Annotated in this window: 120 protein-coding genes, 1 tRNA gene, 1 pseudogene and 2 riboswitches (2 of these 124 only partly in view); of the genes and pseudogenes, 78 read left to right on the top strand and 44 right to left on the bottom strand. The window is 65.2% G+C overall.

All coding sequences use genetic code 11. The annotated features are described in order from the left end of the window. A protein-coding gene (gene rnhA, locus ACUXST_RS04675) for a ribonuclease HI (RefSeq protein ID WP_458388771.1) crosses the window boundary here: on the bottom strand, positions 1-409 show its 5' portion. It extends 35 nt beyond the left edge of the window; 409 of the gene's 444 nt are visible here — the first part of the coding sequence; its start codon is at positions 407-409; the stop codon falls past the left edge of the window. Position 410: 1 nt separating this feature from the next. Then, positions 411-1,379: a 4-hydroxy-3-methylbut-2-enyl diphosphate reductase gene (gene ispH / locus ACUXST_RS04670; protein WP_458389012.1), complete on the bottom strand. Its 969-nt coding sequence runs from the start codon at positions 1,377-1,379 to the stop codon at positions 411-413. 74 nt (positions 1,380-1,453) lie between these two features. On the opposite strand from ispH, the gene ACUXST_RS04665 reads away from it, so the two are divergent. From ACUXST_RS04665 to ACUXST_RS04630, 8 genes are all read left to right on the top strand, one after another. Beyond that, positions 1,454-2,101, top strand: coding sequence for a hypothetical protein (locus ACUXST_RS04665; protein ID WP_458388770.1), 648 nt, complete (start codon positions 1,454-1,456; stop codon positions 2,099-2,101). An 80-nt stretch (positions 2,102-2,181) separates the two neighbouring features. Further along, positions 2,182-2,273, top strand: a riboswitch (glycine riboswitch). A 1-nt stretch (position 2,274) separates the two neighbouring features. Beyond that, positions 2,275-2,355, top strand: a riboswitch (glycine riboswitch). 62 nt (positions 2,356-2,417) lie between these two features. Further along, entirely contained in the window at positions 2,418-3,614 is a 1,197-nt protein-coding gene (gene gcvT, locus ACUXST_RS04660; protein ID WP_458388769.1) for a glycine cleavage system aminomethyltransferase GcvT, read from the top strand. Continuing rightward, entirely contained in the window at positions 3,614-3,985 is a 372-nt protein-coding gene (gene gcvH / locus ACUXST_RS04655; RefSeq protein WP_458388768.1) for a glycine cleavage system protein GcvH, read from the top strand. The genes gcvT and gcvH overlap by 1 nt, the downstream gene beginning before the upstream one ends. Beyond that, the gene (locus ACUXST_RS04650; RefSeq protein ID WP_458388767.1) at positions 3,982-4,731 is read left to right on the top strand and encodes a class I SAM-dependent methyltransferase; all 750 of its coding nucleotides are present in this window, start codon (positions 3,982-3,984) and stop codon (positions 4,729-4,731) included. The genes gcvH and ACUXST_RS04650 overlap by 4 nt, the downstream gene beginning before the upstream one ends. Further along, positions 4,731-6,089 (top strand): aminomethyl-transferring glycine dehydrogenase subunit GcvPA, encoded by a 1,359-nt coding sequence (gene gcvPA / locus ACUXST_RS04645; RefSeq protein WP_458388766.1) that lies wholly within the window; start codon positions 4,731-4,733, stop codon positions 6,087-6,089. The genes ACUXST_RS04650 and gcvPA overlap by 1 nt, the downstream gene beginning before the upstream one ends. Continuing rightward, positions 6,086-7,675: an aminomethyl-transferring glycine dehydrogenase subunit GcvPB gene (gcvPB, locus tag ACUXST_RS04640; protein ID WP_458388765.1), complete on the top strand. Its 1,590-nt coding sequence runs from the start codon at positions 6,086-6,088 to the stop codon at positions 7,673-7,675. Before gcvPA ends, gcvPB begins: the two co-directional genes overlap by 4 nt. Positions 7,676-7,698: 23 nt before the next feature. After that, on the top strand, positions 7,699-8,343 hold the full coding sequence (locus ACUXST_RS04635; RefSeq protein WP_458388764.1) for a DUF938 domain-containing protein: 645 nt from the start codon (positions 7,699-7,701) through the stop codon (positions 8,341-8,343). 35 nt (positions 8,344-8,378) lie between these two features. Beyond that, a complete protein-coding gene (locus tag ACUXST_RS04630) occupies positions 8,379-8,792 on the top strand; it encodes a PilZ domain-containing protein (RefSeq protein WP_458388763.1) in 414 nt (137 codons plus the stop codon). Here the strand turns inward: ACUXST_RS04630 and ACUXST_RS04625 are convergent, their stop codons facing one another. Next, positions 8,793-9,464 carry a PilZ domain-containing protein gene (locus ACUXST_RS04625; protein WP_458388762.1) on the bottom strand — a complete coding sequence of 224 codons (672 nt, stop codon included), beginning with the start codon at positions 9,462-9,464 and terminating at the stop codon, positions 8,793-8,795. 116 nt (positions 9,465-9,580) lie between these two features. Between ACUXST_RS04625 and ACUXST_RS04620 the strand changes: the two genes are divergently transcribed. The 4 genes from ACUXST_RS04620 (at position 9,581) to ACUXST_RS04605 (ending at position 12,769) form a co-directional block, all read left to right on the top strand. Beyond that, a complete protein-coding gene (locus ACUXST_RS04620; protein ID WP_458388761.1) occupies positions 9,581-10,555 on the top strand; it encodes an aspartyl protease family protein in 975 nt (324 codons plus the stop codon). Positions 10,556-10,606: 51 nt separating this feature from the next. Then, a complete protein-coding gene (locus tag ACUXST_RS04615; RefSeq protein WP_458388760.1) occupies positions 10,607-11,836 on the top strand; it encodes an AI-2E family transporter in 1,230 nt (409 codons plus the stop codon). A gap of 20 nt (positions 11,837-11,856) precedes the next feature. After that, positions 11,857-11,933, top strand: a tRNA-Asp gene (locus tag ACUXST_RS04610). 38 nt (positions 11,934-11,971) lie between these two features. Then, a complete protein-coding gene (locus ACUXST_RS04605; protein WP_458388759.1) occupies positions 11,972-12,769 on the top strand; it encodes a J domain-containing protein in 798 nt (265 codons plus the stop codon). Here the strand turns inward: ACUXST_RS04605 and ACUXST_RS04600 are convergent. The 6 genes from ACUXST_RS04600 to ACUXST_RS04575 all read right to left on the bottom strand — a co-directional run bounded on the left by ACUXST_RS04600 (position 12,766) and on the right by ACUXST_RS04575 (position 16,622). Then, on the bottom strand, positions 12,766-13,878 hold the full coding sequence (locus ACUXST_RS04600; RefSeq protein WP_458388758.1) for a cell wall hydrolase: 1,113 nt from the start codon (positions 13,876-13,878) through the stop codon (positions 12,766-12,768). The two genes, ACUXST_RS04605 and ACUXST_RS04600, sit on opposite strands and share 4 nt — an antisense overlap. Before the next feature lie 35 nt (positions 13,879-13,913). After that, positions 13,914-14,153 carry a DUF2842 domain-containing protein gene (locus tag ACUXST_RS04595; RefSeq protein ID WP_458388757.1) on the bottom strand — a complete coding sequence of 80 codons (240 nt, stop codon included), beginning with the start codon at positions 14,151-14,153 and terminating at the stop codon, positions 13,914-13,916. A 139-nt stretch (positions 14,154-14,292) separates the two neighbouring features. Further along, positions 14,293-15,168 (bottom strand): outer membrane protein, encoded by an 876-nt coding sequence (locus ACUXST_RS04590; protein WP_458388756.1) that lies wholly within the window; start codon positions 15,166-15,168, stop codon positions 14,293-14,295. Between the two features lie 159 nt (positions 15,169-15,327). After that, on the bottom strand, positions 15,328-15,963 hold the full coding sequence (locus tag ACUXST_RS04585) for a 5-formyltetrahydrofolate cyclo-ligase (protein WP_458388755.1): 636 nt from the start codon (positions 15,961-15,963) through the stop codon (positions 15,328-15,330). Positions 15,964-16,116: 153 nt separating this feature from the next. Beyond that, entirely contained in the window at positions 16,117-16,446 is a 330-nt protein-coding gene (locus ACUXST_RS04580) for a cell division protein ZapA (RefSeq protein ID WP_458388754.1), read from the bottom strand. Beyond that, the gene (locus ACUXST_RS04575) at positions 16,446-16,622 is read right to left on the bottom strand and encodes a hypothetical protein (protein ID WP_458388753.1); all 177 of its coding nucleotides are present in this window, start codon (positions 16,620-16,622) and stop codon (positions 16,446-16,448) included. Before ACUXST_RS04575 ends, ACUXST_RS04580 begins: the two co-directional genes overlap by 1 nt. A 125-nt stretch (positions 16,623-16,747) precedes the next feature. On the opposite strand from ACUXST_RS04575, the gene tkt reads away from it, so the two are divergent. Genes tkt through ACUXST_RS04560 form a run of 3 tightly spaced genes read left to right on the top strand, consistent with a single transcriptional unit; the run spans position 16,748 to position 20,947 of the window. Continuing rightward, positions 16,748-18,736 (top strand): transketolase, encoded by a 1,989-nt coding sequence (gene tkt / locus ACUXST_RS04570; protein WP_458388752.1) that lies wholly within the window; start codon positions 16,748-16,750, stop codon positions 18,734-18,736. Next, positions 18,733-19,740, top strand: a complete 1,008-nt coding sequence (gap, locus tag ACUXST_RS04565) for a type I glyceraldehyde-3-phosphate dehydrogenase (protein ID WP_458388751.1) — start codon at positions 18,733-18,735, stop codon at positions 19,738-19,740. The genes tkt and gap overlap by 4 nt, the downstream gene beginning before the upstream one ends. Position 19,741: 1 nt before the next feature. Continuing rightward, positions 19,742-20,947, top strand: a complete 1,206-nt coding sequence (locus ACUXST_RS04560) for a phosphoglycerate kinase (RefSeq protein WP_458388750.1) — start codon at positions 19,742-19,744, stop codon at positions 20,945-20,947. Here ACUXST_RS04560 and ACUXST_RS04555 read toward each other — a convergent pair. Next, the gene (locus ACUXST_RS04555) at positions 20,944-21,468 is read right to left on the bottom strand and encodes a TlpA family protein disulfide reductase (RefSeq protein WP_458388749.1); all 525 of its coding nucleotides are present in this window, start codon (positions 21,466-21,468) and stop codon (positions 20,944-20,946) included. The genes ACUXST_RS04560 and ACUXST_RS04555 overlap by 4 nt on opposite strands. Before the next feature lie 128 nt (positions 21,469-21,596). Here ACUXST_RS04555 and ACUXST_RS04550 point away from each other — a divergent pair, with 128 nt between their 5' ends. Genes ACUXST_RS04550 through ACUXST_RS04540 form a run of 3 tightly spaced genes read left to right on the top strand, consistent with a single transcriptional unit; the run spans position 21,597 to position 23,469 of the window. After that, positions 21,597-22,481 carry a fructose bisphosphate aldolase gene (locus ACUXST_RS04550; RefSeq protein WP_458388748.1) on the top strand — a complete coding sequence of 295 codons (885 nt, stop codon included), beginning with the start codon at positions 21,597-21,599 and terminating at the stop codon, positions 22,479-22,481. Beyond that, positions 22,478-23,149, top strand: a complete 672-nt coding sequence (gene thiE, locus ACUXST_RS04545; protein WP_458389011.1) for a thiamine phosphate synthase — start codon at positions 22,478-22,480, stop codon at positions 23,147-23,149. The genes ACUXST_RS04550 and thiE overlap by 4 nt, the downstream gene beginning before the upstream one ends. Before the next feature lie 50 nt (positions 23,150-23,199). After that, a complete protein-coding gene (locus ACUXST_RS04540; protein WP_458388747.1) occupies positions 23,200-23,469 on the top strand; it encodes a hypothetical protein in 270 nt (89 codons plus the stop codon). On the opposite strand, the gene ACUXST_RS04535 is transcribed toward ACUXST_RS04540, so the two are convergent. After that, on the bottom strand, positions 23,470-24,234 hold the full coding sequence (locus ACUXST_RS04535) for a DUF72 domain-containing protein (protein ID WP_458388746.1): 765 nt from the start codon (positions 24,232-24,234) through the stop codon (positions 23,470-23,472). It lies immediately after the preceding gene. A gap of 47 nt (positions 24,235-24,281) precedes the next feature. Here ACUXST_RS04535 and ACUXST_RS04530 point away from each other — a divergent pair, with 47 nt between their 5' ends. The 26 genes and pseudogenes from ACUXST_RS04530 to ACUXST_RS04405 all read left to right on the top strand — a co-directional run bounded on the left by ACUXST_RS04530 (position 24,282) and on the right by ACUXST_RS04405 (position 45,801). Further along, entirely contained in the window at positions 24,282-24,899 is a 618-nt protein-coding gene (locus ACUXST_RS04530) for a M23 family metallopeptidase (RefSeq protein ID WP_458388745.1), read from the top strand. A gap of 87 nt (positions 24,900-24,986) precedes the next feature. Beyond that, positions 24,987-25,550 (top strand): elongation factor P, encoded by a 564-nt coding sequence (gene efp, locus ACUXST_RS04525; RefSeq protein ID WP_458388744.1) that lies wholly within the window; start codon positions 24,987-24,989, stop codon positions 25,548-25,550. A 6-nt stretch (positions 25,551-25,556) separates the two neighbouring features. Next, positions 25,557-26,369 (top strand): inositol monophosphatase family protein, encoded by an 813-nt coding sequence (locus ACUXST_RS04520; RefSeq protein WP_458388743.1) that lies wholly within the window; start codon positions 25,557-25,559, stop codon positions 26,367-26,369. 75 nt (positions 26,370-26,444) lie between these two features. Beyond that, entirely contained in the window at positions 26,445-26,822 is a 378-nt protein-coding gene (gene ndhC, locus ACUXST_RS04515; protein ID WP_458388742.1) for an NADH-quinone oxidoreductase subunit A, read from the top strand. Positions 26,823-26,932: 110 nt separating this feature from the next. Then, positions 26,933-27,394 (top strand): annotated as a pseudogene (locus ACUXST_RS04510) (NuoB/complex I 20 kDa subunit family protein); the annotation flags it as partial. Continuing rightward, positions 27,394-28,284: an NADH-quinone oxidoreductase subunit C gene (locus ACUXST_RS04505; RefSeq protein WP_458388741.1), complete on the top strand. Its 891-nt coding sequence runs from the start codon at positions 27,394-27,396 to the stop codon at positions 28,282-28,284. The pseudogene ACUXST_RS04510 and the gene ACUXST_RS04505, both read left to right, overlap by 1 nt. Then, a complete protein-coding gene (locus ACUXST_RS04500) occupies positions 28,281-29,594 on the top strand; it encodes an NADH-quinone oxidoreductase subunit D (RefSeq protein ID WP_458388740.1) in 1,314 nt (437 codons plus the stop codon). The genes ACUXST_RS04505 and ACUXST_RS04500 overlap by 4 nt, the downstream gene beginning before the upstream one ends. Further along, entirely contained in the window at positions 29,591-29,839 is a 249-nt protein-coding gene (locus ACUXST_RS04495) for a hypothetical protein (protein ID WP_458388739.1), read from the top strand. Before ACUXST_RS04500 ends, ACUXST_RS04495 begins: the two co-directional genes overlap by 4 nt. Then, positions 29,839-30,531, top strand: a complete 693-nt coding sequence (locus ACUXST_RS04490) for a complex I 24 kDa subunit family protein (protein ID WP_458388738.1) — start codon at positions 29,839-29,841, stop codon at positions 30,529-30,531. Before ACUXST_RS04495 ends, ACUXST_RS04490 begins: the two co-directional genes overlap by 1 nt. Continuing rightward, positions 30,528-30,674, top strand: a complete 147-nt coding sequence (locus ACUXST_RS04485; protein WP_458388737.1) for a hypothetical protein — start codon at positions 30,528-30,530, stop codon at positions 30,672-30,674. The genes ACUXST_RS04490 and ACUXST_RS04485 overlap by 4 nt, the downstream gene beginning before the upstream one ends. Continuing rightward, positions 30,671-30,811, top strand: a complete 141-nt coding sequence (locus tag ACUXST_RS04480; protein ID WP_458388736.1) for a hypothetical protein — start codon at positions 30,671-30,673, stop codon at positions 30,809-30,811. Before ACUXST_RS04485 ends, ACUXST_RS04480 begins: the two co-directional genes overlap by 4 nt. Beyond that, a complete protein-coding gene (gene nuoF / locus ACUXST_RS04475; RefSeq protein WP_458388735.1) occupies positions 30,811-32,121 on the top strand; it encodes an NADH-quinone oxidoreductase subunit NuoF in 1,311 nt (436 codons plus the stop codon). The genes ACUXST_RS04480 and nuoF overlap by 1 nt, the downstream gene beginning before the upstream one ends. Before the next feature lie 17 nt (positions 32,122-32,138). Further along, positions 32,139-32,777, top strand: coding sequence for a hypothetical protein (locus ACUXST_RS04470; RefSeq protein ID WP_458388734.1), 639 nt, complete (start codon positions 32,139-32,141; stop codon positions 32,775-32,777). Continuing rightward, positions 32,774-32,911 (top strand): hypothetical protein, encoded by a 138-nt coding sequence (locus ACUXST_RS04465; protein WP_458388733.1) that lies wholly within the window; start codon positions 32,774-32,776, stop codon positions 32,909-32,911. Before ACUXST_RS04470 ends, ACUXST_RS04465 begins: the two co-directional genes overlap by 4 nt. Beyond that, positions 32,904-34,913, top strand: coding sequence for an NADH-quinone oxidoreductase subunit NuoG (nuoG, locus tag ACUXST_RS04460; protein ID WP_458388732.1), 2,010 nt, complete (start codon positions 32,904-32,906; stop codon positions 34,911-34,913). Before ACUXST_RS04465 ends, nuoG begins: the two co-directional genes overlap by 8 nt. Before the next feature lie 26 nt (positions 34,914-34,939). Then, complete coding sequence (gene nuoH / locus ACUXST_RS04455; protein WP_458389010.1) at positions 34,940-35,965, top strand: NADH-quinone oxidoreductase subunit NuoH; 1,026 nt, start codon at positions 34,940-34,942, stop codon at positions 35,963-35,965. Then, positions 35,962-36,441, top strand: a complete 480-nt coding sequence (gene nuoI, locus ACUXST_RS04450) for an NADH-quinone oxidoreductase subunit NuoI (RefSeq protein WP_458388731.1) — start codon at positions 35,962-35,964, stop codon at positions 36,439-36,441. Before nuoH ends, nuoI begins: the two co-directional genes overlap by 4 nt. A 24-nt stretch (positions 36,442-36,465) precedes the next feature. After that, positions 36,466-37,071, top strand: a complete 606-nt coding sequence (locus ACUXST_RS04445) for an NADH-quinone oxidoreductase subunit J (protein ID WP_458388730.1) — start codon at positions 36,466-36,468, stop codon at positions 37,069-37,071. Beyond that, on the top strand, positions 37,068-37,373 hold the full coding sequence (gene nuoK, locus ACUXST_RS04440; protein ID WP_458388729.1) for an NADH-quinone oxidoreductase subunit NuoK: 306 nt from the start codon (positions 37,068-37,070) through the stop codon (positions 37,371-37,373). Before ACUXST_RS04445 ends, nuoK begins: the two co-directional genes overlap by 4 nt. Continuing rightward, positions 37,373-39,427, top strand: coding sequence for an NADH-quinone oxidoreductase subunit L (gene nuoL, locus ACUXST_RS04435; protein ID WP_458388728.1), 2,055 nt, complete (start codon positions 37,373-37,375; stop codon positions 39,425-39,427). Before nuoK ends, nuoL begins: the two co-directional genes overlap by 1 nt. Further along, on the top strand, positions 39,424-40,950 hold the full coding sequence (locus ACUXST_RS04430) for an NADH-quinone oxidoreductase subunit M (protein WP_458388727.1): 1,527 nt from the start codon (positions 39,424-39,426) through the stop codon (positions 40,948-40,950). The genes nuoL and ACUXST_RS04430 overlap by 4 nt, the downstream gene beginning before the upstream one ends. After that, on the top strand, positions 40,950-42,383 hold the full coding sequence (gene nuoN, locus ACUXST_RS04425; RefSeq protein WP_458388726.1) for an NADH-quinone oxidoreductase subunit NuoN: 1,434 nt from the start codon (positions 40,950-40,952) through the stop codon (positions 42,381-42,383). The genes ACUXST_RS04430 and nuoN overlap by 1 nt, the downstream gene beginning before the upstream one ends. Next, on the top strand, positions 42,302-43,069 hold the full coding sequence (locus ACUXST_RS04420; RefSeq protein WP_458389009.1) for a biotin--[acetyl-CoA-carboxylase] ligase: 768 nt from the start codon (positions 42,302-42,304) through the stop codon (positions 43,067-43,069). Before nuoN ends, ACUXST_RS04420 begins: the two co-directional genes overlap by 82 nt. A gap of 30 nt (positions 43,070-43,099) precedes the next feature. Beyond that, positions 43,100-43,888: a type III pantothenate kinase gene (locus tag ACUXST_RS04415; protein WP_458388725.1), complete on the top strand. Its 789-nt coding sequence runs from the start codon at positions 43,100-43,102 to the stop codon at positions 43,886-43,888. Further along, complete coding sequence (locus tag ACUXST_RS04410) at positions 43,885-45,525, top strand: ribonuclease J (RefSeq protein ID WP_458388724.1); 1,641 nt, start codon at positions 43,885-43,887, stop codon at positions 45,523-45,525. The genes ACUXST_RS04415 and ACUXST_RS04410 overlap by 4 nt, the downstream gene beginning before the upstream one ends. Positions 45,526-45,534: 9 nt before the next feature. Continuing rightward, complete coding sequence (locus ACUXST_RS04405) at positions 45,535-45,801, top strand: DUF1467 family protein (protein WP_458388723.1); 267 nt, start codon at positions 45,535-45,537, stop codon at positions 45,799-45,801. 21 nt (positions 45,802-45,822) lie between these two features. Here ACUXST_RS04405 and ACUXST_RS04400 read toward each other — a convergent pair whose 3' ends face one another. Continuing rightward, on the bottom strand, positions 45,823-46,620 hold the full coding sequence (locus ACUXST_RS04400; RefSeq protein WP_458388722.1) for a hypothetical protein: 798 nt from the start codon (positions 46,618-46,620) through the stop codon (positions 45,823-45,825). 2 nt (positions 46,621-46,622) lie between these two features. Next, the gene (locus ACUXST_RS04395) at positions 46,623-48,917 is read right to left on the bottom strand and encodes a hypothetical protein (RefSeq protein WP_458388721.1); all 2,295 of its coding nucleotides are present in this window, start codon (positions 48,915-48,917) and stop codon (positions 46,623-46,625) included. An 81-nt stretch (positions 48,918-48,998) separates the two neighbouring features. Between ACUXST_RS04395 and ACUXST_RS04390 the strand changes: the two genes are divergently transcribed. Genes ACUXST_RS04390 through ACUXST_RS04380 form a run of 3 tightly spaced genes read left to right on the top strand, consistent with a single transcriptional unit; the run spans position 48,999 to position 52,585 of the window. After that, positions 48,999-50,189 carry a hypothetical protein gene (locus ACUXST_RS04390; RefSeq protein WP_458388720.1) on the top strand — a complete coding sequence of 397 codons (1,191 nt, stop codon included), beginning with the start codon at positions 48,999-49,001 and terminating at the stop codon, positions 50,187-50,189. A gap of 27 nt (positions 50,190-50,216) precedes the next feature. Further along, the gene (locus ACUXST_RS04385) at positions 50,217-51,254 is read left to right on the top strand and encodes a DUF2336 domain-containing protein (RefSeq protein ID WP_458388719.1); all 1,038 of its coding nucleotides are present in this window, start codon (positions 50,217-50,219) and stop codon (positions 51,252-51,254) included. Continuing rightward, positions 51,254-52,585 (top strand): sensor histidine kinase, encoded by a 1,332-nt coding sequence (locus tag ACUXST_RS04380; protein WP_458388718.1) that lies wholly within the window; start codon positions 51,254-51,256, stop codon positions 52,583-52,585. Before ACUXST_RS04385 ends, ACUXST_RS04380 begins: the two co-directional genes overlap by 1 nt. On the opposite strand, the gene ACUXST_RS04375 is transcribed toward ACUXST_RS04380, so the two are convergent. Together ACUXST_RS04375 and gltX are read right to left on the bottom strand one after the other, a co-directional pair. Beyond that, the gene (locus tag ACUXST_RS04375) at positions 52,582-53,880 is read right to left on the bottom strand and encodes a citrate synthase (protein ID WP_458388717.1); all 1,299 of its coding nucleotides are present in this window, start codon (positions 53,878-53,880) and stop codon (positions 52,582-52,584) included. The genes ACUXST_RS04380 and ACUXST_RS04375 overlap by 4 nt on opposite strands. Further along, a complete protein-coding gene (gltX, locus tag ACUXST_RS04370) occupies positions 53,877-55,301 on the bottom strand; it encodes a glutamate--tRNA ligase (protein ID WP_458388716.1) in 1,425 nt (474 codons plus the stop codon). Before gltX ends, ACUXST_RS04375 begins: the two co-directional genes overlap by 4 nt. 125 nt (positions 55,302-55,426) lie before the next feature. Between gltX and ACUXST_RS04365 the strand changes: the two genes are divergently transcribed. From ACUXST_RS04365 to ACUXST_RS04355, 3 genes are read left to right on the top strand one after another with little or no spacing between them, the layout of a single operon-like run. Then, positions 55,427-56,101: a DUF4131 domain-containing protein gene (locus ACUXST_RS04365; protein ID WP_458388715.1), complete on the top strand. Its 675-nt coding sequence runs from the start codon at positions 55,427-55,429 to the stop codon at positions 56,099-56,101. A gap of 56 nt (positions 56,102-56,157) precedes the next feature. Further along, complete coding sequence (locus ACUXST_RS04360; RefSeq protein ID WP_458388714.1) at positions 56,158-57,477, top strand: ComEC/Rec2 family competence protein; 1,320 nt, start codon at positions 56,158-56,160, stop codon at positions 57,475-57,477. 51 nt (positions 57,478-57,528) lie between these two features. Next, on the top strand, positions 57,529-57,801 hold the full coding sequence (locus ACUXST_RS04355) for a DUF4242 domain-containing protein (protein ID WP_458388713.1): 273 nt from the start codon (positions 57,529-57,531) through the stop codon (positions 57,799-57,801). Positions 57,802-57,803: 2 nt separating this feature from the next. On the opposite strand, the gene ACUXST_RS04350 is transcribed toward ACUXST_RS04355, so the two are convergent. From ACUXST_RS04350 to ACUXST_RS04340, 3 genes are all read right to left on the bottom strand, one after another. Next, the gene (locus ACUXST_RS04350; RefSeq protein WP_458388712.1) at positions 57,804-58,148 is read right to left on the bottom strand and encodes a VOC family protein; all 345 of its coding nucleotides are present in this window, start codon (positions 58,146-58,148) and stop codon (positions 57,804-57,806) included. Between the two features lie 8 nt (positions 58,149-58,156). After that, positions 58,157-58,819, bottom strand: a complete 663-nt coding sequence (gene lexA, locus ACUXST_RS04345) for a transcriptional repressor LexA (protein ID WP_458388711.1) — start codon at positions 58,817-58,819, stop codon at positions 58,157-58,159. Between the two features lie 89 nt (positions 58,820-58,908). Further along, positions 58,909-60,849: a peptidyl-prolyl cis-trans isomerase gene (locus tag ACUXST_RS04340; protein ID WP_458388710.1), complete on the bottom strand. Its 1,941-nt coding sequence runs from the start codon at positions 60,847-60,849 to the stop codon at positions 58,909-58,911. Between the two features lie 121 nt (positions 60,850-60,970). On the opposite strand from ACUXST_RS04340, the gene tpiA reads away from it, so the two are divergent. The 6 genes from tpiA to trxB all read left to right on the top strand — a co-directional run bounded on the left by tpiA (position 60,971) and on the right by trxB (position 65,708). Further along, entirely contained in the window at positions 60,971-61,723 is a 753-nt protein-coding gene (gene tpiA, locus ACUXST_RS04335; RefSeq protein ID WP_458388709.1) for a triose-phosphate isomerase, read from the top strand. A 77-nt stretch (positions 61,724-61,800) separates the two neighbouring features. Further along, positions 61,801-62,319: a hypothetical protein gene (locus tag ACUXST_RS04330; protein ID WP_458388708.1), complete on the top strand. Its 519-nt coding sequence runs from the start codon at positions 61,801-61,803 to the stop codon at positions 62,317-62,319. A gap of 61 nt (positions 62,320-62,380) precedes the next feature. Further along, the gene (secG, locus tag ACUXST_RS04325; RefSeq protein ID WP_458388707.1) at positions 62,381-62,764 is read left to right on the top strand and encodes a preprotein translocase subunit SecG; all 384 of its coding nucleotides are present in this window, start codon (positions 62,381-62,383) and stop codon (positions 62,762-62,764) included. 72 nt (positions 62,765-62,836) lie between these two features. Beyond that, positions 62,837-64,471: a CTP synthase gene (locus ACUXST_RS04320; protein WP_458388706.1), complete on the top strand. Its 1,635-nt coding sequence runs from the start codon at positions 62,837-62,839 to the stop codon at positions 64,469-64,471. 74 nt (positions 64,472-64,545) lie between these two features. Next, entirely contained in the window at positions 64,546-64,692 is a 147-nt protein-coding gene (locus tag ACUXST_RS04315) for a lmo0937 family membrane protein (RefSeq protein ID WP_458388705.1), read from the top strand. Between the two features lie 50 nt (positions 64,693-64,742). Then, positions 64,743-65,708, top strand: coding sequence for a thioredoxin-disulfide reductase (gene trxB / locus ACUXST_RS04310; protein WP_458388704.1), 966 nt, complete (start codon positions 64,743-64,745; stop codon positions 65,706-65,708). Here the strand turns inward: trxB and truA are convergent, their stop codons facing one another. Then, complete coding sequence (truA, locus tag ACUXST_RS04305) at positions 65,709-66,467, bottom strand: tRNA pseudouridine(38-40) synthase TruA (RefSeq protein WP_458388703.1); 759 nt, start codon at positions 66,465-66,467, stop codon at positions 65,709-65,711. Next, a complete protein-coding gene (fmt, locus tag ACUXST_RS04300; RefSeq protein WP_458388702.1) occupies positions 66,464-67,363 on the bottom strand; it encodes a methionyl-tRNA formyltransferase in 900 nt (299 codons plus the stop codon). The genes truA and fmt overlap by 4 nt, the downstream gene beginning before the upstream one ends. 48 nt (positions 67,364-67,411) lie before the next feature. Between fmt and recR the strand changes: the two genes are divergently transcribed. Then, positions 67,412-68,008: a recombination mediator RecR gene (gene recR / locus ACUXST_RS04295; RefSeq protein WP_458388701.1), complete on the top strand. Its 597-nt coding sequence runs from the start codon at positions 67,412-67,414 to the stop codon at positions 68,006-68,008. Between the two features lie 31 nt (positions 68,009-68,039). Then, positions 68,040-68,579, top strand: coding sequence for a peptide deformylase (def, locus tag ACUXST_RS04290; protein WP_458388700.1), 540 nt, complete (start codon positions 68,040-68,042; stop codon positions 68,577-68,579). Here def and ACUXST_RS04285 read toward each other — a convergent pair. Then, a complete protein-coding gene (locus tag ACUXST_RS04285; RefSeq protein ID WP_458388699.1) occupies positions 68,576-68,968 on the bottom strand; it encodes a four-helix bundle copper-binding protein in 393 nt (130 codons plus the stop codon). The two genes, def and ACUXST_RS04285, sit on opposite strands and share 4 nt — an antisense overlap. Positions 68,969-69,061: 93 nt before the next feature. On the opposite strand from ACUXST_RS04285, the gene rmuC reads away from it, so the two are divergent. Further along, entirely contained in the window at positions 69,062-70,462 is a 1,401-nt protein-coding gene (rmuC, locus tag ACUXST_RS04280; RefSeq protein WP_458388698.1) for a DNA recombination protein RmuC, read from the top strand. Between the two features lie 118 nt (positions 70,463-70,580). Here rmuC and ACUXST_RS04275 read toward each other — a convergent pair whose 3' ends face one another. From ACUXST_RS04275 to ACUXST_RS04240, 8 genes are read right to left on the bottom strand one after another with little or no spacing between them, the layout of a single operon-like run. Then, positions 70,581-70,961 carry a COG3650 family protein gene (locus ACUXST_RS04275; RefSeq protein WP_458388697.1) on the bottom strand — a complete coding sequence of 127 codons (381 nt, stop codon included), beginning with the start codon at positions 70,959-70,961 and terminating at the stop codon, positions 70,581-70,583. An 11-nt stretch (positions 70,962-70,972) separates the two neighbouring features. After that, the gene (locus ACUXST_RS04270; protein ID WP_458388696.1) at positions 70,973-71,770 is read right to left on the bottom strand and encodes a TrmH family RNA methyltransferase; all 798 of its coding nucleotides are present in this window, start codon (positions 71,768-71,770) and stop codon (positions 70,973-70,975) included. Positions 71,771-71,772: 2 nt separating this feature from the next. Beyond that, positions 71,773-72,045, bottom strand: coding sequence for an HPr family phosphocarrier protein (locus ACUXST_RS04265; protein WP_458388695.1), 273 nt, complete (start codon positions 72,043-72,045; stop codon positions 71,773-71,775). Beyond that, positions 72,042-72,449: a PTS sugar transporter subunit IIA gene (locus tag ACUXST_RS04260; RefSeq protein WP_458388694.1), complete on the bottom strand. Its 408-nt coding sequence runs from the start codon at positions 72,447-72,449 to the stop codon at positions 72,042-72,044. Before ACUXST_RS04260 ends, ACUXST_RS04265 begins: the two co-directional genes overlap by 4 nt. Further along, a complete protein-coding gene (gene rapZ, locus ACUXST_RS04255) occupies positions 72,446-73,369 on the bottom strand; it encodes an RNase adapter RapZ (RefSeq protein WP_458388693.1) in 924 nt (307 codons plus the stop codon). Before rapZ ends, ACUXST_RS04260 begins: the two co-directional genes overlap by 4 nt. Then, positions 73,369-73,827: an HPr kinase/phosphorylase gene (locus tag ACUXST_RS04250; RefSeq protein WP_458388692.1), complete on the bottom strand. Its 459-nt coding sequence runs from the start codon at positions 73,825-73,827 to the stop codon at positions 73,369-73,371. Before ACUXST_RS04250 ends, rapZ begins: the two co-directional genes overlap by 1 nt. Next, positions 73,824-75,398, bottom strand: coding sequence for a stimulus-sensing domain-containing protein (locus tag ACUXST_RS04245; protein WP_458388691.1), 1,575 nt, complete (start codon positions 75,396-75,398; stop codon positions 73,824-73,826). The genes ACUXST_RS04250 and ACUXST_RS04245 overlap by 4 nt, the downstream gene beginning before the upstream one ends. Then, positions 75,367-76,077, bottom strand: a complete 711-nt coding sequence (locus ACUXST_RS04240) for a response regulator transcription factor (RefSeq protein ID WP_458388690.1) — start codon at positions 76,075-76,077, stop codon at positions 75,367-75,369. Before ACUXST_RS04240 ends, ACUXST_RS04245 begins: the two co-directional genes overlap by 32 nt. 240 nt (positions 76,078-76,317) lie before the next feature. Here ACUXST_RS04240 and ACUXST_RS04235 point away from each other — a divergent pair, with 240 nt between their 5' ends. Beyond that, positions 76,318-77,955, top strand: coding sequence for a phosphoenolpyruvate carboxykinase (locus ACUXST_RS04235; protein ID WP_458388689.1), 1,638 nt, complete (start codon positions 76,318-76,320; stop codon positions 77,953-77,955). Positions 77,956-77,993: 38 nt separating this feature from the next. Continuing rightward, the gene (locus ACUXST_RS04230; RefSeq protein ID WP_458388688.1) at positions 77,994-78,440 is read left to right on the top strand and encodes a hypothetical protein; all 447 of its coding nucleotides are present in this window, start codon (positions 77,994-77,996) and stop codon (positions 78,438-78,440) included. Here ACUXST_RS04230 and ACUXST_RS04225 read toward each other — a convergent pair. Both ACUXST_RS04225 and ACUXST_RS04220 read right to left on the bottom strand, forming a co-directional pair. After that, positions 78,437-78,892 carry an NfeD family protein gene (locus ACUXST_RS04225; RefSeq protein ID WP_458388687.1) on the bottom strand — a complete coding sequence of 152 codons (456 nt, stop codon included), beginning with the start codon at positions 78,890-78,892 and terminating at the stop codon, positions 78,437-78,439. The genes ACUXST_RS04230 and ACUXST_RS04225 overlap by 4 nt on opposite strands. Beyond that, positions 78,892-79,860 (bottom strand): SPFH domain-containing protein, encoded by a 969-nt coding sequence (locus tag ACUXST_RS04220; RefSeq protein WP_458388686.1) that lies wholly within the window; start codon positions 79,858-79,860, stop codon positions 78,892-78,894. The genes ACUXST_RS04225 and ACUXST_RS04220 overlap by 1 nt, the downstream gene beginning before the upstream one ends. A gap of 67 nt (positions 79,861-79,927) precedes the next feature. Here ACUXST_RS04220 and ACUXST_RS04215 point away from each other — a divergent pair, with 67 nt between their 5' ends. From ACUXST_RS04215 to ACUXST_RS04200, 4 genes are read left to right on the top strand one after another with little or no spacing between them, the layout of a single operon-like run. Next, complete coding sequence (locus ACUXST_RS04215) at positions 79,928-80,731, top strand: HpcH/HpaI aldolase/citrate lyase family protein (RefSeq protein ID WP_458388685.1); 804 nt, start codon at positions 79,928-79,930, stop codon at positions 80,729-80,731. Positions 80,732-80,770: 39 nt separating this feature from the next. After that, positions 80,771-82,249 carry an IMP dehydrogenase gene (gene guaB, locus ACUXST_RS04210; protein WP_458388684.1) on the top strand — a complete coding sequence of 493 codons (1,479 nt, stop codon included), beginning with the start codon at positions 80,771-80,773 and terminating at the stop codon, positions 82,247-82,249. Positions 82,250-82,252: 3 nt separating this feature from the next. Further along, positions 82,253-83,428, top strand: a complete 1,176-nt coding sequence (locus ACUXST_RS04205) for an RsmB/NOP family class I SAM-dependent RNA methyltransferase (RefSeq protein WP_458388683.1) — start codon at positions 82,253-82,255, stop codon at positions 83,426-83,428. 29 nt (positions 83,429-83,457) lie between these two features. Then, positions 83,458-83,955 (top strand): tetratricopeptide repeat protein, encoded by a 498-nt coding sequence (locus ACUXST_RS04200; protein ID WP_458388682.1) that lies wholly within the window; start codon positions 83,458-83,460, stop codon positions 83,953-83,955. On the opposite strand, the gene rsmA is transcribed toward ACUXST_RS04200, so the two are convergent. The 4 genes from rsmA to ACUXST_RS04180 form a co-directional block, all read right to left on the bottom strand. Then, on the bottom strand, positions 83,952-84,773 hold the full coding sequence (gene rsmA, locus ACUXST_RS04195) for a 16S rRNA (adenine(1518)-N(6)/adenine(1519)-N(6))-dimethyltransferase RsmA (RefSeq protein ID WP_458388681.1): 822 nt from the start codon (positions 84,771-84,773) through the stop codon (positions 83,952-83,954). The genes ACUXST_RS04200 and rsmA overlap by 4 nt on opposite strands. Next, entirely contained in the window at positions 84,770-85,774 is a 1,005-nt protein-coding gene (pdxA, locus tag ACUXST_RS04190; RefSeq protein WP_458388680.1) for a 4-hydroxythreonine-4-phosphate dehydrogenase PdxA, read from the bottom strand. The genes rsmA and pdxA overlap by 4 nt, the downstream gene beginning before the upstream one ends. 21 nt (positions 85,775-85,795) lie before the next feature. Further along, positions 85,796-87,148 carry a peptidylprolyl isomerase gene (locus ACUXST_RS04185; RefSeq protein ID WP_458388679.1) on the bottom strand — a complete coding sequence of 451 codons (1,353 nt, stop codon included), beginning with the start codon at positions 87,146-87,148 and terminating at the stop codon, positions 85,796-85,798. 88 nt (positions 87,149-87,236) lie between these two features. After that, positions 87,237-89,471, bottom strand: a complete 2,235-nt coding sequence (locus tag ACUXST_RS04180; RefSeq protein WP_458388678.1) for an LPS-assembly protein LptD — start codon at positions 89,469-89,471, stop codon at positions 87,237-87,239. A gap of 148 nt (positions 89,472-89,619) precedes the next feature. Here ACUXST_RS04180 and ACUXST_RS04175 point away from each other — a divergent pair, with 148 nt between their 5' ends. The 3 genes from ACUXST_RS04175 to ndk all read left to right on the top strand — a co-directional run bounded on the left by ACUXST_RS04175 (position 89,620) and on the right by ndk (position 92,041). Then, positions 89,620-91,092, top strand: a complete 1,473-nt coding sequence (locus tag ACUXST_RS04175; RefSeq protein WP_458388677.1) for a leucyl aminopeptidase — start codon at positions 89,620-89,622, stop codon at positions 91,090-91,092. Positions 91,093-91,100: 8 nt separating this feature from the next. Further along, complete coding sequence (locus tag ACUXST_RS04170; protein ID WP_458388676.1) at positions 91,101-91,538, top strand: DNA polymerase III subunit chi; 438 nt, start codon at positions 91,101-91,103, stop codon at positions 91,536-91,538. An 80-nt stretch (positions 91,539-91,618) separates the two neighbouring features. Continuing rightward, the gene (ndk, locus tag ACUXST_RS04165; protein ID WP_458388675.1) at positions 91,619-92,041 is read left to right on the top strand and encodes a nucleoside-diphosphate kinase; all 423 of its coding nucleotides are present in this window, start codon (positions 91,619-91,621) and stop codon (positions 92,039-92,041) included. 16 nt (positions 92,042-92,057) lie between these two features. Here ndk and ACUXST_RS04160 read toward each other — a convergent pair whose 3' ends face one another. Genes ACUXST_RS04160 through purM form a run of 4 tightly spaced genes read right to left on the bottom strand, consistent with a single transcriptional unit; the run spans position 92,058 to position 94,558 of the window. Further along, positions 92,058-92,564 (bottom strand): hypothetical protein, encoded by a 507-nt coding sequence (locus ACUXST_RS04160; protein WP_458388674.1) that lies wholly within the window; start codon positions 92,562-92,564, stop codon positions 92,058-92,060. Next, the gene (locus tag ACUXST_RS04155) at positions 92,561-92,917 is read right to left on the bottom strand and encodes an MmcQ/YjbR family DNA-binding protein (RefSeq protein ID WP_458388673.1); all 357 of its coding nucleotides are present in this window, start codon (positions 92,915-92,917) and stop codon (positions 92,561-92,563) included. The genes ACUXST_RS04160 and ACUXST_RS04155 overlap by 4 nt, the downstream gene beginning before the upstream one ends. After that, positions 92,914-93,474, bottom strand: coding sequence for a phosphoribosylglycinamide formyltransferase (gene purN, locus ACUXST_RS04150; RefSeq protein WP_458388672.1), 561 nt, complete (start codon positions 93,472-93,474; stop codon positions 92,914-92,916). Before purN ends, ACUXST_RS04155 begins: the two co-directional genes overlap by 4 nt. Beyond that, positions 93,467-94,558, bottom strand: coding sequence for a phosphoribosylformylglycinamidine cyclo-ligase (gene purM, locus ACUXST_RS04145; RefSeq protein ID WP_458388671.1), 1,092 nt, complete (start codon positions 94,556-94,558; stop codon positions 93,467-93,469). The genes purN and purM overlap by 8 nt, the downstream gene beginning before the upstream one ends. Before the next feature lie 65 nt (positions 94,559-94,623). Between purM and ACUXST_RS04140 the strand changes: the two genes are divergently transcribed. Both ACUXST_RS04140 and ACUXST_RS04135 read left to right on the top strand, forming a co-directional pair. Next, positions 94,624-95,919 carry a heavy-metal-associated domain-containing protein gene (locus ACUXST_RS04140; RefSeq protein ID WP_458388670.1) on the top strand — a complete coding sequence of 432 codons (1,296 nt, stop codon included), beginning with the start codon at positions 94,624-94,626 and terminating at the stop codon, positions 95,917-95,919. Continuing rightward, positions 95,916-96,539 (top strand): chromosomal replication initiator DnaA, encoded by a 624-nt coding sequence (locus ACUXST_RS04135; RefSeq protein WP_458388669.1) that lies wholly within the window; start codon positions 95,916-95,918, stop codon positions 96,537-96,539. Before ACUXST_RS04140 ends, ACUXST_RS04135 begins: the two co-directional genes overlap by 4 nt. Before the next feature lie 6 nt (positions 96,540-96,545). On the opposite strand, the gene ACUXST_RS04130 is transcribed toward ACUXST_RS04135, so the two are convergent. Together ACUXST_RS04130 and rnd are read right to left on the bottom strand one after the other, a co-directional pair. Then, positions 96,546-96,839: an I78 family peptidase inhibitor gene (locus tag ACUXST_RS04130; RefSeq protein ID WP_458388668.1), complete on the bottom strand. Its 294-nt coding sequence runs from the start codon at positions 96,837-96,839 to the stop codon at positions 96,546-96,548. After that, positions 96,832-98,016, bottom strand: coding sequence for a ribonuclease D (gene rnd, locus ACUXST_RS04125; protein ID WP_458388667.1), 1,185 nt, complete (start codon positions 98,014-98,016; stop codon positions 96,832-96,834). The genes ACUXST_RS04130 and rnd overlap by 8 nt, the downstream gene beginning before the upstream one ends. 110 nt (positions 98,017-98,126) lie before the next feature. Here rnd and aspS point away from each other — a divergent pair, with 110 nt between their 5' ends. Beyond that, positions 98,127-99,920, top strand: a complete 1,794-nt coding sequence (aspS, locus tag ACUXST_RS04120; RefSeq protein WP_458388666.1) for an aspartate--tRNA ligase — start codon at positions 98,127-98,129, stop codon at positions 99,918-99,920. A 54-nt stretch (positions 99,921-99,974) separates the two neighbouring features. Beyond that, entirely contained in the window at positions 99,975-100,724 is a 750-nt protein-coding gene (locus tag ACUXST_RS04115; protein ID WP_458388665.1) for a polyphosphate kinase 2 family protein, read from the top strand. On the opposite strand, the gene greB is transcribed toward ACUXST_RS04115, so the two are convergent. Together greB and ACUXST_RS04105 are read right to left on the bottom strand one after the other, a co-directional pair. Next, entirely contained in the window at positions 100,721-101,212 is a 492-nt protein-coding gene (greB, locus tag ACUXST_RS04110; protein WP_458388664.1) for a transcription elongation factor GreB, read from the bottom strand. The two genes, ACUXST_RS04115 and greB, sit on opposite strands and share 4 nt — an antisense overlap. Then, complete coding sequence (locus tag ACUXST_RS04105; RefSeq protein ID WP_458388663.1) at positions 101,212-103,188, bottom strand: lytic transglycosylase domain-containing protein; 1,977 nt, start codon at positions 103,186-103,188, stop codon at positions 101,212-101,214. Before ACUXST_RS04105 ends, greB begins: the two co-directional genes overlap by 1 nt. A gap of 80 nt (positions 103,189-103,268) precedes the next feature. Here ACUXST_RS04105 and dapA point away from each other — a divergent pair, with 80 nt between their 5' ends. From dapA to clpX, 6 genes are all read left to right on the top strand, one after another. After that, positions 103,269-104,144, top strand: coding sequence for a 4-hydroxy-tetrahydrodipicolinate synthase (gene dapA, locus ACUXST_RS04100; protein ID WP_458388662.1), 876 nt, complete (start codon positions 103,269-103,271; stop codon positions 104,142-104,144). A 6-nt stretch (positions 104,145-104,150) separates the two neighbouring features. Continuing rightward, positions 104,151-104,633: an SsrA-binding protein SmpB gene (gene smpB, locus ACUXST_RS04095; RefSeq protein ID WP_458388661.1), complete on the top strand. Its 483-nt coding sequence runs from the start codon at positions 104,151-104,153 to the stop codon at positions 104,631-104,633. Then, positions 104,626-105,192, top strand: a complete 567-nt coding sequence (locus tag ACUXST_RS04090; protein ID WP_458388660.1) for a DUF2062 domain-containing protein — start codon at positions 104,626-104,628, stop codon at positions 105,190-105,192. Before smpB ends, ACUXST_RS04090 begins: the two co-directional genes overlap by 8 nt. A gap of 24 nt (positions 105,193-105,216) precedes the next feature. Continuing rightward, positions 105,217-107,583 (top strand): response regulator, encoded by a 2,367-nt coding sequence (locus ACUXST_RS04085; RefSeq protein WP_458388659.1) that lies wholly within the window; start codon positions 105,217-105,219, stop codon positions 107,581-107,583. Between the two features lie 40 nt (positions 107,584-107,623). Next, positions 107,624-107,980, top strand: coding sequence for a response regulator (locus tag ACUXST_RS04080; protein WP_458388658.1), 357 nt, complete (start codon positions 107,624-107,626; stop codon positions 107,978-107,980). A 174-nt stretch (positions 107,981-108,154) separates the two neighbouring features. Next, positions 108,155-109,420: an ATP-dependent Clp protease ATP-binding subunit ClpX gene (gene clpX / locus ACUXST_RS04075; RefSeq protein ID WP_458388657.1), complete on the top strand. Its 1,266-nt coding sequence runs from the start codon at positions 108,155-108,157 to the stop codon at positions 109,418-109,420. A 45-nt stretch (positions 109,421-109,465) separates the two neighbouring features. On the opposite strand, the gene ACUXST_RS04070 is transcribed toward clpX, so the two are convergent. After that, positions 109,466-109,650: the 3' end of a L,D-transpeptidase family protein gene (locus tag ACUXST_RS04070; protein WP_458388656.1), read on the bottom strand. It continues 1,102 nt past the right edge of the window; the window shows 185 of its 1,287 coding nt (coding positions 1,103-1,287); the start codon falls outside the window, past its right edge; it ends in the stop codon at positions 109,466-109,468.

Here is a 109,650-nt window from a genome sequence, read left to right as displayed (position 1 = left end):
CGTCCACGCGATCATTCTCGGGATGCCCGCTGTGACCCTTGACCCACTTCCAGTCGATCCGGTGCGGAGCGGCGGCATCGAGCAGCTGCTGCCAAAGCTCGGCATTCTTGACCGGCTTCTTGTCCGACGTGCGCCAGCCATTGCGGCGCCAGCCATGGATCCACTTGGTGATGCCGTCACGGACGTAGACACTGTCCGTGAACAGCCGCACGCGGCACGGGCGCTTGAGCGCCTGCAGGGCCGCAATCGCTGCCATCAGCTCCATACGATTGTTGGTCGAAGGCGTTTCCCCCCCGGAGATCTCGCGCTCTTTGCCGCCCATCCTCAGGAGCGCCGCCCAGCCGCCGGGTCCCGGATTTCCGCGGCAAGCGCCGTCCGTGAAGATTTCGACCTCGGGAAGCTCCGTCACGTCAGGCGACAAGCTCGCGCGGGAGCTTGAAGACCATTCGTTCGGGTGTGTGGTCCGCCACTTCTTCGGTCACTTCGAAACGCTGGCGCAGCGCCTCCAGCACTTCGCGCACGAGGAGCTCGGGAGCCGACGCTCCCGCAGTGAGCCCCAGCGTCCGCGGCTCACCAAGCCAGGCCCAGTCGATGTCCGAGGCGCGCTCGATCAGCCGCGCGGGCACGCCCAGGCGCTCGGCGACTTCGGCGAGGCGCAGCGAGTTGCTGCTGTTGGGGGCGCCGATCACCAGCATACGGTCGCACTCGGCGGCGATCGCCTTGACGGCCGCTTGCCGGTTCGACGTCGCGTAGCAGATGTCCTCGCTCCGTGGCGCGCGAATCTGCGGAAAGCGCGCTTTCAGCGCCTCGACGACTGCCGCCGTGTCATCCACCGAAAGCGTCGTCTGGGTCAGGAACGCCAACTCGGCGTTCTCCGGGACCCGCACTTCGCCGACATCATCGACACTCTCAATGAGGGTCATCGATCCCGAAGGCACCTGACCGAAGGTGCCGATGACTTCCGGGTGCCCAGCGTGACCGATGAAGAGGATGTGCCGACCCTCCTCGATCAGCCGCTCGGCCTGGCGGTGGACCTTGGAGACAAGGGGGCAGGTCGCATCCACATAAGTCAGGCCGCGGTCCTGCGCCGCGGCCGGGATCGCCTTGGGCACTCCATGCGCGGAAAAGACCACTGGGCGGTCGTCGGGGACCTCATCCAGTTCGTCCACGAAGACGGCGCCCATGCCCTTCAGCTGCTCGACGACGAAGCGGTTATGAACGATCTCGTGGCGGACGTAGACCGGCGCTCCGAAGCGCTCCAGCGCGAGCTCCACGATCTGGATCGCGCGGTCGACACCCGCGCAGAAACCGCGTGGAGCTGCGATGAGTACGCGAAGTGGCGAAAGTGGGCTGAGGGGTTCAGGCACGGTGCAGGCCATGTAAGGCATCGCTTGCAGCCATAGAAGGGGCTTCCTATGAACGCGCAGCCTCCTATTCCGCCCTCGTAAGGACCGTGCCCTTGAAGCTTCGCCTCGTCGCCTTGCTCGCCGTCACACTGCTTAGCGCCTGCCGCCACGCCGGCGAACTCACGTCGGAAAACGGCGGGGGCATCTATGCGGTTCGCAGCGCTTGCCCGATCATCGGCGTCCCTGCGGGAACCAGCGACATCACGCTCTTCAACCCCGCCGACAGCCGGGACGCCAGGGCGATCGACGTGACTGCCACGATTTCGGACGTCCGGTCGACTTGTGCCGATTCCGGAAACGATGTGGTCTCGACGGCAACATTCACCGTCGTCGGCCTGCGCCGCGACGCGGGGCCTGCGCGGCAGGTGGTGCTGCCCTATTTCGACACCGCGCTTCAGGGTGGCAGCCGCATCGTCGCAAAGCGCGTCGGCCAAGTCGTGTTGAACTTCCCGGCCGGCAACATGCACGCATGGACTCGGGTCCAGGCATCGATTCGCGTCAACCGCTCGGTCGCGACCCTGCCGGAGAGCGTCAGCAAGTTCCTGACTCGCCCGCGCAAGGCTGGGCAAGCGGACGCAGCCGTTGATCCGCTCTCGGACCCCTCGATCCGCACGGCGGTGGCCGATGCCACCTTCGAGCATCTGATCGGCTTCGAAATGAGCGAGGACCAGCTTCGCTACAACGCAACGCGTTAGAAGTTCGCCATAAAGTCGCGTTGACTCCGGCACCGGGCGCAGCCAAGGCTCCCGGCGTCACCGGAGGCTAACCCTTCCGGAAAGGCCGCACGGGAGAGACTGCAGCCAACTGCAGCGCCGAAGGAGCAACCGCCCCCGGAAACTCTCAGGCAACATGGACCGTGCGTGCCTGACAGTCTGGAAAGTGCCGGCGCCGCTCTCGGGTGACGCAGGCCGCCGAAGGGGCAAAGCTCTCAGGCGCTAGAGACAGACGGGGGCGGCAGTCGAAGCGCTCGGGCGAGCGTTGGCAGTCGCACCCTATGCCGGAGCGCCAGGAATGAGCAGGGAAGTCCACAACGGCCCCACCGATGACACGCAGGCGAGGGGCACGCCCTTCAGCGGCGATCCCAATGGGGGCGAGGGCACCGAGCCCGAGACGCTCAACCGGCTTCCATTAGACGACTGGCACCGCTCGCGCGGCGCCCGCATGGTGCCTTTCGCCGGCTATGAGATGCCCGTGCAGTACGAAGGCATCATGGCCGAGCACAACTGGACGCGCGAGAACGCCGGCCTGTTCGACGTCAGCCACATGGGCCAGTTGCTAATCCACGGCCGCGACGCCGATATCGCCCTTGAGAGTGTCCTCCCGGCGGATCTTCGGTCGGCCAAGGACATGAAACCCAAATATTCGCTGCTACTCGCCGCGAACGGCGGCATCGTCGACGACCTGATGGCGACCCGCCGCGGCGACGACTTCTACGTGGTCGTCAACGGAGCGACGAAGCAGGGCGACATCGCCTATCTGGAGCAGAAGCTTCCCAGCCTGGTCATCGACTACATGAAGGAGCAGGCGCTGCTCGCACTTCAGGGCCCGCGCGCTGCCGAAGTGCTCGAAGTGATTGTGCCGGGCGTCTCGCAACTCGGCTTCATGGAAGCTGCGCCCTTCCGCGCTCTCGGCCAGCCGCTGTGGATCAGCCGCTCCGGCTACACCGGCGAGGACGGTTTCGAGATTTCGGTGCCCGCCATCGCTGCCGCAGAGCTTGCCGATGCCATAGCCGCAAGCGAGCTCGTCCGGCCGATCGGGCTCGGCGCGCGAGACTCGCTCCGGTTGGAAGCTGGCCTGCCGTTGTACGGGCACGATCTCGACGAAGAGACGACGCCGGTAATGGCCGGCCTCACCTTTGCCATCAACAAGCGCCGGCGCGGCGAGGGTGGCTTTCCGGGCGACATGCGTATTCTCGCCGAGCTGGAAAAGGGCGCGCCGCAGAAGCGCATCGGCCTCGAAATCGACGGACGTCAGCCGGTCCGCGAAGGAGCGCTGATCCTCGACGATGAAGGCGACCAGGTCGGGCGCATCACCAGCGGCGGCTTTTCGCCGAGCCTCCAACGCCCCATCGCGATGGGCTACGTCGCGAGCCACCTCGCCGAACCGGGGACGGCGCTGAAGCTAGAGCAGCGCAGCAAGCTGTTCGACGGTCGCGTCGCCACGATGCCGTTCGTCCCCCACCGTTATCACCGCAAGGGAGCCGCCTGATGAGTCTGCATTTCACGCGTGAGCACGAATGGATCCGGGTCGAAGGCGACACCGCGACGATCGGCATTTCCAGCCATGCCCAGGAGGCGCTCGGCGACATCGTGTTCGCCGAAGTGCCGGAAGCCGGCCGCCGCGTCACCAAGGGCCAGGAAGCCGCTGTCGTCGAGTCCGTCAAAGCGGCGTCCGATGTCTACGCGCCCGTGTCCGGAGAGGTTGTGGAGGGGAACCAGGCGCTCGCGGACGATCCCAGCGTCGTGAACAGCGATCCGGAAGGCGAGGGCTGGTTCTTCAAGATCCGGCTCGACAATCCGGGCGAGCTCGACGGTCTGATGGACGAGGGTGCGTACCGCGAGTGGATCAAAACCCTTTGAGCCAACGCGTCGCCTCGACCAGCAGTTGGAACGCGGCCGATTACGCGCGCGTCGGCGGCTTCGTCGCCGAACTCGGCGGAGCCGCGCTCGACCTGCTCGATTCCCAGCCCGGTGAGCGAATCCTCGATGTCGGCTGCGGCGAGGGAACTCTGACCCGCAAGATCGTCGAGCGAGGCGCAACGGTGCTCGGCATCGACAACTCGCCGGAGATGATCGCTGCCGCGCGTGCCAACGGCATCGACGCCGTCCAGCTCGATGTCGCCGACATGACCTTTGCGGGCGAGTTCGACGCCGCGTTCTCGAATGCGACGCTGCATTGGGTGCTGGAGAAGGAACAGGCCGCGCGCGCCATCTTCCGAGCGCTCAAGCCGGGCGCCCGCTTTGCCGGCGAAATGGGCGGCGAGGGGAACATTGCGAGCCTGCGCGAGGCCCTCGATGAGGAACTGATCATCCGCGGCTACCTGCCGCCCTCCGAAGCCGCGAACTGGTACGCTTCCCCCGACGAGTTCGCCGCAGTCTACGAAGCCCCCGGCTTCGAACAGATCGATGCTCGTTTGATCGAGCGTCCCACACCGATCGAACATGGCATCGCACAATGGGTGACGACCTTCCGGCGCGGCTGGCTCGACCGGGCGGGCGTTCCCGACGAGGAACGTTCTCAGATCGGCGCCGCCGTCGCCGACCGCGTCGGCTCCGACATGGCTGACTACGTCCGTCTCCGCTTCATCATGAGAAAGCCCAACTGATGCGTTACCTGCCGCTGAGCGATGCCGATCGCAGCGAGATGCTGCGTGTGATCGGCGCCGACTCCGTTGACGAGCTGTTCAGCGACGTGCCCGAGGAGCTTCGGCTCAAGCATCCGATCGAAGGCTTGCCAATGCATGCCTCTGAACTGGCTGTCGAGCGGCACATGTCGGCTCTTTCACGCAAAAACATGGTCGCAGGGGACGTGCCGTTCTTCCTTGGGTGCGGCGCCTACAAGCACCACGTTCCAGCAAGCGTCGACCACATCATCCAGCGCGGCGAGTATCTGACCAGCTACACGCCTTATCAGCCTGAGATTGCGCAGGGCACGCTGCAGATGATGTTCGAGTTCCAGACGCAGGTCGCTCGCCTGTACGGCTGCGAGGTCGCGAACGCGTCGATGTACGACGGTTCGACCTCCATGTGGGAAGCCATTCTGATGGCCCACCGCATCACGCGGCGGAACAAGACCGTGGTCTCGTCAGGCGTGCACCCGCACTATGTCGGCGTCGCTACCACCATGGCGAAGTTCACCGGCGATGCGCTCGACACCGCGCTGCCGGAGCTGAGCGCCGAGACCGACGTCGAGCGCCTCCTCGGCAAGATCGACGGCGAAACCGGTGCCGTGGTCGTGCAGTACCCTGACATCCTCGGACGGGTAACCGACCTGACGCCCATCGCCGAAGCAGCCCACGCCGCCGGCGCCTTGCTGATCGCTGTCGTAACGGAGCCCGTTGCACTCGGCCTGATCCGCTCGCCGGGCGAGATGGGTGCGGACATCGTTGTCGGTGAAGGCCAGGCCATCGGTGTCGGCCTGCAATTTGGTGGGCCGTACGTCGGATTGTTCGCCTGCCGCGAGAAGCACGTGCGGCAGATGCCGGGCCGGCTCGCCGGCGAGACCGTGGATGCCGAGGGCAAGCGCGGTTTCGTCCTGACGCTCTCCACGCGTGAGCAGCACATCCGCCGCGAGAAGGCGACCTCGAACATTTGCACCAGCTCGGTGCTGTGCGCGCTCGCCTTCACGGTTCACCTGACGCTGCTCGGCGAAAAGGGGCTGCGGCAGCTCGCGTCCTTGAACCACGCGCGCGCGTGCGAGGTTGCCGACCGGTTGTCCGCGATCCCAGGCGTCGAGCTGGTCAACGACAGCTTCTTCAATGAATTCACGCTGCGGCTGCCGGTGGAGGCCCGTCCGGCCGTCCACGCGCTTGTCGAGCGCAACGTGCTCGGCGGTGTGTCGTTGGGGCGGCTCTATCCAGGCGTGGAGGAGTTGCAGAACGGCCTGGTCGTCGCAGTCACCGAAGTCGTCACGGACGAGGACATCAGCGCGCTGGAAGCGGCGCTGAAGGAGGTGGTGCAATGACCGTCAATCCGTCTGGCTGGCGGCCCTCCGCGCCCGTCGATGAACAAGGCGAGGCCAGCACGGTAACCGGCAATCGCGCGCTAATGCTCGAGGAGCCGCTGCTGTTCGAGATCGGCTCGACCGAGCAGACCGGCGTCGACCTTGCCGACACGGACGTGGGCAGTTTGCGGTTGGCTGGGCTGGAACGGAACCGCTCCATCGGTATCCCCGGCCTGTCGGAGCCGGAGACCGTGCGCCATTACACCCGGCTGTCCCGGCAGAATTACGCAATCGACCTTGGCCTGTTCCCGCTCGGCTCGTGCACCATGAAGCACAACCCGCGTCTCAACGAGAAGGTCGCGCGACTGCCCGGCTTCGCCGACGTTCACCCGCTGCAGCCGCGCGAAACGATCCAGGGGGCCCTCGAAGTCATCAATGAGCTGGCCTTCTGGCTCCTCGACCTCACCGGCATGCATGGCGTCGCGATGAGCCCCAAGGCCGGCGCTCACGGTGAGCTGTGCGGAATCCTCTGCATTCGTGCAGCGCTGGAAGCGCGCGGCGATGCTCGGGAAGTGATCCTCGTTCCAGAAAGCGCTCACGGGACCAACCCGGCCACGGCGGCCTTCGCCGGCTATCGTGTCGAGAATATCCCGGCGACCAGCGAAGGCCGCGTCGACCTCGAAGCGCTGAAGAGCCGGCTCGGACCCGACGTTGCCGCGGTGATGATCACCAACCCGAACACGTGCGGCCTGTTCGAGCCGCAGATGAAGGCGATCAGCGACGCGGTGCACGCCGCGGGCGCATTCGTCTATTGCGATGGCGCCAATTTCAACGCCATCGTCGGCAAGGTGCGCCCGGGTGACCTCGGCATCGACGCGATGCACATCAACCTGCACAAGACCTTCTCGACCCCGCATGGCGGCGGCGGTCCGGGTTCCGGGCCGGTGGTGCTTTCCGAAGCGCTGAGCGCCTTTGCCCCGCTGCCCTACACCGCGCGGACCAAGGACGGCGTCGTGCACCTCGTCGAGGAAGAGGATTCCGACACCTTCGCGGAAGCCCACTTCGGCCGCAAGCTGCAGAGCTTCGGTCGTATGGTCGCCTTCCACGGTCAGATGGGCATGTTCACCCGTGCGCTCGCCTACATCCTGAGCCACGGCGCCGACGGCCTGAAGCAGGTCGCCGAAGATGCAGTGCTGAACGCCAATTACATCCTCCGCAGCCTCGAAGGCGTGCTCGACGCGCCGTTCGCCAGGAGTGGGCCGTGCATGCACGAGGCGATCTTCTCGGACCGCGGCTTCGAGGGCGGCACCAGCACGATCGATCTCGCCAAGGCTTTGATTGACGAGGGCTTCCACCCGATGACCATGTATTTCCCGCTGGTTGTTCACGGCGCCATGCTGGTCGAGCCGACCGAGACGGAGTCGAAGCGCAGCCTTGACGAATTCATCATGGCGGTGCGCTCGATCGCGGAGCGCGCGAAGGGCGGCGACCAAAGTCTCAAGGCAGCGCCGGTGCACGCCCCTCGTCGCCGCCTCGACGAGACTCTGGCAGCGAGGAAGCCGGTGCTGACCTACAAGGATCCGGAGCCGGCCCAAGCCGCCGAATAGGTAACGAGGGGAGAGGGGGCGCGATGGCCGATGAGCGGCGCTTCTACGAGGTTCCCAGTGCGGGCGAGCGGCGCTCGGCTCCGGCGGCACTCCGCAATCGCGAGCACATCGGGCAGGTCCTGCGCGAGTGGTTGCCGAGCTCGGGCCTGGTGCTCGAAATCGCGAGCGGCAGCGGCGAGCACGTCATTCACTTCGCCGAGACCTTTCCAAGTCTTGAGTGGCAGCCGAGCGACGTCCACCCCGATGCGCTTGCCTCCATCGGAGCGTGGCGATCGTTGTCCGGCCTCACGAATGTTCGCCCACCCGTGCGAATCGACGCGGCAGCCTCCGACTGGTGCATCCGAAGCGCGGATGCCGTGCTCAGCATCAACATGGTGCATATCAGTCCGTGGCAGTCGGCTCTCGGCCTGATCGGGGGCGCTTCCCGGCTCCTCTCTGCCGGCGCTCCACTCATCCTCTACGGGCCATGGCTCCAGTCGGGAGTAGAGGCCGCACCGTCCAACCGGGCCTTCGACGCCGATCTGCGTCGCCGCGACGCCGCGTGGGGCCTCCGTCTCGTGCAGGACTTTGCCGATGCGGCAGAGCCATGGTTCGAGATCGCATCTATTCGCGAAATGCCGGCGAACAATTTGATGCTGCTTTTCCGGCGCACTGCCGCGGGGTGTTAAATGAAGCTTTACCCTCGCGCGGGTAGGTAAGGCGCATGGACGAGAGCAGCATGACGCACAATCGGCGTTCGCGCCGTTCGCCGGTATTTCTGCTTGCGACGATTGAAGTCGCGGGCGGGGCGGAGACCGTAAAGCTTCGCAACCTCTCCGAAGACGGCGTGCTCGTAGAGGGCGATGTTCTTCCCGAAGAAGGCGCAACGACCTTGTTCGAACGCAAGGAGCTGCGCGTGCCGGGGCGCATCGCCTGGGTCCAGGGACGCTATGCCGGCGTCGCTTTCGACAAGCCACTAAAGCCGGAGGATGTGCTGAGGCACGTTCCGGCTCCTCGTCCTGCGGTCAAGGTCGATCATCGGCGGCCCGGCCTCGCCTCGCGCCCGCTTACGCGTGAAGAGCGCAAGTCGATTGAGCTGTGGATGGCGACCGGCCCGGTGTCCCGGCCCGGCGAGTGATCACCCCGCGGCCCGCAACCGGGCACGCTCGTCCTGAAGCCATGACACCAGTGCCGGCAGCGGCAGCACGCGATCGAATATGATCCCGTAGCAATCCTCCTCGCGCCAACGGACTTTCCCGCTGCACGGCTGAAGACCGAACAGGCTGACCGTCACCTCCGCGCCGACGCCGATCGCCGCCCGACTGGCAACCTTGATGCCACCCTGAGAGATGTTCACGGCCCTGCAGCGGTGCGTCACGGCGCCTTCGCGGATCCAGCCGGTGCATCCGATCTCGACACGCGGCATCCGCGGCCGAGGTCCTTCCACGGAGAGCGACAGCAGGTCGAGGACGTCGATCGGCTGCTCGAACTCGACGCCGACGAACCCGTCGCGCACCCAGCGGGCTACGCCGGTGACGGGCTCACCCTGCTTGAGTTCGACGGTCACCGCGCGACCGGCAGGCACCTCGCAATAGGCCCGGATCAGCATCCCACCCGCCGAGATGTTCTTGATGAGGCAAAGCTCGCGCCGTTCGCCGATTGTGATCGACCCGACGCGAAGCAGGCTCAGGTGGCGCTCGCCCGTTCGCCGGTCGGGCGCTGCAGGAGTGCCTTCTCCAAGCGAAAACACAGTCGTCTCGATCGGCTGTTCGTCCAAGTGAAGCTCCAATGGCGTGATTGCCGTGTTCACGGCACGTCCCCACTGCGCACGACTATGCGCGAAGAGCCTTACCAGTTCGTTGCCCAAAGAGCTGTTTGTCATCCGAAACGGACAGGTGTATCCTCCGGTCAGAGGAGGCCTGCCCAATGCCTCACGTGTTGTCGATCATCGGTTTTGCAGCGATCCTGATCCACGCGCCGGTCAGATCGCAGACCGTGGATTCACTGATGCCGACGGCGCCCCTCGCAGTTCCGATAGACCGCGCCAGCCAGACCGAGGACGTTCGGTTCGCGTCCGATCCGGCATTGCGGATGACGGTAGGTGTGATGGTCGGGGGCACGGGACCCTACCGGTTTGTCGTTGACACCGGCGCTGATCGGACGGTGGTTTCGAGCGAACTGGCGGCGAGACTGAACTTCGCGTCCGCCGGATCGGCCCCGTTGCACAGCATCGCGGGGGTCTCGCCGGTCGCAACGGCAACGGTCCCGACGCTGCAGCTCACGCGCAAGGTCGTGCGCAACATTGTGGCGCCGGTACTTCACGGTGCGAACATAGGAGCTGACGGCATCCTTGGGGTGGACGCGCTCCGCTCCCAACGGATCGTTCTCGATTTTCGGGCGCAGACTATGTCGGTTGTGCCCTCGGTTTCGGACTCGCGCGACGATCAGGACACGATTGTTATCGAGGGCCATCGCAAGAACGGTCGCCTCGTCATCACGGAAGCCAACGTCAATGGCATCCCGGTGACCGTCGTTCTCGACACGGGTTCGGAAGTGACCATCGGCAACGATGCACTGCGGGCGGCCTTGTTCAAGCACGGCCGCGGCAGCGCTTTCCGACCGGTGGAGCTCCAGGCGGTGACCGGTCAGATACTCTGGGGTGAGAGTGCGTCGGTCGACCAACTCGCGATCGGCGGAGCGACTTTGGAGAACCTCGACGTCGTATTCGCCACCGCGCACATCTTCTCGCAACTGAAGCTCGATCGAAAACCAGCCGTACTGCTGGGAATGGATGCAATGCGCGCATTCCGCAAAGTGTCGATCGACTTCGCTGCGCAGAAACTGCGTGTCGTCGTTCCCGAGCATAGCGCTCTGCTGGTCCAGCTTGCCTGGCGGAGCTGAGGTAAGCCGAGGCGTCTAGCGGCGGGAGAGCGGCGCGGATATGCAGAGGGCATGGACGCGCGCACTAAGAAGCACGAGGTGGTCGAAACGGAGGAAGAGGCGCTCGTCCTCGCCGAATCGATCTCCGCCAAGCGGGACCGGCTGCTCGCGTCGCTGACGCTGATCGCCGGCATCGGCCTGGTTGTAGCGATCCCGTTCGCGCTTCGCGAAGGCGCAGAGTTCTTCATGCCTGTCTCGGCGGCACTCGTGGTGGCGATCGCTCTGGTGCCGCTACTCGAGTGGTTTGAACGGCGCGGCATCCCGTCCAAGGCGTCTGCCGGTCTGTGCGTGATCGTCTTCCTGCTGATGGCCCTGTTCGCGATCGGGTCGATCCTGATCCCGGCGACAGACTGGGTTGCGCAGGTGCCAGCGCGCATTCCCAAGGTTCGGCAGGCGCTCGAGCCGGTGATTCAGCTCTACAAGCACCTGGACAAGTTCATCGACCGGACCACGGCGCAGATTGCGATCGCGCCGACGCCGGCGACCCACACAGTTGCGGTCGAGACTCCGCACTCGATGCTCGGCCTTCTCACCAGCTCTGCCCCGCATCTGCTCATCCAGCTGTTCTTCGCGCTGTTGGTGATCTTTTTCTTCCTCGCCGGCTGGACTGCCATGCGGAAGAAAACCATCGTCAGCCGCGGCAGCTTCGAGGGTGCGCTCACCACGGCCCGGGTGATCCAGCAGGTCGTCGACGCGACCTCGACCTACCTCGGCACGATCACGCTCATCAACGTCGGGCTCGGTGCGCTCACGGCAGCGGTGCTGTGGCTGCTCGGCATGCCTTCGCCGATCATGTGGGGCGGCATCGTCGCCGTCGCGAACTACATCCCTTACCTGGGGCCGATCGTTTGCGCCCTGCTTCTGCTGCTCGGCGGTCTGATGACCTATCCGGACGTGTGGGGCGCGTTGATGCCGCCGGCGGCGTTCATCTGCTTCCATCTCGTGGAAGCAAATTTCTTCACGCCTATGGTGGTCGGTCATCGCCTCACGATCAGCCCGCTGTCGATCCTTATCTCCCTTTCCTTCTGGGCCTGGGTCTGGGGCACGACGGGAGCTCTGCTCGCGGTTCCGCTTCTCATCATCATGAAGACCATCTTCTCGGCAGCGGGCACGCCGGACATCGCCGGCTTTCTCTTCGAACATGGCACGCTCACCCACGTCGGCGACCCGGACGAAGAGGAGGAGGACGCCAGGCAGGAAATGGAGCCCGCCATGGTTGACACCCCCAAGCCCGTTTCCTAGTTGCCGCCCACGCCAAAAACGCGGGTGTAGCTCAGTTGGTTAGAGCGCCGGCCTGTCACGCCGGAGGTCGCGGGTTCGAGTCCCGTCACTCGCGCCACTATTCGCAACATGAAGAAGTGGACTAGACGCTAGGCAATGGCCGCAGACGCGTCCGCCTATGCCGTCCTGGGCCTCAAGCCGGGTGCCGACTGGAACTCGGTCGAGCGCGCGTACAAGATTCTCATCAAGGCTCACCACCCGGACCGGCCCGGTGGCGACTCCGGCCGCGCGGCGGAGATCAACCGAGCTTATCGTGAGCTGCGCCAAGCGCGGTCCTTGCCGGCGGAAGAAGGCGACACCTGGCGCGGGCCCGAGCCACTCCTTGACTACCCGCGGCGTGACCACCGCTGGTTTGCGGCTGCGGTGGGAGTGACCGTTTGCGCTGGTCTCCTGGCGCTGCTGGCAGTTCCCGCCGCCAACCTGGTGGATGGTTACCGCATGCGTGCGTCGCCCGTGGCTGTGATCCACCCTTTGCGACGTCCTGTCGTCCGTGCGACGGACCCGATGAGTGAGCCGCTGAACGATGCTGCGATCCAGCAGGCGGTTGCCGCCGCGGCCCGTCTCGTGCGGACGAAGGACGAGGCGCCGCTGGCAGAGGAAAGCCGCAAGTGCCATGCCTTGCTTCGCGCTCGCCCGTCCCTCGCCCAGCTCGACCGCTGTGCGGCATTCGACGATGCCGTCGTGCAGCTGCAGGATCGCGATCCGCTTCATGATGACGGGCCGTTCGGGCAGGTCGCGCTGACGGGCAGGGAGATGAGCGGCGCCAGCCCGCTTTCGGACGATTATCTGGCGATCGACGGACGGCTCGATCGCATCAGGCTCGAGGTTGAACTGGCCCTAACGCCGCCGGAACCGCCAGCACCCGTGGCGGCAACGAACAATCTCGAGGACTAGGGCTTGACCGGGCTTGTGCTCGCTGCACCGGGGGCGGCGGTGGACCCCAGCGGCTTCTCGTCCTTTGCAGCAACTTCGCTGGAGAGTGCCCACTTCAGATTGTCGGTCGCCTCGAACTTCTTCGTATAGTCCTCGTGCGGCGCCTCCTCGGCCGCTTTGTGGCCGACAAGGTTGAAGCGAACGGCGACCTTCTTGTCGCCGCGCATGGAAGGTTCGAGCTGGATCGCTTCCGCGCCTGGGATCTCCGCGACGGCATTCACCACCGTGCTGCTTTGACCACGCGCTGCGGCATTGCTTGCAGCTGCCGCTACTGCAGCATCGCGCAACGCCACCGCATTGGGCTCACGCCCTGCATAGCGCTCGTTGAACGCTGCCGGACTGCCCCAAGTGCCGGCCCACCGGTAGAAGATGTGGGCGCCGACGACGGCATTCTTGGTCAGCGTCGAAGCCCAGTAAGGCACCACGTAATTCGCGTGATAGTGTGTTGCCCAGCCGACCGGTGCGAAGACGGCGCCATCCAGCGCCTGCTCGGCAATCAAATAAGCACGCCGCCAGCCAGCCGCGTCCGGCCGGCGATACAGCGACCCGTCGCAGGTGAAGGTGAACTGGCAACCCGTCGGGCGGGTCGAGCCCTCGTAGACAACTGCGCAAACGCTGGAGGGAAAAGCGGGGTGACGAACGCGGTTAAGCACCACCTGTGCCACGGCGCGCTCGCCGTCATCATCCTGACTGCCCGCTTCATAATAGACCGCGCTCGCAAGGCAGGAGAGGGCCTGCGTCTTCGCGGCGGCATTGCCCTTGAACGCGAAGGCCGCGGCCGCAGGGTTGGGGCCGTTGTCGACCGGAATGTCGGCATTGACCTTGAGCGCTTGGTCCGGTGCGAGCTGGCGCACCAGCAGCGGCGGCGCCGCGGGAAGCTGTGCCTCCGGATGTGCTGCGCTGCGACCCGGAAGCTCAGGTGTGGACTGTGCGGCGCCGCCGATCGCGACGGCCGCGGCCATGGCAAGCAGTCCGAACCCGAGCGTCTCGCGCGGGTAGACTCGCCAGGCATTCGCCAAGCGGAATTTCAGCCCCGTGAGGGGTTGGACAAGAGTCGCTGCTTTCGGCATTTCCCTGTGTGATATAGTGAAATAATACGCCCGGTTCAATCTCGGGGGGCTGGATCGGCCCTGCGAACACGCCCGGTGACGACCCATCTCACCAACGGTTTCAACGGTATAATCCAGACTATTCCCATGACAACGTAGAACAGCGCCTGAACCAAGATAGGCCAGCCTCCTACGGTCGGCGAAACGCTTGCGACGAGTACCGCCCAAACCGCGATGAGCAGAAGAATGATCGCGACGCCTGCGAGCGAGCGGCTGGAAGGAGGCGGGGAGGCCACCCCTGCGGCCTAGGCGCTTGGCTGTCCGCTGTCAGCACGAGACGTCAGCTTCGAGCAATCGTCACACGAAAACCCCCGGATGAGGATCTCATCCGGGGGCGTTCTTATAGGTCAGGTTGTTCGAGCCTCAGGCCGGTGTTTACTGGCCGCGCTCCGGTGCCGGCGTTGGCGGCGGAGGAGGCGGTGGCGGCGCAGGGCACGGATCCGTCGCCATGATCACCGAGCCGTCGGGGCAGGTTTGCGTCGCAGGAGCCGGCGGTGGCGGAGGAGGCGGCGGCGGAGGAGGCGGCGGCGGCGGGACCACCGCAGTGCCGAGGTTGAAGACCAGACTGGCGAGCAGGCTGTTGGACTTGTACTTGCCCATCAGCGTGTAGGAAGGCGTCGCTCCGCACGTCGTCTGGCAAAACCGACCGAAATCCAGGCGCGAGGTCTGGAAGTACTTGTATTTCAGGCCGAAATCGATGCTCGGGCTAAGCGGCGCACGAACCTCGACGAGTGCCTGCCAGGCGAATGCATTGTCTTCGTCGCGGAAGGCGAGTGCGCTCGTGGGCGTCAGCTCGGTGTTGTACTTGACGCGGGCATAGCCGCCCCCAACGCCGAATGAGCCAGTCACGCCCGGTCCGCCGACGTCCAGCAGGACGTTCATCATGCCCGAGCCGACAGTGCTGCGACCGCCTGCATCAGCGCGTCCGGTCAGGTTGGCGTTACCAACCGCTTCAGCAGCGGAAATGTTGATCGTGGCGCTTTTCAGCGAGGCCCGCTTGAGGGCTGCCTCCGCTTCGAGACGAAGCATGCCGAAATCGTATCCGGCGACGAAATCGCCTTCCAGGCCGTACTTGTGCGTAAGCCGAAGGGCCCGACTCGATGAGGTCGTTGCGTTGGTGTAGCGAAGCTGCAACATCTGCGGCTTCACAACCCCCAGGTCGATTCCAATGTAGGCCGATCCGTCGCGGGCATTTGCCGAAGTCGCGATGAAAGTGGAAGCGATTGCGGCCGCAATGGTCAATTTGCGCATGGTTTTCCTCCCCGTTTGCAGCAGGAACTGCATACAAGAGAAGTACACGAGGCCGCATTGGGCACAAGGTGAGCATCTCTCGCGACTGTTGCCCAAAGGCCGCAGTGGGGCCGATTTCATTGGCGAAGTGCCGTTGCGTGAGTCGTCTTCGACTCGGCGCTACGCGACTTCCGCAAACCACTCGATGCCATCCGGCGACGCGAAGCCCTGCAGCGGCACGTCCCAATCATCCGCTGGGATCAGGCCGGTGACACGTTGGTTCGCCCAGCCGATGCCGACCAGCCGAGCACCCGTCTTTTTCAGGCGGGTCAGGGCGCGGTCGTAATGGCCCTTGCCGCGGCCGAGCCGGGTGCCGCGGGAATCGATGGCCAGCAACGGCACCAGGATTAGGTCGGGCTCGACGACGGGCGCGTTCAGCTTGGGCTGCATCATGCCGAACGGCCCCGGCTGTAGCGGATCGCCGGCACGGAAGCGGAATGGCTTGGCCGGATGGTCGAACGCCGGAAAGGCGACGATCGAGCCGACCGCTCGCGCTTCCTCCATGGCGATCAAAGGTGAGATCTCGCTGCCGATGGGAGCGTAACCGCCTACGACGGCGCAGCCGGCACATAGAGAGGTGAGGTGCTCCGCGAGGCGCCGCTCAAGGAGAATCCGGTCGGCATCCGAAAGCGTGCGCACGAACGCCTTGCGCGCGTCGAGCGCAGCTTTGCGCAGCGTGTCCTTGGGCTGCTGCTGCATCTCAGGCCCCGGCTGAACCGGCGGCCCGGGCGTGAAGGGAGGTGACGGGACCACCATGGCCGTTTGCCCTAAAATCCTCTGACGCCAAAACGTCAGGTGGGCGCCGATTGCTCCGGACCAGGGTCCAAAGCAGGGTCAGCTCCCAAGTGGATTTAATCGCCTCAGGGATTTTCCGAAGGCTCGCACCGGGTAGTGCCCGTCATCCCCAATCTAGAGATTCGCGGCCTCGCGCTCAAGGGCCTCCGCGATCGACTCGAGGCGACCGGCAAGGGCATCTGCCCGGTTGGCGAGCGCCGGGTCTTCCGGTGCGGGTGGCGGAGGGGCTGCGGCTTCGGGCTTCTTCTCGATGAGCTGGTCGGCAAGAAGCAGCGACGCAAACAGGAACTGCCTGGCTTCCGACAGGCTTCCCAGTCCAGCGAGCGCCTCCCGGCTCTTGCCGTCGACGAGGCGAGCAGCCGACCGCAGGTTCTCTTCTTCGCCGTCGCGGCAAGCGACCTGGTAGGTGCGCCCGGCGATCGTCAGGTCGACCATGCTCGGCATCAGGCGGCGGCCTCGCGGATGAGTTCATCGAGTTCTTCGACAACTTCGCGCACTTTGGCCCGGAGTTCTTCGTCGCGCGGCGCCGCAGCAGGCCGGCGCGCGTCGAGCGCCCGCTCGATGCGTTGCAGCGCCCGCTCGGCGCGGTCGAGAGCGGCGGAAAGCGGCTTATCGTTCACGAAATCGCGGTAACGCAATCTGCAGCCGCCCCGCAAGCATTGACGCCTAACGGCTCACCGACCAAAGGGACCGTGTCGTCGGCCCGCCCGATCCAGCGCGTGGCCGCATCCTCGACGGAGCCCCGATGCAGCCCACCGACCGCCGCCTGGCCAATGCCATCCGGGCCCTCGCGATGGACGCCGTCGAAACCGCGAACAGCGGCCATCCCGGCATGCCGATGGGCATGGCCGACGCCGCAACCGCGCTGTTCACGCGTCACCTGAAGTTCGATGCCGCCGATCCGAACTGGCCAGACCGCGACCGGTTCATCCTGTCGGCAGGCCACGGATCGATGCTGATCTATGCCCTGCTCTACCTCACCGGTTACGAGCGGCCGACTCTGGAGGACATTAGGCGCTTCCGCCAACTCGGCTCCCCGACCGCCGGCCACCCCGAGAATTTCGAGCTTCCGGGCGTCGAAGTCACGACGGGTCCGCTGGGGCAGGGCGTTGCGATGGCGGTCGGGATGGCCATTGCCGAACGCCACCTCAACGCAGTCTATGGCGATGAGCTGGTGGACCATCGTACCTTCGTGATCGCGGGCGACGGCTGCCTGATGGAGGGTATCAACCACGAAGCGGTGGGCCTCGCCGGCAACCTCCAGCTTGGTCGACTGATCGTCCTGTGGGACGACAACAGCATCACGATCGACGGCTCGACCGAGCTGTCGCGGAACGAGGATGTCGTTGCCCGCCACCAGGCGGCGCAGTGGCACACGGTCGAATGTGACGGTCTCGACGCCGCCGATGTCAGCCGCGCGATTGCGGAAGCGACGGCGGACCCGCGCCCGAGCCTCATCCGCTGCCGCACGATCATCGGCTATGGCGCCCCGAACAAGCAGGGCACCGCCGCAACCCACGGCGCCGCTCTGGGCAAGGATGAGGTCGAAGCCGCACGGGCCGAGCTCGGCCTCGACCCGGAAGAATTCACTGTCCCCGACGACGTGCTGACGGCGTGGCGCGGAGCCGGCAAGCGGGGCAGGGTCGAACACGCGCTGTGGAGCGACCGGCTCGAGGCAAGCGGCCGCAAGACCGACTTCCTCGCGCGCCTCAATGGCAAGATCAGCGACGCCTGGCTGCGGCCTTATCTCGACAAGCTGCTTGCCGACCTGAAGCCTGTTGCCACGCGCAAGGCGTCCGAGATGGCACTCGAGGCGATCAACACGGCTATTCCGGCAACCATCGGCGGGTCTGCAGACCTCACCGGTTCCAACAACACGAAGACCAAAGCGCTGGAGCCGCTCACCGCGCAGAATTACGCCGGGCGCTACATCTATTACGGCATCCGCGAATTCGGCATGGCAACGGCGATGAACGGCATGGCACTGCACGGCGGCGTGATCCCGTACGGCGGCACGTTCCTCGTGTTCACCGACTATGCCCGGCCCGCGATCCGTCTTTCCGCACTCCAGAATGCGCGAGTCATTTACGTGATGACTCACGACTCCATCGGGCTCGGTGAGGATGGACCGACGCACCAGCCGATCGAGCACCTGCAAAGCCTACGGGTCATTCCCCAACTCGAAGTCTATCGCCCTGCGGATGCGGTCGAGACCGCCGAATGCTGGGCGCTTGCGCTTTCAAGCGAGCAACCCAGCGTCCTCGCGCTGACCCGTCAGAACCTGCGGCCAGTCCGTACCTCGGCCGCCGCCGAAAACCTCTCGGCTCGGGGCGCCTACCGGCTCAAGCCAGCCGGTAACCCGCGCAAAGTGATTCTCATCGCGACCGGGTCGGAAGTGGAGATTGCTCTGGATACGGCCGAGCGGCTCGAAGCCTCGGGTGTCGGCGCGGACGTCGTCTCGATGCCTTGCACCGAGCGGTTCGACGCCCAGCCTTGGGATTATCGCGAGGACATCCTCCCGGACGTCAGCAACCGGGAAATCCTGCGCGTATCGATCGAGGCGGGAACGACGCTCGGCTGGGAGCGCTACACCGGCCTGCACGGGCTTCGTATCGGGATCGACCGCTTCGGCGTTTCGGCTCCTGCGCCCGACGCATACGACTATTTCGGACTGACCCCCGACAAGATCGTCAGCCGCATCACGGACTTCATGAAGCAAAGAGGCATTCAATGACCAAAGTTGCAATCAATGGCTTCGGCCGCATCGGCCGCCTCGTCGCCCGCGCAATCCTCGAGCGGCCCGACTGCGGACTCGAGCTGGTCACCGTCAACGACCTTGCCGATGCGAAGGCGAATGCCTGGCTGTTCAAGCACGACAGCATCCACGGCAAGTTCCCGGGTGAAGTCACGACCGACGGCAACGACATCATCGTCGACGGCAAGCGCATCCATGTTACTGCCGAGAAAGACCCGGCCAAGCTGCCGCACTCAGCGAACGGGGTCGACATCGCGCTCGAATGCACCGGCTTCTTCACCGATCGCGAAGGCGGCGAAAAGCACATCCAGGCTGGGGCCAAGCGGGTCCTGATCTCCGCCCCGGCCAAAGGCGTCGACCTCACCGTCGTTTACGGGGTGAACGACGACAAGCTCACCGCCGAGCACCGCATCGTCTCCAACGCTTCGTGCACGACCAACTGCCTCGCGCCGGTCGCCAAGGTGCTGAACGATGCGATCGGCATCGAACGCGGCCTGATGACGACCGTGCACGCCTACACGAACGACCAGAAGATCCTTGATCAGATCCACAAGGACCTGCGCCGCGCTCGCGCTGCAGCGATGAACATCATCCCGACGACGACAGGCGCTGCCCGCGCGGTCGGCGAGGTTCTCCCCGAGCTCAAGGGCAAGCTCGACGGCTCCGCCGTCCGCGTGCCGGTTCCGGACGGAAGTCTGGTCGACCTGACCTTCACGCCGAAGCGGGACACCAGCCGCGAGGAGGTGAACCAGGTGCTGAAGGCTGCCGCAGAGAGTGACCGCCTGAGGGGCGTCCTCGTCTATTCGGAGGATCCGCTGGTTTCGTCGGACATCGTCCACACGCCGCAAAGCTCGACGGTCGACGGACTCGAGACAGCCGTCCTCGAGGGCAAGCTGGTCCGGGTGGTCAGCTGGTACGACAACGAGTGGGGCTTCTCGAACCGCATGATCGACACCGCGCACGCCATGGGCAAGCTGGGCTGAAGTGAGCCGGTTCAAGACCCTCGACGACCTGCCGGATGACCTCACCGGCAAGAAGGTCCTGCTGCGTGTCGACCTGAACGTACCGATGCAGGATGGTGCCGTCAGTGACGATACGCGGCTCCGCGCTGCAGTGCCGACGATCGCCGAGCTGAGCGATCGCGGTGCTATCGTGCTGCTGCTGGCGCACTTCGGTCGGCCCAAGGGACAGGTGCGCCCCGACATGTCGACCGCGCAGCTCGTCATGCCGCTTCACAGACTGACTGGCCGCTCCGTCCGGTTCATCGAGGACTGCCAGGGGCCGCAGGCGGAGCGAGCGATAACCACCATGCTGCCGGGGAACGTCGGCATCCTCGAGAACACCCGCTTTCACCTCGGCGAAGAGAAGAACGATCCGGAGCTTGCCAGGGCCATGGCTGCACTCGGCGACTATTATGTCGATGACGCCTTTTCAGCGGCGCACCGGGCGCACGCCTCGACGGAGGGCATCACGCACTTTCTGCCGAGCTTCGCAGGGCGTGCGATGGAGGCGGAGCTCAAGGCGCTGGAACGCGCCCTCGGCGATCCGCAGCGGCCAGTCGCAGCGGTCGTCGGCGGCGCCAAGGTCTCGACGAAGCTTGCCGTGCTCGGCCATCTGGTCGGCAAGGTCGATCACCTGATCATTGGCGGCGGCATGGCTAACACGTTCCTCGCGGCGCGCGGGGTCAATGTCGGCAAGTCGCTCTGCGAGCATGAGCTGACTGGAGAGGCCGAGAGCATCTTCGGCCGTGCCGACCAGGCCGGCTGTACCATCCACCTGCCTTACGATGTGGTCGTCGCGAAGGAATTCGCGCCCAATCCACAGAGCCTCAGGACCTGCAACGTGCACGAGGTCCGGGGCGACGAGATGATCCTCGACGTCGGACCGGCCGCTGTCGAGGCGCTTGCCGACGTCCTGAAGAATTGCCGTACGCTGGTTTGGAATGGCCCGCTCGGCGCCTTCGAAACGCCGCCGTTCGACACGGCCACGGTCGCACTCGCGAAAACCGCGGCAGCGCTGACGACGGACGGATCTCTGGTCTCCGTGGCCGGCGGTGGGGACACCGTGGCCGCGCTGAACCATGCCGGCGTTGCGGACGATTTCACCTTTGTCTCGACCGCGGGCGGTGCATTCCTGGAATGGATGGAGGGGCGAACGCTTCCTGGAGTAGCGGCGCTCGAGCGAGCCTAGTTGGGCGTTGTCGAAGGCTGACCGCCGGGTGCCGGCTCTTTCAGAAGCGGGATCAGCAGGGCGTTGAGATCATCGAGGTCGAATGCGCCCGAATGAGCGTATCGGAGGACGCCGCCCTTATCGATCACGTAATTGGTCGGCAGGGCCTGAACATCGCCGAACGGCCCCCGAATGCGATCAGTTGGCGAGATCGAAAGTACGTCGAACAGGTGCTTGAGCTGAGACTTCGGCACGCTGTCCTCAGTCGCCACGGCGAAGACCTTGAGCGGCCAGCCGCGCTTCGCGGCGGCGACATAATAGCCGTCCAGCAGCGGTAGCTCGGTCCGGCAGGGAGCGCACCAGGTTGCCCAGTAATTGAGCACCACCACTTGGCCGCGAAGCTGTGAGAGGTGAACGCGCTGTCCGTTCGCAAGCACCAGGAGAGCGTCGGGAGCCGGTTGCCCGACCTTAAGCCGCGAAGCGTCAGCACCGCTCGCTGCCAGCACAAGCGCGACGGCCGCAGCAATCATCCTAATGTTCATGACTCATCCCCCCGTGGGAAGCTTCACCCGATGCTGCCGCCCGTCAAGGCTTGTTGTTCAGGCCGCAGAGGCGGGCTAGGGGAGCCGCCAATCAGAGGGGATGCGTGGTGACAATGAATCACTCGGAAATGGCGAGCAGGATTGAACAGGGAGACGGCTTCATCGCCGCGCTCGACCAGTCGGGCGGGTCAACGCCGAAGGCACTCCAAGGCTATGGCGTCGAGGAAGGCGCCTGGGGCAGCGACGAGGAGATGTTCGGCCTCATCCACAAGATGCGCGAACGGATCATCACCGCGCCCTGCTTCGGTTCCGGAAAAGTCATCGGCGCAATCCTTTTCGAGCGCACGATGGACGGAACGGTCGCCGGCAAGCCGACCCCCCAGGCGCTTGCGGACCTTGGCGTCGTTCCCTTCATCAAGATCGACAAGGGGCTGGAGGCCGAGGAAGACGGCGTCCAGCTGATGAAGCCGATGCCCGACCTCGACGCGCTGCTGGTCCGCGCCAAGAGCCTTGGCGTGTTCGGGACCAAGGAGCGGTCGGTGATCAACGTCGCCAATCGCGACGGTATTCCTGCGATAGTGAACCAGCAGTTCGAGGTTGCGCGGCAGGTGCTCGGGCACGGGCTCGTGCCGATCATCGAGCCGGAAGTGAACATCAAGAGCCCGTCGCGGGACGAAGCGGACCGCATTCTGCTTGCCGAGCTTAGCGACCGTCTCGACGAACTGCACGAAGGCGAGCGGGTCATGCTGAAGCTCTCGCTGCCCGCGCAGGCCGGCTTGTACAAACCGCTGGTCGACCATCCCAACGTGCTTCGCGTAGTCGCGCTTTCCGGCGGCTTTTCGCGCGAGGAAGCCTGCCGCGAACTGGCGCGTAATCCCGGCCTAATCGCCAGCTTCAGCCGCGCCCTCCTGTCGGACCTTCGCCATCAGCAGAGCGACGAAGAATTCAACGGCTCGCTCGAAACGGCGATCGACCAGATCTACGAAGCGTCAGTCTCCGAACTTCCGGTCTGACCTTGGACGAAGTCACCCGCGATTTCGCGCAGGAGTTCGCTCTGGTGGAGCGGGGGCCGTGCAAGCTCTACCTGATCAGCCCGCAGGAGGTTGGCGGCAGCTTTCCCGTCCGGCTCAAGGCAGCGCTGGAGCCCGGTTTCGCGGCGGCATTCCAGCTTCGCGTGAAGCACGTCGACGAACATTCGCTGGCGAAGCTGGCCGAGCCGCTCCAGCGCATCTGCGCCGATGCGGAGGTCGCCTTTATCGTCAACGACAGCATGAGCCTGGCCAAGCGGCTTGGGGCTGACGGCGTTCACCTGGGCCAGGAGGACGGCGATATCCGTGCAGCCCGAGCGCTGCTCGGGCCGGACGCGCAGATCGGCAAGACCTGCCACGACAGCCGGCACCTCGCGATGGATGCCGGTGAGGCAGGCGCGGATTACGTCGCGTTCGGTGCCTTTTACCCGACGACGACGAAGCCTTCCGATTTTCGTCCCGACCCTTCGATCCTGACCTGGTGGGCGACCGTGTTCGAGATCCCGTGCGTCGCGATTGGCGGCATCACGCCGGACAATGCGAAGCCACTGGTCGAAGCCGGCGCCGACTTCCTGGCGGTAAGCCAGGCCGTGTGGGGCGAAGACGATCCCGCCGCTGCCGTTCGCGCCTTCGAAGGGTTCGTCAGCTCCTGATCCGGAACGCGGCGCGACGCGTCGCCGTTGATGGGCCGAAGGAGATCAAGATGGCAGACGACAAGAAGCCGATGCCCGCGGACGGGACCGACGGCGCAGGCGAAGCGGTCGCGAACGAGGAGAATCCGCCGAGCAGCGGCCGGCCCGACATGGACGAAAACGCAGGCCAGTCGGCAGGCGGCGCCTACCCGAACCCGCACACGGGCAAGGAGAGCGCCGGCTTCCACGGCGGTCAGAGCGGGATGGGCTATTTCGGCAAGGGCCAGCTCGGCGACAAGGACGTCGGGGAGACTCCGAATGCGCCGGCCGAAGAAGACTGATCAGCGGCCCAGCTGCCGCACCATCGACTTCAGCGTCTGGGCGTCGTGGATGGCGTTGCCGTGGATGTCGTTGTTGAAATAGCACCAGACGGCGCGGCCCTGGCGTGACTGGTCGAGGATCCAGTCGGTCCAGTTCAACAACCCCTCGTCGGAATAGCGTCCCCAATATTTGCCTTCGCCCCCGTGGAAGCGGACGTAGGCGATCGGCCCCACGGCGACGCGCTCTGTCTTCGAACCGTGCATGTCATGGACGCAGAAGGAAGCGCCGTACTGATCGAGAAGCGCGTAGGTTTCCGGCACGTACCAGTCCGGATTGCGGAACTCGAAGACGTTGATGAGGTCGGCGGGGACCGTCTTGAGGAAGTTCTCGAGTCGGACGAGGTCGAGCTTCAAGTTAGGCGGAAGCTGGTAGAGCAGGGGCCCCAGCGTGTGCTCCAGCCGCCGCGATAATGCTGCAAATTCCTGAACCTCGTCCGCTACTCCGGCGAGTTTCTTCAGATGCGTTATGAAGCGGTTGACCTTGATCGCGTAGCGAAACCCCTGGGGCGCTCGCTCGCGCCAGCCCTCGAATGTCGAGGCGAGCGGCAGGCGATAGAAGCTGGCGTTGATCTCGACGGTGTCGAAATCCTCGGCGTAGCGAGCAAACCACCGCTTCTGCGGAAGGCCTTCGGGGTACAGGATCCCGCGCCAGTGCTTGTAGACCCAGCCGGAGCAGCCGATGTGGATCGCGGCAGCGCTGTTGTCAGATACAGTTGTTCCGTTCATCGTTGCACCTCAACAACGCTTCTGCGCGAGGGTTGCGAGAACGCATGATGAGGATACTCGGTACTGCCATCGTCACTGCTGTGCTCACAGCGGTCGTGGTCAGCGCGTTCTGGATCTGGTTCTACAATTCGGTGGCTTCGAACCCGCCGACGGTCGCTCGCAACGGCCCCGTCGTGAGCGTCAAGCCGCAGAATGCCCCTGCGGTGCAGATCGCGGAGCAGATCCAGCTTGCGCCGTCCGGCCTTGCGCTGCCCGTCGTTGGCATTCGGTCACAGCAGCTCACTGACACCTTCGATGCCGCGCGGTCGCAGGGACGGCGTCATGACGCCATCGACATCATGGCCGCCGAGCGCACGCCGGTGATCGCCGCGTCCGACGGTACGGTCGAGAAATTGTTCAACAGCGTCCGTGGCGGGATGACGATCTACGAGCGCTCGCCGGACCAGAAGTGGATGTATTACTACGCCCACCTGTCCGCCTATGCGCCGGGGCTGCATGAAGGACAGCAGGTGAAGCGCGGCCAGGTGATCGGGCTCGTCGGCCACACCGGCGACGCAAGTCCTTCGGGTCCCCACCTCCACTTCGCCGTGAACACGATGGCGCCCGGCGAGCGGTGGTGGAACGGCACGCCGATCAATCCTTACCCGCTGCTTGCCGGGAAATAGGGCAGCGGCTAGGAGGCGCCCCAATCTGCCGGCTTCGCCAAGCGGTCCGGTGGCCGGCTATTTCCACCATCTCCCAAGAGAGACGACATGAAGATCAGCGGCGTGGACATCCGTCCCGGCAACATCATCGAATATGAAGGCGGCATCTGGCGCGCGGTGAAGATCCAGCACACCCAGCCCGGCAAGGGCGGCGCCTACATGCAGGTCGAGATGAAGAACCTCATCGACGGCCGCAAGAACAACGTCCGCTTCCGCTCCGCCGAGACGGTCGAGCGCGTTCGCCTCGACACCAAGGATTTCCAGTTCCTGTTCGCCGACGGCGACATGCTGACGTTCATGGACAAGGAAAATTACGAGCAGATCAGCCTTCCGCGCGACCTGCTCGGCGACGCCGCAGCCTTCCTTCAGGACGGCATGGACGTGGTGATGGAGCTCTACGACGAACGCCCGATCAGCGTTCAGCTTCCGGACCAGATCGAAGCGACGATCGTCGAGGCGGACGCCGTCGTGAAGGGGCAAACCGCCTCGTCCAGCTACAAGCCGGCGATCCTCGACAATGGCGTTCGCGTCATGGTGCCGCCGCACATTGGCGCCGGGACTAGGATCGTCGTCGACGTCTACAGCCAGGAATATGTCCGCCGCGCGGACTAGTCGCTCATGGTTGCCCACTCCGGATTGATCACCGTCATGACCCGCGCTGCCCGCAAGGCAGCGCCGCGCCTTCGCCGAGACTTCGGCGAAGTCGAGCAGCTGCAGGTCAGCCGCAAGGGGCCTGCCGACTTCGTCTCCATGGCCGACAAGCGTGCCGAGCAGACCATCGTCGAGGAACTTCGCAACGCGCGGCCCGACTGGGGCATGCTCCTCGAGGAAGGCGGCGAGATTGCCGGCAACCCGGAAAAGCCGCGCTGGATCGTCGATCCGCTCGATGGGACGACGAACTTCCTCCACGGCATCCCGCACTTCTCGATCTCAATCGCCGTCGAGGAGAAGAAGCCCGGCGGCGGTACCGAGATCACCCAGGGCCTCGTTTATCAGCCGCTCACCGATGAGAGCTTCTGGGCGGAAAAGGGCAGGGGTGCGTGGCTCCAGGATGCGCGGCTCCGGGTTTCGGCTCGCCGCGACCTTGCCGACGCCGCCATCGGTAGCGGAATCCCGCACTTCGGGCGGGGCGATGTGCTGCAGTGGGCGAAGATCTACGCCGCTGTCGGCCCGCAGGTCGCCGGCGTTCGCCGCTTTGGCTCTGCCGCGCTCGACCTTGCCTGGGTCGCCGCCGGGCGGATGGACGGCTTCTGGGAAGACAGTCTCGACCTCTGGGACACCGCCGCCGGCGTGCTTCTGGTCCGCGAAGCGGGCGGCTTCGTGACCGATTATCGCGGCGCCGACCGGGCCTTCGAGCGCGGTGAATATGTCGCGGGATCGGCGGCCATTCACTCAAAGCTGCAAAAGCTTGTCGCCGGAGCGCTGAGATAGCGGTTCAGATGGTTGCGAGGCGCTACTCGCTGGCCTAAAGCGCCGCCAAGTCTTCGAGCCCTGGAGTATCCCCCTTTGGCAAGCGTCGCCGCAGGCTACCTGCCGATCCTGTTGTTCCTGATCATCGCGCTGGGGCTGTCCTCGGCGTTCGTCGTGCTGCCGATGATCGTCTCACGGTTCACTGGCGCGCACCAACCGGATCCGCAGAAGCTGTCCGAATATGAGTGCGGCTTCCCGGCATTCGAGGATGCCCGCGCCGAGTTCGACGTCCGCTTCTACCTCGTCGCGATCCTGTTCATCGTCTTCGATCTCGAGGCCGCGTTCCTGTTCCCGTGGGCGGTCAGCCTCAATTTCACCAGGTGGACCGGCTGGGCCGCAATGATGGTCTTCCTGCTCGAGCTTGGCCTTGGCCTTGCTTACGCGTGGAAGAAGGGAGCGCTCGAATGGGAGTGATGCTCCGCGGTCCCGAGGACCGGATGCCGACCGAGGAAGAGCTGGCACGCATTGCCGGACTCGTTCCCGGCGAGGTGGATCAGGCGAAGCTTCTCGAAGTCCAGCAATCGCTGAACGAGAAGGGGTTCATGGTCACGACGGCCGAGGACCTGTTCACCTGGGCGCGAACCGGCTCCTTGTGGTGGATGACGTTCGGTCTCGCCTGCTGCGCGGTTGAGATGATCCATGTGAACATGCCGCGCTATGATCTTGAAAGATTTGGCGCTGCGCCGCGCGCCAGCCCGCGCCAGTCGGACGTGATGATCGTCGCCGGCACGCTCTGCAACAAGATGGCTCCGGCTCTCCGCCGCGTTTATGACCAGATGAGCGAGCCGCGCTACGTCATCTCGATGGGCAGCTGCGCCAATGGCGGCGGCTATTACCATTACAGCTACAGCGTCGTTCGCGGCTGCGACCGGATCGTGCCGGTGGACATCTACGTGCCGGGCTGCCCGCCGACCGCCGAGGCGCTGCTCTACGGAATCATGCAGCTGCAGCGGAAGATCCGCCGCGAAGGCACGATCGAGCGGTAATGTCCGTCAACCTGGCTCCCCATGTGCCCACGACGGCACCGAATGACGGCGTGGTCGAAGCGGCGACCGCGGCCATCGGCGCTGCCCTGATCGAGGCGCGCGAGGCCGTCGGCGAAGTGACGCTGGTCGTTCATCGCGACAGCATCGTCGATGTTTGCCGGACGCTCCGCGACACACCCGGCCTCGAATACCAGCAGCTGATGGAGATCGCCGGCGTCGACTATCCGCAGCGTCCCGAGCGCTTCGAAGTCAATTACCACCTGCTGTCACTCACGCTCAACCGGCGTATCCGGATCAAGCTCTCGACGGATGAGTCGACGGCCGTTCCGAGCGTGACCGGTCTCTGGCCGGTCGCTGGCTGGCTCGAGCGCGAAGTGTTCGACATGTACGGCGTGCCGTTCAGCGGCAACGACGACCTGCGGCGGATCCTTACCGATTACGGCTTCGAGGGGTTCCCGTTCCGCAAGGACTTCCCGCTCACCGGCCACGTCGAGATGCGCTATTCCGAGGCGGAGAAGCGCGTGGTGTACGAACCCGTCGCGCTGCCGCAGGACTTCCGCACCTTCGACTTCCTGATGCCGTGGGAAGGGCCGCAATATGTGCTTCCCGGCGACGAGAAGGCCGCTCCCGAACAGGCGGGCGCTCCTTCGGCCGCGCCTGCTCCTGCCGGCAACCAGCCGGAGAACGTCAAGACTCCCGTCAATTCGGACCGCACGTCGGAAAAGCCGGGCGAGGGCGGTGGCGGAAAGCCCGCCGACGATGTCGGGCAGGCGGAAGCGCTCAAGTCCAGTGACGCCAAGGCGGAGCAGGAAGTTCTGAAGCCCAGCGATACGCCCGATCCGAAACCGACCGGGCGAGGCAAGCGTCGGCCGACCGGGAGCGCCGGATGACCGACACGCGCAACGATCTCCTGACCGAAGGCGGCGGCACCGGCGCGCGGCCCAAAGCGCCGCGTCTTGTCGAAGTGAATGTCGGCGGCCGTGAGGGCGAGGAGTTTCGCGACGAGCTCGGCCATCCGCGCGATCCCGGCGACGAGAAGATCAGCAATTACACGATCAACTTCGGCCCGCAGCACCCGGCTGCACACGGCGTTCTTCGCTTGATCCTGGAGCTCGACGGCGAGATTGTCGAGCGCGTCGATCCGCACGTCGGGTTGCTCCACCGCGGCACCGAGAAGCTGATCGAGTACAAGACCTACGCCCAGGCGATCCCGTACTTCGATCGGCTCGATTATTGCTCGCCGATGTGCATGGAGCACAGCTTCGTGCTGGCGATCGAGAAGCTGCTCGGTCTCGAGATCCCCATCCGCGCCCAATACATCCGCACGATGATGGCGGAGCTGACCCGCATCAAGAACCACATGCTGAACCTCGGCAGCCACATCATGGACGTGGGCGCGATGACGCCCAACCTTTGGCTGTTCGAGATCCGCGAAGACCTGATGCAGCTCTACGAGCATGTGTCCGGCGCGCGAATGCACGCGAACTACTTCCGGGTGGGCGGAGTTCATGAGGACATCCCGCCCGCCGTGCTGAACAAGATTGGCGACTTCCTCGACAACCGCATGAAGCTGTTTGAAGACGCGATCAGCCTCGTTGCCGACAACCGCATCTTCAAGCAGCGCAACGTGGACATCGGCACCGTCTCCAAGGAAGACGCGATCGCCTGGGGCTTCTCCGGTCCGATGATCCGCGCATCCGGTATCCCGTGGGATATCCGACGCTCGCAGCCGTACGAAGTCTACGACCGGATGGAGTTCGACATTCCTGTCGGCACCAACGGTGACTGCTACGACCGCTTCATGGTCCGCGTGGAGGAAGTCCGCCAAAGCTGGAAGATCGCGCGGCAGTGTCTTCGCGAGATGCCGGCCGGTCCGATCGGCGCCACCAACAAGGTGTTCCCGCCGCACCGAGCCGAGATGAAGACCTCGATGGAGGCCCTCATCCACCACTTCAAGCTGTACACGGAGGGCTTCCACGTGCCCGCCGGCGAAGTGTACGTCGCGACCGAAAGCCCGAAAGGTGAGTTCGGCGTCTACCTGGTCGCTGACGGCACCAACCGACCCTATCGCTGCAAGATCCGCCCGACCGGCTTCTCGCACCTGCAGGCGATGGACTTCATGATGAAGGGCCACATGCTCGCCGACGTCACCGCCGTGCTCTCCGCCATCGACATCGTGTTCGGGGAGGTGGACCGGTGACGGTTGCGGTCGATATATCCGAACGCCAGCTCAAGATCATGCTGATCAAACTGGCTTTGACGCTCACAACGGTCATGGCGCTGTTGGCGATAGGCGTGTCCGTTCTTGCTGGCCGCGGCCAGAGCATCGCAATCAACCTTCTGCTTGTATGTCTAGCCTTTGGGTTCGTCACGAACGGGTTTTGGGCGGTCCTCAAGATTATCGATTGGTTCGAAGCTCGTCGCGGCAAGAGGAGTGCGAGCTGATGGCCGGCCAGGCTTCCATCGTCGACAGCGCCGAGCAGCGCGCCCGCTGGGAGGGCTTCCAGTGGACTGCCGAGAATTCGCGGTCGGCGCGCGAGATCATCGCCCGCTACCCCGAGGGACGGCAAGTCTCGGCGGTGATTCCACTGCTCGATCTCGCCCAGCGGCAGGTTGGAGCTGAGACGCAGACGCAGGGCTGGCTGCCGATTCCGGTGATGGAGTTCGTCGCCCGCGAACTCGACACGACCTACATCCGCGTCCTGGAGGTCGCGACCTTCTACACGATGTTCAACCTGGCGCCGGTCGGCCGCTTCCACGTCCAGGTATGCGGAACGACGCCGTGCATGCTGCGCGGCTCCGACGACGTGCTCGACGCCTGCTACAAGCGCGGCCTTCAGAAGGGCCACACCAGCGAGGACGGACTGTTCACGCTCACCGAAGTGGAATGCCTCGGTGCCTGCGCCAACGCGCCAATGGTCCAGATCAACGACGACAATTATGAGGATCTGACCGGCGAGAGCATGACCGCGATCCTGGATGCTCTCGCTCGCGGCGAAACGCGGAAGCCGGGCCCCCAGATCGATCGCCAGGCCAGCTGCCCGGTCGGCGGCCCGACCACGCTCAAGAAGATGGCCGAGCGCAATTACGACTATCGCCCGCAATGGACCGGCGCGACCGGGGAGGGGGCGCAGTGATCGGCCTCATCATCGCCGTGGTGATCGGCATCCTGCTCGTCGGCTTGCTGCTGAAGATCATCAAGATCGCCATCATCGTCGCGCTGTGCGTCGGCGTCGTCATGTTCGCGCAGAACAAGTTCGGGACGAAGCGGATCAGATGACGATCGTCGCCATCATCGTCGCCCTTGTTCTGGCGTTCCTCGCGTTCCGGTTCGTGAAGGGCATGATCAAGTTTGCCGTGCTTGCGGTGATCGTCCTGGTCGCCCTCTTCATCGCGCATCAGTCGGGGGCGTTCTGATGGGTTACACCGGGCCTCTCGCGGACAAGGACCGCATCTTCACCAACGTCTATGGCTTCCAGTCGCCGTACCTGAAGGCGGCGCAGGCGCGCGGTGACTGGGACAACACCAAGGCGCTGATGGCGATCGGCCAGGACGCAATCATCGATCAGGTGAAGGCGTCTGGCCTGCGCGGCCGCGGCGGCGCCGGCTTCCCGACGGGCATGAAGTGGGGCTTCATGCCCAAGGAGCCGAAGCCCGGCAAACCCAACTTCCTCGTCATCAACGCCGACGAATCCGAACCCGGCAGCTGCAAGGACCGGGAGATCATTCGCCACGATCCGCACAAGCTGATCGAAGGTGCGCTGATCGCCGCCTTCGCGATGCGAGCGCGCGCCGCTTACATCTACATCCGCGGCGAATTCATCCGCGAAACCGAGGTTTTACGGCGCGCCGTTGCGGAGGCGTATGAAGCCGGCCTGCTCGGCAAGAACGCTGCGGGCTCGGGCTACGACTTCGACCTGTTCGTCCACCGTGGCGCCGGCGCCTACATCTGCGGCGAAGAAACCGCGATGCTCGAAAGCCTCGAGGGCAAGCAGGGGAAGCCGCGCCTCAAGCCACCGTTCCCCGCCGGAGCCGGCCTCTACGGCTGCCCGACGACGGTCAACAATGTCGAGAGCATCGCGGTCGTGCCGACGATCCTGCGGCGCGGGCCGGCCTGGTTCGCCGGCATCGGTAACCCGAAGAACGAAGGCACGAAGCTGTTCCAGCTTTCCGGCCACATCAACACGCCCTGCGTCGTCGAGGAATCGATGGGCATCAGCTTCCGCGAGCTGATCGAGCGGCACGGCGGCGGCGTTCGCGGCGGCTGGGACAATCTGCTCGCCGTGATCCCGGGCGGATCGTCGGTGCCGCTGGTGCCGGCGGCCGAGATCATGGACGCGCCGATGGACTTCGACGGCCTCAAGGCGCTGGGCTCCGGTCTCGGTACCGCGGCGGTCATCGTCATGGACAAGTCGACCGACATCGTGCGCGCGATCAGCCGCATCTCTTACTTCTACAAGCACGAGAGTTGTGGCCAGTGCACGCCGTGCCGCGAAGGCACCGGCTGGATGTGGCGGATGATGGAGCGGCTCCGCGAGGGCGACGCCGAAGTCGCCGAGATCGACAAGCTGCTCGACGTTACCAAGCAGGTCGAAGGCCACACCATCTGCGCGCTCGGCGACGCCGCCGCCTGGCCGATCCAGGGCCTCGTCCGCCACTTCCGCCCCGAGCTCGAGCGCCGCATCGCCGAACGCACCGGTCGTACGATGCTGGAGGCAGCGGAATGAGGCTGGGTTCAGCTTTCATGGTGATTCCGCTCCTTTTCGGATCAACGCAGGCCCATGCCCTTCCAGGTCAGACCAACGCTGGACCGAGTCTGAGTGCCCTTCTCTGGGACCTTGGTCAGTGCGTCGTTCGCAAGAATCACGATGAGGTGCAGGCGTATCTCCTCGCCGATGCGCCCAGCGGCAAAATCGATCGCAACCGAGTGCCCTCGGATCGCGCATGTCTCAGCGTTTTCGACGGCAACTCGCAGGCCACTTTCACCGTCGACAGTTACCGCGGCGCTTTGGCCAACGCGCTCGTCCAGCATGACTTCGCCAGTGCACCGGCGCTCAATTGGCCGCGAGCTCGACAGGCAAACGCCGAAGCAAACAGCTCGCGAGGACCGCAAGGCAAAAGAGGAACTGGGACACGCGATCTGCGCCATAGGTGGGAGGCGGAGAACGCCAGCCTCGGCGAGTGCGTCGTTGGCGCGAATGCCGAAGACGCTCGTGTGTGGATTTTGACGGCGCCTGACAGCACCGAAGACTCGGCGCAAGCCAAGGCTCTTTGGCCTGCATTCGAGCAGTGCGCCAAAGCAGCATCGATCGTGCGTGTTGACTTCGACCGTGAAGTCATGCGCGGCCCCATTGCTCTGGCCTATGTCAGGCTCGCCAAATGACTACGACCACCATCATTATCATCATCGTAATCGTCATTGCTCTGATCGCCGTGCTCGCGTCGCGGGGCGGCGGACCGCGGGTGACCACGATCGAGCGCCGGGTGAAGCACGGCGAAGAGGATTCCGATGCCTAAGGTCACCGTCGACGGCGTCGAGCTGGAGGTCCCGCAGGGCGCGACCGTGCTGCAGGCGTGCGAGCTTGCCGGCAAGGAGATCCCGCGCTTCTGCTATCACGAGCGGCTGTCGATCGCCGGCAACTGCCGCATGTGTCTGGTCGAGGTGAAGCCCGGGCCGCCAAAGCCCCAGGCGAGCTGCGCTCTGCCCGCCGCCGACGGCCAGGAAATCCGCACCGACACCGCGATGGTCAAGAAGGCGCGGGAAGGCGTGATGGAGTTCCTGCTCATCAATCACCCGCTTGATTGCCCCATCTGCGACCAGGGCGGCGAGTGCGACCTCCAGGACCAGGCGATGGCCTATGGCCGGAGCGGTTCGCGCTTCGAAGAGAACAAGCGCGCGATCGACGACAAGTACATGGGGCCGATCATCCGGACATCGATGACGCGCTGCATCCAGTGCACGCGCTGCATCCGCTTTTCGTCCGAAGTCGCCGGCACGCCGCAGATCGGCATGCTGTACCGCGGCGAGGACAGCCAGATCACGTCCTACCTCGAACAGACTGTCACGACCGAACTTGCGGGCAATCTTGCCGACGTATGCCCGGTGGGAGCGCTGCTGCAGAAGCCGCAGACATTCGAGATGCGGCCGTGGGAGCTCCGGCGCGTGCCGGGCATCGACGTCATGGACGCGGTTGGCTCCAATATCCGGCTCGACGTTCGCCAGCGCCAGGTCATGCGTATCCTGCCGCGCATCAACGAGGACGTGAACGAGGAGTGGATCAGCGACAAGACTCGTCATCACGTCGACGCGCTGGTCCGCAACCGCCTCGACCGCCCGTGGGTGCGGGACAAGGGCAAGCTGCGCGAGACGAACTGGCAGGAAGCGCTGCAACTCTTCGCCAAGAAGCTGAAGAAGGCTGGTCCGAAGGTGGCCGCGATCGCTGGCGACCTGCTGGACGCCGAGACGATGTATGCTGCCAACACGCTGCTCGCCGCGCAGGGCTCGAACCTGCTCGAGGGCCGGCAGACCGGCATGACTTACGAGACCGGCAGTCTCTCCGCGGTGGCGTTCAATTCGACGATCGCCGGCATCGAAACTGCCGACGTGGTGCTGCTGGTCGGGTCAAACATCCGCTGGGAAGCGCCGCTGATTGCCACCCGCGTTCGCAAGATCGCGCGCAAGGGCGGCAAGGTGTTCGCGATCGGCCCGCAGGTCGATCTGGGCATCACGACGGAATGGCTGGGCGAGGATCTGGGCCTGCTTGGCAATCTTCCGAAGGCGGTTACGGACGCGTTCGCCGCCGCCGAGCGGCCGGCAATGATCGTCGGCCCCGGCGCGCTCGGAGCGGGCGCTCTTGGCGCCGCGCTGGCGCTTGCGGGGCCGCTTGGGCTGATCAAGGACGGCTGGAACGGCTTCAACGTCCTCCACACCTCCGCCTCGCGCATGGCATCGCTCGTCCTCGGCTACGCACAAGCGGGTGGCATCGCGGATATTGAAGCGGCGTCTCCGGAAGTGGTCCTGCTGCTTGGCGCTGACGAAGTCGCGCCGGAACGGTTCGGCGGCGCGTACAAGGTCTACATCGGCCACCACGGCGACGCCGGCGCACGCATGGCAGATCTCGTCCTCCCTGCTGCGTCATACGCCGAAAAGCACGGCACCTACGTCAACACCGAAGGGCGTGTGCAGCGCGGCGAGAAGGCGGCATTCCCGCCGGGCGAGGCCCGTGAGGACTGGGCCATCCTGCGCGCGGTCTCGGGCCTGCTTGGCTCGCCGCTGCCGTTCGATAGCTTCGACGAGGTTCGCGCCCGGATGGTCGCCGAATATCCGCAGCTCGGGCGCGACGGGCTGATCGACCTTCCGTGGTCGCCGCCCAAGCTCTCGACCAAGGCAGAAGGGTCGGTCCGCTACCCGATCGCGGACTTCTTCCTCACCAACGCGATTTGCCGGGCCAGCCCGACGATGCACCGCTGCTCGGAAGAGCTGGTGCTTGGGCTGCCCTTCGAGGAGGCGGCGGAGTGACCGACTTCTTCGTGCGCCACTGGCACATGCAGTACGACTGGGCGTGGTTCTTAGCCACGGTCATCGGCATCCTCGTCATCGCTTTACCGCTGATGCTGGCGGTGGCGATGATCATCTATGCCGACCGCAAGATCTGGGCGGCGATCGCGCTTCGCCGTGGTCCGAACGTCGTCGGTCCGTTCGGGCTGCTGCAGAGCTTTGCCGATGGCCTCAAGGTGTTCCTCAAGGAGACCATCGTCCCGACCAGCGCGAACAAGGGACTGTTCCTGATCGCGCCGATCGTCGCCTTCACGACGGCGCTGATCGTCTGGGCGGTGATCCCGTTCCAGGCCGGCGTGGTCCTTGCCGATATCAACGTCGGCCTGCTCTACGTGCTCGCTGCAAGCTCGCTCGGCGTTTACGGCGTGATCGTCGCGGGATGGGCCTCGAACTCGAAGTACCCATTCTTCTCGGCACTGCGGGCCGCCGCGCAGATGGTGAGCTACGAAGTGTCCATCGGCTTCGTCCTGATCACCGTCGTGCTCTGGGCCGACAGCTTCAACATCAGCACCATCGTACTCAGGCAGACCGGTCACGTGCTCGGGCTGTTCAACGGCTTCGGCTTCAACCCGCTGCTGTTCCCGATGGCCGTGGTGTTCCTGATCAGCTCGATGGCAGAGACCTTCCGCACGCCGTTCGACCTGACCGAAGCGGAGAGCGAACTCGTTGCCGGGTTTCAGACCGAATATAGCTCGATGAGCTTCGCGCTGTTCTGGCTGGGCGAATACGGCAACGTCATCCTGATGTGCGCGCTGAACTCGATCCTGTTCTGGGGAGGGTGGCTGCCGCCGCTGAATATCGGCTTCCTCTACTGGGTGCCCGGCATCATTTGGCTGTTCCTGAAAATGGGCTTCTTCTTCTTCGTGTTCAGCTGGGTTCGCGCGACCGTCCCGCGTTATCGCTACGACCAGCTCATGCGGCTGGGCTGGAAGATCTTCCTGCCGCTCAGCCTCGTCTTCGTTTTCCTGGTATCCGGATGGCTGATGCTCACCCGTTATGGAGCCGGCGCATGATCGCCTGGCTCAAAGCCTTCACCTTGTGGGATCTTCTGCGCGGTCATGCACTGACGCTGAAGTATTTCTTCAAGCCAAAGGCGACGATCAACTATCCCTACGAAAAGGCGCCGCAGAGCCCGCGCTTCCGCGGCGAGCACGCGCTTCGCCGCTATCCCAACGGCGAAGAGCGCTGCATCGCCTGCAAGTTGTGCGAGGCGGTGTGCCCGGCGCTTGCCATTACCATCGAAGCCGAACCGCGCGAGGACGGCAGCCGTCGTACCACCCGCTACGACATCGACATGGTGAAGTGCATCTACTGCGGCCTGTGCCAGGAGGCCTGTCCGGTGGACGCGATTGTCGAGGGCCCGAACCTCGAATTCGCTGTCGAGACTCGCGAGGAGCTTCTCTACGACAAGGCGAAATTGCTCGCGAACGGTGACAGGTGGGAACAGGCGATCGCCGCCAACCTTGCCGCCGATGCACCCTACAAGTAAGCGCGCCGCAACAGGGTCCCCCACTTGATCGCAGCAATCGCCTTTTACCTGTTCGCGACGCTCACCATCGCTTCGGCGATTGCGGTGATCTTCGCGCGCAACCCGGTCCACAGCGTGCTGTGGCTTATCCTCGCGTTCTTCAACGCGGCGGGGTTGATGCTGCTCGTGGGTGCCGAGTTCATCGCGATGCTGGTGGTGATCGTCTATGTCGGCGCGGTCGCGGTGCTGTTCCTGTTCGTCGTCATGATGCTCGACATCGACTTCGCGCAGCTACGCTCAGGCTTCACGCGCAACCTGCCGTTCGGGATTATCATTGCGTTGGTCCTGCTCGCGGAGATCGTCATTGCGGTGAGCGCCTGGAGGGCGGGCCCGGTCATCAGCGGCGGGCACGTCGCCGTCACGCACCAGCCGAACATCGTCGCGATCGGCCAGCTTCTCTACAGCCGCTACCTGTTCGCGTTCGAAGTCGCCGGTCTGATCCTGCTGGTGGCGATGATCGGCGCAATCGTGCTCACCCATCGTCAGCGCCGTGACACGCGTGCTCAGAACTCGGCCAGGCAGATCGCCCGGCGCCCGCAAGATGCGGTCAAGAACCTGAAGCCAGGAGTAGGTGAGGGGATGACCCTGTGATCGGCCTCGCGCACTATCTCACCGTTGCGGCGATCCTGTTCACGATTGGCGTGCTCGGCATCTTCCTCAATCGTCGCAACGTCATCCTGATGCTGATGGCGATCGAGCTGATCCTGCTCGCCGTGAACATCAACCTGGTGGCCTTCTCGGCCTACCTCGGCGACCTCACCGGGCAGGTGCTCGCGATGTTCGTGCTGACGGTCGCTGCGGCCGAAGCGGCGATCGGCCTCGCCATCCTCGTCATCTTCTTCCGCCGCCAGGGTTCGATTGCCGTCGACGCGGCTACGCGGATGCACGGCTGATGCACTCGCTCCTTCTTATCGTTTTCCTGCCGCTGGTCGCCGCCATCATTGCGGGACTCGGGGGCCGCTGGATCGGCAAGACGCCGGCGAAGGTGGTGACGACCGGCGCGTTGTTCATCGGCGCACTGCTGAGCTGGCCGATCTTCTTCCAGTATATCGCCGGCAACGCGCAGCCCGTCGTCGTGCCGGTTCTCGACTGGATCCGCTCAGGCGACCTCAGTGTGGACTGGGCGCTCCGGCTAGACTCGCTGACGGCCGTCATGCTGGTCGTCGTCACCAGCGTGTCCAGCCTCGTCCACCTCTACAGCTGGGGGTACATGGACGAGGACCCCAGCCAGCCGCGCTTCTTCGCCTATCTGTCGCTGTTCACCTTCGCGATGCTGATGCTGGTGACCGCCGATAGTCTGGTCCAGATGTTCTTTGGCTGGGAAGGGGTGGGTCTCGCGTCCTACCTGCTGATCGGATTCTGGTACTACAAGCCGTCGGCCAATGCCGCGGCACTCAAGGCGTTCGTCGTAAACCGGGTCGGCGACTTCGGCTTCAGCCTCGGCATCTTCGGCACCTTCCTGGTGTTCGGAACCGTCTCGATCCCTGCTATCCTGGCCGCAGCGCCGCACATGGCGGGATCGACGATCGGCTTTGCCGGCATGCGCGTCGACACCATGACGCTGCTCTGCCTGCTGCTGTTCGTCGGCGCGATGGGCAAGTCGGCGCAGATTGGCCTCCACACCTGGCTGCCGGACGCGATGGAAGGCCCGACGCCGGTCAGCGCCCTCATCCACGCGGCGACGATGGTCACCGCCGGCGTGTTCATGGTCTGCCGCCTGTCGCCGATGTTCAACGCCAGCGCGACGGCGATGCACGTCGTCACCTGGGTCGGCGCGATCACCTGCTTCTTTGCAGCGACGATCGGCACGTCGCAGAATGACATCAAGCGCGTCATCGCTTATTCGACCTGCTCGCAGCTCGGCTACATGTTCTTCGCCGCTGGCGTCGGCGCCTACGGCGCGGCGATGTTCCACCTGTTCACGCACGCCTTCTTCAAGGCTTTGCTGTTCCTCGGTGCGGGCAGCGTGATCCACGCCATGCACCACGAGCAGGACATGCGGTTCTACGGAGCGCTCCGGAAGCAGATCCCCTTCACCTTCTGGGTCATGGTCGCGGGCACGCTGGCGATCACCGGCGTTGGCGTCGACGTCGGCGGCGGGTTCGGCTTTGCCGGCTTCTGGTCGAAGGATGCGATTCTCGAGAGCGCCTGGGCGAGTGGCTCCGTGTCCGGCGTGATCGCCTTCTGGCTCGGCGCGATCGCCGCGCTCCTGACGAGCTTCTACAGCTGGCGGCTGATCTTCCTGACCTTTTTCGGCCAGCCGCGCTGGGCCGCGTCGGAGCATATCCAGCACGCGGTTCACGGTGAACACCACGATCATCCTGACGCGGAGCATGGCGACAGCTCGCATTCGCAGGCAACGCCGCCCGAGGGCACCGCCGGTTACCACCCGCACGAGAGTCCGCTGACCATGCTGATCCCGATCGGCCTGCTGGCGATCGGTGCGGTGCTCGCTGGACAGGCATTCCATAACATCTTCATCGGCCCAGAGCGCGCACCCGAGTTCTGGCGTGGTGCGGTCGCTTTCAGCAAGCACCTCGCGGAGGCCAGCGAAGACATCTCGGTCTGGATCAAATGGACTCCGACGATCGCGATGCTGCTGGGCCTGTGGATCGCCTGGAACAACTATATCCGTGATCCGCGCGCCGCAGGCGGCTTCGTCCGGACCTTCCCGCCAGTGCACCGCTTCGTGCTCAACAAGTGGTATTTCGACGAGCTCTACGGCCTCATCTTCGTGCGTCCGGCGATCTGGCTCGGCCGTCTGTTCTGGCACCGCGGTGACGAGAAGACGATCGACCGCTTCGGTCCGCACGGCGCTGCAGTGGCTGTCGCCGCCGGCAACCGCGTCGCGGCGCGGGTTCAGTCGGGGTACCTCTACTCGTACGCGCTGGTGATGCTGCTTGGGCTGATCGGTGCCGCCACCTGGGCGATCTGGTGGGCCAAGTGAGCGGATTGCCAGTGCTCACCATCCTGATCGCGGTGCCGCTGATCGCCGGCGTGGTTGCGCTGTTCGTCAACGCAAATAGCGCCCGCTGGATCGCGCTGATCGCGACGCTGATCGACCTCGTCCTCGGCGTCTATCTGTGGACCGCCTACAATCCTGACGGCGCCCAGTGGCAGTTCGTCGAGCGGCTGCCGCTTGGCGGCGGTGTCAGCTGGGCGCTCGGCATCGACGGCATCTCGATGGTGCTGATCATGCTCAGCGTGTTCCTGATGCCGATCTGCATCGGCGCCAGCTGGCGAGCGATCGAACGCCGGGTGCCGGAATACATGTCCGCCTTCCTGCTGATGGAAGCGCTGATGATCGGCGTCTTCGCGGCGCAGGACCTGTTCCTGTTCTACATCTTCTTCGAGGGCGGCCTCATCCCGATGTACCTCATCATTGGCATCTGGGGCGGCGCCGAGCGCATCAAGGCCAGCTACAAGTTCTTCCTCTACACGCTGTTCGGCTCGGTGCTGATGCTGATCGCCATGCTCTACATGACGCTCACCGCGCACACGACGTCGATCCCCGCCTTGATGGCGTACGACTTCGCGGTCGGAGCGCAGAAGTGGCTGTGGCTCGCCTTCTTCGCCAGCTTCGCGGTGAAGATGCCGATGTGGCCGGTCCACACCTGGCTTCCGGATGCGCACGTCCAGGCGCCTACCGCCGGCTCGGTGATCCTTGCCGGCGTCCTCCTGAAGATGGGCGGCTACGGCTTCATCCGCTTCTCGCTGCCGATGTTCCCGGAAGGCTCGGCGATGTTCGTGCCGCTAGTCTTCACCCTGTCCGGAATCGCCGTCGTCTACACCAGCCTTGTCGCACTCGTGCAGCGCGACATGAAGAAGCTGATCGCTTATTCGTCCGTCGCGCACATGGCGTTCGTGACCTTCGGCCTGTTCGCCATGAACCGGCAGGGCATCGAAGGCGCGATGATCGTGATGCTGAGCCACGGCCTCGTCTCGGGCGCGCTCTTCCTGTGCGTTGGCGTCGTTTACGATCGCCTGCACACCCGTGAGATCGAGCGCTACGGCGGCCTCGCCAACAACATGCCCGGCTACGCCTTGCTGTTCATGCTGTTCACCATGGCCAGCGTCGGCCTTCCAGGCACCAGCGGCTTCGTCGGCGAGTTCCTCGCCCTCATCGGTACGTACGGCGCCTCCACCTGGGCCGCGATCGTTGCGACCACGGGTATCATCCTGGGCGCGGCCTACATGCTGTGGCTGTACTGGCGGATCTCCTTCGGTGAGGCCCGCACGCCGGAGGCCGCCGCCCTGGTCGACCTCAGCGCCCGCGAATGGTGGCTGTTGGCGCCGATCGCCGCTGCCGTGCTGTGGATGGGTATCTATCCGGAGAGCTTCCTGCGCCCGATTCGCAAGGACGTCGGCCGCGTTCTCGTCAGGCTTGAGCGGGTGGCACCCCAGGGCGACTCCCGTCCAACGCCCGGGCATGCCGTGCCGGCCCGGACCGCCGAGCAAGGAACGCATTGATGGGCGGCTTCGCACCCATTCTTCCGGAGCTGATTCTCAGTGTCGGGGGCATCGTGCTGATGCTCGTCGCCGCCTTCGCCGGGCGGCGCGCTTCCGGTCTGACCAGCTGGCTGGCCATCGCGCTCCTGATTGCCGCCACCTTCGCACTGATCGGCGCTCCGTCGCACGCCGGACCGGTGTTCGACGGCCTGCTCTCCGCCGACCTCTTCGCCAGCTTCGGCAAGGCGGTCATGTTCCCCGCCGCTGCCGTTGCCATCCTCGCCGCTCATGGGTGGTTCGAGCGCGGGACCGAGCACAGCAGCGAATATGCGGTGCTGATCCTGTTCAGCGCCGTCGGCATGAGCGTGATGGTGTCCGCCACGAGCCTCGTGTCGCTTTACGTGGGCCTCGAACTGCAGAGCCTCGCCGCCTACGTCCTCGCCTCCTATCGCAGGAGCGACGAACGGTCGGCCGAGGCCGGCCTCAAGTATTTCGTCCTGGGCGCGCTCGCGAGCGGCATTCTGCTGTACGGGATCTCGCTGCTCTATGGCTTTACCGGCACGATGAATTTCAACGGCATCGCGGCCGCGTTCGGCCGCGGCGCGCCAACGCTCGGCCTGCTGTTCGGCCTGGTCTTCGTCCTCGCCGGTCTCGCGTTCAAGGCGAGCGTCGTGCCGTTCCACATGTGGACGCCCGACGTCTATGAAGGCGCGCCGACACCGGTCACCGCATTCTTCGCTTCGGCTCCGAAGGTTGCCGCGGTGCTCCTGGCCACCCGCGTCTGCCTGGAAGGGCTCGGACCGGCCACCGATGCATGGCGCCAGATCGTCATCTTCGCATCCCTCGCTTCGATCTTCCTGGGCGCAATCGCCGCATACGGCCAGACCAACATCAAGCGGCTGCTCGCTTACTCGTCGATCAACAACGTCGGGTTCGCGCTGATCGGACTTGCTGCGGCCGGGCCGCGCGGAGCGTCCTCCGTCCTGTTCTACATGGCCGTCTACATCGTCATGACGCTCGGCGCCTTCCTCTGCGTCCTGTGGATGCGCGACGCCGAGGGTCGGCCAGTCGAAACGATCGAGAGCCTCTCGGGCCTGTCGCAGACCCGCCCCGGTTTCGCGCTCGCCATCGCCACTTTCATGTTCAGCCTGGCCGGCATTCCGCCGCTATTCGGTTTCTGGCCGAAGTTGATGGTGTTCAACGCGGCCGTCGCCAGCGGCTACGTGGCGCTGGCCGTTGCCGGCATCATCGGCACCGTCATTGGCGCTTATTATTACCTGCGTATCGTCAAGGTCATGTATTTCGACGACCCGGAGGTTCCGTACGGTCGTGTCCGTCAGCCGCTGCAGGGCATCCTGATCCTGCTTGCGGCATTGTTCGTGTCGCCGCTTGGCTACCTGCTGATCGGTCCGCTCCAGGCCATCACCGATCGCGCCGCGGGGTCGATCTTCTGAGCCGCATCCGGGTCGTCGAGCAGACCGGCTCGACCAACGCCGACCTGATCGCCGACAGCGCCGCCGTTGAAGGTGACTGGCTCGTCGCCCTTGACCAGGCTTCGGGCCGCGGCAGGCACGGACGCGAGTGGGTTCCCGCAGCGGGCAATTTCTACGGCAGCACGGTGGTCCAGCTCCGCGATGAGGACCCACCTGCGCCGATGCTCTCGCTTGCGGCGGGGTTGGCCCTGATCGAAGCCGTGGACGTGGCGGTGCCCGGCCAGGCCTTGTCGCTCAAGTGGCCCAACGACCTCCTGCTGTCGGGCAGGAAGCTCGCCGGCATCCTCCTCGAGCGAAGCGGCCACCGGGTCGTGGTCGGCTTCGGCGTGAATCTGGCGTCGAAAGTGGACCTGGCCGACCGCCAGACGGCGTCGCTTGACGGTGCCATGAGGCCCGAAGCCTTCGCACCTTTGCTCGCTGGCAGCTTCAGCCGCCTGCTTGCCTTCTGGCGCACAGGGGGAAGCTCGGCGCTTGTCGATGCCTGGCAGGATCGGGCCCATCCGCGCGGCACCGAACTAACCGTCCACCTCGGGAACAGTGAGACCATCAGTGGCCGCTTCGGTGGACTTGAGCCCGATGGCGCCTTGCGATTGCTGCTCGACGGGGGCGCGATCGAGCTGATCCGTGCCGGCGACGTCGAGTTGTGAACAGTTACGCTCCGGTCTAGTCACCCGCCCATGCTGCTTGCCGTCGACGTCGGAAATACGAACCTCGTGTTCGCGCTGGTCGACGGCAGCACCATCAAGGCGCGCTGGCGGATCGCGACCGACCCCCGCCGCACCGCTGACCAATATGCCGTCTGGCTGCATCAGCTGCTCGAGCTTGAGGGATATAGCCGTGCCGACGTCGACGCAGTGATCATCGGCACCGTCGTCCCGCGCGCTCTTCACAATCTTGAAGTCCTCGCATCCAAATATTTCCACGTCGAGCCGCTGGTCGCGGGGCAGGGCAGGGCGGCCTGGCCGATCCTGCTGGACGTCGATGAGCCGCAGAGCGTCGGTGCCGACCGTGCTCTCAACGCGATCGCGGCTCATGCGAAGCACGCTGGCGACCTCATCGTGATCGACTTCGGAACGGCCACCACGTTCGATGTCGTCGACGCCTCCGGGGCCTACAAGGGCGGCATCATCGCGCCTGGCATCAACCTGTCGCTCGACGCGCTGGTGAACGCCGCAGCCAAGCTCCCGCGGATCGCCATCGAAGCACCGGCGGACAACCTCTCGGTGATCGGGCGCACCACCGAGACGCAGATGATCAACGGCATTTACTGGGGCTACGTCGCGATGATGGAGGGCCTGACCCAGCGCATCGAACGTGAGCTTGAACGGCCCGTGACGGTGATCGCGACGGGCGGCCTTGCGGACCTGTTCGACAAGCACACGGATGTGTTCGACGTCATTGAGCCCGACCTTACAATCCAGGGATTGAGCATGCTGCACCAGATGGGAACGAGTGAATCTCAATGATCCCCGGCGAGGAACTGATCTTCTGTGCGCTCGGCGGTTCGGGCGAGATCGGCATGAACGTCAATCTCTATGGCTGCCGTGGCCAGTGGATCATGGTCGACCTCGGTCTGACCTTCGCCGACCCGAGTTACCCAGGCATCGACCTCATCCTCCCGGACCTTGAGTTCATCGAAAAGCAGCAGAAACGGCTCGCGGGCATCGTCCTCACGCACGGGCACGAGGACCATATCGGCGCCCTGCCGTACCTCGGCGAGGAGCTGAAGGCTCCACTTTTTGCAACGCCCTTCACGGCAGGCTTGATCGCAGGAAAGCTCGAGGAGGAGGGGCTCACCGGCCACGTCAAGCTCAACGTCGTGGACCGCGGCGGCAGCATCGAGCTTGGGCCGTTCAAGATCACATTCGTCGCCCTGTCCCACTCGATCCCGGAGGGAAATGGCCTCTTGATCGAGACGCCGTTCGGCAACGTCTTCCACACCGGCGACTGGAAGATCGACGAGACTCCGGTGCTCGGCGAAGCGCCAAGCGTGGAGACGCTGAAGCGGATCGGCGACGAGGGCGTGAGGGCGCTAGTCTGTGACTCGACCAACGTCTTCCAGGACAGCTTCTCCGGCTCGGAAGAGAGCGTCCACCAGGGGCTGCTCGAGCAAGTCAAGAACGCCAAGGGGCGCGTGCTCGTCACTACCTTTGCGTCAAACGCCGCCCGGCTGCAGACGATCGGCCGCGTCGGCCTCGAAAGCGGGCGGCAAGTGTGCATCGCCGGCCGCTCGCTCGACCGCATCCTGCGCGTCGCTCAGTCGACCGGTTACCTCAAGGATTTCCCGCGGCCGATCAGCTTCGAGGAAGCCATGCGACTTCCGCGCGATGAAGTCCTGATCATTGCCACCGGCGGGCAGGGCGAACCGCGCGCCGCGCTTGGCCGCATCGCGCTCGGCAACCACGAATTGAAGCTGACCGGCGGCGACACGGTGATCTTCTCGTCGCGCATCATCCCCGGCAACGAAGTCGCCATCGGTCGCATCATGAATGCCTTGTCCGACCTGGGCGCCCGCATCGTCACCGAGCGGCAGGCCCATGTCCACGTCTCCGGCCACCCGGGGCGGCCCGAGCTAGTGCAGATGTATGAATGGGTCCGTCCGCAGGTCGTCGTGCCGGTCCACGGCGAGCCGCGCCATCTGGCCGAACATGCGCGACTGGCGCTGTCCAGCGGCATTCCCCACGCCATCGTCCAGAAGAACGGCGACGTCATTCGTCTCGCACCCGGCGATCCGAAGAAGATTAGCGAGCTCCATGTTGGGCAACTCGTCCTCGACGGGGACGTTATTCTCCCGGCCGACGGCGCAACCATCAACGAGAGGCGTCGGATCGGCTTCGGTGGCCTCATTGCGGTGTCCGTGCCGGTCGGCAGAAACGGCCAACTGGCCGGCGCGCCGCTCGTCCGGCCGTTCGGCGTGCCCGTCGAGGAAGATCGCGACGATTTCATCGCCGACGCCACGGACGCGGCCAAGCGGGCGTTCACACCTCCCGGCGACGAGGACAAGGTGCGCGAAGCAGTGCGTCTTGCGGTCCGCCGTTGCGCCACCCTGTGGACCGGAAAGAAGCCACTCGTAGACGTTACTCTGCTTCAGGTAGGCCGCTAACCCGCAGCCATGAAGTTCACGTCGATCATTGCGATCTATTTCCTGTTCATTTCAGCGACGGCCTTCGCGCTGCTGCCATTCGGTGTGAAGACCGACGAGGAGGTCGGGGCGCCCAAGGTCCCCGGCCAGGCAGACAGCGCGCCGCATCGCTTCGACCTGAAGCGGCATCTCCTCAAGTCGGCAGCCGTCGCGGCAGTGTTATTCGCGATCTACTATCTGAACTGGGCGAACGGCTGGATTACGCCGGACGACCTCGACATCTACCACCGGCTCTAGAGCAGCCCGGGCTCGTGGCTGCTACTCCTTCGGGTAGAGCAGCCTTTCGGGACGACGTTCCCGCGCATTCTTGAACAGCGAGTAGGTCTGGCTCACGTACTCGGTCACCCCGGTAATCGAATCGATGTAGTCGACCAGTTCAGGCGTCTTCTTCGCCTCGATCATCCGCACCGGCGCGGATGGATCGGGCCCTTCGAAGTGGACGTAGAACAGGGGCTCGCCGCGCTTCAGGACCAGGTCCTTGGACATGTCGTGCCATTCGAATGCCCACTGCAGCGCGCGCGGCCAGATATCGATCGGGAAGCGGCCATTGATCTGCACACCGGGGCGCGCCACCGGATTGTAGTTCAGAAATGGCGGATACTGGTTCACGTAGATCGGATGGTCCGAAACGAAGATGTACGACGTCATCATCTGCAGAACGGGCTTGGTGGGATCCCGCCACTCTTCCTGGGGCTGGAACACGACCATGTCCGATAGTGCGTTCGGGCGGATCGGGCTCTTGTCGAAGAGCATGTTCGTAATGCCGAGTTCGCCTTTGTTGTTGCTCAGGCGGAGGTGCAGGTCGATCGGGCAGTTGATGACGAAGTAGCGCCGGTCGAAGTCCAGGACTGCCGGGCACTGAGCAACCGATTTGGCGACTGGGTTCTTCGCCGTGCCGGTCTTGAATGGCTGGGGAGCATCCCAGATAACGCTCGTCTTGTTCACCTGCAGCAGCCAGCCGACGGTGTAACTCCGCGGCTTTGCAGGCTTTTCTTCAGCGTCGGGCTTTGGCGTTTCAGCTTCATTCGGGGCGGCGAGCTTCGAGAAAAACTTCATTACTATTGGGTCCACCCTCGTTTGATCGACTCAGCAAGCGCGGCGTAGAGCTTGCCCATGTCAGACGACATGAGCGTCACGGCAATAATCGCTCCGTCCCGCTCCGCAAGGACGCGCCGGAGCATTGCCTCGAAGTCGTGGATGTACCGGTTCACCGACTGCTGGAATTCAGGCTCGGCGTCGTAATGCGCACGGATAGCGCGAGTCTCGCTGCCATTCAGAAGGCGCACGGCCCGCCGCGTAAACACGCCGCGATTGCCCTTGAGGTAGGAGTCCCAGGCGCGCTCGTCGACCTCGTCGGACAGGATCTTGCCCACGTCGATCGCAGCCGAGTGCATCGAGTCGATCAGCATCGAGACCCTGCGCGCGAAGGCTTCACTGTCCTTCTCCCGCTGCTCCTTGCTGGTTTCCTCCATGTGCTGCTCGAGCGCTAGCGCGCTCTGGCCGAGGCTCATCACTTGCTGCGTGAGGCGTTCGGAAGCAGCACGGGCCGAGTCGACAGCGATCGCCGCCACCGTTTCCACCGACCGGAGACGCTCCTCGATGCTTTCGCGGATGACCTTTTCAAGCGCTTCGCGCGCGGCTTGTGACAGCTTGCCAGCGCTTGCCGGGATGATCGCCTCGATGCTCTCTCGGGCGCGTTCCGCGGCGTGGGATGCAGCGTCCTTGACCTGCATGAGCGCTGCAACCAGCGCCGGGGCCGTTTCGGCGCTGAGGCTGGCCGCTTCGCTTTGGGCACCGGCAATCGCCCCTGCGAGTTCCTCTATGCGCGACCTGGCGTTGCCGACCCCGTCGTCTACGTCGGCAAGCAGTCCAGCGAAACGCACATGCTGCTCGCCGATCTGGCTTGTCGCTCCGGCAATTCGTTCGCTCGCCTCGACGGCAGCGTCGCGCACCCAGCCGATGTCGGGCCGGGCCGCCGCAGCGGCTTCGATCAGGCGATCGGTGCTGCCCTGTGCTTCCCCGATTGCGGTCCCGACGCGCTCACGAACCTCGTCGGCGAGTTGCTCGATGCTCTCGCGGAGCAATGCGGTGCGTTCCGAGATCGCGCCGATCGCATGCTCCTGCGTGCCGGCCTGCGATCCGAGCTGGTCGAGCTCGGCGCGAGCCCGGGCGAGCGATTCGAGGAAGCGGTTGGCTCGCGCGTCGCCTTGGGATGCCAGATGCGTGAAGCGCTCGTCGATCATCGCGAGCCCGCGGTCGATCTCGGCAATCATCCGCTGTGAGGCGCGTTCCTGCTCGGCAACACGGCCGGAGAGGCCCTCGATGGACTCCGTCGCGCGATCGAGGTTGCCGGCAAGGCCTTCGGCGGCTTCGGCGCCGGCGCGGCCGATGCCAGCGGAAGCCTGGTGCACCAGTGCGGATACTGCAGCGGACTGTGCATCCATACCGGCGCGGATCTGGTCGAGAGTGGCAACGGTGCGGTCGAGCAGCAGGTCGAGCGCGCCGGAGAAGCTCTTCTCCGCCTGGTTGAGGCGGTCGGCGGCAGATGCACCGGCAGTGTCGATGGTCGCAAGGTGTTCGGTCAGCCGGCGTGTCGCCTCGTCGACGCTGGTCTCGGTGTCGCGGGTGTGCTGGGCAAGCGCGGCGACCTGCTGGCCAAGCTCGCCGGCCCTGGTGGTCGACTCGCTGGCAATGGTCCGCAGCTGCTCGGAGACGCCGCGCGCCGCAGCCTCGGCCCGGGGCAGGTCGTCGAGGAGCACCGCGATATCGGTTCGCGCCGATTCGGCGGCACGATCGAGGGCGCTGCCGTGGCGGGCGAGGCGATCGCTGCTCGATTCGAATTGCCGGGTGATCCCGGACAGGCGGTCGCTGGCATCATCGCCAAGCCGCATCAGTTGCTGCGCTACGGTTGTCAGTTCGGACCGGCTGTCGCTGATCCGCTGCGATAACACGGCCAAAAGTGCATCCAACGAGCGCGCCTCGGACCGCATTGCGATCACCGACTGCGTAAAACGCTCGCTTTCCTTGCGCCGCGTTCGGCCAAACATCAGCCAGACGAGGCCCAGCAAGGCTAGCGGACCGGCGGCGATCGCAACCCATTGTGCGATCAGCGGCGACGAGAGCGGCTGACCACCGAGCGAACGCCCGGCCGACCAAGCCGTGTAGGCGAGCCACAGCGCGGCAATGACCGTCAGTGCGGCACCGAGAACCTGCCGGCCGCCGGCGCTCTGCGCTTCGGCCCACTGATCGGTGTCGAACGTCGGCTGAGCGGCGATTTCACCGTCCAATTCGAGCGGTTCGACGTCTTCCGCTGGCGGTGCAAGCGGCTCGGAGCGCTGTGGGCTTGGGATCATGGCATGGCAGTTTACCATCTTTGCCCGTGGGCGAAAGCGATTAGAGAGGGGCCCGACGCTGGGTTGCCGAAGGGGTAGGGAATGGCATTAGGCGCGCTGCTTGGCGCCTATCTGGAGGACGATTCCGGCGGACTGCGTGCGCTCTTGCCGCTCGCCGGGCGGACCCTGCTCGAATATCAGGTGCGCTGCGCGGCTGCGGCGGGCGCTGCTCCGATCGTGGTGATGGTCGAGCGGGTGCCTCAGGCGCTTCAGGACGCGTTCGAGCGCCTGCGCGGCGACGGCTACGGCGTGTTCCCGGTCAGCGACGTCCACGAAGTCGCCACGCGGTTCGAGGCCGGGTCGAGCGTGCTGATGATCGGCGATGGGATTGCGCCACCCGCCCAGCTGCTGTTCGACCTCGCCGAAGATGCCGAACCCGTCATCGCGACGGTGCCCGACGACGCCTCGCACGAGCAGAACGAACGGATCGACGCGCAGTCCCGTTGGGCGGGCATCGCGATTGCGGATTCCCACATGCTTGGCGCGACGGCGGCAATCCTCGGGGACTGGGATCTTCAATCCACGCTGTTGCGGAGGGCGGTGCAAGATGGTGCGCGCCGCCTCGCGGTGGAGAAGGACTCCGAACCGCTGCTCGTCGAGACCGCAGAACAGCTCCAGGTCTTTCAAAGCCATCTCGTCGCCGGCTCGCGCCAGCCGCGTGACGACTGGGCCAGCCGGTTCGTTTTCGCGCCGGTGGAGGAGCTTGCGACCGCGCAGCTGATGGACACTTCGGTCAAGCCGGCGTGGCTGATGTGGGGAGCGCTGCTGCTGACGATCGCCGCGGCGGTGACGTTCACACGCGGGTGGCTGGGCGCAGGCCTGGTGCTACTCGGCTTGTCGGCTCCCCTCGACCTGATCGCCCGCCGCCTCGCGGTGCTGCGATTGCGGCCGCTGCCCGCGAGGTCCTGGGCTGCCCGGCTCCTCTGGCCGGCAGCGGGGCTGGCGCTGGGCGCGCTCGGACTCTGGGAGATGCGCCACAACACAGGTTGGGGCGCGCTCGTCACCGCTCTGGCGGCGGGCGCTTTTGCCGAGGCGACGCGGCTCGAAGGGCAGCCGGGTGCCGAATCCGACGTGTGGCTGTTCTCCCGTCGCAATGCGATCCTGCTCGCCGTTCCCTTTGCAGTTGCCGGTGCCTGGACGTCCTACCTGCTGACCTTGCTTGTCTATGCCGGTGCGAGCTTTTTCCTGGTGCAGCACGTGCGGCGGGCACTCGCTGGGTTGACCCGAAGTTAACCTCCGCCGGATAATTGGGGTCGAATGATGCCCGAGGAATGGCCGATCCGCGCTAGTCTTGAGGACCAGCCAAACGCACCGCCGGGCACAGGCGGTCGCGACCGTCTGCGGACTGTCCGCACAGACTTCTTCCTGAGCCCGGCGGACCGCCTGAGCGAGCAGGAGCGGGCGCTGATGACAGCGATGCTCCATTGCCTGGTCAGCGACGTCGTCGACCAGCTCCGCGCGGCTCTGCCGGTATCAGCGGCCGCGAACGACGACGGCAATCTTCCGCTGACGCAGCGGCTTGCCGAGGCCGGCCTCCTGGACCGCACCGAACTTGTTCGCCTGCTTCTCCGCCGAGCCGACGAGGAAAGGGTATCGAGCGCAGCCAGGTCCCGCAGCGGCCGCAGGGATGCCCGCGTCCTGCAAGGCCTGGTCAGTCATTCCAATGGCCAGGTGGCGGCCACCGCGATGTCGCTGATCATTGCCCGCGGGCGTCGCAGGGATCCCTTCGGCCAGTGCCTGCTGCACTTCGACGATCTCTCTGACAACGAAGCGTCGGCCCTCGTCCACGCCGTCGCGGCCCTCATGCGGTCGGATCTGTCGAAGACGAGCCGGCCAGCCGAGGTCGATCGCATGCTCGCTGCCGCAGCCCGCGAGGTCGTCGCTCGCCAGGATCGCGCCAACAGCCTCGACAGCCTGACGGCGTCACTCGTTGATTTGCTTCACCACGAGCAGGCGCTGACTGACGATCTGATGCTCAGCGCCGCCTTGGAGGGCGAGATGATCTTTGTCGCGCAAGCCCTCGCCAAACGTGCGGACATTCACGGCGGGATTGCCTTCGACGAGCTGATGTCCGGCGATTCGGGCCGGGCCATGGCGCTGCTGCGCATGGGCGGGGTCTCGCGCCAGTCGGCTGCCGGGATGCTTGCCGGCGTCGGCGACCTCCTGGGCCTCAGCGACCCGGGCACAGCCATTTCGATATTCGACATGATGGACGAAGCGGAAGTCGAGGACCGTCGCGCGTGGTTGACGACAGACCCGCAATACCGTCGTGCCGTGACAGTGATGGATCAGCATTGATGGCGAGCCTCCCGACCGAACAAGCTGTTGCTGGCCGCCTCGACGGCTCCGGCCGCCTGGTGAGCGCTGATCCCGAGCTGGAGCGGCTGCAGTGCGACGCCGGATCGGGGCTCGGCAAGACCCTGGCCCTGCCGCAGGTCGCCGCCATCGCCCAACTTGCGCGCAAGCTCGGAATCCCGGTGTCACGGCCCGCGGTCGTGGCATCCAACGATGAAGACATCGAACTGGTGGTTCGCGCTTCGCCGCACGGCGAAGACGTCCTGCTCTCGCTCGAGAACTGGACGAGCCGCCCCGCCGCCGGCCCGCGCCTCGCGTCCATCCTCGGCGGTGCTCCACCCGAGGCGACTCCGGCCGTTGAACCCAATCAATGGTCGGTCGACGATCAGCTTCGCCTGACGTCCATGTCCGACCGCCTCGCGGAATATCTCGGCGTCGACGTTGCCGAGGCGACCGGAAAGCCTCTGACGCGCGTGCTCCGGCTCGAGGAAGACGATTCAGGCGACTTGCCGCTGCTCCTTGCACTTGCAAGCCGAAGCAGCTTCTCGGGACAGGCCGCGCGTACCCGGTCTGATGACGGCAAGACGCTAGTTCTCAGCGGCGAGGTCGACACGGGCACCGACGGTGCTTTCGCCGGGTTTCGCGGCACTGCGCAGACCGGCGACGAAGAGCCGGCGGCTGCGCCGTCACGAAGCGCTGCGTTCGACCATGCCCTGGACGAAGCACTGCGTTCGCCGCTCGACCGCATCATTGAGGGCGCCGAGCGAATCCTCGATCGCGCCGACGGGCCGCTTCGCAACAATTACGCCGGCTACGGTGGCGACATCGCCGCGGCTGCCCGGCACCTGCTGTCCGTCGTGCAGTCGATGAACGAGGAGCCGGCGCAGGCGCCGTCCACGGTCGATCTGGCTGCACTGGCTGCGGAAGCCGTGGTAATGCTCGAAGCTGCCGCCGAAGAGCGGCGCGTGGAGATCCGTGCCGACGAGAGCGGGGCCCTGCCCGCAAGCGGTGAGGAGCGGGGCGTGATTCAGATCCTTGTCAACCTGATCGGCAACGCCGTCCGCCACTCGCCCGAAGGTGGCCGGGTCGAGCTGCACTTCTCGGCTTCCGCCGGAAGCTCTTCCGTGACCGTGTCCGATCAGGGGCCGGGCATCGCGCCCGCCGATCAGCAGCGGATCTTCGAGCGGTTCGAGCGCGCCGACGAGCAGCTCGGCGGCACCGGCCTGGGGCTTGCGATCTCGCGGCGCCTTGCCCGCTCGATGAGCGGCGACGTGACGCTGGAAAGCACGCCCGGAGAGGGCGCACGCTTTACCCTGACGCTGCCGAGCGCCTAGGCGGCGCTGCCGCGCTTTTCGACCGGAACGTAGTCGCGCTGCGGCTCGCCGACATAGAGCTGGCGAGGGCGGCCGATCTTCTGTTCGGGGTCCGAGATCATCTCGTTCCATTGGGCAACCCAGCCGACGGTCCGGGCCAGCGCAAACAGCGCCGTGAACATGTCGGTCGGGAAGCCGATCGCCGACAGGATGATGCCCGAGTAGAAATCGACGTTGGGATAGAGCTTTTTCTCGATGAAATACTCGTCCTTGAGCGCGATCTGCTCGAGCTCGCGAGCGACGTCGAACACCGGATCGTCGACGCCCATCTCCTTGAGCACTTCGTCCGCCGTCGCCTTCATGACTTTCGCGCGCGGGTCGAAGTTCTTGTAGACGCGGTGGCCAAAGCCCATCAGCCGGAACGGGTCGTTCTTGTCCTTGGCGCGGGCGATATATTCGGGGATCCGCTTCGTCGTCCCGATCTCCCGGAGCATGTTGAGTGCAGCCTCGTTGGCGCCGCCGTGCGCCGGGCCCCACAGGCAGGCGATGCCCGCCGCGACGCACGCAAATGGGTTCGCTCCGGAAGAACCCGCCAGGCGAACGGTTGACGTCGACGCGTTCTGCTCGTGGTCGGCGTGGAGGATGAAGATCCGCCGCATGGCCCGCTCAATGATCGGGTTGACCTCATACGGCTCAGCCGGAACGCCGAACGTCATGCGCAGGAAATTCCCGGTGTAAGTCAGGCTGTTCTGCGGGAACATGAAGGGCTGGCCGAGGCTGTACTTGTACGCCATCGCCACCAGCGTCGGCATCTTCGCAATCAGGCGGTGAGACGCGATCATCCGCTGGTCGGGATCGGTGATGTCCGTGCTGTCGTGGTAGAAAGCGGACAGGGCGCCGACGACGCCGCACATGATCGCCATCGGGTGCGCGTCGCGCCGGAACCCGCGGAAGAAGGTCGCGAGCTGCTCGTGCACCATGGTGTGGCGCGAAATGGTGTGGACGAAGCTGTCGAGCTCCTCCTGGTTGGGAAGCTCGCCGTGGATCAGCAGGTACGAGACTTCCATGAAGGTCGAGTGCTCGGCGAGCTGCTCGATCGGGTAGCCGCGGTGGAGGAGGACGCCCTTTTCGCCGTCGATGTAGGTGATCGCGCTCTCGCAGCTTCCCGTCGAGGTGAAGCCCGGGTCGTAAGTGAACATGCCGGTCTGGGCATAGAGCTTGCGGATATCGATCACTTCGGGACCGACGGAGCCGTCCAGGACCGGGTAATCGAAATTACCCGCCGGGGTGCTCAGTGCTACGGTCTTGTCGGTCATTCATTCGGCTCCACTAACTGGTCGGCGATACGGCTCAGGCTTTCGCCCTTACCCAGCAACACGAGGACGTCAAAAATGCCGGGCGAACTGGTGCGGCCCGTAAGCGCCGCTCGGAGCGGCTGCGCAAGCTTGCCGAGCTTGACGCCCTGGTTGTCTGCGACGGAGCGCACCGCCTGCTCGGTCGATTCCTTGGTCCAGTCCTCGACAACCGCAAGGGCGTCATGCGCAGCCCGGAGGAGGGGACGGGACTCGGGGCTCAGGAGCGCTGCAGCGGACTCGTCCAGCGCCAGCGGCCGCTCGGCGAACAGGAACGCGGCCCCGTCGCCGAGCTCGTGAATGGTGTGCGCCCGAGCCTTCAGCTCCGGCATGGCGTGCAACAGCAGCGCCCTGCGCTCGTCGGTAAGGCCGAGCTTGGCCGCTACCAGCTCGGTCAGGCGTTCGTCTTCCGCTTCACGGATGTAGTGTCCGTTGAGGTTCTCGAGCTTCTTGAAGTCGAAGCGGGAAGGCGACTTGCCCACATTCTCCAGCCCGAACCACTCGATCGCCTGCTCGCGGGAGATGATTTCGTCGTCACCATGTCCCCAGCCGAGCCGAAGCAGATAGTTGAACACGGCTTCGGGGAGGAGCCCGAGTTCGTCCCGATACGAGTCGACGCCGAGCGCGCCATGGCGCTTCGACAGCTTCGCTCCGTCAGGGCCGTGAATCAGCGGCACGTGGGCATAGACCGGCTCCGGCCAGCCCATCGCCTTGATGATGGCGAGCTGGCGGAACGCGTTGTTGAGATGGTCGTCACCGCGGATCACGTGGGTGATGCCCATGTCGTGATCGTCGACGACCACCGCAAGCATGTAGGTCGGCGTCCCGTCGGACCGCAGCAGGATGAAGTCGTCGAGCTCTGCATTCTGGACCGTCACGCGGCCTTGCACGCGGTCGTCGATGACGGTCTCGCCTTCGCGCGGCGCCTTCAGGCGGATGACGAACGGCCTGCCCGCCTGTTCGTCGGTGATGTCGCGCCAGGCGCTGTTGATGCGGAACGGCTTGCGCTCTCGCTGCGCAGCCTCGCGCTGAGCCGCAAGCTCTTCCTGCGTCATGTAGCAGCGGTAGGCGGCGCCGCGCTCCACCAGGCGGTGGGCGACTTCGGCATGGCGCGCCCAGAACTGCGACTGGTAATATTCGTGTCCGTCCCAATCGAGGCCCAGCCAGTTCATCCCGTCGAGGATCGCGTCGATGGCCTCGGTCGTGGAGCGGGCCTTGTCCGTATCCTCGATGCGCAACAGGAACTTGCCGCCATGGTGGCGGGCGAACAGCCAGTTGAACAACGCCGTCCGCGCTCCGCCGATGTGCAGGAAGCCGGTCGGCGAGGGCGCAAAACGGGTGACGACGGGCTTCTCGGGCGGCGAGTGATCGCTTGCGCTAGTCAATGTTTCTCCGCTTGCGCTTGGGCGCGCTTTGCTCTTTTTTGCATGGCGAAATGCAATGGATGAGCGCCCCTAACATAGCGGGTGCGCCTCTTCCACAGCGGGCTCGGGGCTACTGGAAGGCGCGTTTGAGCGCTTGGAACGAGAGGCTGGAAAGCCTGCTCGAGGCGGAGCGCGCCCAGCTTCCGCCGTGGCTCGCGGTCGGCTTCGGCGCGGGGATCGCCGCCTGGTTCGCCTTGGGCAGCCCGAAGCAGTGGTTAGCGGTGCTGTGCATCGGCGCCGCGCTGTTCCTGGCTGGGTTGCTGTCCGGAGCCGGAAGGGCGGGGCGATCGGCCGGAATCTTCTGTCTTGCAATGGCTGTCGGGTGCGCTCTCGTCTGGGCTCGCGCTGAATGGGTATCGGCGCCGCGCCTCGCGCGGCCCACGGTCGTTTCGTTGGATGCACGGGTGGAGACCGTGGAGCGGCTCGTCGCGCGGGGAACCGTCCGTTTGACTCTGATAACCGCCGACCCCGCGCTTCCGCACCGGGTGCGGGTTTCCATCGACGCCGACAAGGCGCCGGCGGGCCTTGCGAGCGGGAGCGAGGTGCGATTACGAGCGCGCCTGGCGCCGCCGCCTTCGATGGCGCTTCCCGGAACCTACGACTTCGCGAAGGATGCCTGGTTCCGGCAGATCGGGGCGGTAGGCAAGGCACTTGGACCCGTCGAGGTCACCACATCGCGTCCGCCGAGCGCCTCGATCGCGTCCGGCAGCGCCTCGGCGATCATGTCCGCGCCAGCCTTCCCACGGATGAGGCCGGGATAGCGGTCGCACTGGTCACCGGCGATCAGAACAGCGTCAGCGAAGCCGATGCCGCCGCCATGCGCAGCAGCGGCCTGACGCACCTGCTGTCGGTAAGCGGACTCCACATCGCTGCCGTAGTCGCCGCGGCCATGCTTCTGAGCCTGAAGCTCCTCGCGCTGAGCGAGCGGCTCGCGCTTCGCTTCAATCTCGTGCTGGTCTCCGCGGCGATCGCTGCCGCCGCCGGCATCGGGTACACCCTGCTGACCGGATCGCAGGTGCCGACCGTGCGAAGCTGTGTCGCGGCGGTGCTGGTCCTGCTTGGCATTGCTCTCGGCAGAGAGCCCATCAGCCTTCGTCTCGTGGCGGTGGGCGCGCTGGCCGTCCTGCTGTTCCGGCCCGAGGCGCTCGCCGGCCCGAGCTTCCAGATGAGCTTCGGCGCGGTGACCGCCATTATCGCGCTGCATTCGACGCGCTGGGCACGGCGGCTGCTGGAGCGGCGCGAAGAGGGGGTAATCGGCCGCACGCTGCGCGCACTTGCTGGCATCGTCCTCACCGGTCTCGCCGTCGAAGTCGCGCTCATGCCCATGGCGCTGTTCCACTTTCATCGCACCGGCCTCTACGGCGTGGGGGCGAATATCATCGCGATCCCGCTGACTACCTTCGCAATCATGCCGCTGGAAGGTGGAGCCCTGTTGCTTGACCTGATCGGCCTCGGGAAGCCGCTGTGGTGGCTGACGGAGCTTTCGCTGAAGCTGCTGCTAGGCCTCGCGAGGGCCGTGGCGGCGGTGCCGGGTGCGGTCGCAATGCTTCCGTCGATGCCGCCGTGGGCGTTCGGGCTGATGATCGCTGGCGGGCTGTGGCTGTGCCTGTGGAGCACGCGCCTGCGGCTTCTCGGGCTTGTGCCGATCGCCATCGGTGCGATCGCCGCCTGGGCGGCACCGGCGCCGGACGTGCTCGTGACCGGCGATGGCCGTCATCTGGTGGTCGTGGAAGACGGCAAACCCTTGCTCCTGCGCGACGCCGCTGGCGACTACGTGCGGCAGTTGTTTGCGGAAGCGTCCGGGTTCGACGGGCAGCCTGCGAACCTGGGCTCCACGGCATTCAGTTCGTGCACTCGCGACAGCTGTGCCGCCGTGATTCGGAAACCGAACGCGGAATGGCGGCTGCTGGCGACCCGTTCATCGACGCGGATCGGGTGGCAGACGCTCACCGGCGCCTGCAAAGCGGCGGACATCGTCGTCTCGGACCGGCGGCTGCCCCGCGGCTGCGCACCGGGCTGGCTCAAGCTCGACAGAACGTCGCTCCGCCAAAGCGGCGGCGTCGCCCTCTACCTCGGCTCCTCGCCGCACGTCGAGACCGTCGCCGAGCGCGTGGAGCAGCACCCCTGGCGCTACTGACGATCGCTCCGGAATGGCGTATGAGGACCGCCTCCAACAGGGGAGGTCAACATGCCGCAATATGTGATCGAGCGTGAAATGCCGGGTGTCGGTTCGTTAGGTCCCAGCGACCTCCAGGGTGCGTCACAGACCAGCTGTTCGGTCCTGCGTGACCTTGGACCCGAGATCCAGTGGGTCCACTCGTACGTCACCGACGACAAAATCTACTGCATCTACCGAGCCCCTAACGAGCAGATGATCCGCGACCACGCCGAGCGTGGCGGCTTCCCGGCCAACAGCATCTCGCAGGTTCGGAGCGTTATCGACCCGACGACGGCGGAGTAGGCCTAGGTCTCGCTCCAGACGGCAAGCTCGCTGCCCGCCGGATCGATGAACTGGAATCGGCGGCCGCCCGGGAACGAGAAGATCGGTTTGGCGATGGTGCCGCCGGCCTTCACGACGGCGTCGAATGCAGCCTCCAGGTCCTGCACGCGAACGACGGGCAGGGGGGCTGCAAGCGCCTCGTCAGGTTGTCCGTTGAGGCCGACATCGACATCGCCCGTCGTCGTTGCCGAATAGTCTGGCCCGTAGTTCGTGAACTCCCAGCCGAACGCCTTGGCGTAGAATGCGCCCGTGACTTCGTGCGCGGTTGCGCTCGGCAGTTCCACATAGTCGATGCGCGGTCCAGCCATTGCGGGGCTCAGTACCGGCGGATCAGGCCGGCGAGGCGGCCCTGGATGCTGACCTGCTCGGGGCGGTAGCGCTGGGCTTCGTAATTCCGGTTGGCGGGATCGAGGCGGATCATATTGCCCTCACGCCGGAACGTCTTGAGCGTCGCTTCCTCGTTGTTGATGAGCGCGACCACGATCTCCCCTTCGCGGGCCGTATCCACCTTGCGGATCAATGCGAAGTCGCCGTCGAGGATCCCTTCGTCGACCATGGAGTCGCCGGAGACTTCGAGCGCGTAATGTTCGCCCGGACCGAGCAGCGCCGCCGGAACAGAGAAGGATTCCGTGCCCTGCAGTGCCTCGATCGGGGTTCCGGCCGCGATCCGGCCATGCATCGGGATTTCGAGCGTGTCGTTCGCTGCCGCGGGAAGTGCAGGGCGAAGCTGGGCAGGCGGTGGCGCCGGCGTGTTTGTGGCCACGGTCTCCGGAATCTTGACCACCTCCAGCGCCCGGGCGCGATTCGGGAGGCGGCGGATGAACCCACGTTCCTCAAGCGCTGAAATGAGCCGGTGCACCCCGGACTTCGACTTGAGGTCAAGCGCCTCGCGCATCTCGTCGAAGCTCGGCGAAACGCCGTTGTCGTCGAGACGTTCGCGAATGAACATCAGCAACTCGCGCTGCTTGGCGGTGAGCATGTGGCGTTACTCCCCCGTTCCGTTATGGAACGAACGGAGAACGTGTAGGCAACATGACATTGGCCGTCAAGTCGCCTGCGCCCGGGTGTTTAACTCGCCGTTGTCGCCAAGCGCCGCTTCACGTCCGCGATGGCGCTCTCGTTGCGCTGCACCTTCAGCTCGGCACGGATGGCAGCGAGGAACTGACGTGCATAATCGTCTTCGGTTGCGCGCTGCAGCTCATGCGTCATGCTGCCGATTATTGCGGGTTGCGAAAGCGCGTTGCCGGGTACGATCTTGTTGACCTTGACGACGAAGAAGCCACGCCCCTGCTGGTCCGGAACGGCGCGGCTCTTGCCCTGCGTGAGCGAGAACAGGACCCGCACGGGCGGCGGCACGGGCTGGCTGCTCTGGGCGATCTGGATGCGGCGCGCGGAAAGCGGCTGAATGGGTGCGTTCACTCCGCTCTGCTTGACGGCATCGGCCAGCGACATGCCGGCCGAGGCCTTCGCCGCGATCTGGTCCGCTGCCTTGCGGGCGCGGATTAGCGCTTCCGTCTGGATCCAGTCGTTGGCCACCCGGTCCTTGATGCTCGCGAGCGGCGCGGGTGCTGCGGGGACGATCTGGTCCGGAGAGACGATCGCGTAGCCGCCGTCATTCGGAAGAGTCGCGATCTCCGGCTCGTCATTCGGCGCAATCTCGAAACCCGACTTCACGGCTGGCGCCAGGTTCGGGCCGAGCTTGAAGTTGGGATCGTTGCGCGAGGTGCCCTGCGCAGTGACGAGCGGGGTCGTGGTCACGGGGAGCTTCAGTTGTGTCGCGACCTCGGTGAAGTTGCTGCCGCCGTCGAGCGCGTTCTGCGCCTTGTCAAACAGGTTCTCGATCGTGCTCTTGCGCTTGTCGGCGGTCAGCTTCGCCGCAATCTCGGAGCGCGCCTGCTCGAGGCTCTTTCCGCCGATCAGCTTCACCGAATCGACCTTTGCGACCACCCAGCCGAAGTCGGACTGAACCGGGCCCACGATGGCGCCTGTCGCGGCGGAGAAGGCAGCTTGTGCGGCGCGCTCGCCCGCGATCGACGCATACGCCTGGCGGGTCTGCTCGGTCACGGTGGTGACGGCGGCATTGCTGCCCGCCGGGGCCGCGGCAGCCGCGATGGTCGCACCGGCCTTGGCACGGTCGGCGATTGCCTGCGCGGTCTTCTGGTCCGGCACGACTGCCTGGCTCAGCGTGCGGGTGTCCTTTGCCGCGTAAGTCGCCTGGTTGGCCTGGTAGTATTTGGCAATCTCGTCGTCGGTGGCCGTAATCGATCCGAGCTGACCCGGAGTGATCAGGGCAAAGCGCAGGGAGCGCTGTTCGGGAACCATGTAGCGGTTGCGGTTGGCCGCGTAGAAGCGCTGGATGTCCGCGTCGCCCGGCTTCAGCCCCTGGGCGAAGAGCGTGACTGGAAGCACTGCAGCCTGACCCTCGCGCGCTTCCATCAGCACTGCTGCATATTGCGTCGCGACGCCAACGGGGACGCGGGCCTCGGCGGCGAGTGGCACGATCAGGTTCCGGGCCGCGACCTGCGCACCCAGGATTTCGCGCACGTCGCGGTCGTTCAGGCGGCTCCGCGCCAGGAATGCCTGGTAGCCCTCGACACTTGGTTTGCCGTTCAACCCCCGCACGCCAGGAATCTGGCTGATCTCTGCGTCCACGAGCCGCTTGGAAATCGGAAAGCCAGCCTTGTCGGCGAAGGCCACGAGCGCCTTCTGGTCGATGAGCTGGTCGAGCATGAGGTCGAAGTCGCCGGCTATGTCCGCATAGGTTGCCGTCGGGTTCTGTTCCCGGACCTCCTGCAGCCGCTTCTGCATCGCGTCGTTCATTTCCTGCTCGGTAATCTGCGCGCTGCCGACCTTTGCGAGCGTCGAGCTGCCCAGTCCGAAGCCGAGCTTGCCGGAACCGAAGTTCGAAATGTCGCTTATCGCAAAGGATGCCAGGATCGCGATCAGAAAGAAGGCCGCGACCGCTTTGCCTACCTTGGATTTCGCGATTCGGCGGAATGTGGACTGCATGGAAGCCTGCTGACGAGGGGACAGGTGGTCGCTTTAGGGGTGGCGTCCGACAGCATCAAGGCGGACCGCTTCACCTCGGCGGCAGCGGCGGCTACGGGAAGCGGGGTCAGAGGGGGAATGCATGACGCTTCGGAAATTCGTTGCCGGTAACTGGAAGATGCACGGGCTTTCGTCGGATCTCGAGGAGCTGCGTGCGATTGCGGCTGCTGCTGGCGATTACCCGCAGGTGGATGTGGCGCTCTGTGTGCCCGCGATACTGGTCGAACGTGCAGCCCGAGCAGCGCCCGGGTTCACGATTGGCGGACAGGATGTCCATCACGCCGAGAAGGGTGCGCACACGGGCTGCGTTTCGGCGCAGATGCTGCTGGACGCCGGAGCCAAGTTGACCATCGTCGGCCACTCGGAGCGGCGTGATGCGCAGCGCGAGAGCAACGAAGAGGTGCGGGCAAAGGCAGGGGCCGGATTGAGCTGCGGCCTCGACGTGATCCTGTGCGTGGGTGAAAGCCTCGAAACCCGCGAAGCCGGTAACGCGCTCGCCCTCGTCACCGAACAGCTTGCGGCGTCCTTGCCCGTCATCTCGAAGCCGTCCGATGCGCTGGCAATCGCATACGAGCCGATCTGGGCGATCGGCACCGGACGAGTGGCGTCCTGCGAGGATATCGAGGAAATGCACTCGGCGCTGCGGCGATGCCTCGCCGATCACCTCGGAGCCGCGGCGTCCGGCGTGCGCATCCTCTACGGCGGTTCGGTCAAGCCTTCGAACGCGCGCGAGATATTTGCGACGCCCGATGTCGACGGCGCCCTCGTCGGCGGGGCAAGCTTGAAGGCAGCGGATTTCCTGCCGATCGTCGCGGCTGCTGCCGAGCAGAGTTGAAGTCATTCAGCGAGGAATAAGCCGGCGGTCGCTACACTCGCCCCAACGTTCCAGTTGAACTCGTTCATGGAGAAGTGATGGTGTTTTCAAAGTCGAAGGTCAGTTTCGCTCTCGCCGCATTCCTGCTCCCTGCGACCGCCGCTGTTGCCCAGGCGATCAACGTCGGCATGCAGGTCACCGATGCCAGTGGCGCTCCGGTCGGGACAGTGATCGGCGTGAACGGCGACAACCTCACCGTGAAAACCGACAAGCACCAGGCCGTGCTGTCGAAGGGCAGCTTCACTGCCGCCAACGGCAAGCTGCTGTTCGGCATGAGCCAGGCCCAGCTCAATGCGGAGATCGAGAAGGGCCTTGCCGCCGCTGACGCCTCGGTGCGCACTGGCGCGGTCGTGAAGGGCGCCGCCGGAACGCAGATCGGCACCATCGAGAGCGCCGACGCCGAGTGGGTGACCATCGCCGTCAGCAGCACGCAGAAGCTGAAGATTCCCCGCTCGGGCGTTCGCGGCAACCCTGACGGAACGGTGACCACCGGCCTCACCGCCGACCAGGTCCAGGCCGAGCTCCAGAAGGCCGCGACTCCCGCCAGCGGCGAGTGAAGCGATTGAAAGTCGGGGTGGCCGCCTATATTGGCGGCCACTTCCAATCAGAAAGCTTCCGATGTTCGCCTTCCTGCTGATCATCCAGACCCTTGTTGCTGCCTCGCTCGTCGCAGTGATCCTGATGCAGCGTTCGGAAGGTGGCGGCCTCGGCGTCGGCGGTAGCTCGTCGGGCTTCATGACCGCGCGCGGCGCGGCGGACTTCCTGACCCGGTCGACCTCCATCCTTGGCGGCGTGTTCATCGTCCTGTCGATCGTCATGGCGGCGATTGCCGGCGTCACCCGCCAGGCGCCGACGATCGATACCTCGCTTGCCAACTCGGTTGCGCACACGCCTGCGCCCGCCCCGCAGCCGACGCAGGTCACGCCGACGAACGAGGCTGCTCCGACCAACACGGTGGCGCCGTCGAACCAGACCGCGCCGGCTGTCCCGCTGGCCCAGTAAGCGCCTGTCCCAATATTTTTTTCGGCCTGCCGCTTGCCCAAGCGGCGGCTGCACCCCTAAGCCTCGATTCCCATGGCGCGGTTCATTTTCGTCACCGGCGGCGTGGTCTCATCGCTTGGTAAAGGCCTCCTCTCGGCGTCGCTGGGGGCGCTCCTTCAGGCGCGCGGCTACAAGGTCCGCATTCGCAAGTTCGACCCCTATCTGAACGTCGATCCCGGTACGATGTCGCCGTACCAGCACGGCGAGGTTTTCGTGACGGACGACGGTGCGGAGACGGACCTCGACCTAGGCCATTACGAGCGCTTCACCGGCGTCAGTTCGCGCCAGTCGGACAACGTCACGACCGGCCGCATCTATCGCGACATCATCGCCAAGGAGCGGCGCGGCGACTATCTCGGCGCCACCGTTCAGGTGATCCCGCACGTCACCAATGCCATCAAGGAATTCGCGCTCAGCGACATCGATGGCATCGATTTCGTGATCTGCGAGATCGGCGGGACGGTCGGCGACATCGAAAGCCTGCCCTTCGTCGAGACCATTCGCCAGCTTCGCAACGACCTCGGCCGCGACAATACCGTCAGCGTCCACACTACCTTGGTGCCCTGGATCGCCGCCGCCGGCGAACTGAAGACCAAGCCGACGCAGCAATCGGTGCGCGAACTGTCGAGCCTCGGCGTCCAGCCGGAAGTGCTTCTCTGCCGCTGCGACCGCCCGCTGCCGGAAAGCGAGCGAGAGAAGATCGCCTTGTTCTGCAACGTTCCGAAGTCGGCGGTCATACCGGCACTCGACGCGCGCAACATCTATGACGTGCCGCTTCAATATCATGAGGCGGGGCTAGATGACGAAGTCCTCCGCGCCTTCCACATCACCGATGCCCCGCCGCCGGAGATGTCCCGCTGGCGCGACATCATGGACCGCATCGACCATCACGACAGCGAGGTCACGATCGGCGTCGTCGGCAAGTATGTCGGCCTTCCGGACGCCTACAAGAGCCTGCGGGAGGCGCTCGTCCATGGCGGCATCGCCAACCGCGCCAAGGTGAAGATCCAGTGGATCGACGCCGAACTGTTCGAGCATCCCGAAGCCGACATCGTGGCCGAGCTCGAGCCTCTCCACGGCATCCTCGTCCCCGGCGGCTTTGGCGAACGCGGCAGCGAAGGCAAGATTTCCAGCGTCAAGTTCGCCCGCGAACGGGAGATCCCGTTCTTCGGGATCTGCCTCGGCATGCAGATGGCGTGCATCGAAGGCGCCAGGAACCTGGCGGGGATCACAGAGGCGTCGACGACGGAGTTCGGCGAAACGCCGGAGCCGGTCGTCGGCATGATCACGGAGTGGATGAGCCAGGAAGGGCTGCAGAAGCGTGCCGCCGATGGTGATCTTGGCGGCACGATGCGGCTCGGCGCTTATCCGGCCAAGCTCGACGGCAACAGCGTCGTTCGCTCAATCTATGGCGCCGACCACATCAGCGAGCGTCATCGCCACCGCTACGAGGTCAACATTCACTATCGCGACGCCCTGGAGGGCACTGGCCTTGTCTTCTCCGGCATGTCGCCAGACGACCAGCTTCCGGAGATCGTCGAGCGTCCGGACCATCCATGGTTCATCGGTGTCCAGTTCCACCCGGAACTCAAGAGCCGTCCGTTCGAGCCGCACCCGTTGTTCGCCGGGTTCATCGAGGCCGCCGTCAAGCAGTCGCGCCTCGTCTGAGCCTCCGCCTCGCGGAACAGCGTCGGAGCTGGACCGTTACGGCCCCGTAGCGCGTCCAAGACGAGGAAATTCACATGCTTCTGACCATCGCCATCATTCTTCTCATCCTGTGGGCCCTCGGCTTTGCCTTTCACGTCGGTGCCGGCCTGATCCACATCCTCCTCGTCATTGGCGTCATCGTCCTCATCTGGAACTTCGTCGCCGGCCGCCGCGCCGTCTGACCTTCGTTGATGGCGTTGCGAGGGCGGTAAACCGACCCTAAAGCAACGCCATGACCAACAGCATTTCGACGCGTCTGGCTGTGCTGGGCTCAGGCCCGGCCGGCTTCACCGCGGCCATCTACGCAGCGCGCGCCGGCCTTAGCCCGATTGTTATCCAGGGCATCCAGCCCGGCGGCCAGCTGACCACTACCACGGACGTCGAGAACTATCCCGGTTTCCGCGACGTCATCCAGGGCCCGTGGCTGATGGAGGAGATGCAGGCGCAGGCGGAGCACGTCGGCACCAAGGTCGTCTGGGACCACATCTCCGAAGTCGATCTATCGCGGCGTCCGTTCCGGCTGACCGGTGACAGTGATACCCAATATTTCGCCGACGCTTTGGTCATCGCGACCGGAGCGCAGGCCCGTTGGCTGGGGCTTCCGTCCGAGGAGCATATGAAGGGCAGGGGCGCGTCGGCTTGCGCCACCTGCGACGGCTTTTTCTACCGCGGCAAGAAGGTGGCGGTGATCGGCGGCGGCAACACCGCGGTCGAGGAAGCGCTCTATCTCACCAACCACAGTCATGACGTCACTTTGGTCCACCGCCGCGACAGCCTTCGCGCCGAGAAGATCCTGCAGGACCGGCTGTTCGCCAACCCGCACATCAACATCGTCTGGGATTCGGAAGTCGCCGAGTTCGTCGCCGGCGGGGAGCCGGAGGCGCTCGTCGGCCTGGATCTCCGCAATCGCCGCACCGGCGAAATCAGCCGGATCGAGGTAGAAGGCGCGTTCGTGGCGATCGGCCACAAGCCGGCGACCGAGTTGTTCGAGGGGCAACTCGACCTGGACGAAGACGGGTACATCAAGGTCGAGGTCGGAACGACCCGCACCAACATTCCCGGCGTGTTCGCCTGCGGCGACGTGATGGACAAGATCTACCGGCAGGCCGTGACCGCTGCCGGCACCGGCTGCATGGCCGCTCTAGATGCCGAGAAATATCTTGCTGCCCAGGAGTACGAGGCCATTGCCGCCGAGTAATCAGCGGCTTGCAGCTTTCCTCTCGTAGATAGCCTCAACGAAATAGAGGCCGTGCGGCGGGGCGTTCAGGCCCAGGGCATTCCGGTCGACCGCATCGAGCGCCGCTTTGATGTCGCCGGACTTCCACTGTCCGCGTCCGACCAGCGCCAGGCAGCCAACCATCGACCGGACCTGATGGTGCAGGAAGCTGCGCGCGCCCGCCGCGACGTGGATCTCGTCGCCGTGCTGGCTGACCTCCAGCCGATCGAGGGTCTTCACGGGGCTGTCTGATTGGCAGTGAGCTGAGCGGAAGGTCGTGAAGTCGTGTCGCCCCACGAGGTGTGCCGCTCCTTCGCGCATTGCCTCAGCGTCGAGCGGCACCGGGATATGCCACACGCGGCCCGAATCCAGCGCCGGCGGAGCACGACGGCTCAGGATACGGTAGAGATAATGCCGCCCGACGCATGAAAAGCGCGCGTGCCAGTCGTCCGCGACTTCAGCGACGTCCAGAACCGAAATCGGCTGCGGCCGCACGAGTGCGTTAAGGCCCTCCCGAAGCCGGTGCGCGGTCAGCGGCTTGGAGAGTTCGACATGCGTGCTCATCGCCAGAGCATGCACCCCGGCATCGGTGCGGCCGGCGGCAGTGAAGACGGCCTTCTCGCCGCTCATCCGCTCCAGCGCTTCTTCCAGCGACTGCTGAACCGACGGCCCGTGGTCCTGCCGCTGCCAGCCCATGAACGGACCGCCATCATATTCCACCGTCAGCCGCCAGCGCGTCACGGCAGGATCGTGCCCTTCGGTATGGCGAAACCGCGCAACAGCTCGTCAGGCGTCATAGGCGCGCGCCCGGCCCTCTGCACGCGCAGTGGGCGGAGGCCCTGCAGGCCGCAGGCAATATTCAGCTGATCGTCGAGAACCTCGCCCGGCATTCCCGTTACGTCCACGGGTGCAGCGGCGAGCAGCTTGATGCGCTCCCCACCGGCCTCGAACCAGGCGCCCGGCGCCGGCGAAAAGGCCCGCACCTGACGCTCGATCTCCTCGGCGGGCCGGCTCCAGTCGATTCGTGCTTCGGACTTGTCGACCTTGGAAGCGTAAGTCGCGCCTTGATCAGGCTGCGGGACCGGTGGGCCAGGGTGATCCAACCATTCGGTCAGCGCAGCCGCGCCGAGTCTCGCCATCTCGTCAGTGACTTGCCCGGCATTCTTCCCGCGAATGTCGAGCTCGCGTTTGAGCAGCATCGGCCCGGTATCCAGGCCCTCGTCCATCCGCATGATGGTGACGCCGCTCACCTCGTCCCCCGCAAGGATCGCGCGCTGGATCGGTGCCGCGCCGCGCCAGCGGGGCAGCAGCGACGCATGGACGTTCACGCATCCGGCCTTCGGGGCCTCAAGGATCGGCGCCGGGAGGATGAGGCCGTACGCGGCAACGACACCAATGTCGGCGTCCACGCCCCGGAAGAGCCCCTGTTCCTCGGCATCGCGGAGCGAGCGCGGCGTGCGAACCTCGATCCCCAGCTGCTCCGCCCGCTGGTGCACCGCTGTCTTGCGCTCGCCCTTGCTGCGGCCTGCCGGCCGTGGTGGCTGCGAATAGACCGCGGCGATGTCGTGACCGGCCGCGACGAGAGCGTCGAGGCTCGGCACCGCGAAATCCGGCGACCCCATGAAGACGATGCGCATCGCGCCCGCACTTGCGGGCGGCGTGTCCGCCGGTCAAGAAGTGCCACCATGGCGTCCCAGGAGATCGAAGCGCTGACACAGGCGCTGGCGCGACTGCCGGGGCTCGGCCCGCGCTCGGCACGCCGCGCCGTCCTGCACCTCATGAAGCGCCGCGAAACGACGCTGCAGCCGCTTCTCACCGCGCTGCAGAGCGTCGCTGATCGCCTCTCGACCTGCTCCATCTGCGGTAACGTGGACACCTCCGACCCGTGTTCGATCTGCCGGGATCCCCGCCGCGACGACAAGGCGCTGTGCGTGGTCGAGGAGGTCGCCGATCTGTGGGCGCTCGACCGCTCCCGCCTGTTCCCCGGCCGCTACCATGTCCTGGGCGGCCGCCTTTCCGCCCTCGAAGGCGTGCGGCCGGAGGACCTCACGATCGACCAGCTCGTCCGCAGGGTCGCCGAAGGCGGCATCGACGAGGTCGTGCTTGCAATGAACGCCACCCTGGAGGGCCAGACCACCGCCCATTATCTTGCCGAGCGACTCGAAAGCTTCCCCATACGTCTCAGCCAGTTGGCGCACGGACTTCCCGTCGGTGGTGAGCTCGACTATCTCGATGAGGGGACTCTGGCCCAGGCGCTGCGCGCCCGCCGCCCCATCGCTTGAAGCAACAGTCCCGAACGACTAAATCAGCACCATGGCCATTCGCCCCATCCTCGAAGTCCCCGACCCGCGCCTGCGCGAGATCTCGAAGCCCGTCGAAAGGTTCGACGAGGACCTGCGCATCCTCGTCGCCGACATGTTCGAGACGATGTACGACGCGCCGGGCATCGGTCTGGCGGCCATCCAGGTCGGCGTCCCCCAGCGCGTGCTGGTCATCGACCTTCAGGAGCCGGTCGAAGAGGACGGCGAGCCGGTCAAGGACCCGAAGGTCTTCATCAACCCCGAGATCCTTGAGCACTCCGATCAGGACGTCCCCTATAACGAGGGCTGCCTGTCTGTCCCCGACCAGTACGCGGAAGTCGACCGGCCCGACCGAATCAAGGCGCGCTGGAAAGACCTCGACGGCACTGTTCACGAGGAAGAGATCGACGGGCTGCTGGCGACCTGCCTGCAGCACGAGATGGATCACCTCAACGGCGTCCTGTTCATCGACCATCTGTCACGCCTGAAGCGCGACATGATCCTCAAGAAGATTGCCAAGCTCCGCAAAGAGCAGCAGAAAAAGGCCGCTTAGGCGCCGATCGAGGCATCCGCTTTCCGGCAATCCTCGGCACATTCACGGCACATCTGGGCACATAGCTTGCAATGCTCGTGGTCGTGGCTTTCGCACTCGGCCGCGCAGGCGTCACAAACTCGCGCGCACAGCTCCAGCATCTCGCGGATCACCTGCTCGTTCGATCCGGTTCGACGAAGCGCGATGCTGCACGTCGCCTCGCAGATATCGGCGCAGTCCAGGCACATGCGAATGCACTGGTGCATGTCCATCTTCTCGGCCGAGCATGCGTCGGCGCAGCTCAGGCACATCTTCGCGCAATACATGAGGTGATGAACCGCATCGCCCAGCGGCTGGTTGACGTGCCCCTGAACATCGGGGTGCAGTGAAATCATCTTGCGAATGGACATTGTTTTCTCCTCGCTCCGACAGGCTAACGTTCCGCTTGAGCGCTGGGTCCGCGCGGCTTACAGTTCCCATTCTGTTCCGGGGGAGTCACGGTGATGAGTGCGCTGTTTGCACTGCTGGTTGCGTTGGGCGCACTTGTGGTCGGGGTGATCCTTGGCTGGTTGCTGGCAAGCCGGTCGACGGGACCGCTGACTGGGGAACGTGATCAGGCGCGCGCCGACGCCGAGGGCTGGCGGCTGAAATTCAACGAAGCGGTCGTCAACCTCGCAGGCGAAGTGGAGAAGACCCGTCGCCTCGGTGATCTGGAAACCCAACTGGCGGCAGAACGGGGTGTCGCCAGCACGCTGAAGGCGGAAGTCGCGGCCTACCGCCGTGGCGAAGAGGAGCGCGAGAAGGCGTTCGAAGCAAGGCTCGCGGAGATCAAGGACGCCAAGGAGAGCCTGTCGGCCCAGTTTCAGGAGATTGCGGGGAAGCTCCTCGGCGATGCCCGCAAGACCTTCCTCGAACAGGCCGGAGAAAGGTTTACGCAGACGGTCACGCCGGTGGAGGCGCTTCTCAAGAGCTACCAGGAGAAGCTGCAGACGATCGAAAAGGAGCGGGTCGACCATTACGCCGGCCTTCGCGAGGTCGTGGATCTCGTGCGGACGGGGCAGGGGCAGGTGCGCGACGAGACGCGCAATCTCGTCAATGCTCTCCGCTCGGCTCCCAAGACCCGCGGTCGCTGGGGCGAGCAGAGCTTGCGCAACGTTCTGGTGCAGTCCGGGCTGGTCGAGGGCATCGACTTTCAGATGGAAGTCTCCGTCAACACCGACGACGGGCGGCTGCGCCCCGACGCGGTCGTGAATCTGCCCTCCCTGCGCAAACTGATCATCGACGCGAAGTGCTCGCTCAACGCCTTCCTGGAGGCTTGCGAGGAAGTCGACGAGGACCGCCGGGCGGCCTGCTTCAAGGCGCACGTCGCGTCCATCCAGCGGCATGCGCAGCAGCTCGGCTCCAAGGCTTACTGGTCGCAGTTCGGCGACGCTGCCGATTATGTGATCATGTACATTCCGGGGGAGCACTTCCTGACTGCTGCGCTCGAGCAGGATCCGGAGCTCTGGGAGAAGGCGTTCAAGGACCGAGTGCTGCTTGCTACGCCGACAAACCTGGTGGCCATCGCACGGACGGTCGCAAGCGTCTGGCGGCAGGAGAAACTAGCCGAAGCGGCCAGTGAAATCGCGAGCCTGGGCAAGGAGTTGCACTCGCGCCTTGCAACCATGAACGAGCATATGGCGCGGGTCGGCAAAAACCTCGCTACCGCGAACGGCGCCTATAACCAGATGGTCGGCAGCTTCGAAAGCCAGGTGCTGAGCCAGGCCAAGCGCTTCGAGGCGCTGGGAGCGGGGAGCGCCAAGGCGCTCGAGACCCCGCCAATGTTGGAGATCGCGCCACGGCCGCTCACGAAGCTGGGGCCGAGGCCGGACACCGACGAGGCGCCGCAGATCGCGGCTGAATAGGCGAAGACTTGCCAAATAGGAGTTTGGCTGCTCGTCTGCTGAAAGGCTTATCGGTCCTCAGGCAGGATGCGCCGCAACCGCTCCGTTACCGTGAACATTGGGAACATTCGACCCGAGGCTAGAGGCCGCCGCAGCCGTTGAAGCGGCGTCCGTCCACGTCGACCTGGACCTTGTCCGGGTAGGTGCGGTCGCTCATCCCGTCGCTGCACTGACCGTGAACGATGTTCACGTGGATCCGGGGCGTGTTGTAGATCTCGCCGGCGAACCCGACGATCACCTGCGGGCGAGGCTGTGAAATCGGCTGCGTGTCCGGCGCAGTGAAGGTGATCTCGCGCTCGTCGATGACCAGTCCCCAGAACGGCTCGGTCCCGGTCGCGCGATATGAAGCGGCAGCAGGGACGGGGGCAGGTAGCGGTGGCGGTGGCAGTGAAGGCGGCGGGGGCGGAGCCATGCAGCCGCTCAGCAGCAGCGTCGCGACGGCGGTTTCAAGTCTTTTCATGGGCGGACCGTTTAGCGCCAACTCGCCCGGATGGCGAATGACATGACGGCCGTGGCCACCGCAGCGTTCAAGCTGTCGGCCCGGCCCGCCATCGGAATCTTCACCAGCAAGTCGCACGCGGCCTCATACTCGGGCGGCAGGCCCTGCTGCTCGTTGCCGATTAGGAGGAAGCACGGTTCGCTATAATCTGCATCGAGATAATCGTGCGTGGCCTTGAGGCTCGTTCCGACCAACTGGCCGCGGCCGGAACGCAGCCACTCCAGGAACTCAGGCCAGCGCGCAGCGGCCACCTGCTGGGTGAACACCGCGCCCATGGAAGCTCGGACCGCCTCGACGGAATAGGGATCGGCGCAGTCGTCAATCAGGATCAACCCACCGGCGCCGACGGCATCACCGGTCCGCAAGATGGTCCCGATGTTACCAGGGTCGCGAAGGGCCTGGGCAACGATCCACAGCGAGGACGCGGACCGGTCAATCAGCTTCGGCGATGTCTCCGATTGCCGGTAGGCGCCGAGCAGCATCTGCGGATTGTCCTTCCCCGACATCTTGGAGAGGATGTCCGCGGACGTCTCGATCGCCTCGCCGCCTGCCGCTTCCGTCGCGGCGATGATCTCGGCGGCAAGCGGATGCTTTGCGCCTTCAGCCGAGAAGGCGATGATCTCCGGCAGCCTGCCGCTGTCGCGCGCCTCGGCGATGATCCTCAACCCCTCGGCCAGGAACAGCCCTTCGCTGCGCCGCGCCTTCTTGTCGCGCAGGGAGCGCAGGCGCTTCACGGTTGCGTTGGAGAATGCCGTGACCTGGCGCGGCATGCCTATTCCTCGCCGAAGCGGTTCTCGACGAGTCCGACGAGTTTCTCGAGCGCCGAGTCGGCGTGCATTCCATCGGAATGGATGACGATCGTGTCGCCCATTGCAGCGCCAAGCATCATCAGGCCCATGATCGACGTTCCGCACACTCGCGAACCGTCCTTCTCGACCTCGATCACGGCATCAAGGTCGCTGGCCATGGCGACGAACTTGGCGCTCGCCCGGGCATGCAGCCCCCGTTTGTTGACGATCAGGACCTCGCGGCTGACCGCGGTCAAGCAGCCGCTTCCCCAAGCACCTCGGAAGCGACCGAGATATACTTGCGGCCCGCCTCGCGAGCGGCCGCGACGGCCGCGTGGACGCTCATGACCTTGCGCGCGCCTTCCAGCCTGATCAGCATCGGCAGGTTGACGCCGGCGATGACCTCGACATTCTCGCTCTTCATCAGGCTGATCGCGAGGTTCGACGGCGTTCCGCCGAACAGGTCCGTGAGGATGATGACGCCCTGGCCCTGCTCGACCTTGCCGATTGCAGCGGCAATGTCCTTGCGCCGCCCCTCCATGTCGTCTTCGGGACCGATGCAGATGGCTTCGATCGCCTCCTGCGGCCCGACCACATGTTCAAGGGCAGTGACGAACTCGGCCGCAAGCCGGCCATGGGTCACCAGCACTAATCCAATCATTCGTTCAACTCGCCTGCCTCAGCATCTCGCCTGGGATCGGCCTCAATGGTGTCGCTCGGCGGCGAGGCCAGGTCTCGGTGGCGGACATTCGGAGAAAACCCCGATCTACGCAATCGCTCCGCAATCTCGACGGCGGCCCCGACGGAACGGTGGCGCCCTCCCGTGCATCCGAACGCGACGGTCACGTAACTTTTGCCCGCCGCCCAGTAGCGGGGAATCCAGTCGATGAGAAGCGCTTCGACGCGGTCCATCGTCTCGGACCAGGACGGCTGCGCGGACAGATATTCCTGCACCGCACCGTCTTCTCCGGTCAGCGGCCGCAGTTCCTCGATCCAGTGCGGATTGGGAATGAACCGAAGGTCGAAGACCAGGTCGGCAGTCCGAGCGACTCCGCGGGCGAAGGCAAACGAAGTCACTGTCAGCACCGGCTGATCGGAGTCGTCGCCATAGCGGCGGCGCAGTTCGTCCCGGAGGTCCGCGGGACTGAGGTCCGTGGTGTCGAGCACGCTGTCGGCGGCAGCGCGCACCGGCGCCGTCAGATCGCGCTCGCGGGCAATTCCGTCCTCGGCAGGGCGGTCGGGCGCAAGCGGATGGAGACGCCGGGTCTCGCCATAGCGGCGAATCAACTCGGCGCCGGAGCAGTCGAGGTAGAGGATCTCGGGGACGACACCGTCAATGCCCCGAACCAGTCCGGGCAGTGTCGCGGCATTGAAGCCGCGGCTCCGTGCGTCCATGCCGACGGCAACCGGGCTGACGCGGCACTCGCGATCGCTGCCGACGAACGCTTCGAGGAGGTCGACGGGCAGATTGTCGACCGTGTCCCAGCCCATGTCCTCGAGCGCGTCGAGCACGGTCGACTTGCCCGCCCCGGACATACCGGTGACGAGCAGGAGCCGTGGCAGCCGCCGCGCTCCGGACATCAGAACCGCAAGCCGTTTCGGTCGAGCGCCAGCGCCACTTTCGACGGCGCGGACGCAGTCATCGCGTCGATGCTGATGAGCGGCAGCGGCACGCCCAGGATCGGCCGGTCGCGGCTGTCGTCGGGAAGCCGCTGGACGTCGCCGGTAAGCTCGACAAGCAGTGCAACCGGAACATCCTCGATATGATCCATCTCGACGATGCCGATGCCGCGGATCTCGAGCTTGCCGGCGATCGTTGGCGGCGCCGAGGCAATCAGCCGGTTCGCTTCACGCTTGACGATCGTCTGGTCGTCACTGACGAGAATGAATCCGCGATCAAGCAGGCGAAGCGCCAGGTCCGACTTGCCGGATCCAGACATGCCGGTGATCAGGACCGCGCGACCGTCCAGCGCGACTGTGCTTGCATGCACCGTTTCCGCCGACAGCCTCGACCCCGCAGCGCTACCCGGCTGAGTCACGCGCGATCGGCCGCGGGCAAGCGGATGATGAAGCGGGCACCCGATGGCGCGTCGTCACGGTCTCGCACGTCGATCTCCCCGTCGTGGCCTTTGACGATTGCCTGGGCGATCGCAAGGCCGAGGCCGGAGTGCCGGCCGAAATTCTCACCTTCCGGGCGCACTGAATGGAAGCGGTTAAAAATCGCTTCGCGCGCCTCTTCTGGAACTCCGGGACCTTCGTCGTCGATGCGGATCCGGACTTCCTCGCCGACACGGGCGGCGGCAATCTCGATCAGTCCTCCTGCGGGCGAAAAGCTGATCGCGTTGTCGATGATGGCATTGATCGCCCGGGCAAGCCGGTCGGGCTTGCCCATCACCACAGCCGTGGCACGGCGAGGGCGGGCGAACGCGATCCTGGCGTCGCCCTTCTCGCGGCGGGTTTCCCAGCTTGCGACGAGCTGCTCGATCAGGGGCCCCAGATCGACCGGCTCGAAAGTGGCGCGCGCCAGTTCGGCATCCGTGCGGGCCGCTTCGCTGATGTCGCTAATCAGCCGGTCGAGCCGGACCACGTCGTCGCGGGCGATAGCGATGAGTCGGCGTTGCAGCGTAGGATCTTCGACACGCTCAATGCCCTCCACGGCCGACCGGAGCGACGCGAGCGGGTTCTTCAACTCGTGGGTAACGTCGGCCGCAAAAGCCTCGATGTTATCGATCCGCTGCCGCAGCGACTGGCTCATGTCGGAGACCGCCCGCGCAAGCAGACCGACCTCGTCGGTGCGCGAGGGCAGGCGAGGGACGCGGACCTGCCGCGATCGGCCGAGCCGCACGCGGTGCGCGGCAAGGGCCAGCCGGCGGATGGGTCGGGCGATTGTCCGGGCCAGGAACAGGGACAGGAATACCGACAGGACGATCACCGCCGTCATCGCCAGCGCGATACCTGTACGCTGTTTTCTGACCGTCCGCGTGAACGCGCGGTCGTTGTGGGTCACAAGCACGATGTCCTGCCCCACAGGGGCCGCCGCAGAGATCACCGGCGTCAGGTCGGGGGCGTTGCGCACTTCGCTGACGGTCTTGCGGCTCGATCGGGCGCGAACGGCTTCTGGCCAGGCATCGGCGCGGTCCACCCTGGGCTCCTGGAAGTCATCGAGCGGTTTGGCGCCTACGATGGTGTTGAACCCTTCATCGAGCGCCCGAGCGGCGTCCTTGGTCCAGCGCTGGGTCGTCGGGTCGACCAGCTCGTATGTGGGTCCTGTAAGCTGCCAGCTGTCCGCCAGCCGACGGCCATCCGGTCCGTAGAGCCGCACCCGGCTGTCGGTGGCCCGCGAGATGTCGGCCAGCAAGGAGGCACGTTCGGCGGGGTCGACGTGGGTGAGTGCTTCCGCGGTGGCCGTCGCTTCGATGCGGGTCTGCCGACTGCGTTCGGAGCTCAGGCGATTGCGGAACACGTCGAGGTACAGAGTGCTGAGCGCGACGAGGAACAGCGTCAGCACGTTCACGGCGAGGATTCGATGCGCAAGCGTCCAGCGCCCCGACCAGCTCAACTGCAGGTCGTCATCGTCCTCACTGGTCGTCGAAACGGTATCCGACGCCATACAGAGTCTCGATTGCATCAAAGGTGTTGTCCGCCTGCCGGAACTTGCGGCGAATGCGCTTGATATGGCTGTCGATGGTGCGGTCATCGACATAAACGTCTTCCTGATAGGCGATGTCGAGTAGCTGATTGCGCGACTTCACGACGCCCGGGCGTTGGGCGAGCGCCTCGAGGATCAGGAATTCGGTCACGGTGAGGGTCACGTCCTTGCCGTCCCATCGCACCTTGTGGCGCGCCGGGTCCATCGCCAGTCGTCCGCGCTCGATCAGTTGCGGTTCGGCGTCCTGGCTGTCGGCTGCCGCTTCGCCCCTCGCAAGCTCCTGGCGCCGCAGGATCGCTCGGATTCGTGCGATCAGCAGCCGCTGCGAGAAGGGCTTCGCGATATAGTCGTCCGCGCCCATCGCGAGGCCGAGCGCCTCGTCCAACTCATCATCCTTCGACGTCAGGAAGATGACCGGCATCGAGCTGAATTCCCGCAACCGGCGAAGCAATTCCATGCCATCCATATTGGGCATCTTGATGTCGAAAACGCCTAGTGCCGGAGGGCTGTCGGCGAATGCTTTCAGCGCGACGGCAGGATCGGAATAGACGCGCGTCACGAAACCTTCGGACTGCAAGGCAATCGAGACCGACGTGAGGATGTTGCGGTCATCGTCGACCAGCGCGATCACATCGCTCATTGCCGCCTCTCGCGCACCCCTGCCGGTTGAAGGCTCGGGCTTAGCAGAGGAGCGTCGCGAAACAAGGCAAGAGCAGCCGCGCAATGTTAGCGCTACCCTAAGCTGAAGTGCTCTCCACGCGGTCTATGCCGTTTTGACCGCGCAACTTTTTCGGGTTTATAGGCCCTCGCATACGTATGCGGCGGCAGGCTCAAATGGTCGCCGCCGCTTTTGACATTTGCAGAAGAAGGACGTTTGTCAGTGACCGATCGGGTTCCCCACAGCCGCCTCGACACGCAAGGGATTGCGACGGGAGCGGAGATCTTCTGGAATCTCACCACGGCGCCCCTGGTCGAACATGCCGTCCGCCGCGGCGAGGGCCTGTTGGCCAAGGATGGCCCGCTCGTCGTCCGCACCGGACTCCACACTGGACGGAGCGCGAAGGACAAGTTCACCGTCAAGGACGAACTGACCGAGAACGTCATCTGGTGGAACAACGGCAACCAGCCGATGGAGCCGGACGCTTTCGATCGCCTCCACGACGATTTCCTGCTGGCGCTCGCCGACAAGGATCAGCTCTACGTTGCCGACCTCTACGGCGGCTCGCAGCCCGAGCACCGGGTCAAGGTGCGCGTGATCAACGAGTTCGCGTGGCACAACCTGTTTATCCGCACGCTGCTGGTTCGCCCTGAAGCGCAGGACCTCGCGGACTTCGTGCCGGAGTTCACGATCATCGACCTGCCGAGCTTCCGCGCCAGCCCGGAGCGTCACGGCTCCCGCACGGAAACGGTGGTCGCGGTGAACTTCACCAAGAAGCTGATCCTGATCGGCGGCACGGCCTATGCCGGGGAAATGAAGAAGTCCGTGTTCGGGCTCCTGAACTTTCTGCTCCCGCCGAAAGGCATCATGCCGATGCATTGCTCGGCCAACATCGGGCCGAGCGGCGACACTGCGGTCTTCTTCGGCCTCAGCGGCACCGGCAAGACGACGCTTTCCGCGGATCCGAACCGCACGCTCATCGGCGACGACGAGCATGGCTGGTCGGACACCGCTGTGTTCAACTTCGAAGGTGGCTGCTACGCGAAGATGATTCGTCTTTCTGCGGAGGCAGAACCCGAGATCTATGCGACGACCAAGCGCTTCGGCACTGTGCTGGAGAACGTCGTCGTCGACCCGGTCACGCGCGAGCTCGACCTCGACGACCCGAAGTTCGCCGAGAACAGCCGCGGCGCTTACCCGATCGACTTCATCCCGAACTCGTCGGACGAAAACATGGGGCCAGTTCCGAAGAACGTCGTCATGCTCACCGCCGACGCGTTCGGAGTTCTGCCTCCGATCGCTCGACTGACGCCCGACCAGGCGATGTATCACTTCCTGTCGGGCTACACGGCCAAGGTCGCCGGTACGGAGATCGGCGTCACGGAGCCGGAAGCCACCTTCTCGACCTGCTTCGGCGCGCCCTTCATGCCGCGCCATCCATCCGTTTACGGCAACCTGCTCAAGCAGCGCATCGCCGAGGGCGGCGTCAACTGCTGGCTGGTCAACACCGGCTGGACCGGCGGCAAGTACGGTGTTGGCAAGCGCATGCCGATCAAGGCGACCCGCGCGCTACTCAATGCGGCGCTCGACGGCAGCTTGAATAATGCCGAGTTCCGCAAGGATCCGAATTTCGGCTTCGAAGTCCCGCTCGAACTGTCCGGCTGCACCGACCTGCTCGACCCACGCAGCACCTGGGCGGAGCCGGAAGAGTATGATCGTACCGCCGCGAAGCTGATCGACCTGTTCGTCGAGAACTTCGCAAAGTTCAGCGACCACGTCGACGAGGGCGTGCGCCAGGCCGCGCCGCGACAACCGGCGCCGTCCCAGACGCAGCAGCAGACGCAGACCACACTCGCATAGGCCCGGACGACGATCGGGCCACTCGAAGGACCCGATTGGTGACCGACTACCACCCGAGACTGTTTGCCGACGACGCTGAGGTGGAACGCTTGGGCGAAGGCTTGCTGGCGCGTAGCGTGCCACGGGCCGAGTGGACGCACGAAGCGCATCTTGCCGCGACGACCTATCTTCTGCTCCGCCGGCACGATCTCCATCTCGACCGGCAGCTGCCGGCGATCATCCGCGGCTACAACGAGAGCGTCGGCGGCGTGAATGACGACACGCAAGGCTACCACGACACAATCACCCGCGTGTTCCTGCACGGCGTTCGGCTGTTCCTGAGCGAAGCCAACCTCAGCGATCCGCTGCACGAAATGGTCAACGAGCTGCTGGTGTCTCCGATGGGCAAGCGCGACTGGCCATTGCAGTTCTATTCGCGAGAGCTGCTATTCTCGGTGGAAGCCCGACGCAGCTTCGTCGCCCCCGATCTCGCTGCTCTGCCCTAGGTTGAAGGCCCGGGAAGCCGGCCCTCCGGCTCGACCGTCAGACAGTTCCCATCGACCCCGGTAATGCGCACCCGCTCGCCGGCCGCGGCCGGACTGCCACGGGCGCTCCAGTCGCTGTCGCCGACGCGGACCCGCCCGCTATGCTCATCAATTGCTGTGATCACCGTCACGACCTTGCCCACCAGGCGTGCCGCGCGATTGTTGAGGAGCGGATCGGCGCTTTGCCGATGATTGACATAGAAGCGGCGTCCGGCGGCGACCGCGAGCAGCGCGTAGACGACGAACAAGGCAAGCTGCGCGCCAATGCCTAGTCCGAACAAAACCGTGAACAGGCCGGTGGCGATCGCCGCCGCTCCGACGAACAGGAGGAAGAAGCCTGGAGCGATGACTTCAGCGATCAGCAGGACGACCCCGCCGATCAGCCACAGCCACCCCGGGTCGATGCCGCTCATCATCGGGTTTCGGGCACTCCGGGCGACGGCTTGGCTCTCGCGACCGACGCGGATTTTGCGCCATCGCCGAACGCTTCCTTCGCCACCTCGGCGATTCCGCCGAGGGTGCCCATCAGCTGCGTGGCCTCGAGCGGGAACAGGATCGTCTTGGCGTTGGGCGAAGTGGCAAACATCCCCAAAGCATCAACATATTTCTGAGCGATGAAGTAGTTGATCGCCTGCGCACTTCCACCCTCGATGGCGTCGCTCACCGACTTGGTTGCATTGGCTTCGGCCTGAGCGGCGCGTTCGCGCGCCTCGGCTTCGCGGAAAGCGGCTTCGCGAGCACCCTCGGCCGACAGGATCGCGGATTGCTTCTCACCCTCCGCGCGCAGGATGGCCGACTGACGGGAGCCCTCGGCTTCCAGGATCACGGCCCGCTTCTCGCGCTCTGCCTTCATCTGCCGGGTCATGGCGTTGACGATGTCCTGGGGCGGGCGAATGTCGCGCAGCTCGACGCGGGTAATCTTCACGCCCCAATTCTCGGTGGCGTTGTCGACGACGGCGAGCAGCCGGGTATTGATCTCGTCCCGCTTCGACAGGGTCTCATCGAGGTCCATCGAACCCATGACGGTGCGCAGGTTCGTCGTCGAAAGAGCCATGATAGCCATGTAGAGATCGCTGACCTCGTACGCTGCCTTGGCGGCATCGAGCACCTGGAAGAACACCACGCCGTCCACGGCGACCATGGCGTTGTCCTTCGTAATGATTTCTTGCCCGGGGATATCGAGCACTTGCTCCATCATGTTTATCCGGCGGCCGACTCGATAGAAAAACGGCGTGACGAAATTGAAGCCCGGCTCTGCCACGCGCACGAAGCGGCCGAAATGCTCGATCGTGTAGCGATTGCCCTGGCGGACGATCTTCACGCTCATCATGATGAACAGGACGACCAGGAAGGCGATCACGGTCAGGAAGGTGGTCAGCATGAAATCCCCCGCATTATGCTGTCCCGATGATGCGACGCTCAAGGCTGTTGTGGAAAGCGAAATCGATATGACGCCAGACTTGTTCGCCATACGGTCGGTTCTGTTCCTGCCTGCGTCCAACAGCCGCGCCATCGCCAAGGCGAGGGAGGCCGGGTCAGATCTGGTGGTCCTCGACCTGGAGGACGCCGTGAGGCCGGCCGACAAGAATTCGGCTCGAGGTGCCGCGGTTGAGGCGGTCGCAAGCGTTTGGAAGACGCCGGTGGCGATCCGCGTGAACGGGGTCGGGACGGAGTGGCATTCGCTCGACGTTGATGCAGTCGCCCGCTCGAACGCAGACCTCATCGTCGTTCCGCGTGCGATCTCCGGTCGTCTCGTTCGGGGCGTTGCAGAAGCCGTCCGGAAGCCGGTGCTGGCGATGATCGAAACCGCCGCAGGCGTTCTCGCCGCTGCGGAGATTGCTAGTGAAGCGGCGGGCCTGATTGCCGGGACGAACGACCTCCGCGCCGACCTCCGGCTGCCGCTAGACTCGGACCGGCAGGCGATCTCGGCATCGTTGCAGTTGATCGTACTCGCCGCGCGCGCTGCAGGAGTCGCGGTGTTCGACGGCGTCTACAACCGACTCGACGATGCACAGGGTTTCCTTGCTGAAGCAAGCGCGGGCAGGGGCCTGGGGTTCGACGGCAAGAGCCTTATCCATCCCAACCAAATTGCCCCTTGTCACGGGGCATTCGCGCCCGGCGCGGAGGAGATCAAACGGGCGCGGCGGCTGGTCGAGGCGTTCAACGGAGGTGCCGAGCGGTTCGAGGACGAGATGATCGAGCGCATGCATGTCGAGCAAGCCAGACGAGTTCTCGCGCGCGCCGGCGCCTGACGCACTTGGCGAATCGCCCGTTCCTTGGCATGGGCCGATATGGCCGACCGCTCGCAAGCTCCCGAAATCCCGCTGGGCCTCACGTTCGATGACGTCCTCCTGCAGCCGCTCGAGTCGAGCGTGCTTCCAAGCCAGGCTGACACGAAGACCCAATTGACCCGCGGCATCCCGCTCAACATCCCGATCCTATCGTCGGCAATGGACACCGTGACCGAGGCCGACATGGCGATCGCACTTGCGCAGGTCGGCGGCATCGGCGTGCTTCACCGCAACCTCGACGTCGAGACGCAGGCGACTGCCGTTCGTCAGGTAAAGCGCTTCGAAAGCGGCATGGTGGTCAATCCGATCACCATGGAGCCTGACCAGACGCTGGCCGAAGCGTTGGAGCTGATGAAGACTCACCGCATCAGCGGCATTCCGGTCGTGCAGCGCTCCGGAAAGCTCTGCGGCATCATCACCAACCGTGATGTGCGGTTCGCGGAGAACCCGCGTCAGCCGGTGAGCGAGCTGATGACGAAGGAGAACCTCGCGACGGTACCGGTGGGGACGACTGAGGCCGACGCCCGCCGCATCCTTCATCAACGTCGGATCGAGAAGCTGATCGTCGTCGACGAAAGCGATCATTGCGTTGGCCTGATCACGGTGAAGGACATCGAGAAGTCTGTTGCGTCGCCGCTTGCGACCAAGGACGCCGAGGGCCGCCTGCGCGTGGCGGCGGCGACGACGGTCGGAGACGCTGGCTATGCACGTTCCGAAGCGCTGATCGATGCGGGCTGTGACTGCATCGTCATTGACACCGCTCACGGCCACAACATCGACGTCGCTCGCGCCGTAGAGCGGGTGAAGCGGCTGTCGAACGCAGTGCAGGTTGTGGCTGGCAACGTCGCGACGGCCGAAGCGGCTCAGGTCCTGGTCGACGCCGGCGCCGATGCGATCAAGGTGGGTATCGGCCCCGGCTCTATCTGCACGACGCGGATCGTGGCCGGAGTGGGCGTGCCGCAACTCACCGCCGTCATGAACGCAGCACGGGTCGGGGCTCGGGCCGGCGTGCCGGTGATTGCCGACGGTGGTATTCGGACCAGCGGCGACATCGCCAAGGCGCTGGCTGCCGGTGCCTCGACCGTGATGGTTGGCTCGCTTCTCGCAGGCACCGAAGAGGCACCGGGCGAGATATTCCTGTACCAGGGTCGCAGCTACAAGTCGTACCGCGGCATGGGATCGGTCGGTGCAATGGCGCGCGGCTCGGCGGACCGTTATTTCCAGCAGGACATCAAGGACCATCTGAAGCTCGTCCCGGAAGGCATCGAGGGGCAGGTGCCCTACAAGGGGCCGGTCCGTGAGATCATTCACCAGCTGGTCGGCGGCGTGAAGGCAGCCATGGGCTACACGGGGTCTTCAACGATCGCCGAGCTCCAGAAGCGGGCGCGCTTCGTCCGGATCACGAATGCCGGCCTGTCGGAGAGCCACGTCCACGACGTCGCGATCACCCGCGAGGCTCCCAACTATCCCACCCGCTAAGCAATGACGCCGGCGGCGCGGCTGCAGGCGGCGGCCGAAATCCTGGACGAGGTCATTGCCGCCGCTCGCGACAACGGGCCGCCCGCCGACACCATCGTCACCCGCTATTTCAAGCAGCGGCGCTATGCCGGGTCGAAGGACCGGCGGGCGATCCGTGAACTGGTATTCCACGCGATCCGGCGATCCGCAGAACGTCCGGCAAACGGGCGCGCGGCAATCCTTGGTTTGGCCGAAGATGAGCCCGAACTCGCTGGACTTTTCGGCGAGCCAAGGGGGCCAGAGCCGCAGGGGCCGGACGAGCCCGCCGCGCCTGCATCCATTATACCTGACTGGATTGTCCCCGAGTTGTCAGCGCTGGTCGGACGCGACGAGTGGGCCGCTCTACTGGAACGGGCGCCTCTGGACTTGCGCGTCAACCTGATCCGGGCACGGCGCGATGACATGCTTGGGCAGTTCGGTGGAGCGCAGCCGACGCCAATCAGTCCATGGGGCATCCGCCTGCCAACCGAGACTCGAGTTGACGATCACCCTGCATTCGTCGCCGGGCAGGTCGAGGTCCAGGATGAAGGCAGCCAGCTGATTGCTCTGACCTGCGCTCCTTCAGACGAAGAGACGATTCTCGACCTCTGTGCCGGCGCGGGCGGCAAATCGCTTGCCCTTGCGGCGGCTGCGCCGCGGGCACGGATTGTGGCGACCGACTCAAACCGTGCTCGCCTGGCGCAGCTTTCGCCCCGCGCCGCGCGTGCAGGAGCAGTCATCGAATCTCGACTCATCAACCCGCCGAACGAACCCACCGACCTGGCCGAACTGCGCGCGAGCTGCGATCTCGTGCTTGTAGATGCCCCCTGCTCCGGAAGCGGCACGTGGCGGCGGAACCCGGAGGGCCGTTGGCGCCTCACGCCCGAACGCCTCGGACGGCTGAGTTCGCTTCAGTCCCGACTGCTGGACATTGCCGCTGAGATGGTTCGTCCGGGCGAACGACTCGTCTATGCCGTGTGCTCGCTGCTGTCCCGCGAAGGAGCAGGCCAGGCCAGCGCCTTCCTCAGCCGGCATTCATCGTGGACCATCCATGATCCTGCGATCGGCGGCGGGCGCCCTGATGGGGGTGGCCGGCTACTGACTCCGGGGCACGACGGGACCGATGGCTTTTTCATCGCGGAGTTCCGTCGGCCGTGTTAATGCGTCGGGCTGAACGTGGAGTGAGATTGATGCGTCTGAGTGCTGTTGCCGCTCTGGTGGTCGGGTTTGCTTGCGTCGCGATTGCGCTTCCTGCGTCAGGACAGCGCGCCGACGTCCAGATCTTCCCGAAGTCGGTCGAGTACCAGCACCAGGGCGAAGCTCTGCTTGCCGCCGGCAAGCTCGCAGAGGCTGAGGACGTGCTTGAGGCTGCACTTGCAGCCGATCCGCGCAACCGCTGGGCGTTCGTCGACATCGCCAAGGTGGCCGAACGGCAGCGTCTGTTCGGCAAGGCCGTCCGGATGACCAACAAAGCCCTGATCCTGGAGCCGAACGATCCGGACGCAATCGCCGTGCAGGGCGAGGCAATGGTCGAGCTAGGCGCGATGACGCGCGCTCAGGCCAACCTCCAGAAGCTCCAGCGGATCTGCGCTCGCGGTTGCCCGCAACTGTCCCGCCTGTCCTCGGCGATCACGCGCGGCCGCAGCGTAGCCGCTGTAAAGGTCCCGTCGAACTCGAAGACTGACTAGCTTAGGGCTCTTGCCAGGCTGACCCACTCGGCGATGCCAAGGGTCTCGGCGCGGCGTTCAGGATCGATACCAAGCGACTGAAGAGCTTCGACTGCTCCGGGCAGCGCCTTTAGGCTGGATCGCAGCATCTTGCGCCGCTGTCCGAACGCGGCCTCCGTCACTCGCTCGAGCACCGTGGGCGACACACGATCAGGCGCCTGCTTGGGCACGATGTGAACAACGGCGGACGTGACTTTGGGCGGGGGGACGAACGCAGACCGGCTGACCGTCATCGCAATGCGCGCCTCCGAACGCCATTGGGCAGCGACCGACAACCGGCCGAACGCTTCGCTCCCCGGCCGGGCGACAATGCGATCAGCGACCTCTTTCTGGAACATCAGCGTCAAAGAGCGCCACCACGGCGGCCAGGCCTCGGTCGTCAGCCAGCGCAACAGCAGGGCCGTGCCGACGTTGTAGGGCAGGTTCGCCACAACGTGGGCTCCATCGCCGACCTCCGCGGGCTCATCGATCTGCATCGCGTCCGCTTGGAGGACTCGCAAGCGCTCCCCGAACAGCTGCTCAAGCTCTGCCAGTGCCGGGATGCAGCGGCGGTCGCGTTCGACTGCGACGACGCGCGCGCCGGTGTCGAGCAAGGCTCGCGTGAGGCCGCCGGGGCCGGGGCCCACTTCGTAAACCGTCTCGCCCTCAAGCTTGCCGGGCACGGCAGCAATGCGCGCAAGAAGCTGCCGGTCGAGGATGAAATTCTGCCCGAGGGCTTTGGTAGCGGTGAGCCCGTGCCGGGCGATCACGTCGCGCAGCGGCTCGGGGCCGGAACTCACGGAGTGTCGGACCGGTATGCGGTGCATTCGGCAGCCACCCGAAGCGCGGATGCCATTGGTCGCGGGTCAGCGCGGTCTTGCCCGGCGAGGCGGAAAGCGGTGCCGTGGTCAGGCGCGGTGCGAACGATCGGAAGGCCCAGCGTAATGTTGACGGCGTCCTCGAAGTGCAGCGCCTTGATCGGGATGAGAGCCTGATCGTGATACATGCACAGGGCTGCATCGTAGGTGCTGCGTGCCGAAGCATGGAACATCGTGTCGGCCGGATGTGGCCCGGTCACGCGCCAGCCTTCGGCGGCAAGCGCTGCGATCGCCGGCTCGATGACGTCCACGTCCTCGCGTCCGAGCGCTCCGCCTTCGCCAGCATGGGGATTGAGGGCGGCGATGGCGAGACGCGGCTCGGCAATGCCGAAGTTGCGCTGAAGACCGCGCAATACGGCGCGAGCACGCGACTCGATGAGCGCGGTTGTAAGCGCGGTCGGCACCTGCGACAGCGGCAGGTGCGTCGTCACGGGCACAGTCCGGAGGGTGGGGCCGGCTAGCATCATGGCGACGTTCCCCGATGAGACGCCGCATCGCTCCGCAACGAATTCAGTCTGCCCCGGATGGGCGAAGCCGATCGAGTAGAGCTGCTCCTTCGCGACCGGTCCGGTGACGACCGCTCCGGCCGAGCCTGATCGTGCGAGCCCGACAGCGATCTCGAGGCAGTCCAGCGAACAATGCGCTCCAGCGACGCTCGGATGACCAGGCACGTCCGCCTGTGCGGCCGACAGCTGGATAAGCGGCAGGCCGATGTCGAACGCCGTCGCCGCATCGCGCGGATCGTCGATCGCCGCGATTGGCCCGTCCCAGACGCTCTCGATGGAGCGCGCGTCACCAATGGCGACGAAGGGCATTAGTCCGAACTCGAACCGGTGGTCCCAGCATTTGGCGATAACCTCGGGGCCGATACCCGCTGGGTCACCCAATGAGACGGCAATCGGAAGGTCCGGACGTTGTGCCAAGGTGCTCTGGCGACGATCGCTCTAGCGGAAGTCGATGATGGCGTCACGGCGCAGGTCGCGCAGGTAGCGCTGCGAACGGCTGTTCACCCGCTCTTCGTTCAGGCGGTTGAAGACCTGGTCATAGCTCGGCGCGGAGGAGTCCATCTCGTCGCGGCCGCAGATGACCAGAACCCGGACGCCCTCATCGACGCTACCGAACGGCTGCGTCGCCTGCCCGACCTGCATCGGCAGCATTAGCTGCTGGAGCGCAGGAGGCAGGTCGCGCATCTTGATCTCATCCCTCTGGAGCAGCTCTCCGTGGAAATCAGCGGCGAGCTTGTCCGCACCGCCGCACCCGCCCACGGTGCGAGCAGAGTCTGCGAAGCGGGCGAGCACGGGCTCGGCCTGCGGCCGGCTCGTTCCCTTCGGGAAGCTGATCGAGACCTGCTTGAGGCTGAGGATAGCATCGCGCGGATCCGGCGTGAGGATCTTGCGGGTGTCCTCGACTGCGAGGATCGATACACCGCCGGGCACGGGGATCGGATTGCTGACGGTTCCCGGGCCCATGCTGCGAAGGACCGCGGCAAGCTGCTGCGGCAGCTGCTCCGGCCGAACCCAACCAAGATCGCCGCCGACGGCGGCGGTGGACGCTTCAGAATACTGGCGAGCATAGGCTGCAAACGATGCACCGTTCTTCAGCTGCTCAAGGATCTTGTTAGCGTTTGCCTGTATCTGCGGCTCGCTGGTAGGCGTTGCCGACAGGAAGATCTCACCGACGTGATATTCCTGCGTTCCCTTGGATGCATTCATCCGGTCAAGGATGGCCTTGACCTCGTCTTCGCCAACGCTGACCGTGTCCTCGATCTTGTCGCGCTGCAGACGCTGCCAAGCGATTTCACCCTGGATTTGCCGCCGCAGGGTATTGATCGACGAACCATTGGCCTGGAGATAGGTTGCAAGTTGGTCCGGCGTCTGCTTCACGTTTGCAGCTACCCGCTCCAGGGCCTTGCGAATGTCGCTTTCCTTCACTTCGATCTTGTCGGCCTTCGCGGCCTGAATCTGTAGTGTTTCGTCGATGAGGTTGCGAAGCACTTGCTGACGCAAGCGCTCGACCTCGTCAGCAGGAATTTTGCCATTGTTGGCGAGAACCAGCAGCGCCACTCGCTGGTCGACGTCGGTCTGAGTGATGACTTCGCCATTCACAATGGCGGTCGCCTTGACGACGGACGGCATCGCCGCCCCGAACAACTGCGGGTTCTCGGGCAGCTTGAGCGCGCTGGAGCTGTTGACCGGCTGCTCGGTGTCCTGCGTATCTTGAGCATCCTGCGCCACCGCCGCACTCGCGGCGGCAAGAGCGAGTGCTGCTACCCCGAAGCACGCGCGCGCCAAAGTCACTCGAAACTGTCCTGCCACGTTCGATCTATCCCTTTGAAATCCCGCCAGCGTGGCCGCAACCCTCTAGCAAGCCCCGCTGAACGCAGGCTTAGCGGCCAAGCCCCTTCAAGGCCAAGTGAAAGCTGAAGGTGCTACCCTTACGGAAGGTCCCGATTTGCTCATAGTCGCGCCGCCAGGAGAGGCCAAGCTGAATGCATGCGTCCTCATATTCGATGCCCAGTCGATTGCGGACCGGAGTGTAGCCGTCGGCGATCGACAGCGGGTCCTGCCTCTTGTCGGTCAGGTCGACAACCGTTGCACCGAAGATGGACCAATAGCGATGGAATTTGACCCGGCCCGCAAGCCGAAGCTCCTCGTGATCCCGGAGGTCCTCGATCGCGGTATCGATATTCCGGTCGAGCAATAGATAGCCGAGCTGAAGATACGTCTGTTGGGTGCCAAGCGTCAGGTCGACTTCGTTGCGGCGGACGGCGAAGTTGTTCTTGTCGATGCGGTACCGGTCGGTGATGTCGAGAAGCCGGCCAAAGCGCACCCTGGTCCTTCCCACGAAATCTGAGAACTGGTCGGTAAGTCCCGTTCCTTCAGGGAAGATCGACGGCCGGCTTGCAATTCGGTAGCTCTGTCCGATGTTGCTCGTGATCGAAAGGTTGGGGCGTTCAAGAGTCCAGTCCGCGCCATAGGTGATCCGGGACGCGTCCTCCCACCGGTCGTACCCCGGGAAGCGATTGAGCGCGAAGAGATTGCTGTCTTCCAGGTCGACGGAACGGGCGTCCTCGTTGGGGATATCGAGGTTCGGCGTGGCCGGGGTAAGGACCAGCTGCACGCGCGGAACCAGGGTCTGGATGCCCCCGAACGCAGGTCCGACGAACGGCCACTTCACGTCTGCAGCCAGTGCGAAGATGCCGCGGTTATGCCAGCCGTCGGTGCCTCGGTAGAGCGCCACGGCGGTGCTTTCCGCGTCATCGGTGTGGTAGATGTCGCCCCGGGCGTAACCCGTGAGCGTCAGTTCCTGACCCCAGCGCGTAAGCCTCCGCAGGTCCCATCGAGCGCTTGCAAATGCGCGTTGCGTATCCTGTCCGTCGATGCGGAGGATGGACAGGCTGTTGCCCTGAAGTTCGACGGTGCCGCCAAACACCGGATCCTTGCCGCGGAAGCGCGCGTCGATCGCCGGGAGGGCGATAGGGATCTGCTTCTGGACGTCGTCGACCCGCAAGCCCTCGAACGCCCAACCGGCGATGCTGATGTAGGAATTGGGCGTGATGCGCTCAACGTTGACCACGTTGCGCAGCCGGTCGTCGCGGGTGAGGTCGTAGCGCCGGGTGACCGTCTTGTCGGTCGCTAACCGAATGGAACTGGTGATGCTCCAGAATGGGTCTAGCTGGGCCTTGCCGTTGCCCTCGATGTAGGCGCGAACGCCGTGACCCTCGATGGTTTCGGTATCGTCCGGGTCGGCGCTCTCGATGCCGCCGTAGGTGACGAACCCGCCAATCTGGAAAGCGCCGAGCCGGTCGAGATGGCGGTACTTGGCCTCAAGTGCTGGCCAAACGCCCGTGAACAGATGAGGTGTTACCGTTAGATCGCGGTTCGGAGCGATTTGCCAGTGATAGGGAACGGCGAGTTCGAGGCCCTTCTTCGTCGAGTAGCTGATGTCGGGGACCAGCCACCCGGTCCCGCCTTGGTCGCTGGTGCCTACGGTGAAGATCGGCAGGAGCGGCAGATTGATACCGAACAACTGCAGGCGCCCGCCTTCGAAGCGAACGCGCTGCCCGTCGGGATCCTGGATCACCCGTGCGGCCGTGATCGACCAGCTCGGCCGTTTCGGGCAGCCGCCCGGCGTCGTGACGGGGCAGGGCGAGTAGATCGCATTGTCGAGGGTGACGACGTTGCCGGACCGCGTGCCACGTCTCGCGGCGATGCGGCCCCCGCTCTCGAGTACCATGAGCAGGTTGTTCACGGTCCCGTCGCGGAGGGTGTCGGTCAGGACTACATTGTCGCCGACGAGCTTGTCGCCCTGCGGCGTCAGCACCACCACATTGCCGAGCGCCCGGACTTCGCCGCTCTTGCGATTCCACACCACCTGGTCCGCGGCGAGGTAATTCCCATCGCGCTGCATTCGAACCGCGCCGGCGACCGTGACGACGTCGGCATCGCTGTCGTAGATGACGCTGTCGGAGCTGAAGATGATTTCCGGATCGGCGGCAGCTGGGGCGGGGGGCGCAGCCTGGGCGACTGGCGCAGCCGGTGAAACCGTTTGCGCGGCTAGGGGCCCGCTAACCGTGACGAGCATCGGCAGCGCCGTCCACCACGCGATCCTGTTACGCAAGCTGCTCGTCCCGCCGCCGGTTGTCGTTCACTCGAGGCGCCTATTGCACCTTGGCGATGCGGCGACAATCTCGTGCGCTCCTTTTGCCAAGGCGCAGCCTGCATCCTAAAGGCCTGCGCAAGCATCCCTGTTCGAAGGATTGTTCGTGATGGAAATTCGCTTCGCCGACACTCGGCCGGAGGGTGACTTCGCCCTCGTTCTTCCCGTTGCCGGCAAGGAGCGCAAGGCGCTCGGCTCGCTCGGCGAAGCGCAAGCCCAGGTGTCGGCAGCGCTGGAACGCCAGCGCTTCGAGGGCGAACCGACGAGCGTCGCCGAGCATTTCATCGATCAAGCCGGTCGTACGCGCCGTGTGCTCGTGGTTGGCTCCGGTGCGGGTGCGCCCGTCGCTGACGGCGCCGAGAAGCTGGGCGGGACGGTTGCTGCTCGGCTGCTGACCTCTGGCGAGGCGCGCGCGGTCATCGACCTGACCGGCCTGGGCTACGACGCAGACGCCGCGGCGCGGGTCGCCTTCGGCGCGGCACTCCGCTCATGGCGCTACGACCGTTACCGGACGACGCTCAAGGACAAGCAGAAGCCCAGTTTGACGGAGATCGTGATCGTCGGCGGCGGATCCGCGGCCGAGCAGCGCTACCGTTCGCGCTGGGAGCCGGTCGCCCAGGGAGTCGCGCTGACTCGGGAGCTGGTCACCGAGCCCGCAAACATCATCTACCCGGAAAGCTTCGTCGAGCGCGTGCGCTCCTCGCTGGACGGCAGCGGCATCGAAATCGAAGTGCTCGACCGGGCTGCCATGGAAAAGCTCGGCATGGGCGCTTTGCTCGGAGTGGCGCAGGGCTCGGTCCGTGAAGGCCGCATGCTCATCATGAAGTGGAACGGCGGCGGCAAGGGCGCACAGCCGACCGCCTTCGTGGGCAAGGGGGTCACGTTCGACACCGGCGGCATCTCGATCAAGCCGGCTGCCGGTATGGAATCAATGAAGTGGGACATGGGCGGCGCAGGCGCGGTCTCCGGTGCCATGAAGGCGCTCGCACTCCGCAAGGCCAAGGCGAACGTCATTGGCATCTGCGGTCTCGTCGAGAACATGCCCGGCGGCAATGCGCAGCGCCCTGGCGACGTAATCACGACCATGTCGGGCCAGACCGTCGAGGTCATCAACACGGACGCCGAGGGCCGCCTCGTTCTCGCCGATGCGATCACCTACGTGCAGCGCACCTTCAAGCCGGGCACGATCATCGATCTCGCGACCCTCACCGGCGCGATCCTGATCAGCCTCGGGCATGAGTGGGCCGGCCTGTTCTCCAACAACGAGGATCTCGCTTCGACCCTCATCAAGGTCGGTGACGAGTCCGGCGACAAGTTGTGGCGGATGCCAATGGGCGAGCCCTTCGACCGCCTGATCGACTCGCCGATCGCCGACATGAAGAACGTCGGCCCGCGGGAGGGGGGCTCCATCACCGCCGCCCAGTTCATTCAGCGGTTCGTCGACGACGGAGTTCGCTGGGCGCACATCGACATGGCCGGGAAGGCCTGGTCGGATAAGCCGGGGTCTACCTACGAGAAGGGCGCGACAGGCTACGGCGTGCGCTTGCTGGATCAATATGTCGCGGACGTGCTGGAGGCCTGAGGGCTTCGGTGCAGGTCGACTTCTACCAGCTCGCCGGGAGCCCTGCCGAGCAGGTCATCGCCAGCCTGGCTGACAAGGTGCTCGCCACCGGCGGACGACTGCTCGTTGTCGCCTCCGATGAGGGGCAGCTAGCGCGGCTCGACCGGATGCTCTGGGACATGGAGCCGACCGGCTTCCTTCCGCATGCGGTCGCCGGCGGGACCGACGATTCCCGCCAGCCGGTCCTGCTCTCGACGACGCCGGACGCGCCAAACGTTGCCCGCAACATCCTCATCGCCGACGGGGAATGGCGCGAGGCGGCTCTCGCCTACGACCGCGCTTTCTACCTTTTCGACGCAGCAACTCTGCAAGGTGCCCGGCTGGCCTGGAAGCTGCTTGCCGGACGGGAAGGGGTCGAACGCCGCTACTGGGCCCAGGAGGGCGGCCGCTGGAAGCAGCAGGCGTGAGTCTTGCCCCGGTGCGTCGGCGCGGCTAGGCGGCGCTCCACTCCATTACCAATCAACACCATTCAGGAGATCGCCCGGTCATGGCCGCGACGCGCACCTTTTCGATCATCAAGCCCGATGCCACCCGCCGCAACCTGACCGGCGCAGTCACCAAGATGCTGGAGGAGGCCGGCCTTCGCGTAGTCGCCTCGAAGCGCATCCAGATGACCCGCGAGCAGGCCGAAGGCTTCTACGGCGTCCATCGCGAGCGGCCGTTCTTCAACGATCTGTGTGCCTTCATGACGTCAGGGCCGGTCGTCGTTCAGGTCCTTGAGGGTGAGAACGCTGTCCAGCGCAACCGCGACATCATGGGTGCGACGAACCCGGAACAGGCGGCGGAAGGCACGATCCGCAAGACCTACGCCGAATCGATCGAGGCGAACTCGGTTCACGGATCCGACAGCGACGAGAACGCGAACATCGAAATCGACTACTTTTTCAAGCCTGAAGAGATCGTCGGCTAATCGGTCGGCAGGCAGGCTAGCGGCTGAGTCCAACCAGCCGCAGCGACCGGCCGCCGAACAGCCCGCCGCCTTCCCAGCGGTAGCGCAGCACATAAGTGCCGCCATCGCGCCGATCAGCGCCGGATTCGACGTAGCGTGCATCTATTCGCGCCTGAATGCCGAGCGTCTTGTCCTTGGGTTCCTTGTCGTGCCCCTTGAGGGCGGCCTGCACCGCACTCGCTTGGAGCTCGCCGTCGCTTCCGACTTCGATCGGAGTGGCGCCAGGAAGCGTCAGTGTCAGCGACTCGATCGCATGACCCGCTTCCACGGGCGTTATCGTCAGCGTGCGTCCGTCCTCGCCGGCTTTGGCGCGCAGCTTCAGAGGAATGGCCTGACGCTGCTCGACGATGCGGGTGGGCTTGTCCTGCTCGCTCCCCTTCCAGCTTAGCCAAACCCCCGCAGCCGAGACGATGAGAGCCGCCAACGCGATCAGCTCGCCCAGGTTGATCCAGCGGCGACGGCGCTGCGCGTCCGTTTCGCTCATCGGCCGCCGGCCTCAAGCAGGCGCCGAGGCGCCGCAAGCTCCCAGCTCGCCGCGATCCGGTCGGCGACGAGAGACCAGTCGACGGAATTGCCGGCGACGCTGATGCCGACCCAGCTCGGAAGATAGGCGGGCTTGCTGTAGGTCTCGGGATTGGCCTCGAGGAGCATCGCCTGCTCGTCCGGACTGCCGATGCGCACGCACACCATCGTCCTGCCGTCGCCGTGATGATTGTCGCGAAACTGGGCGAACTGCTTGCCGGTCACGAAGAAAGTCGGCTGGCCGTGCGACAACCGCTCTTCGGTTTCGGGCAGTTCCAGGGCGGTCTCGCGGATTTTGTCGAGGGGGTCGCTCATTGGTTCACGAACTCGCTTAGGACCTTGGCGTATAGATCATGCTCGGCAGCGAGCACGCGCTGCTCGAGCGATTGCGGCGTGTCGCCCGGCTGAATCGGGACTTCAGACTGGCCGAGCACTTCCCCGGCGTCCAGTTCTTCGGTGACGACGTGAACGGAGCACCCGCTGACTGCGTCATTTGCTGCGAGCGCGCGGGCGTGGGTGTCCAGCCCCGGATAGTTCGGCAGGAGCGACGGGTGGATGTTGAGGATGCGCCCGCGCCACTTCTCAACGAACCAGGGCGAGAGGATGCGCATGAAACCCGCGAGAGCGATCGTGCCGACGCCGTATTCGCCCAGCACTGCAGTGAGGCTGCGATCATACTCTTCCTTCGAAACGCCCTTGCTGTCTCGCGACCAGGTCGGAAGCCCGCGCTCGCGTGCCCAGCTTAGGCCATCCGCGCCTGGCTTGTTGGATGCGATCAGGACCACCTCGTAGCCATCGGCCTTTTCAACCAGCGCGCGCATGTTGCTGCCGCGTCCGGAGATAAGGATTGCGACACGCCGCGGGTCACGCATCGTGGGTCGCGGACCAATCCCCGCCCGAGTTCCACGTGCCGCCACTTCCGCTGACCGTGCAGCCTCGCTGGCCAGTCTCGATGCGGCCGATCTCGACGACTGTCTGGCCGGCAGCTTCGAGCGCCGCAGCGACCGCGTTTGCCCGATCGGAGGCAACGATCGCAATCATGCCGATACCGCAGTTGAACGTTCGGGCCATCTCCTCCGGAGCGATCTTGCCGCCATCCTGGAGCATCGCGAAGAGCGGCGGCAGCTGCCAGCGTCCGCTGTCGACGATAGCACGGCAACCTTCCGGCAGGACGCGCGGGATGTTCTCGAGGAGCCCGCCGCCGGTGATGTGCGCGAGACCCTTGATTCGCCCAGCCTGCACGAGCGGCAGCAGCGCGCGGACGTAGATGCGGGTCGGCTCCAACAGCGCGTCGGCGAGGCTGCGTCCTTCCTGCGCGGGGGACGGCATATCGAGGTCCCACCCGGCCTGGTCGATGATCCGCCGGACGAGCGAGAATCCGTTCGAGTGAACGCCCGAGCTTGCAATTCCCAGGATGACGTCGCCGCCTGCGACGTCTGCGCCGGTCAGCACCGAATCGCGCTCGACCGCGCCGACGCAGAAGCCCGCGAGATCATAGTCGCCGCCGGAATACATGCCCGGCATCTCGGCGGTTTCACCTCCGATCAATGCGCAGCCCGCTTGCCGGCAGCCGTCCGCTATCGATGCGACCACTGCCGCCGCGACCTCGTTGTCGAGCTTTCCGGTCGCGTAATAATCGAGGAAGAACAGCGGCTCGGCACCCTGGACGATCAGGTCGTTGGCGCACATCGCAACCAGATCGATGCCGACGCCGCTGTGGCGGCCCGTTTCGATGGCCAGCTTCAGTTTCGTGCCGACGCCGTCATTCGCCGCGACGAGCAGCGGGTCCCGATAACCGGCAGCCTTGAGGTCAAAGAACCCGCCGAAGCCGCCGAGCTCCGCGCCCGCGCCCGGCCTTGCAGTGGATCGCGCGATCGGGCCGATGGTCTTCACAAGCGCATTGCCGGCATCGATCGACACGCCGGCATCGGCATAAGTCAGGGGCTTTTGGCTCATCGGCAGCGGGCACTAGAGACAAGCCGCTTGGATTTCCACGCCGTTGTCGCCAAAAGACCGCCCGAATGTTCTCGCGCCGCTTCGCCGTCCCACTGTCACTGCTCGTCGCCGCCGCTGGTGTTTCGGCGATCGTGTACGCGCAGCTGGAGAGCGGCGACCGGGGGATATTGCCCATCGACAGCTCCGGAACGCTCGAGATCACGGGCATCCACGTCGATGTCGGCGGACCTGACGCCCAGTCGGCGCGCTACGCGGGCTGGCGCGTCGCCCAGCGCCAGGGCTTCCAGGCGCTGTGGGCGAAGATGCACCACCTGCCCATCAATCAGGCGCCGAATTTGCCGGACGGCACGCTCGACCAGATCGTCAGCTCCATCAACGTCGAGCGGGAAGAGATTGGGCCCAACCGCTACATCGCCGACCTCGGCGTCCTGTTCGACCGCGCGCGGGCGGCTCAGTTCCTGGGCGTCGAAGGTGGACAGGTGCGCCGCTCCGCGCCGATGCTGCTGGTTCCGATCCTCGTTACGGGGGGCACGGAGACGACGGTCGAGCTACGCAATGGCTGGCAGCGCGCGTGGGCCCAGTTCCGCACGTCCACGAGCCCGATAGACTACGTCCGGATCAGCGGCCTCGGTGCAGATCCGCTGCTGATCAACGCGGCCCAGACCGCTCGACCGGGCCGTGGCTGGTGGCGCAATCTTCTCGACCTCTACGGCGCTTCGGACGTGCTGGTGGCCGAGGTGCAATTGCATCGCGTCTACCCGGGGGGCCCGGCAAGGGCTCGCTTCATCGGCATGCATGGGCCGGACCGGGAGATCATCGGCGGTTTCACGCTGACGTCGAACAATGGCGACATCCAGGCCCTGATGGCGGACGGCGCGCGCCAGATGGACCAGCTCTTCGGGCAAGCCCTCGCGGCAGGGCGGCTGCTTCGCGATCCAACGCTTGACCTTCCGCCGCCGCCGGTCATGCCGGAGCAGCCCGTCGAACAGAAAGCGGCACCCGCGAAGGTCGCCAGCACGACCAATGCCTTCCAGGTTCAGATCACGGCCAACGACGTGAAGGTCTATAACTTCGCGATGGCCCACCTGCGGACCATGCCGGGGATCGAATCATCGACGCCGCAACTCATCAACCCGACAGGCACGAGCTACGTGCTCGTCAATTATCACGGCGACATCGGTCAGCTTGCGGCAGCTCTGAGTGGACGCGGGTGGCTCGTCGATTTCTCCGGCAGTGTAATCCACGTGCGAGCGCCTAACGGTGGTCCCCCCGCACCGCCACCGCCGCCTGCGCCGACTCCGGTCGCGCCGGCCCCAGCGACGCCGCAGCCGACCGCCGCACCACCGGGGCAGACTCCGTGAGGTCGGGTCCGGACCAGCAGCCCTTGCCGCTGGACTGGCCACAGACCGAGGGTGATGCGCGGTTCATCGTTTCGGACGCAAACCGCGCCGCTTTCGAGCATTTCCGCAAGTGGAGCCTGTGGCCGGTCAAGGCGACGATCCTCACAGGGCCGCGTCGATCCGGGCGGAGCCTCCTTGCCCGGAGCTTCGTCGAGCGCGTCGGCGGGCGGCTCCTCGACGATGCCGAATCGCGCAACGAGACCGAGCTTTTCCACGCCTGGAACGATGCCCAGGACAGCAAGCGACCGCTCGTCCTGATTGCCGACACGGTCCCGCCGGAGTGGAACCCGGCGCTCCCTGATCTTCGGACGCGCCTTGCCGTCACGCCGGTGATCCGGATCGATCACCCGGACGACGCGCTCTTTGCATCGCTCATACAGCTGTATTTCGCCGACCGCGGGCTTCACATCCCGGGCGATGCGCTGCGGTTCATGACGGAGCGCCTGCAACGCGACTATTTCACTGCCGAGCGCGCCGTCGAAGCCGTGGACCGGTTCGCAATCGCGGAGCGGGCGAGGCTCAGCCTGCCAACGATCCGCCGGGCTTTGATGGAAGCCCGGATGATTGGTGAGGCCGCGTGAAGCGGATCAGCCGCAGCTGATCTTGGTGATCTTGCGTTGCTCGTCGAGCCACACGGTCACTCGGTCCGCGCGGAATTCCATCGTCATCATGTAGCCTGGAGGCGCCCAGCGCAGGACGGCGGCCTTCGTCGCGGCCTGGATGGCGGCTCCGGTCTCGCTGTCTCCGGCTTGACCGATGAAACGCTCGGTGCCCGTCGCATCGCAAGTGTGGCCCGGCGTCTCGCCGTGGATCACCGACTGCGGCGGTGCGGCGGCGCAGGCGGCCAGCAGGGCAGGGGCGAGCAGCAGGACGTTACGCATCGACGGTCTCCTCCTGGGCGACGCGGCTCATCTTGAGCTTGCCGTTGACGATTGCAAAGGCGAGCCGTCCCTCGACGAGGTCGACTGCGTCCTTTCCGAATTCCTGGAAGCGCCAGCCCTGAAGAATGGCAAGGCCGGAGCGAACGCCCGCGGCGAGCGCCTCGAGATCATCCGAGCGGGCGATGAGGCGGGGCGCCACGCCCGCTTCCTTCGCTCGGATTTTCAGCAGCAGCTTGAGCAAATCGCTGACCAGAGCGCCGTCCTTGGTCAGGCCCGGGCGCTTGGGCTCGCGGTCGGGCAGGTCGTCGCCGGCAAGCGGCTTGGCTGAGTCGAGGGCGGCGATGAGCCGTGCACCGATGTCATTCGACTTCCAGCCTGCGGACAGGCCGCGGATACGCCCGAGGTCGTCCTGGCTCTTGGGGGGGTGGAGGACAATTTCGGTTAGCGTGTCGTCCTTCATGATCCGGCCGCGCGGCAGGTTCTTCGACCGCGCTTCCGTTTCGCGCCAAGCGGCGAGCGCCTTGAGCCGCCCGAGCACGGTCGGATTGCGGCTTGGAAGCTTCAGGCGCTTCCAAGCGTCCTCGGCCGGGAAGGCGAAGCTGGACGCATCGGCGAGCCGCTCCATCTCCTCGTCGAGCCAATCGCCGCGGCCGCTCTTGCGAAGCTTCTCGACCATGCGCGGGAAGACCGTCGCGAGATGGGTGACGTCCGCGATCGCATAATCGATCTGGCGCTTGTCGAGCGGGCGGCGGCTCCAGTCGGTGAACCGTGCGCCCTTGTCGAGGCTGTGGCCGAGGAGGGATTCGATGAGGTTCGAATAGCCGATCTGTTCGCCGTGCCCGAGCGCCATTGCGGCGACCTGCGTATCGAAGAGGGGGTAGGGCATCTTGCCCGTGAGGTTGTGAATGATCTCGAGGTCCTGCCCGCCGGCGTGGAAGACCTTCAACACTTCCGGATTGTCGACGAACAGAGCGAGCAGCGGCTTCATGTCGAGATCGGCTTTGGGATCGATCGCCGCGGCCTCGTCGGTGCTTGCGACCTGGATTAGGCACAGGTCCGGCCAATAGGTATTTTCGCGCATGAACTCGGTGTCCACGGCGATGAACGGATGGGTAGCCAGGCGATCGACAAGCGCCTTGAGCTCGTCGCTGGTGGTAATCAGTGGGTGAATTCTCATGAGTCTGCAGCGGCCATAGCCCCGCCCTCGCGGGTTGACAAAAAGTGAGATGGAAGGGAAGCGCGGGCCGGACTTTCCCACCACATTTCCGCTTGCGAGCCGACCTCATCATGCACGCCTACCGCACACACACTTGCGCCGGATTGCGCGCCTCCAACGTCGGCGAGACTGTCCGCCTGTCCGGCTGGATCCACCGCAAGCGTGACCACGGCCAGCTGCTGTTCGTCGATCTTCGCGATCACTACGGAATCACGCAGATCGTCTGCGACGCGGACTCGCCCGCCTTCCAGGTGCTCGACCGACTGCGCGTCGAATCAGTGGTCACCATCGACGGCACCGTCGTCGCCCGCTCCGCCGAGACCACCAATCCCAACCTCGCCACGGGCGAGATCGAGGTTCGGGCGACCAATGTCGAAGTTCAGTCGACGGCTTCGGAATTGCCGATGCCCGTCGCTGGCGAGCAGGATTACCCTGAGGAAATCCGCCTCAAGTACCGCTACCTCGACCTTCGCCGCGAGGACGTCCACCGCAACATCATGCTGCGCTCGGCGGTGATCGCGTCGATCCGCCGCCGCATGATCGAGCAGGGCTTCACCGAGTTCCAGACGCCGATCCTGACCGCCAGCTCGCCGGAAGGCGCGCGCGACTATCTGGTCCCCAGCCGCGTCCATCCCGGCAAGTTCTACGCGCTCCCGCAGGCTCCACAGATGTTCAAGCAGCTGCTGATGGTTGCGGGTTTCGACCGCTATTTCCAGATCGCGCCCTGCTTCCGCGACGAGGACGCCCGCGCTGATCGGTCACCTGGTGAATTCTATCAGCTCGACTTCGAGATGAGTTTCGTCACCCAGGACGATGTGTTCAACGCGATCGAGCCGGTCCTGTCGGGCGTGTTCCGCGAGTTCGCCAACGGCCGCACCGTCACCGAAGGCGGGTACCCGCGTATTCCCTACAAGGAAGCGCTGCTGAAGTACGGCACTGACAAGCCGGACCTCCGCAACCCGCTGCTGATCCACGACGTCGGCGAGGAGTTCCGCGGCTCGGGGTTCGGGTTGTTCGCGGGTCTTGTAGAGAAGGGCGCGGTCGTGCGCGCCGTCGCCGCTCCCAACACCGCCGAGAAGAGCCGCAAGTTCTTCGACGACATGAACGAATGGGCACGCAGCGAAGGCTTCGCGGGCCTCGGCTACGCAACCCGCAAGGGCGGAGAGTGGGGCGGCCCCATCGCCAAGAACCACGGCACGGAGGGCATGGATCGGATCGCCGAGACCATGGGCCTCGGCCCGGACGACGGCATCTTCTTCGCCGCAGGCAAGCCTGAGGAAGCTGCAAAGCTCGCCGGTCTCGCCCGGACCCGCGTCGCCGAGCAGCTCGACCTTGTCGAGAAGAACGCGTTCCGGTTCTGCTGGATCGTCGACTTCCCGATGTATGAATATGACGAGGACGCGAAGAAGGTCGACTTCAGCCACAATCCTTTCTCGATGCCGCAGGGCGGTCTCGAGGCGCTGGAAAGCATGGATCCGCTCGACATCCTCGCCTGGCAGTACGACATCGTCTGCAACGGCATCGAGCTGAGCTCCGGCGCGATCCGGAACCACCGCCCCGACATCATGTACAAGGCGTTCGAAATCGCCGGCTATACCCAGGCGGAGGTCGACGAGAATTTCTCGGGCATGATCAACGCCTTCAAGTTCGGCGCTCCACCGCACGGCGGCTCCGCTCCCGGAATCGACCGCATCGTCATGCTGATCGCCGATGAACCCAACATCCGCGAGGTGATCGTCTTCCCCATGAACCAGAAGGCCGAGGACCTGATGATGAACGCGCCGGCGACCGTCACCGCCAAGCAACTGCGCGAGCTGCACATCCGGGTTGTCGACGCCGAAGGCACGACTGTCCCAAAATCGTAAACCCGTCCTTCACTTCGTTGCCGGGCTCCAGATGAGCCGATATCGCGCGCTGCAGTGACCGAGGAACCGGCGCAACAGGAACGGGAAGCGGCGTTCAACGAAGAAGCGGGCCGAGCGCTCTCGGACCTGAAGCTGCGGCTGTCGCAGCTCCATTTGCCGCATATCGCCAACCGGCGGCGGGCGATTATCCTGTTCGAAGGGCCCGAGGGTGCCGGCAAGAAGTACGCGCTGAGGCAGCTCACCGCGGCGCTCGACCCTTGCCACTTCACCGTCCACTGCACCCGCCACGAACGCCGCGAGGCTTCCGAAGGCCACTGGCTCGCCCGCTTCTGGCGACAGCTCCCTGCGGCGGGAGACACCAGCATTTTCCTGCGCAGCTGGTATCGCCGCGTGCTCGACGATCGTCTCGTCGGCCGTATCGACGACAAGACCGCCGCGCGCGCGTTTGACGAGATCAACGAATTCGAGGCCCAGCAGCGCGACTACGGCACCGTGCTGGTGAAGCTCTACTTCGAGGTCAGCGCGGAAGTTCAGGAGCGGCGCTTGAGGGAACGGGCGGAAAACCCGTGGGCCGCGATCATCAACCGGGAGCCCGTGGTCGAAGTCCAGCAGCCGGAATATGCCGATGCGCTGCAGCAGCTTCGGGCCAACTCCGACACGCGCTGGTCGCCGTGGCGCATGATCGACGGCAATGACGAGGGGCTAGCTGCTGTTGCAGCGCTTTCGGTGATTGCCGACGCGCTCGCTGCCGGACTGCCGGCCGTATCGTCAAGTTCAGCGAACCCGCCCAGCCGCGCGGCCTAGTTCGCGTCCGGATAGCGAATCGTCAGCACTTCATAGGCTTTCTCGCCGGACGGCAGCCGAACCGTCCGTTCGTCACCAACCCGCGAACCCACGAAAGCGCGGGCGAGGGGAGCGCTCCAGCCGATCAGTCCGTTGCCTGCATCGGCTTCATCGTCCCCAACGATCGTGATTGTGCGGCGATTGTCTTCCTCGTCGGCAAGCTCAATGGTCGCGCCGAAACGCACCTGGTCTCGCGTCGGTTGGTCGCCTGGGTCGACGACCTTGGCGGCTTTCATCACTTTCGCGAGATAGCCGAGCCTGCGGTCGATCTCGCGGAGCCGCTTGCGGCCGTAGATGTAATCGCCGTTCTCCGAGCGATCGCCATTGGCCGCTGCCCACGAGATCGTCTCGACAATCTTGGGCCGCTCGATCCCGAACAGCTCTTCATATTCGGATCGGATTCGAGCGAAGCCGGCTGGGCTGATGAAACGCTGCGGAGCGCTGCTCATCAACCGGGCTGACTCTTTCCAAGGTATCGCGAGACGTGCAGCGCGGCGCGCTGGTTACCTGGTCCCCGCAGCGAGTCATAGACCACCGTGTTCTCGATCACGCGCTGAACGTAGGCGCGCGTTTCAACGAACGGAATTGCCTCGATCCACTTGAGCACGTCGACACTGCCGCGTGGATCGCCATAGGCCCGGACCCACTTGCGGACGTTGCCGGCGCCGGCGTTGTAACTCGCCACCGCCAACGGCACGTTGCCGTCCCAGCTGTTCAGAAGGCGCTGGAAGTAAGCGGAGCCCAGCATGACGTTGTAGTTCGGGTCGGATCCGAGCCGGTAGCTGTCGTAGCCGACGCCGAGCTTGCCGGCTTGTTCGCGAGCGGTGCCGGGCATGAGCTGCATCGTCCCGCGCGCGCCGGCGTGGCTGACGGCATAGGGATCGAACGAGCTTTCCTGCCGCGAAATGCCGTGCGCCAGCGACCAGACGCTTGGCGACAGCGACGCCCGGAGCGTCGGATAACCCTGGCGGACGTAGTACATGGAGCCCTTGGTGCGGGCCATGCGCGCGACCCAAACCGGCAGGTCGTCGCGCCCAACCTGCTGCGCCAGCTCTACCGCGAGGCCCCGGTCAGCGTCGTTGTCTAGAGACTCGGCCAGCGCTCGGATGAAGAGGGCGCGCTCTTCCGCCGTCCCTTGACGGCTCATGATCCGAACGGCCTGAACGAGCCGCCGGTTGTTGAATGCTCCGCGCTGGGCGGCAGTGGTAGTATATTGCGGCACGACGGCGTTCGGCGCCGTTACCGAACGGCCGAGCCGTTCCAGGGCAAGCTGGCCGTAGAATAGCTCAGGATAAGCCGCTGCCTGCGAGAAATACGCGTTCGCGGTCTGGAAGTTGCCGGATGCGAGCGCGGCACGGCCGGCCCAATAATAGCCTTTGGTGGCGACCTGCAGCGACCTACCGCCGTGCGCGTAATTGTCGAACATCGCCATGGCGCTCGCAGGGCGCGACATGCGGTCCAGGGCGATTGTGCCACCGAGCCAGACCAGGCTGGTGTAGTCATCTCGGACGCCCATCGGCTGCGACGCGAGGTCGGCGCCCGGGGGCAGGGCGTCTCTCAGGTGGCTCGCAATCGCGAACGCAGTGGACCAGTTGCGCGACTGCGCAGCGTCGTTCGCGAGCGAGAGGAGCAATTCATAGAACCGCTCCACGTCAGCGGGGCGGTAAACGAACTTGTGCGGCCGCGCCGCAAGCTGCTGCGCCGCTTCCGAATAGCCTCTAGCGCGCAGATAACGCGCGCGGTCCATCATCAGGCCGGCGTCCGTCGTGACGCTGTTGATCACCGGCTGGTAGAGCGCTTCGGCGTTGCTTGAGCCGCTCTGCATGGCGATACGAGCTGCAAAGGCCGCGCGGCGAGCCGGACTGGTCGTGCCGAGGAACCGCTGGGCGTTGGTGTAGTCCTTGGTGAATAGCAGGGCGTCGGCGCGGCGATCGTTGTCGACGGTTGTGAAGCTGCCGCCGTAGCGCGCCCAGATTGCCTGCTCGTCGGTGCCCGACAGGTCTCCGGAAGCCCAGGCTTCGCGGGCTGCAGCCAGCGCCTCGGCCATGCGGCCGCTTGCAGCATAGGAATCAGCCAGTCGGGCATAGCCGTTGCCGGTGGTTGGCGGATCCTTCGCGTAGAAGGCGAGCACGCTGGCTGCATTTTCACCCGGCCGCATCGCCCGTTCGGCCCAGCGGCGCATCGAGGTTTCACCCGGCCAGTCGGGATTTGCGATCAGGAAGCGCGCATAGTCGCCAAAGCTGTAGCCGCTGCTCTGACGGAGGCGGCGCCAGTCGCCAATGGATGCGCTAACGGTGGGCTGAGCATAGGCAGAGGCCTGCTGATACGCCGCCGGCGTGCCGTATGGCCCCGTCTGCGCGGAGGACGACGCCGCAGTCGCAAGAAGGAACGGCAGTATACCAGCTGAACGCCACATGCTGGACATGTTGCAGTCCCCCTCCTTATCAGGCCGTGAACAAAGGGCCTGACCCTCTGTCGAATACTCTGCTGGACGGAGGTAAGTTCATGTTTTTTGGGTCGATACCGGCTCTGGTCACCCCATTTTCCGCCGGGCGTGTCGCGGAGGACACATTCCGGGCGTTCGTCGACTGGCAGATCACGGAGGGCAGCAATGCGCTCGTGCCCTGCGGAACGACGGGCGAAAGCGCGACACTGACGCGCGACGAACACCGGCAGGTGGTCGCGACGGCGGTGGAGGTTGCGGCGGGCAGGGTACCCGTAATTGCCGGGTGTGGAAGTTACTCGACGGCAGCAGCGATCGAGATGATTCGGGCGGCGGCCGATGTCGGCGCTGACGCCGCGCTGGTGGTCGTTCCCTATTACAACAAGCCCAGCCAGGCGGGCCTCGCGGCGCATTTCCTCGCAGTGGCCGACGCGTCTCCGCTCCCCGTGGTCGTCTACAATGTCCCGTCGCGCACCGTGGCCGATATTTCGGTGGAGACGCTCGGGAAGATTGCGAAACATCCAAAAATTGCAGCCATCAAGGACGCTACTGGCAATCTCGCGCGCGTGACGGCGCAGCGGCTGGCCTGCGGCAGCGACTTCGTCCAGCTCAGCGGCAACGACGACATGGCGCTCGGCTTCAACGCGATGGGTGGCGTTGGCTGCATCTCGGTCACCGCCAACGTCGCGCCGCGGCTTTGTGCCGAGTTCCAGAATGCGACCCGCGAAGGCCGGTGGGACGACGCGCTGAAGCTGCAGGACCAGCTCTATCCGCTCCACGCAGCACTATTCAGCGACTCCTCGCCGGGGCCGACCAAATACGCGCTGACCCGCGTCCGGTCAGGCTTTCCTGCGGATCTCCGCCTGCCGCTCGTCGAACCATCCGAGCCGTCTCGCCGGGCGGTCGACGCGGCACTCGAACATGCGGGGCTGGTCTGACCCTTCATGGCCAAGCCGCCCGCCCAACCGTTCGACAAGCAGAAGATCGTGGCCGAGAACCGGCGTGCGCGTTTCGATTATTTCGTCGAGGACCGCTTCGAAACTGGAATCGCGCTCACCGGCACGGAGGTGAAGGCCCTCCGCCAGGGCGAGGGCTCGATCGCCGAAAGCTACGCCACCGTCGAAGGCGAGGAAGTCTGGCTCGTCAACAGTCACATCCCCGAATACAGCCACGGCAACCGCCTGAACCATGAGCCGCGGCGCCCCCGGAAGCTGTTGCTGAAGCGACGCGAAATCGCCAAGCTTCACGGCGCGGTGACTCGTCAGGGGCTCACGCTCGTTCCCTTGTCCGTTTACTTCAACGGGAACGGCCGTGCGAAGGTCGAGCTGGCGCTGGCGCGGGGCAAGAAGGTCCATGACAAGCGCGAGACGGTGAAGGAACGCGATTGGAAACGGGAGCAGCAAAGGCTGTTGCGGCACAATGCCTGATGCTGCGCCGGCGGTGAGGGTGAACTGGGTCCGGCGCCATATTCCGACGCGTGATTCCATTCACCGCTACCGGCTGTTGCGGCCGTTCGCGAAACAGCTCAGCCAACCTGCTCTATGGCGGATGACCCACCGCTCGGTGCCGCGTGCCGTGGCGCTCGGCCTCGGCGTTGGCGTGATCATCCCTTTTATGCACACCATCATCGCGGCCGTTCTCGCGATCCCGCTGCGAGCGAACGTCGCGATCGCCGCCGCCTTCACGCTGGTGGTGAACCCGATCACGATCCCGGCCATGTATTATGCCGCCTATCGCATCGGCTCGTGGGAGCTTCACCACGACGCGGATCTTGTCAGCCCGGCGGCGGCGCAGCGCTTTTCGAGCGAGCTCAGCCGGTTCCTGTTCTGGATTCACCAGGCGTCCGGGCCGATCGCGGTTGGCATCCTGACCATGGCGGCAGCCGCTGCGGTGACCGGATATCTGCTTTCGGCAGTCGCCTGGCGGTGGTGGCTTCGCAGCAAGTGGCGCCAGCGGCGCCAAGTTCGCCTGAACCGCGGCCTTTAGCGCAGCGCCATGCTCCACCAGGAATTGCATGAAATCGAAGCGAGCTCGCTGAGCCGCTATGGCCGTTGGCTTCCTGCCGTGCTTGCCGCTGCCGCAGGCGTGACCGCCGGAGCCCTGCTTCTCCTTGCCGGGCAGCCGCTGATCGCCCTCGTTGCTCTCGCTGCAGGGGCGGGAATGGCGGCGGTGCTCGGCGTTCGGCGCGATCGTGCCGAGGCGCCGCGCGAGCCCGTTTCGCTGGGCCCGGACTTCTCACTGGTCGGCGCGGCGCTCGAGCTTTCGGCACAGCCGGTTGCGCTCACCAGCAGCGAAGGCAGCCTGCTGATGGCCAACGCTGCTTACCGCGAGCGTTTCGCCGGCGAGCCGCCGCTCGGCCTTGCCGTGGACGAGGAAAGCGGAAGCGCGCTCGCTATGGCCCGTACCCTTGCATGGCGCGACGGCGGGGGCTGCGTCGCAGGTGTCGTGACCGGATCGGGCAAGGTCCAGGTCGAGGTTGAACGGGCAGGAAGCACCGGCGACCTGCTGCTGTGGCGGTTCCCGACGCGGGGCATACCGGACCCCATCGGAGAGGGAACTCGCTGGCTGGGCAGCGACGCCGGTAATCGCCTAGCCACCGCTGGGGTCCTGACGGCCATAGTCGACAGTGATGGCCGCATTGCCGCCGCCAATGGACTGTTCCGCCACCAGGCCCTCTCCGGCGCATCGGAATCGGAAAGGCCGCTCCTTACCGATCTCGTCGAGACGCTCGGCAACGGCTTCGCGCACATCAAGCCGCATCGCGACACTGCGCCCCTCTATCGCCTGATCCACATTCCCTTCGACTCGGCCGAGGACGGCGGGGCCGGGACGGTGCTCCTGATCGAGGAGACACAAGGCAACGCGCCGGTCGATTCCGGCCACTTGCAAGCGCTTCTCGACGTGCTCCCGATCGGTCTTGCACTAGTCGATCGTGATGGACGCTTCCTGACCATGAACCAGGCCTTTCGCCATGCCGCCGGGATCAAGGGCGCGACAACGCCCAGCTATCCAGGTGACCTTGTGGTCAAGGAGGACAAGGCCGCCGTCGCCGACACCGTCCGCCGGAACGCGCGTGGTCCGGCGATGTCCGGCGACCTCGCGGTGCGGCTGGCGCGGCAACCCGGGGAACCGGTGGCGCTGACGATTGCCGGACTCCGCGGGCTCGGGGACGCCGCCGTCCTGCTGCTCCTCAAGGACAATAGCGAAGAAGCCAAGCTCAAGCGGCAGATCGCCCAGGCGACGAAGATGCAGGTCGTTGGACAGCTCGCGGGCGGCGTCGCCCATGACTTCAACAACATCCTGACGGCCATTATCGGCCATTGCGACCTGATGCTGATGCGGCACACGCCCGGCGACAGCGACTATGACGACATTCAGCAGATCAAGTCGAATTCGAACCGCGCCGCGGGTCTGACTCGCCAGCTCCTCGCATTCTCCCGGCAACAGACGCTTCGGCCGCAGGTGCTTCAGCTCCCTGACGTGGTCTCGGAAGTCTCCCATCTGCTCAAGCGCCTGCTCGGCGAAACCGTCGAACTCGTCGTCAAGCATGGCCGCAACCTGGGGCCGGTCCGCGCTGACCCTGGGCAGCTCGAGCAGGTCATCGTCAATCTCGCCGTCAACGCTCGCGACGCAATGGCCGAGAAGGGCGGGGGGACGCTCACGATCCAGACCTATTTCGTGAAGGCCGACCAGGTCGCGGAGCTTGGCTCCGATATTCTCCCGATCGCCGACTACAGCGCGCTGTCGGTGACCGACACCGGCAGCGGCATTCCGCCAAGCGTGCTCGGCAAGATCTTCGAGCCGTTCTTCACTACCAAGGAAGTGGGCAAGGGCACCGGCCTTGGCCTCTCCACGGTCTACGGGATCGTCAAGCAGTCGGGCGGTTTCATCTTCGCCGATTCAAAGGTCGGCGAAGGCACTCGCTTCGTCATTTACCTCCCCGTCCACCGCGAGGAAATGCAGGCCGCCAAGTCCCGGAAGGCGCCGAAGCAGAAGGCCGACGAGCTTTGGGGCAGCGGGACAGTGCTTCTCGTCGAGGACGAACCGATGGTCCGCGCCGTCGCCGAGCGCGCGCTGACGCGTCACGGCTACCAGGTGATCACCGCGGACAATGGCGAGGAGGCGCTCGAGGTTCTCGCCCGCAACGAGCCGGTGGACTTGCTGATCAGCGACGTCGTGATGCCCGGAATGGACGGTCCGACGATGGTCGCAGAAGCGCGCAAGACCAGGCCGGACCTCAAGATTCTCTTCATGTCGGGCTACGCCGAAGAGCAACTTCGCAACTCGATCGAGGTCGACAACTTCAGTTTCCTGCCCAAGCCCTTCTCGGTTCAGGATCTTGCCGACGCGGCGAAGCGGACCATGGCCCCCAAATAAAAGCTTGCACGAACACGCCCGCCATTTAATCGAATCGCGCATGTCGGAAGGCCGCTCCATTTTGATCGTCGAGGACGAGCCTCTCATCGCGATGATGCTAGAGGACTTTCTCGAATCCCTCGGCCATTCGGTCGCCGGGAGCTGCGATACGGTCGAGTGCGCGCTCGACCATGTGGAGAAGGGCGGCTTCGACCTCGCCATCCTCGACGTGAACTTGAAAGGCGAAAATGTCTGGCCCGTCGCGGCCAAGCTGCGCGAGCGCAATCTGCCGTTCGTGATTGCGACTGGCGGTCACGTCGACCCGCCGCCGCCCGAATTCAACAATGCTCCCGTGATCGAGAAGCCCTACACGGTGGACCGGGTCACTCCGGCGATCGACGCCGCGTTTGCCGCGTAACGGCTTCCGCCTCGTCGCACCTTGCTAGGTCGATGCAGGCAATCCATATTATTGAAAATTCAGGAGCAATCCTCCGCGGGGACTCGTTAACACTCCAGCAGAGTTGATTGTGACATAAAGCGGGCTAGCATGCCCCTAACCACGGTCGCTCGCGGCCGGTACGCAAGGACGGGAATGACCAAACTTTCTGGCGGCGACGGCAAGAGCACCCTCTACTGCTCATTCTGCGGCAAGTCGCAGCACGAGGTTCGCAAGCTTATTGCGGGCCCGACCGTTTTCATCTGCGACGAGTGCGTCGAACTCTGCAACGACATCATCCGCGAGGAATCGAAGTCCGCGCTGGTGAAGACCCGGGACGGTGTTCCGACGCCGGCGGAGATCTGCAAGGTCCTCGACGACTATGTCATCGGGCAGGACCGCGCCAAGCGCGTGCTCTCCGTCGCGGTTCACAACCACTACAAGCGGCTCTCGCACGGCTCCAAGCCGGGCAACGAAGTCGAGCTTGCCAAGTCCAACATCCTGCTGATCGGCCCGACGGGCTGCGGCAAGACCCTGCTTGCGCAGACGCTCGCCCGCATTCTGGACGTGCCGTTCACGATGGCGGACGCGACAACGCTGACCGAGGCCGGCTACGTCGGCGAGGACGTCGAAAACATCATCCTCAAGCTGCTCCAGGCTTCCGACTACAACGTCGAGAAGGCGCAGCGCGGGATCGTCTACATCGACGAGATCGACAAGATCAGCCGCAAGTCGGACAATCCCTCGATCACCCGCGACGTCTCGGGCGAAGGGGTTCAGCAGGCGCTGCTCAAACTGATGGAGGGCACGACCGCTTCGGTCCCGCCGCAGGGCGGCCGCAAGCATCCGCAGCAGGAATTCCTGCAGGTGGACACGACGAATATCCTGTTCATCTGCGGCGGCGCTTTCGCCGGGCTCGAGAAGATCATCGGTGACCGCCTGCAGGGCAAGTCGATCGGCTTCGGCGCGCACGTTGCCGCTCCTGACGAGCGCAAGACCGGCGAGACGCTGAAATATTGTGAGCCGGAAGACCTTCTGAAGTTCGGCCTGATCCCCGAGTTCATCGGCCGCCTGCCCGTCATCGCGACGCTGATGGACCTCGACGAGGAAGCGCTGGTCAAAATCCTGGTCGAGCCGAAGAATGCGCTCGTGAAGCAGTACGCTAAGCTGTTCGACATGGAAGATGTTGAGCTGGAGTTCACGGACGACGCTCTGCACGCGATCGCCAAGAAGGGCATCGAGCGGAAGACCGGCGCGCGCGGACTGCGCTCGATCCTCGAAGGCATCCTGCTCGACACGATGTTCGACCTGCCCTCGATGGACGGCGTCGACGAAGTCCACGTGGACAAGGACGTGGTCGAGGCCCGCAAGGAGCCGGTCCGCGTCTATTCCAAGAAGGACAAGACGGGCGACGCCGCCTGAAACCGGCGTCGCTCCTGATCTTCTAGCGAACGATCGGCCGGCCGATCAGCTGGCGTTGAACGCAGCCATCATCTGCGACCCGAAGCGCTCCACCAGGTGCGCGTCGCGATTGTAGGGATCAGCCAGGAAGCGAACGCCGTCGGCGCTCGGCTGCACCGTCAGGTACGTCATGTACACAGGGACGGGGCGCGGAAGATCGACTTCCTGCTCCACCTTCGGGTCGTCGCCGC

It is taken from the genome of Sphingomonas sp. F9_3S_D5_B_2, from assembly GCF_054263715.1.
The sequence above is the reverse complement of the archived record's forward strand: the minus strand, read 5'-3'. Positions and strand labels throughout refer to the sequence as shown.

Bases quoted from the DNA above. Each gene is read 5' to 3' on its own strand.
- ispH (WP_458389012.1), bottom strand. From the start codon at position 1,379: ATGGCCTGCACCGTGCCTGAACCCCTCAGCCCACTTTCGCCACTTCGC.
- gcvT (WP_458388769.1), top strand. From the start codon at position 2,418: ATGAGCAGGGAAGTCCACAACGGCCCCACCGATGACACGCAGGCGAGG.
- gcvH (WP_458388768.1), top strand. From the start codon at position 3,614: ATGAGTCTGCATTTCACGCGTGAGCACGAATGGATCCGGGTCGAAGGC.
- gcvPA (WP_458388766.1), top strand. From the start codon at position 4,731: ATGCGTTACCTGCCGCTGAGCGATGCCGATCGCAGCGAGATGCTGCGT.
- gcvPB (WP_458388765.1), top strand. From the start codon at position 6,086: ATGACCGTCAATCCGTCTGGCTGGCGGCCCTCCGCGCCCGTCGATGAA.
- ACUXST_RS04635 (WP_458388764.1), top strand. From the start codon at position 7,699: ATGGCCGATGAGCGGCGCTTCTACGAGGTTCCCAGTGCGGGCGAGCGG.
- ACUXST_RS04630 (WP_458388763.1), top strand. From the start codon at position 8,379: ATGGACGAGAGCAGCATGACGCACAATCGGCGTTCGCGCCGTTCGCCG.
- ACUXST_RS04620 (WP_458388761.1), top strand. From the start codon at position 9,581: ATGCCTCACGTGTTGTCGATCATCGGTTTTGCAGCGATCCTGATCCAC.
- ACUXST_RS04615 (WP_458388760.1), top strand. From the start codon at position 10,607: ATGGACGCGCGCACTAAGAAGCACGAGGTGGTCGAAACGGAGGAAGAG.
- ACUXST_RS04605 (WP_458388759.1), top strand. From the start codon at position 11,972: ATGGCCGCAGACGCGTCCGCCTATGCCGTCCTGGGCCTCAAGCCGGGT.
- ACUXST_RS04600 (WP_458388758.1), bottom strand. From the start codon at position 13,878: ATGCCGAAAGCAGCGACTCTTGTCCAACCCCTCACGGGGCTGAAATTC.
- ACUXST_RS04590 (WP_458388756.1), bottom strand. From the start codon at position 15,168: ATGCGCAAATTGACCATTGCGGCCGCAATCGCTTCCACTTTCATCGCG.
- ACUXST_RS04585 (WP_458388755.1), bottom strand. From the start codon at position 15,963: ATGGTGGTCCCGTCACCTCCCTTCACGCCCGGGCCGCCGGTTCAGCCG.
- ACUXST_RS04580 (WP_458388754.1), bottom strand. From the start codon at position 16,446: ATGCCGAGCATGGTCGACCTGACGATCGCCGGGCGCACCTACCAGGTC.
- tkt (WP_458388752.1), top strand. From the start codon at position 16,748: ATGCAGCCCACCGACCGCCGCCTGGCCAATGCCATCCGGGCCCTCGCG.
- gap (WP_458388751.1), top strand. From the start codon at position 18,733: ATGACCAAAGTTGCAATCAATGGCTTCGGCCGCATCGGCCGCCTCGTC.
- ACUXST_RS04555 (WP_458388749.1), bottom strand. From the start codon at position 21,468: ATGAACATTAGGATGATTGCTGCGGCCGTCGCGCTTGTGCTGGCAGCG.
- ACUXST_RS04550 (WP_458388748.1), top strand. From the start codon at position 21,597: ATGGCGAGCAGGATTGAACAGGGAGACGGCTTCATCGCCGCGCTCGAC.
- ACUXST_RS04540 (WP_458388747.1), top strand. From the start codon at position 23,200: ATGGCAGACGACAAGAAGCCGATGCCCGCGGACGGGACCGACGGCGCA.
- ACUXST_RS04535 (WP_458388746.1), bottom strand. From the start codon at position 24,234: ATGAACGGAACAACTGTATCTGACAACAGCGCTGCCGCGATCCACATC.
- ACUXST_RS04530 (WP_458388745.1), top strand. From the start codon at position 24,282: ATGAGGATACTCGGTACTGCCATCGTCACTGCTGTGCTCACAGCGGTC.
- efp (WP_458388744.1), top strand. From the start codon at position 24,987: ATGAAGATCAGCGGCGTGGACATCCGTCCCGGCAACATCATCGAATAT.
- ACUXST_RS04520 (WP_458388743.1), top strand. From the start codon at position 25,557: ATGGTTGCCCACTCCGGATTGATCACCGTCATGACCCGCGCTGCCCGC.
- ACUXST_RS04505 (WP_458388741.1), top strand. From the start codon at position 27,394: ATGTCCGTCAACCTGGCTCCCCATGTGCCCACGACGGCACCGAATGAC.
- ACUXST_RS04500 (WP_458388740.1), top strand. From the start codon at position 28,281: ATGACCGACACGCGCAACGATCTCCTGACCGAAGGCGGCGGCACCGGC.
- ACUXST_RS04490 (WP_458388738.1), top strand. From the start codon at position 29,839: ATGGCCGGCCAGGCTTCCATCGTCGACAGCGCCGAGCAGCGCGCCCGC.
- ACUXST_RS04480 (WP_458388736.1), top strand. From the start codon at position 30,671: ATGACGATCGTCGCCATCATCGTCGCCCTTGTTCTGGCGTTCCTCGCG.
- nuoF (WP_458388735.1), top strand. From the start codon at position 30,811: ATGGGTTACACCGGGCCTCTCGCGGACAAGGACCGCATCTTCACCAAC.
- ACUXST_RS04470 (WP_458388734.1), top strand. From the start codon at position 32,139: ATGGTGATTCCGCTCCTTTTCGGATCAACGCAGGCCCATGCCCTTCCA.
- ACUXST_RS04465 (WP_458388733.1), top strand. From the start codon at position 32,774: ATGACTACGACCACCATCATTATCATCATCGTAATCGTCATTGCTCTG.
- nuoG (WP_458388732.1), top strand. From the start codon at position 32,904: ATGCCTAAGGTCACCGTCGACGGCGTCGAGCTGGAGGTCCCGCAGGGC.
- nuoH (WP_458389010.1), top strand. From the start codon at position 34,940: ATGCAGTACGACTGGGCGTGGTTCTTAGCCACGGTCATCGGCATCCTC.
- nuoI (WP_458388731.1), top strand. From the start codon at position 35,962: ATGATCGCCTGGCTCAAAGCCTTCACCTTGTGGGATCTTCTGCGCGGT.
- nuoL (WP_458388728.1), top strand. From the start codon at position 37,373: ATGCACTCGCTCCTTCTTATCGTTTTCCTGCCGCTGGTCGCCGCCATC.
- nuoN (WP_458388726.1), top strand. From the start codon at position 40,950: ATGGGCGGCTTCGCACCCATTCTTCCGGAGCTGATTCTCAGTGTCGGG.
- ACUXST_RS04415 (WP_458388725.1), top strand. From the start codon at position 43,100: ATGCTGCTTGCCGTCGACGTCGGAAATACGAACCTCGTGTTCGCGCTG.
- ACUXST_RS04410 (WP_458388724.1), top strand. From the start codon at position 43,885: ATGATCCCCGGCGAGGAACTGATCTTCTGTGCGCTCGGCGGTTCGGGC.
- ACUXST_RS04405 (WP_458388723.1), top strand. From the start codon at position 45,535: ATGAAGTTCACGTCGATCATTGCGATCTATTTCCTGTTCATTTCAGCG.
- ACUXST_RS04400 (WP_458388722.1), bottom strand. From the start codon at position 46,620: ATGAAGTTTTTCTCGAAGCTCGCCGCCCCGAATGAAGCTGAAACGCCA.
- ACUXST_RS04395 (WP_458388721.1), bottom strand. From the start codon at position 48,917: ATGATCCCAAGCCCACAGCGCTCCGAGCCGCTTGCACCGCCAGCGGAA.
- ACUXST_RS04390 (WP_458388720.1), top strand. From the start codon at position 48,999: ATGGCATTAGGCGCGCTGCTTGGCGCCTATCTGGAGGACGATTCCGGC.
- ACUXST_RS04385 (WP_458388719.1), top strand. From the start codon at position 50,217: ATGCCCGAGGAATGGCCGATCCGCGCTAGTCTTGAGGACCAGCCAAAC.
- ACUXST_RS04380 (WP_458388718.1), top strand. From the start codon at position 51,254: ATGGCGAGCCTCCCGACCGAACAAGCTGTTGCTGGCCGCCTCGACGGC.
- ACUXST_RS04375 (WP_458388717.1), bottom strand. From the start codon at position 53,880: ATGACCGACAAGACCGTAGCACTGAGCACCCCGGCGGGTAATTTCGAT.
- ACUXST_RS04360 (WP_458388714.1), top strand. From the start codon at position 56,158: ATGCGCAGCAGCGGCCTGACGCACCTGCTGTCGGTAAGCGGACTCCAC.
- ACUXST_RS04355 (WP_458388713.1), top strand. From the start codon at position 57,529: ATGCCGCAATATGTGATCGAGCGTGAAATGCCGGGTGTCGGTTCGTTA.
- ACUXST_RS04350 (WP_458388712.1), bottom strand. From the start codon at position 58,148: ATGGCTGGACCGCGCATCGACTATGTGGAACTGCCGAGCGCAACCGCG.
- lexA (WP_458388711.1), bottom strand. From the start codon at position 58,819: ATGCTCACCGCCAAGCAGCGCGAGTTGCTGATGTTCATTCGCGAACGT.
- ACUXST_RS04340 (WP_458388710.1), bottom strand. From the start codon at position 60,849: ATGCAGTCCACATTCCGCCGAATCGCGAAATCCAAGGTAGGCAAAGCG.
- tpiA (WP_458388709.1), top strand. From the start codon at position 60,971: ATGACGCTTCGGAAATTCGTTGCCGGTAACTGGAAGATGCACGGGCTT.
- ACUXST_RS04330 (WP_458388708.1), top strand. From the start codon at position 61,801: ATGGTGTTTTCAAAGTCGAAGGTCAGTTTCGCTCTCGCCGCATTCCTG.
- secG (WP_458388707.1), top strand. From the start codon at position 62,381: ATGTTCGCCTTCCTGCTGATCATCCAGACCCTTGTTGCTGCCTCGCTC.
- ACUXST_RS04320 (WP_458388706.1), top strand. From the start codon at position 62,837: ATGGCGCGGTTCATTTTCGTCACCGGCGGCGTGGTCTCATCGCTTGGT.
- ACUXST_RS04315 (WP_458388705.1), top strand. From the start codon at position 64,546: ATGCTTCTGACCATCGCCATCATTCTTCTCATCCTGTGGGCCCTCGGC.
- trxB (WP_458388704.1), top strand. From the start codon at position 64,743: ATGACCAACAGCATTTCGACGCGTCTGGCTGTGCTGGGCTCAGGCCCG.
- fmt (WP_458388702.1), bottom strand. From the start codon at position 67,363: ATGCGCATCGTCTTCATGGGGTCGCCGGATTTCGCGGTGCCGAGCCTC.
- recR (WP_458388701.1), top strand. From the start codon at position 67,412: ATGGCGTCCCAGGAGATCGAAGCGCTGACACAGGCGCTGGCGCGACTG.
- def (WP_458388700.1), top strand. From the start codon at position 68,040: ATGGCCATTCGCCCCATCCTCGAAGTCCCCGACCCGCGCCTGCGCGAG.
- ACUXST_RS04285 (WP_458388699.1), bottom strand. From the start codon at position 68,968: ATGTCCATTCGCAAGATGATTTCACTGCACCCCGATGTTCAGGGGCAC.
- rmuC (WP_458388698.1), top strand. From the start codon at position 69,062: ATGAGTGCGCTGTTTGCACTGCTGGTTGCGTTGGGCGCACTTGTGGTC.
- ACUXST_RS04275 (WP_458388697.1), bottom strand. From the start codon at position 70,961: ATGAAAAGACTTGAAACCGCCGTCGCGACGCTGCTGCTGAGCGGCTGC.
- ACUXST_RS04270 (WP_458388696.1), bottom strand. From the start codon at position 71,770: ATGCCGCGCCAGGTCACGGCATTCTCCAACGCAACCGTGAAGCGCCTG.
- ACUXST_RS04260 (WP_458388694.1), bottom strand. From the start codon at position 72,449: ATGATTGGATTAGTGCTGGTGACCCATGGCCGGCTTGCGGCCGAGTTC.
- rapZ (WP_458388693.1), bottom strand. From the start codon at position 73,369: ATGTCCGGAGCGCGGCGGCTGCCACGGCTCCTGCTCGTCACCGGTATG.
- ACUXST_RS04245 (WP_458388691.1), bottom strand. From the start codon at position 75,398: ATGGCGTCGGATACCGTTTCGACGACCAGTGAGGACGATGACGACCTG.
- ACUXST_RS04240 (WP_458388690.1), bottom strand. From the start codon at position 76,077: ATGAGCGATGTGATCGCGCTGGTCGACGATGACCGCAACATCCTCACG.
- ACUXST_RS04225 (WP_458388687.1), bottom strand. From the start codon at position 78,892: ATGAGCGGCATCGACCCGGGGTGGCTGTGGCTGATCGGCGGGGTCGTC.
- ACUXST_RS04220 (WP_458388686.1), bottom strand. From the start codon at position 79,860: ATGCTGACCACCTTCCTGACCGTGATCGCCTTCCTGGTCGTCCTGTTC.
- ACUXST_RS04215 (WP_458388685.1), top strand. From the start codon at position 79,928: ATGACGCCAGACTTGTTCGCCATACGGTCGGTTCTGTTCCTGCCTGCG.
- guaB (WP_458388684.1), top strand. From the start codon at position 80,771: ATGGCCGACCGCTCGCAAGCTCCCGAAATCCCGCTGGGCCTCACGTTC.
- ACUXST_RS04205 (WP_458388683.1), top strand. From the start codon at position 82,253: ATGACGCCGGCGGCGCGGCTGCAGGCGGCGGCCGAAATCCTGGACGAG.
- ACUXST_RS04200 (WP_458388682.1), top strand. From the start codon at position 83,458: ATGCGTCTGAGTGCTGTTGCCGCTCTGGTGGTCGGGTTTGCTTGCGTC.
- ACUXST_RS04175 (WP_458388677.1), top strand. From the start codon at position 89,620: ATGGAAATTCGCTTCGCCGACACTCGGCCGGAGGGTGACTTCGCCCTC.
- ndk (WP_458388675.1), top strand. From the start codon at position 91,619: ATGGCCGCGACGCGCACCTTTTCGATCATCAAGCCCGATGCCACCCGC.
- ACUXST_RS04160 (WP_458388674.1), bottom strand. From the start codon at position 92,564: ATGAGCGAAACGGACGCGCAGCGCCGTCGCCGCTGGATCAACCTGGGC.
- ACUXST_RS04155 (WP_458388673.1), bottom strand. From the start codon at position 92,917: ATGAGCGACCCCCTCGACAAAATCCGCGAGACCGCCCTGGAACTGCCC.
- purN (WP_458388672.1), bottom strand. From the start codon at position 93,474: ATGCGTGACCCGCGGCGTGTCGCAATCCTTATCTCCGGACGCGGCAGC.
- purM (WP_458388671.1), bottom strand. From the start codon at position 94,558: ATGAGCCAAAAGCCCCTGACTTATGCCGATGCCGGCGTGTCGATCGAT.
- ACUXST_RS04140 (WP_458388670.1), top strand. From the start codon at position 94,624: ATGTTCTCGCGCCGCTTCGCCGTCCCACTGTCACTGCTCGTCGCCGCC.
- ACUXST_RS04130 (WP_458388668.1), bottom strand. From the start codon at position 96,839: ATGCGTAACGTCCTGCTGCTCGCCCCTGCCCTGCTGGCCGCCTGCGCC.
- rnd (WP_458388667.1), bottom strand. From the start codon at position 98,016: ATGAGAATTCACCCACTGATTACCACCAGCGACGAGCTCAAGGCGCTT.
- aspS (WP_458388666.1), top strand. From the start codon at position 98,127: ATGCACGCCTACCGCACACACACTTGCGCCGGATTGCGCGCCTCCAAC.
- greB (WP_458388664.1), bottom strand. From the start codon at position 101,212: ATGAGCAGCGCTCCGCAGCGTTTCATCAGCCCAGCCGGCTTCGCTCGA.
- ACUXST_RS04105 (WP_458388663.1), bottom strand. From the start codon at position 103,188: ATGTCCAGCATGTGGCGTTCAGCTGGTATACTGCCGTTCCTTCTTGCG.
- dapA (WP_458388662.1), top strand. From the start codon at position 103,269: ATGTTTTTTGGGTCGATACCGGCTCTGGTCACCCCATTTTCCGCCGGG.
- smpB (WP_458388661.1), top strand. From the start codon at position 104,151: ATGGCCAAGCCGCCCGCCCAACCGTTCGACAAGCAGAAGATCGTGGCC.
- ACUXST_RS04090 (WP_458388660.1), top strand. From the start codon at position 104,626: ATGCCTGATGCTGCGCCGGCGGTGAGGGTGAACTGGGTCCGGCGCCAT.
- ACUXST_RS04080 (WP_458388658.1), top strand. From the start codon at position 107,624: ATGTCGGAAGGCCGCTCCATTTTGATCGTCGAGGACGAGCCTCTCATC.
- clpX (WP_458388657.1), top strand. From the start codon at position 108,155: ATGACCAAACTTTCTGGCGGCGACGGCAAGAGCACCCTCTACTGCTCA.